The organism is Agarivorans sp. QJM3NY_29, assembly GCF_050870835.2.
Lineage (GTDB): Bacteria > Pseudomonadota > Gammaproteobacteria > Enterobacterales > Celerinatantimonadaceae > Agarivorans.
Map to the genome: position 1 here is coordinate 3,007,954 of NZ_CP194036.2, position 115,343 is coordinate 3,123,296.

Annotated in this window: 98 protein-coding genes and 3 pseudogenes (1 of these 101 running past the window's edge); 55 read left to right on the forward strand and 46 right to left on the reverse strand. The window is 45.6% G+C overall.

Annotation, left to right across the window (positions count from 1 at the left end; all coding sequences use genetic code 11):
- The 11 genes from ACRRS0_RS13650 to ACRRS0_RS13700 form a co-directional block, all read right to left on the reverse strand.
- Nucleotides 1-528, reverse strand: partial view of a hypothetical protein gene (locus tag ACRRS0_RS13650; RefSeq protein WP_432452633.1) — the 5' portion only. The gene continues 288 nt to the left of window position 1, outside the view; 528 of the gene's 816 nt are visible here — the first part of the coding sequence; it begins with the start codon at nucleotides 526-528; the stop codon falls past the left edge of the window.
- Nucleotides 529-864: 336 nt separating this feature from the next.
- Entirely contained in the window at nucleotides 865-1,923 is a 1,059-nt protein-coding gene (locus ACRRS0_RS13655; protein ID WP_432452632.1) for a glycosyltransferase family 4 protein, read from the reverse strand.
- Between the two features lie 13 nt (nucleotides 1,924-1,936).
- Nucleotides 1,937-2,488: a hypothetical protein gene (locus ACRRS0_RS13660; RefSeq protein ID WP_432452631.1), complete on the reverse strand. Its 552-nt coding sequence runs from the start codon at nucleotides 2,486-2,488 to the stop codon at nucleotides 1,937-1,939.
- A 1-nt stretch (nucleotide 2,489) separates the two neighbouring features.
- On the reverse strand, nucleotides 2,490-4,613 hold the full coding sequence (locus ACRRS0_RS13665; protein ID WP_432452630.1) for an LruC domain-containing protein: 2,124 nt from the start codon (nucleotides 4,611-4,613) through the stop codon (nucleotides 2,490-2,492).
- Nucleotides 4,614-5,364: 751 nt separating this feature from the next.
- Nucleotides 5,365-6,774 carry a sigma-54-dependent transcriptional regulator gene (locus ACRRS0_RS13670; RefSeq protein ID WP_432452629.1) on the reverse strand — a complete coding sequence of 470 codons (1,410 nt, stop codon included), beginning with the start codon at nucleotides 6,772-6,774 and terminating at the stop codon, nucleotides 5,365-5,367.
- A 21-nt stretch (nucleotides 6,775-6,795) separates the two neighbouring features.
- Nucleotides 6,796-9,879: a PAS domain S-box protein gene (locus ACRRS0_RS13675; protein ID WP_432452628.1), complete on the reverse strand. Its 3,084-nt coding sequence runs from the start codon at nucleotides 9,877-9,879 to the stop codon at nucleotides 6,796-6,798.
- 24 nt (nucleotides 9,880-9,903) lie between these two features.
- Nucleotides 9,904-10,842 carry a phosphate/phosphite/phosphonate ABC transporter substrate-binding protein gene (locus tag ACRRS0_RS13680; RefSeq protein ID WP_432452627.1) on the reverse strand — a complete coding sequence of 313 codons (939 nt, stop codon included), beginning with the start codon at nucleotides 10,840-10,842 and terminating at the stop codon, nucleotides 9,904-9,906.
- 1 nt (nucleotide 10,843) lies between these two features.
- Nucleotides 10,844-11,542, reverse strand: coding sequence for a hypothetical protein (locus ACRRS0_RS13685; protein ID WP_432452626.1), 699 nt, complete (start codon nucleotides 11,540-11,542; stop codon nucleotides 10,844-10,846).
- Complete coding sequence (locus ACRRS0_RS13690) at nucleotides 11,539-13,668, reverse strand: SLBB domain-containing protein (RefSeq protein WP_432452625.1); 2,130 nt, start codon at nucleotides 13,666-13,668, stop codon at nucleotides 11,539-11,541. Before ACRRS0_RS13690 ends, ACRRS0_RS13685 begins: the two co-directional genes overlap by 4 nt.
- A gap of 11 nt (nucleotides 13,669-13,679) precedes the next feature.
- Nucleotides 13,680-14,504, reverse strand: a complete 825-nt coding sequence (locus tag ACRRS0_RS13695; protein WP_432452624.1) for an OmpA family protein — start codon at nucleotides 14,502-14,504, stop codon at nucleotides 13,680-13,682.
- A 21-nt stretch (nucleotides 14,505-14,525) separates the two neighbouring features.
- Nucleotides 14,526-14,888, reverse strand: coding sequence for an STAS domain-containing protein (locus ACRRS0_RS13700; RefSeq protein WP_432452623.1), 363 nt, complete (start codon nucleotides 14,886-14,888; stop codon nucleotides 14,526-14,528).
- Between the two features lie 668 nt (nucleotides 14,889-15,556).
- On the opposite strand from ACRRS0_RS13700, the gene ACRRS0_RS13705 reads away from it, so the two are divergent.
- From ACRRS0_RS13705 to ACRRS0_RS13720, 4 genes are all read left to right on the forward strand, one after another.
- A complete protein-coding gene (locus ACRRS0_RS13705) occupies nucleotides 15,557-16,993 on the forward strand; it encodes an alanine/glycine:cation symporter family protein (RefSeq protein ID WP_432452622.1) in 1,437 nt (478 codons plus the stop codon).
- Between the two features lie 714 nt (nucleotides 16,994-17,707).
- The gene (locus ACRRS0_RS13710) at nucleotides 17,708-21,634 is read left to right on the forward strand and encodes a hypothetical protein (RefSeq protein WP_432452621.1); all 3,927 of its coding nucleotides are present in this window, start codon (nucleotides 17,708-17,710) and stop codon (nucleotides 21,632-21,634) included.
- 588 nt (nucleotides 21,635-22,222) lie between these two features.
- Entirely contained in the window at nucleotides 22,223-22,471 is a 249-nt protein-coding gene (locus tag ACRRS0_RS13715) for a DUF3297 family protein (RefSeq protein WP_432452620.1), read from the forward strand.
- 137 nt (nucleotides 22,472-22,608) lie between these two features.
- Nucleotides 22,609-23,768 (forward strand): IS3 family transposase gene (locus ACRRS0_RS13720; protein ID WP_432452619.1). Its coding sequence is split into 2 segments (ribosomal slippage): nucleotides 22,609-22,858 and nucleotides 22,858-23,768, totalling 1,161 coding nucleotides; the frame shifts between segments, so codons are not numbered across the junction.
- A 129-nt stretch (nucleotides 23,769-23,897) separates the two neighbouring features.
- On the opposite strand, the gene ACRRS0_RS13725 is transcribed toward ACRRS0_RS13720, so the two are convergent.
- The 4 genes from ACRRS0_RS13725 to ACRRS0_RS13740 form a co-directional block, all read right to left on the reverse strand.
- On the reverse strand, nucleotides 23,898-25,709 hold the full coding sequence (locus tag ACRRS0_RS13725; protein ID WP_432452618.1) for a sugar transferase: 1,812 nt from the start codon (nucleotides 25,707-25,709) through the stop codon (nucleotides 23,898-23,900).
- A 9-nt stretch (nucleotides 25,710-25,718) separates the two neighbouring features.
- Nucleotides 25,719-26,801 (reverse strand): glycosyltransferase, encoded by a 1,083-nt coding sequence (locus ACRRS0_RS13730; RefSeq protein WP_432452617.1) that lies wholly within the window; start codon nucleotides 26,799-26,801, stop codon nucleotides 25,719-25,721.
- A gap of 29 nt (nucleotides 26,802-26,830) precedes the next feature.
- The gene (locus tag ACRRS0_RS13735; RefSeq protein ID WP_432452616.1) at nucleotides 26,831-28,261 is read right to left on the reverse strand and encodes a Wzz/FepE/Etk N-terminal domain-containing protein; all 1,431 of its coding nucleotides are present in this window, start codon (nucleotides 28,259-28,261) and stop codon (nucleotides 26,831-26,833) included.
- Between the two features lie 183 nt (nucleotides 28,262-28,444).
- Complete coding sequence (locus ACRRS0_RS13740; protein ID WP_432452615.1) at nucleotides 28,445-30,205, reverse strand: IucA/IucC family protein; 1,761 nt, start codon at nucleotides 30,203-30,205, stop codon at nucleotides 28,445-28,447.
- Nucleotides 30,206-30,300: 95 nt separating this feature from the next.
- Between ACRRS0_RS13740 and ACRRS0_RS13745 the strand changes: the two genes are divergently transcribed.
- Genes ACRRS0_RS13745 through ACRRS0_RS13780 form a run of 8 tightly spaced genes read left to right on the forward strand, consistent with a single transcriptional unit; the run spans nucleotide 30,301 to nucleotide 42,193 of the window.
- Nucleotides 30,301-31,563, forward strand: coding sequence for an MFS transporter (locus ACRRS0_RS13745; protein ID WP_432469667.1), 1,263 nt, complete (start codon nucleotides 30,301-30,303; stop codon nucleotides 31,561-31,563).
- Between the two features lie 27 nt (nucleotides 31,564-31,590).
- A complete protein-coding gene (locus tag ACRRS0_RS13750; RefSeq protein ID WP_432452613.1) occupies nucleotides 31,591-33,810 on the forward strand; it encodes a TonB-dependent receptor in 2,220 nt (739 codons plus the stop codon).
- Between the two features lie 10 nt (nucleotides 33,811-33,820).
- A complete protein-coding gene (locus ACRRS0_RS13755) occupies nucleotides 33,821-34,591 on the forward strand; it encodes an ABC transporter ATP-binding protein (RefSeq protein ID WP_432452612.1) in 771 nt (256 codons plus the stop codon).
- Entirely contained in the window at nucleotides 34,588-35,550 is a 963-nt protein-coding gene (locus tag ACRRS0_RS13760) for an ABC transporter substrate-binding protein (RefSeq protein ID WP_432452611.1), read from the forward strand. Before ACRRS0_RS13755 ends, ACRRS0_RS13760 begins: the two co-directional genes overlap by 4 nt.
- Nucleotides 35,543-37,474, forward strand: a complete 1,932-nt coding sequence (locus ACRRS0_RS13765) for an iron ABC transporter permease (RefSeq protein WP_432452610.1) — start codon at nucleotides 35,543-35,545, stop codon at nucleotides 37,472-37,474. Before ACRRS0_RS13760 ends, ACRRS0_RS13765 begins: the two co-directional genes overlap by 8 nt.
- Entirely contained in the window at nucleotides 37,458-38,081 is a 624-nt protein-coding gene (locus tag ACRRS0_RS13770; RefSeq protein ID WP_432452609.1) for a nitroreductase family protein, read from the forward strand. The genes ACRRS0_RS13765 and ACRRS0_RS13770 overlap by 17 nt, the downstream gene beginning before the upstream one ends.
- Nucleotides 38,078-40,852, forward strand: a complete 2,775-nt coding sequence (locus tag ACRRS0_RS13775) for a GNAT family N-acetyltransferase (protein ID WP_432452608.1) — start codon at nucleotides 38,078-38,080, stop codon at nucleotides 40,850-40,852. Before ACRRS0_RS13770 ends, ACRRS0_RS13775 begins: the two co-directional genes overlap by 4 nt.
- A gap of 9 nt (nucleotides 40,853-40,861) precedes the next feature.
- Nucleotides 40,862-42,193, forward strand: coding sequence for a lysine N(6)-hydroxylase/L-ornithine N(5)-oxygenase family protein (locus tag ACRRS0_RS13780; protein ID WP_432452607.1), 1,332 nt, complete (start codon nucleotides 40,862-40,864; stop codon nucleotides 42,191-42,193).
- A 519-nt stretch (nucleotides 42,194-42,712) separates the two neighbouring features.
- On the opposite strand, the gene ACRRS0_RS13785 is transcribed toward ACRRS0_RS13780, so the two are convergent.
- Nucleotides 42,713-43,549 carry an MBL fold metallo-hydrolase gene (locus ACRRS0_RS13785; protein WP_432452606.1) on the reverse strand — a complete coding sequence of 279 codons (837 nt, stop codon included), beginning with the start codon at nucleotides 43,547-43,549 and terminating at the stop codon, nucleotides 42,713-42,715.
- A gap of 280 nt (nucleotides 43,550-43,829) precedes the next feature.
- Here ACRRS0_RS13785 and ACRRS0_RS13790 point away from each other — a divergent pair, with 280 nt between their 5' ends.
- Together ACRRS0_RS13790 and ACRRS0_RS13795 are read left to right on the forward strand one after the other, a co-directional pair.
- Nucleotides 43,830-44,345 (forward strand): hypothetical protein, encoded by a 516-nt coding sequence (locus tag ACRRS0_RS13790; protein WP_432452605.1) that lies wholly within the window; start codon nucleotides 43,830-43,832, stop codon nucleotides 44,343-44,345.
- Nucleotides 44,346-44,432: 87 nt separating this feature from the next.
- Nucleotides 44,433-44,738 carry an NIPSNAP family protein gene (locus ACRRS0_RS13795; protein ID WP_432452604.1) on the forward strand — a complete coding sequence of 102 codons (306 nt, stop codon included), beginning with the start codon at nucleotides 44,433-44,435 and terminating at the stop codon, nucleotides 44,736-44,738.
- A gap of 21 nt (nucleotides 44,739-44,759) precedes the next feature.
- Here the strand turns inward: ACRRS0_RS13795 and ACRRS0_RS13800 are convergent, their stop codons facing one another.
- A complete protein-coding gene (locus tag ACRRS0_RS13800) occupies nucleotides 44,760-45,329 on the reverse strand; it encodes a flavodoxin family protein (RefSeq protein WP_432452603.1) in 570 nt (189 codons plus the stop codon).
- A 353-nt stretch (nucleotides 45,330-45,682) separates the two neighbouring features.
- Here ACRRS0_RS13800 and ACRRS0_RS13805 point away from each other — a divergent pair, with 353 nt between their 5' ends.
- A complete protein-coding gene (locus ACRRS0_RS13805) occupies nucleotides 45,683-46,159 on the forward strand; it encodes a GNAT family N-acetyltransferase (protein ID WP_432452602.1) in 477 nt (158 codons plus the stop codon).
- Between the two features lie 146 nt (nucleotides 46,160-46,305).
- Here ACRRS0_RS13805 and ACRRS0_RS13810 read toward each other — a convergent pair whose 3' ends face one another.
- The 7 genes and pseudogenes from ACRRS0_RS13810 to ACRRS0_RS13840 all read right to left on the reverse strand — a co-directional run bounded on the left by ACRRS0_RS13810 (nucleotide 46,306) and on the right by ACRRS0_RS13840 (nucleotide 53,551).
- Nucleotides 46,306-46,767, reverse strand: coding sequence for a GFA family protein (locus ACRRS0_RS13810; protein ID WP_439022887.1), 462 nt, complete (start codon nucleotides 46,765-46,767; stop codon nucleotides 46,306-46,308).
- A gap of 1,512 nt (nucleotides 46,768-48,279) precedes the next feature.
- Nucleotides 48,280-48,753: a hypothetical protein gene (locus ACRRS0_RS13815; protein ID WP_432452601.1), complete on the reverse strand. Its 474-nt coding sequence runs from the start codon at nucleotides 48,751-48,753 to the stop codon at nucleotides 48,280-48,282.
- A complete protein-coding gene (locus ACRRS0_RS13820; protein WP_432452600.1) occupies nucleotides 48,753-49,034 on the reverse strand; it encodes an ECs_2282 family putative zinc-binding protein in 282 nt (93 codons plus the stop codon). Before ACRRS0_RS13820 ends, ACRRS0_RS13815 begins: the two co-directional genes overlap by 1 nt.
- A 344-nt stretch (nucleotides 49,035-49,378) precedes the next feature.
- A complete protein-coding gene (locus ACRRS0_RS13825) occupies nucleotides 49,379-50,113 on the reverse strand; it encodes an SDR family oxidoreductase (protein WP_432452599.1) in 735 nt (244 codons plus the stop codon).
- 78 nt (nucleotides 50,114-50,191) lie between these two features.
- Nucleotides 50,192-51,046: a helix-turn-helix domain-containing protein gene (locus tag ACRRS0_RS13830; RefSeq protein WP_432452598.1), complete on the reverse strand. Its 855-nt coding sequence runs from the start codon at nucleotides 51,044-51,046 to the stop codon at nucleotides 50,192-50,194.
- A gap of 256 nt (nucleotides 51,047-51,302) precedes the next feature.
- A complete protein-coding gene (locus ACRRS0_RS13835) occupies nucleotides 51,303-52,436 on the reverse strand; it encodes an ISAs1 family transposase (RefSeq protein WP_432452597.1) in 1,134 nt (377 codons plus the stop codon).
- 168 nt (nucleotides 52,437-52,604) lie between these two features.
- Nucleotides 52,605-53,551 (reverse strand): annotated as a pseudogene (locus tag ACRRS0_RS13840) (transposase).
- Nucleotides 53,552-53,697: 146 nt separating this feature from the next.
- Here ACRRS0_RS13840 and ACRRS0_RS13845 point away from each other — a divergent pair.
- Nucleotides 53,698-53,844, forward strand: a pseudogene (locus tag ACRRS0_RS13845) (IS3 family transposase); the annotation flags it as partial.
- 190 nt (nucleotides 53,845-54,034) lie between these two features.
- Here ACRRS0_RS13845 and ACRRS0_RS13850 read toward each other — a convergent pair.
- On the reverse strand, nucleotides 54,035-55,243 hold the full coding sequence (locus ACRRS0_RS13850; protein ID WP_432452596.1) for an IS256 family transposase: 1,209 nt from the start codon (nucleotides 55,241-55,243) through the stop codon (nucleotides 54,035-54,037).
- Nucleotides 55,244-55,333: 90 nt separating this feature from the next.
- Here ACRRS0_RS13850 and ACRRS0_RS13855 point away from each other — a divergent pair, with 90 nt between their 5' ends.
- A complete protein-coding gene (locus tag ACRRS0_RS13855; protein WP_432452595.1) occupies nucleotides 55,334-56,434 on the forward strand; it encodes an ISAs1 family transposase in 1,101 nt (366 codons plus the stop codon).
- A gap of 129 nt (nucleotides 56,435-56,563) precedes the next feature.
- Here the strand turns inward: ACRRS0_RS13855 and ACRRS0_RS13860 are convergent, their stop codons facing one another.
- The 4 genes from ACRRS0_RS13860 to ACRRS0_RS13875 all read right to left on the reverse strand — a co-directional run bounded on the left by ACRRS0_RS13860 (nucleotide 56,564) and on the right by ACRRS0_RS13875 (nucleotide 58,806).
- Nucleotides 56,564-57,025 (reverse strand): DUF2867 domain-containing protein, encoded by a 462-nt coding sequence (locus ACRRS0_RS13860; RefSeq protein WP_432452594.1) that lies wholly within the window; start codon nucleotides 57,023-57,025, stop codon nucleotides 56,564-56,566.
- Between the two features lie 228 nt (nucleotides 57,026-57,253).
- A complete protein-coding gene (locus ACRRS0_RS13865; RefSeq protein WP_432452593.1) occupies nucleotides 57,254-57,568 on the reverse strand; it encodes a helix-turn-helix domain-containing protein in 315 nt (104 codons plus the stop codon).
- Nucleotides 57,555-57,887, reverse strand: coding sequence for a type II toxin-antitoxin system RelE/ParE family toxin (locus ACRRS0_RS13870; protein WP_432452592.1), 333 nt, complete (start codon nucleotides 57,885-57,887; stop codon nucleotides 57,555-57,557). Before ACRRS0_RS13870 ends, ACRRS0_RS13865 begins: the two co-directional genes overlap by 14 nt.
- Before the next feature lie 367 nt (nucleotides 57,888-58,254).
- Nucleotides 58,255-58,806, reverse strand: coding sequence for a hypothetical protein (locus tag ACRRS0_RS13875; protein ID WP_432452591.1), 552 nt, complete (start codon nucleotides 58,804-58,806; stop codon nucleotides 58,255-58,257).
- Nucleotides 58,807-59,386: 580 nt separating this feature from the next.
- On the opposite strand from ACRRS0_RS13875, the pseudogene ACRRS0_RS13880 reads away from it, so the two are divergent.
- Nucleotides 59,387-60,055, forward strand: a pseudogene (locus ACRRS0_RS13880) (IS91 family transposase); the annotation flags it as partial.
- Nucleotides 60,056-60,319: 264 nt separating this feature from the next.
- Here the strand turns inward: ACRRS0_RS13880 and ACRRS0_RS13885 are convergent.
- Complete coding sequence (locus ACRRS0_RS13885) at nucleotides 60,320-60,748, reverse strand: bleomycin resistance protein (protein WP_114633520.1); 429 nt, start codon at nucleotides 60,746-60,748, stop codon at nucleotides 60,320-60,322.
- A 252-nt stretch (nucleotides 60,749-61,000) separates the two neighbouring features.
- Between ACRRS0_RS13885 and ACRRS0_RS13890 the strand changes: the two genes are divergently transcribed.
- Nucleotides 61,001-61,882, forward strand: coding sequence for a site-specific integrase (locus tag ACRRS0_RS13890; RefSeq protein WP_432452429.1), 882 nt, complete (start codon nucleotides 61,001-61,003; stop codon nucleotides 61,880-61,882).
- Nucleotides 61,883-61,884: 2 nt separating this feature from the next.
- Nucleotides 61,885-62,925 carry an IS91 family transposase gene (locus ACRRS0_RS13895; protein WP_432452428.1) on the forward strand — a complete coding sequence of 347 codons (1,041 nt, stop codon included), beginning with the start codon at nucleotides 61,885-61,887 and terminating at the stop codon, nucleotides 62,923-62,925.
- 256 nt (nucleotides 62,926-63,181) lie between these two features.
- On the opposite strand, the gene ACRRS0_RS13900 is transcribed toward ACRRS0_RS13895, so the two are convergent.
- Nucleotides 63,182-63,523: a ribonuclease E inhibitor RraB gene (locus ACRRS0_RS13900; RefSeq protein WP_176314041.1), complete on the reverse strand. Its 342-nt coding sequence runs from the start codon at nucleotides 63,521-63,523 to the stop codon at nucleotides 63,182-63,184.
- A gap of 324 nt (nucleotides 63,524-63,847) precedes the next feature.
- On the opposite strand from ACRRS0_RS13900, the gene ACRRS0_RS13905 reads away from it, so the two are divergent.
- From ACRRS0_RS13905 to ACRRS0_RS13920, 4 genes are all read left to right on the forward strand, one after another.
- Entirely contained in the window at nucleotides 63,848-65,077 is a 1,230-nt protein-coding gene (locus tag ACRRS0_RS13905; RefSeq protein WP_432452351.1) for an ISL3 family transposase, read from the forward strand.
- A gap of 34 nt (nucleotides 65,078-65,111) precedes the next feature.
- On the forward strand, nucleotides 65,112-65,282 hold the full coding sequence (locus ACRRS0_RS13910; protein ID WP_432452590.1) for a phage integrase N-terminal SAM-like domain-containing protein: 171 nt from the start codon (nucleotides 65,112-65,114) through the stop codon (nucleotides 65,280-65,282).
- Complete coding sequence (locus ACRRS0_RS13915) at nucleotides 65,219-65,380, forward strand: phage integrase N-terminal SAM-like domain-containing protein (RefSeq protein ID WP_439022901.1); 162 nt, start codon at nucleotides 65,219-65,221, stop codon at nucleotides 65,378-65,380. Before ACRRS0_RS13910 ends, ACRRS0_RS13915 begins: the two co-directional genes overlap by 64 nt.
- A 457-nt stretch (nucleotides 65,381-65,837) precedes the next feature.
- Nucleotides 65,838-66,071 (forward strand): tyrosine-type recombinase/integrase, encoded by a 234-nt coding sequence (locus ACRRS0_RS13920; protein WP_432456171.1) that lies wholly within the window; start codon nucleotides 65,838-65,840, stop codon nucleotides 66,069-66,071.
- A 285-nt stretch (nucleotides 66,072-66,356) separates the two neighbouring features.
- Here the strand turns inward: ACRRS0_RS13920 and ACRRS0_RS13925 are convergent, their stop codons facing one another.
- The gene (locus tag ACRRS0_RS13925; RefSeq protein WP_432452589.1) at nucleotides 66,357-67,268 is read right to left on the reverse strand and encodes a DMT family transporter; all 912 of its coding nucleotides are present in this window, start codon (nucleotides 67,266-67,268) and stop codon (nucleotides 66,357-66,359) included.
- Nucleotides 67,269-67,852: 584 nt separating this feature from the next.
- Between ACRRS0_RS13925 and ACRRS0_RS13930 the strand changes: the two genes are divergently transcribed.
- A complete protein-coding gene (locus ACRRS0_RS13930; RefSeq protein WP_432452588.1) occupies nucleotides 67,853-68,797 on the forward strand; it encodes a hypothetical protein in 945 nt (314 codons plus the stop codon).
- A gap of 75 nt (nucleotides 68,798-68,872) precedes the next feature.
- On the forward strand, nucleotides 68,873-69,370 hold the full coding sequence (locus ACRRS0_RS13935; RefSeq protein WP_432452587.1) for an AAA family ATPase: 498 nt from the start codon (nucleotides 68,873-68,875) through the stop codon (nucleotides 69,368-69,370).
- A 60-nt stretch (nucleotides 69,371-69,430) separates the two neighbouring features.
- Here the strand turns inward: ACRRS0_RS13935 and ACRRS0_RS13940 are convergent, their stop codons facing one another.
- Nucleotides 69,431-70,333, reverse strand: coding sequence for a LysR family transcriptional regulator (locus ACRRS0_RS13940; protein ID WP_432452586.1), 903 nt, complete (start codon nucleotides 70,331-70,333; stop codon nucleotides 69,431-69,433).
- 181 nt (nucleotides 70,334-70,514) lie between these two features.
- Here ACRRS0_RS13940 and ACRRS0_RS13945 point away from each other — a divergent pair, with 181 nt between their 5' ends.
- The 9 genes from ACRRS0_RS13945 (at nucleotide 70,515) to ACRRS0_RS13985 (ending at nucleotide 78,939) form a co-directional block, all read left to right on the forward strand.
- A complete protein-coding gene (locus tag ACRRS0_RS13945; protein WP_432452585.1) occupies nucleotides 70,515-71,840 on the forward strand; it encodes an aspartate aminotransferase family protein in 1,326 nt (441 codons plus the stop codon).
- Nucleotides 71,841-71,887: 47 nt separating this feature from the next.
- Nucleotides 71,888-72,652, forward strand: coding sequence for an ABC transporter substrate-binding protein (locus tag ACRRS0_RS13950; protein ID WP_432452584.1), 765 nt, complete (start codon nucleotides 71,888-71,890; stop codon nucleotides 72,650-72,652).
- Between the two features lie 11 nt (nucleotides 72,653-72,663).
- Entirely contained in the window at nucleotides 72,664-73,326 is a 663-nt protein-coding gene (locus ACRRS0_RS13955) for an amino acid ABC transporter permease (protein ID WP_432452583.1), read from the forward strand.
- Between the two features lie 15 nt (nucleotides 73,327-73,341).
- Nucleotides 73,342-74,088, forward strand: a complete 747-nt coding sequence (locus tag ACRRS0_RS13960; protein ID WP_432456170.1) for an amino acid ABC transporter ATP-binding protein — start codon at nucleotides 73,342-73,344, stop codon at nucleotides 74,086-74,088.
- Entirely contained in the window at nucleotides 74,085-74,780 is a 696-nt protein-coding gene (locus ACRRS0_RS13965) for a CoA transferase subunit A (RefSeq protein ID WP_432452582.1), read from the forward strand. Before ACRRS0_RS13960 ends, ACRRS0_RS13965 begins: the two co-directional genes overlap by 4 nt.
- Nucleotides 74,767-75,414 (forward strand): 3-oxoacid CoA-transferase subunit B, encoded by a 648-nt coding sequence (locus tag ACRRS0_RS13970; protein ID WP_432452581.1) that lies wholly within the window; start codon nucleotides 74,767-74,769, stop codon nucleotides 75,412-75,414. The genes ACRRS0_RS13965 and ACRRS0_RS13970 overlap by 14 nt, the downstream gene beginning before the upstream one ends.
- Nucleotides 75,411-76,685 carry an ArgE/DapE family deacylase gene (locus ACRRS0_RS13975; protein ID WP_432452580.1) on the forward strand — a complete coding sequence of 425 codons (1,275 nt, stop codon included), beginning with the start codon at nucleotides 75,411-75,413 and terminating at the stop codon, nucleotides 76,683-76,685. Before ACRRS0_RS13970 ends, ACRRS0_RS13975 begins: the two co-directional genes overlap by 4 nt.
- Nucleotides 76,682-77,854 (forward strand): acetyl-CoA C-acyltransferase, encoded by a 1,173-nt coding sequence (locus ACRRS0_RS13980; protein WP_432452579.1) that lies wholly within the window; start codon nucleotides 76,682-76,684, stop codon nucleotides 77,852-77,854. Before ACRRS0_RS13975 ends, ACRRS0_RS13980 begins: the two co-directional genes overlap by 4 nt.
- A 386-nt stretch (nucleotides 77,855-78,240) precedes the next feature.
- Nucleotides 78,241-78,939, forward strand: coding sequence for a TapB family protein (locus ACRRS0_RS13985; protein WP_432452578.1), 699 nt, complete (start codon nucleotides 78,241-78,243; stop codon nucleotides 78,937-78,939).
- A gap of 199 nt (nucleotides 78,940-79,138) precedes the next feature.
- Here the strand turns inward: ACRRS0_RS13985 and ACRRS0_RS13990 are convergent, their stop codons facing one another.
- From ACRRS0_RS13990 to ACRRS0_RS14025, 8 genes are all read right to left on the reverse strand, one after another.
- Nucleotides 79,139-79,693, reverse strand: a complete 555-nt coding sequence (locus ACRRS0_RS13990; RefSeq protein ID WP_432452577.1) for a hypothetical protein — start codon at nucleotides 79,691-79,693, stop codon at nucleotides 79,139-79,141.
- Nucleotides 79,690-80,187, reverse strand: coding sequence for a hypothetical protein (locus ACRRS0_RS13995; protein ID WP_432452576.1), 498 nt, complete (start codon nucleotides 80,185-80,187; stop codon nucleotides 79,690-79,692). Before ACRRS0_RS13995 ends, ACRRS0_RS13990 begins: the two co-directional genes overlap by 4 nt.
- 455 nt (nucleotides 80,188-80,642) lie before the next feature.
- The gene (locus tag ACRRS0_RS14000; protein ID WP_432452575.1) at nucleotides 80,643-81,764 is read right to left on the reverse strand and encodes an SIP domain-containing protein; all 1,122 of its coding nucleotides are present in this window, start codon (nucleotides 81,762-81,764) and stop codon (nucleotides 80,643-80,645) included.
- A gap of 83 nt (nucleotides 81,765-81,847) precedes the next feature.
- Nucleotides 81,848-83,881: a TonB-dependent receptor gene (locus tag ACRRS0_RS14005; protein ID WP_432452574.1), complete on the reverse strand. Its 2,034-nt coding sequence runs from the start codon at nucleotides 83,879-83,881 to the stop codon at nucleotides 81,848-81,850.
- A 112-nt stretch (nucleotides 83,882-83,993) separates the two neighbouring features.
- On the reverse strand, nucleotides 83,994-85,226 hold the full coding sequence (locus ACRRS0_RS14010) for an MFS transporter (protein ID WP_432452573.1): 1,233 nt from the start codon (nucleotides 85,224-85,226) through the stop codon (nucleotides 83,994-83,996).
- Nucleotides 85,227-85,436: 210 nt separating this feature from the next.
- Entirely contained in the window at nucleotides 85,437-86,318 is an 882-nt protein-coding gene (locus ACRRS0_RS14015) for a helix-turn-helix domain-containing protein (protein ID WP_432452572.1), read from the reverse strand.
- Nucleotides 86,319-86,901: 583 nt separating this feature from the next.
- Complete coding sequence (locus ACRRS0_RS14020) at nucleotides 86,902-87,036, reverse strand: hypothetical protein (protein ID WP_432452571.1); 135 nt, start codon at nucleotides 87,034-87,036, stop codon at nucleotides 86,902-86,904.
- Nucleotides 87,037-87,338: 302 nt separating this feature from the next.
- Nucleotides 87,339-88,328, reverse strand: coding sequence for a transposase (locus tag ACRRS0_RS14025; protein WP_432452570.1), 990 nt, complete (start codon nucleotides 88,326-88,328; stop codon nucleotides 87,339-87,341).
- Nucleotides 88,329-88,523: 195 nt separating this feature from the next.
- Here ACRRS0_RS14025 and ACRRS0_RS14030 point away from each other — a divergent pair, with 195 nt between their 5' ends.
- The 4 genes from ACRRS0_RS14030 (at nucleotide 88,524) to ACRRS0_RS14045 (ending at nucleotide 92,402) form a co-directional block, all read left to right on the forward strand.
- Nucleotides 88,524-89,093, forward strand: a complete 570-nt coding sequence (locus ACRRS0_RS14030) for a TetR/AcrR family transcriptional regulator (RefSeq protein ID WP_432452569.1) — start codon at nucleotides 88,524-88,526, stop codon at nucleotides 89,091-89,093.
- Between the two features lie 114 nt (nucleotides 89,094-89,207).
- Entirely contained in the window at nucleotides 89,208-90,569 is a 1,362-nt protein-coding gene (locus tag ACRRS0_RS14035) for an alpha-amylase family glycosyl hydrolase (RefSeq protein ID WP_432452568.1), read from the forward strand.
- Nucleotides 90,570-91,010: 441 nt separating this feature from the next.
- A complete protein-coding gene (locus tag ACRRS0_RS14040) occupies nucleotides 91,011-92,033 on the forward strand; it encodes a hypothetical protein (RefSeq protein ID WP_432452567.1) in 1,023 nt (340 codons plus the stop codon).
- A gap of 3 nt (nucleotides 92,034-92,036) precedes the next feature.
- Nucleotides 92,037-92,402, forward strand: a complete 366-nt coding sequence (locus ACRRS0_RS14045) for a hypothetical protein (RefSeq protein ID WP_432452566.1) — start codon at nucleotides 92,037-92,039, stop codon at nucleotides 92,400-92,402.
- A gap of 315 nt (nucleotides 92,403-92,717) precedes the next feature.
- Here ACRRS0_RS14045 and ACRRS0_RS14050 read toward each other — a convergent pair whose 3' ends face one another.
- A complete protein-coding gene (locus ACRRS0_RS14050; protein WP_432452565.1) occupies nucleotides 92,718-94,088 on the reverse strand; it encodes a formimidoylglutamate deiminase in 1,371 nt (456 codons plus the stop codon).
- A 157-nt stretch (nucleotides 94,089-94,245) separates the two neighbouring features.
- On the opposite strand from ACRRS0_RS14050, the gene hutC reads away from it, so the two are divergent.
- The 8 genes from hutC to ACRRS0_RS14090 all read left to right on the forward strand — a co-directional run bounded on the left by hutC (nucleotide 94,246) and on the right by ACRRS0_RS14090 (nucleotide 104,601).
- On the forward strand, nucleotides 94,246-95,001 hold the full coding sequence (gene hutC, locus ACRRS0_RS14055) for a histidine utilization repressor (protein WP_432452564.1): 756 nt from the start codon (nucleotides 94,246-94,248) through the stop codon (nucleotides 94,999-95,001).
- A gap of 544 nt (nucleotides 95,002-95,545) precedes the next feature.
- A complete protein-coding gene (gene hutH, locus ACRRS0_RS14060) occupies nucleotides 95,546-97,093 on the forward strand; it encodes a histidine ammonia-lyase (protein ID WP_432452563.1) in 1,548 nt (515 codons plus the stop codon).
- Nucleotides 97,094-97,208: 115 nt separating this feature from the next.
- Nucleotides 97,209-98,432: an imidazolonepropionase gene (hutI, locus tag ACRRS0_RS14065; RefSeq protein ID WP_432452562.1), complete on the forward strand. Its 1,224-nt coding sequence runs from the start codon at nucleotides 97,209-97,211 to the stop codon at nucleotides 98,430-98,432.
- Nucleotides 98,425-99,252, forward strand: coding sequence for an N-formylglutamate deformylase (gene hutG, locus ACRRS0_RS14070; RefSeq protein WP_432452561.1), 828 nt, complete (start codon nucleotides 98,425-98,427; stop codon nucleotides 99,250-99,252). The genes hutI and hutG overlap by 8 nt, the downstream gene beginning before the upstream one ends.
- 1 nt (nucleotide 99,253) lies before the next feature.
- On the forward strand, nucleotides 99,254-101,260 hold the full coding sequence (locus ACRRS0_RS14075) for a urocanate hydratase (RefSeq protein ID WP_432452560.1): 2,007 nt from the start codon (nucleotides 99,254-99,256) through the stop codon (nucleotides 101,258-101,260).
- A gap of 61 nt (nucleotides 101,261-101,321) precedes the next feature.
- Nucleotides 101,322-101,558, forward strand: coding sequence for a hypothetical protein (locus ACRRS0_RS14080; protein WP_432452559.1), 237 nt, complete (start codon nucleotides 101,322-101,324; stop codon nucleotides 101,556-101,558).
- Nucleotides 101,559-102,099: 541 nt separating this feature from the next.
- On the forward strand, nucleotides 102,100-103,407 hold the full coding sequence (locus ACRRS0_RS14085; protein ID WP_432452558.1) for a YjiH family protein: 1,308 nt from the start codon (nucleotides 102,100-102,102) through the stop codon (nucleotides 103,405-103,407).
- 309 nt (nucleotides 103,408-103,716) lie between these two features.
- A complete protein-coding gene (locus ACRRS0_RS14090) occupies nucleotides 103,717-104,601 on the forward strand; it encodes an alpha/beta hydrolase (protein WP_432452557.1) in 885 nt (294 codons plus the stop codon).
- Between the two features lie 158 nt (nucleotides 104,602-104,759).
- Here ACRRS0_RS14090 and ACRRS0_RS14095 read toward each other — a convergent pair whose 3' ends face one another.
- From ACRRS0_RS14095 to ACRRS0_RS14105, 3 genes are all read right to left on the reverse strand, one after another.
- The gene (locus ACRRS0_RS14095; protein ID WP_432452556.1) at nucleotides 104,760-105,242 is read right to left on the reverse strand and encodes a tetratricopeptide repeat protein; all 483 of its coding nucleotides are present in this window, start codon (nucleotides 105,240-105,242) and stop codon (nucleotides 104,760-104,762) included.
- A gap of 115 nt (nucleotides 105,243-105,357) precedes the next feature.
- Nucleotides 105,358-105,756 (reverse strand): GFA family protein, encoded by a 399-nt coding sequence (locus tag ACRRS0_RS14100; protein ID WP_432452555.1) that lies wholly within the window; start codon nucleotides 105,754-105,756, stop codon nucleotides 105,358-105,360.
- 137 nt (nucleotides 105,757-105,893) lie between these two features.
- Entirely contained in the window at nucleotides 105,894-106,778 is an 885-nt protein-coding gene (locus tag ACRRS0_RS14105; RefSeq protein WP_432452554.1) for a LysR family transcriptional regulator, read from the reverse strand.
- Between the two features lie 98 nt (nucleotides 106,779-106,876).
- Here ACRRS0_RS14105 and ACRRS0_RS14110 point away from each other — a divergent pair, with 98 nt between their 5' ends.
- The gene (locus ACRRS0_RS14110; protein WP_432452553.1) at nucleotides 106,877-107,494 is read left to right on the forward strand and encodes a LysE family translocator; all 618 of its coding nucleotides are present in this window, start codon (nucleotides 106,877-106,879) and stop codon (nucleotides 107,492-107,494) included.
- Between the two features lie 191 nt (nucleotides 107,495-107,685).
- On the opposite strand, the gene ACRRS0_RS14115 is transcribed toward ACRRS0_RS14110, so the two are convergent.
- On the reverse strand, nucleotides 107,686-109,113 hold the full coding sequence (locus ACRRS0_RS14115) for an esterase-like activity of phytase family protein (RefSeq protein WP_432452552.1): 1,428 nt from the start codon (nucleotides 109,111-109,113) through the stop codon (nucleotides 107,686-107,688).
- Between the two features lie 421 nt (nucleotides 109,114-109,534).
- Here ACRRS0_RS14115 and ACRRS0_RS14120 point away from each other — a divergent pair, with 421 nt between their 5' ends.
- The 7 genes from ACRRS0_RS14120 (at nucleotide 109,535) to ACRRS0_RS14150 (ending at nucleotide 115,283) form a co-directional block, all read left to right on the forward strand.
- Nucleotides 109,535-110,185, forward strand: coding sequence for a CoA transferase subunit A (locus ACRRS0_RS14120; RefSeq protein ID WP_432452551.1), 651 nt, complete (start codon nucleotides 109,535-109,537; stop codon nucleotides 110,183-110,185).
- A gap of 5 nt (nucleotides 110,186-110,190) precedes the next feature.
- Nucleotides 110,191-110,850, forward strand: a complete 660-nt coding sequence (locus ACRRS0_RS14125) for a 3-oxoacid CoA-transferase subunit B (protein WP_432452550.1) — start codon at nucleotides 110,191-110,193, stop codon at nucleotides 110,848-110,850.
- On the forward strand, nucleotides 110,847-111,197 hold the full coding sequence (locus ACRRS0_RS14130) for a cupin domain-containing protein (RefSeq protein ID WP_432452549.1): 351 nt from the start codon (nucleotides 110,847-110,849) through the stop codon (nucleotides 111,195-111,197). The genes ACRRS0_RS14125 and ACRRS0_RS14130 overlap by 4 nt, the downstream gene beginning before the upstream one ends.
- Before the next feature lie 35 nt (nucleotides 111,198-111,232).
- Entirely contained in the window at nucleotides 111,233-112,048 is an 816-nt protein-coding gene (locus tag ACRRS0_RS14135; protein ID WP_432452548.1) for an SDR family NAD(P)-dependent oxidoreductase, read from the forward strand.
- Between the two features lie 23 nt (nucleotides 112,049-112,071).
- A complete protein-coding gene (locus ACRRS0_RS14140; protein ID WP_432452547.1) occupies nucleotides 112,072-113,022 on the forward strand; it encodes a 3-hydroxyacyl-CoA dehydrogenase family protein in 951 nt (316 codons plus the stop codon).
- A gap of 17 nt (nucleotides 113,023-113,039) precedes the next feature.
- Nucleotides 113,040-114,005 (forward strand): cyclase family protein, encoded by a 966-nt coding sequence (locus tag ACRRS0_RS14145; RefSeq protein ID WP_432452546.1) that lies wholly within the window; start codon nucleotides 113,040-113,042, stop codon nucleotides 114,003-114,005.
- Between the two features lie 90 nt (nucleotides 114,006-114,095).
- The gene (locus tag ACRRS0_RS14150) at nucleotides 114,096-115,283 is read left to right on the forward strand and encodes an acetyl-CoA C-acetyltransferase (protein ID WP_432452545.1); all 1,188 of its coding nucleotides are present in this window, start codon (nucleotides 114,096-114,098) and stop codon (nucleotides 115,281-115,283) included.
- Nucleotides 115,284-115,343 lie beyond the last annotated feature (60 nt).

Here is a 115,343-nt window from a genome sequence, read left to right on the forward strand (position 1 = left end):
GCACATTAAATCCTGCACATTATTCGGCTGAATTTGTTGCCAATCGAGTTGCTCGTTGTAGCGCAGATAGTGACAGAACAGCTGCACAAAGGCAGCCAGTGCCTGTGGCTCCCGAGTTTTACTCAGGATGAAAAAAAACGGTTTGCCGGCTTCGTAGATCAAGGGATTATAAATAAGCTCTTGCGCTTGACCTTGGCTCAGCTTGAGCATGATGCTTTCACATAATGCCGACTCCGCCAGCAACTGAGCCAGTGGTGCCTGCCAAAAGGCGTCTGGCTCCAAGCAATCGTCAATCGTGAGGTTATCACTCAACTCGAAATGCTCGTCCGCTGCAGCATCGGCTTGCTCCGACCCGTATTGATGGCGAAAACACCCCACTGGCTGGCCATCTTTGAGCCATTGCAGCAGCTCGCGGATTGGCTTTAGTTTGGAAGAATATGGCGCACGAAAATGTAACTCGGCTTCAATATCTTTGAGCAGATATGCGGCTTGTTTGAGAAGATTTGCTTGACTCTGTATCAGACTCACCGCGGTTCCTTATTCACTCACGCTCCATGAAACCCTGATTTGGGCTGACTAAAGCCAACGGCGGCCTCAAACACTAATCATAAAGACAGAGCACTAAGCTTGCATTGATTTGACCCCGCAAGCTGCTCACACCAAGCGTCACTGGCCGTTTTAGCTTTGCCAGAGCTGCCGATAGAGAGCTTCAAATTGCGGCAATACTGCCTCTGCAGAATAATGCTGTGCCACTACAGTTTGCCTCGCCCGAGCGCTCAACGCATGCTGTAGCTAAGTGCTATGCTGCCACTCCAGCAAACATTTGACCCCGCAAGCTGCTCAAACCAAGCATCACTGGCGGTTTTAGCTTTGCCTGAGCTGCCGATAGAGAGCTTCAAATTGCGGCAATACTGCCTCTGCAGAATAATGCTGTGCCACGGTTAGCCTCGCCCGAGCGCTCAACGCGTGCTGTAGCTGGGTGCTATGCTGCCACTCCAGCAAACAATCCCGCCATTGGCTGCGCTGAAATTGCTCAAATAGGAAACCATTCACCCGATGTTGGATTAACTGACCCAAGGCGCCCACATTGGTGGCCATCACCGGGATCCCCCGCGCCATGGCTTCGAGCGCCGCTAAGGGTAAACCTTCGTGGCGCGATGGCATGCACAATAAGTCGATATTCGCCCAATGATTGCTCATGGAAGATTTTCGGCCATGAAAGACGAGGTTTGCTAAAGGGGGGAGATTTGCCTGTTCAAACCAGTCGCCTTCCCCATACACCGCAAAATCAAACTGCGGCAGCGCCTTGGCCAAGTCATAGAAACGATCGGGACCTTTCACCTGAGTTAAGCGCCCAACCAAAGCGATGGTCGGGCTGCGATTCACGCTTGCCAGGCTGGCCCTTGCTGCGGGTAACTCAACAAAGTTATTGATGACTTGACAAGACGCCGCCACCCGGCTGGCGATTGACTGGCTCACCGCAATGCGTTGCTGCGACAGCCACGCGCTATAGCGATCAGCAAAATCATACAGCGCTAAACGACCCTGGCAGGCTTCACCCGCATGAAAACTGGACACCAACCTGATGGGCTGAAACAGACGCACCAAGCGAGCAACAATACTGGCCTTGTAGCCATGACTATGCACCACACAAGGCGAATAATCATTCAACGCTCGGCGCAGTGTTCGTATCGAACCATCCAACACCAGCCAAGCCACCTGATGCTGATTAAGCTGGGCCAGCATCGGATGGTCTGGTTGATAGGCGCGCCACAATACCACACAAACCGGATGCCTGCGCTTGGCCAAAGCCTGAGCTAAATTGACCACGTGGCTTTCAATCCCGCCAACCGTTTGGCTGTCGATAAACAGCCAAATCGCCTGAGTTTGCGGGGGAGTATCACTGCTTCGATAAGTTTGCATCGGCGCGACTCAATTAAAAGTTAAAAGTCAGGGTTTGTGTCCCAAACTCAGCCAAGCTCAGCTGCTGCTGAACGCTGCTCACATTTCCCGAAGACAACTGCCATATTTCGGCAATTAACAGCGAAGCATGGGCCGGTACGGTCAATTGCAGCGCCATTTGCGAAGCGCTGATTTGGCCTCGCCATAAACAAGAGCTGTATTCTATGCTGCCACTGTCGGCATTTTTCCAGTGAGTGCAAATATTTAGATAAGCACGCTCGCCTTGCGAATAGGGGTATCGAATGTTCAGCTGCCGCTGCTGCTGATTAACAAAACTAAAACTCTCGGCAACCTGGAGCTGCTCAAGGCTACTCACCACAGGCGCAGGTTCTGGGCTGGGCGCCGGTGGCTCGACGATTGATGGCTGCTCTACTGGTGCAGGTTCAATCGGCGCTGCGGGCTGCTCGTTATTCTGATTATTTGCAGGGGCGCTGTCACCGCCACCACCACAGCCCACCATTAGTAAACTGGTCGCCAAGATTGAGCTATAAAACAGTCGGTTTGTGATTTGTGTAAAGCCTGTCATGTTACTTCCCCTCTTGTTGATAAATTAACTCGCTACGCGCATTTTCTAATAAGTACCAGTCACCACTTTCTAAACCTTCGCTTTGTGCATATTGCAAAAACTGTGGATAGGCATCGGCAACGCTGACTCGCTCGAAGGGATACTGCCAGTTATAGGGCACAATAATCGCCCAGGGCAGGCCATTAGCAGTTTGGTAATAACTGCCCGAAGATGGATTTGAACTGTCATCGAAACTTCCCCAAAGGCTATCGCTGGCTTGGGTACTTGGGCTTTGATTTTTCACATGCACTTCTAAACCACGCGCTGGCGAGTCACTAAAATAGGGCTCGCGGGAATGTTCGGTAGCAAAAATAAAAGGGTCAAACGGCGCACTTGGCAGGCTCGCCAAATCAAGCCCTTCAAGCAAGGGTAAATGCACTTTAAAATGGAGCTGCCCCGCCCCTTCACAATCGCTTTGAGTTTTGTAAAAATCACATTGATTTTGCGGATTAATGTACTGGCGCACATCACTCGCAATAATCGCCACAATCTCATCACTGGCTTCGTCAATTACGCTGTGTGCTTGCAGCTCGCCATTGATTTCAAAACGGATGGTAGCCCTGTCGAGCAAACTTTTAGCGAGGCCCGGAATACGAATGGCAAAACCATTGTGGAAGCTGGCACCCACCGCCCGCACCTCACCCTGCAACTCAATACGGGCGACCTCTGCATTGTTAAAGCTAAGCACTTTGGTTTGCAAATTCACCACTAAATCGTTCAGATCGTAGTCGCCCGCTGCGGGCCAGTTGTCTTCAAAGGCAACCGTGGCATAGCCATCGGCACTGGGGTAGTAACTCACCTGAGTCGCCGCATCCCCCACATAAATTTGATAATCTTCTACCTCTCCGTCCGGCGCCCCGCCGGTGGCTTGCACCCCAGCGACCGAGCTAACTCTAAAACGAGCCCAACGCTCGCCACTGGTATAGCCTTCGGGGATAGAGACCAACAAAGACTGAACACCGGGATCCACCGCTTGGTCATTCAAGATCTGCTCTTGAGCGTCAAATACACCGTTCCCATTGAGATCGATCCAGCCATTCAAATAGCCTTCGCCAGAACTATCCACTTGCAGTACAAAATCTAAACCCACCTGCAAAGCGGTAACAAAGGCGATGCCGTCTTCATCATCCAACAAACGAGAACTGTCATCGCTGGCCGGATAAACATAGGCATCCATTTCCCCATCCACCCGCTGACCGAGGCGAATGCCGTCAGCCACCAACTGGTGTCTGGCGCCGTTTTCGGCCAAACGGGTGCCAAAACTTGACGGTGCATCGCCAAAGTCGATGTTGGCATCATCTTCCGCGACAATTGGTGCGATGGCGCAACGCGCACCATCGTTATTACTCGAAGCGGGGCCCTGGGCATATCGCAGTGCGGTAGGCTGTGCTGCACTAATGTCGATTTGAAAAATTAAACCATCACTATTACGGCTAATGTAGAGATTACCGTCTACATCAAAATACACCGCGCCAAAGGTGCCAGTTTGGCCGACCGTTGCTAACGACTGGCTGCTACCATCGTTGGGATCAATCCGCCATAACACCCCCTTATTATCAACGCTATACAGCATGCCGTTGTCGGGATGAAAGGCCATATCAAAGATCCGCAGGTTTAGCGCGGCCCCATCAACGATCCGTTGCATATTCAAATAGTCAGCCTCATTGGGGGCTAAAGACACCCGGTACAGACCACGATCCCCCCCACTGCGATACAAATAGTGGGCGTTTTCATCCACCGCCACATCTCCCACATAAAAATTCACCTGACTATCGATGCCATTCCAATTCAGACTGAGCGGCTGCAGCTGATAGTCGTCACCAATTTTGGCCAGCGTTTGATGTTGGTAACTCCAGGCGTAGAGGTGATCGTCATGCAGGTTAAAACCGATAGCGTTTAGTTTGCCGCTGGTCCCCATATCAGAAGAGAGGGTTTGGTAATGACCAGTGGCTAAATTCACACCAAAGAGCTGTGCAACGTTTTGCTGCACTAAAAATGCCTGCGTCGGGCAAGTTGAGAATGCCGCCCCATAGCTACTCATTGGTGAGCAGAGCAAGGCCAAGGCGAGAGGTTTCCAAGGTTTCATAATCCATCCTGTCTGTGCTGAGTGAGATACCGATAGCCCTTGGATAGCAAAAGCCAAGCCAGATCCATAATGACCTGATTTAACTAGATATTACTCGGATTTATAAAACAATATTCAGTTAGCCTGAAGGTAGATTCGCAAACTGCAAAAACCAGCATAGCTGAAACTTGCTTGGCCATTTGACGACGATTTAAGCGGAATTAAACAGCCAAACCAAGCTTAAGTCGAGTCCAAGCGTTAAGCCTTATAGACCCAAATTAACACTGAGGCCTTCCTTAAGCCTTAAGCGCTAGAAGCTAGAAGTTAGAAGTTAGAAGTTAGAAGTTAGAATTAAACGTGGGGCTTCCCTGAACCCTAAACCTTAGACCTTGGGCGCTGGCAACTAAAATAAAAGTGGGGACTCCTTGAGTCTGAGCCTTAAGCGCTAGAAGGTAGAATTAAATATGGGGACTTCCTTGGGCCTTAAACCTAAGACCTTAGGCGCAGAAAGCTAGAGTTGAGAATAGGGCCTTAATACCAATCTAATTCATTATGTGAGCAAGTTATGGCGCAGAATAAATCTGCCAATAACGAGCAATGAAGCGCAGTCACCCGTGACTATAATTACCATATACATCCATCGCTTAGCGGTAATTTAGGCGAGTAAGAATGAATAGATAATTCCTTAGATTGGTATAAGCCTTCGACATTGCGGCCCCATGAGCGAGCCGCAGAATTGAACCATCAAGCTTTATTAAAATACCATCGAGGCTTAAAGCTCGGCCTCATCCCAAGTCTGTTTTTTACGGTAAATGGTGGATGGACTCACATCTAACAGCTCTGCGGCTTTGGGGATATTGCCATCACAATGAGCGATGGCATGCTCAATCGCCTCTTTTTCGGTGATCCACAGCGGCTGTATTTGGTACTGGCTGCCATGATTGCTCGATGGTTCACTGGTCGCCACTTCCTCCGCATGGCGACCATCGGCACCAATCGCGCCTTCCGGAATTAATTGATTCAGCGGCGGCGGCAACTGGCTGGCTAATACTTCTTTACCATCGTGCAATACGCAAATATTGCGGATCACATTTTGTAGCTGCCGAACATTACCCGGCCAATCATAATTGCTGATGATGGTCGCGCTTAAGCTGGAAAAACGTCGAAATTGCTTGCCTTCTTCCTTGGCATAGCGGCGCAAAAACTGTTGCGCAATAGCTGGTACATCCAGACCCCGGTCACGCAGTGGCGGTAAGTGGATCGGCACCACATATAAACGGTAATACAAATCTTCCCGAAACCGACCCGCTTGCACCTCTTCCCAGGGATCGCGATTGGTCGCACACAAGAAGCGCACATCAACCTGCTCTTCCTGACTGCCACCCACTTTTTGAAAACGACCGGTCTGCACAAATCTTAATAACTTGGTTTGCAGATCCATGTCCATTTCACCGATTTCATCGAGAAACAGGGTGCCACCATTAGCCTGCGCAGCTGCCCCTTGCCGGGCCGAAGAGGCACCAGTAAAAGCACCTTTCACATGACCGAAGATCTCGCTTTCCATGAGATCTTTAGGAATAGCACCGCAATTAAGGGCAATAAAAGGTTTATCGGCCCGCTGTCCCTGTTGATGGATGGCCTCGGCGCAAACCTCTTTACCGGTGCCACTTTCGCCAGTAATAAACACCGTTGCCTTACTGGCGGCCACCGCTTCAATCATTCGATAGACATTCTGCATCGCCAAGCTGCCACCAATAAAGCCATGGAAACGCTCACGCCCAGCGTCCGCCTGATAGTCCTCGACTAAGGATTTTAGTTTATGTAATTTCAGCGCATTGTTTACCGTTACCCGCAAGCGACTGGCGTCGAAGGGTTTTTCGATAAAGTCCACCACCCCCAAACGCATCGAATCGACCGCCACATCGACCGAGCCGTAGGCGGTAATAATAATCACCGAAGTTGGCAGGCTGCGCTCTACCATCCATTCTAAAACCTGCATGCCACTCATATCGGGAAGATTGAGGTCAAGCAACATGACCTGCACCGATTGCTTAGAAAGAAATTCGATAGCTGCACCACCAGTGGCGACTCGTTCAAGTTTAAGCTCGTCTTTACTGAGATAAGCCTGATAGGTGGCGGCCAGTGTGGCACTGTCTTCCACCAACAAAACCGAGGCTTTCATATCACTTCCCATGTACCGTCCTCAACTTGCTAAGTTTTGTTCATATTGTTTAATCGCATTCATGGTTGCGCCAAGCACCGCATCAAGCTCGGCGACAGGCGCTTTTAAACTTGCCGCATCGCCGGCCTTGGCGGCCAATTCAATAGCTAATGCTAACTGGCGTACTTTTTCTCCACCAAAGGTTGCGAGGTTGCCCTTCATGGTATGTGCCGCCAGCGCCAACTGCTCAAACTGCTGTCCGGCAAACGCCTCTTTAATGGCAAGCGCTTGCTGCTCGGTTTCCTGATAGAGCAGCGACAACATCACAGGCAAAGCCTCCATCCCCGCATCTTTAACCAGTTGATCCAAAACCTTAAAATCGATCATTGGCAAAATAGGATCGCTCTCAGGCTGAAGCGCAGTATCGCTTTGCTGGTCTTGATTTAATAATGCAAGGGGCTGCTCCACCGTGCACGCAGAAGGCTTAACCTTATCCGCTTCGAGCTTTGAAGCATGAAACCATTGGATTAGTTTAGCCCGAAGTAAGGCAATGTCGATAGGCTTAGTGATAAAATCATTCATACCTGCGCTAAAACAAGCTTGTTTGTCTTCGGCAAAGGCATTGGCGGTCATCGCAATAATCGGTGTATTTTGGTTGAGTCCAGCGTGATTACGAATCTCCCGCGTTGCACTAACACCATCCATCACCGGCATTGCCATATCCATTAAAATCACATCGAAGTGCTGCTGTTGGCATCGCTCTACCGCTAATTGACCATTTTCAGCACAATCAAGTTGCTGCACCACATCTTTGAGCACTTGGCTTACCACGGTGCGGTTCATCGCGCTATCTTCCACTAACAAGACTCTGGCGGTGAGTGCATCTAAATGCTGGTGCGGATCCAATACATCTTCGAGCTGAACCGCAGGCGCCGCGCGACCTTTGAAAGGAAACTCAACACAAAAAGTGGTGCCCTCCCCAAGCTGACTTTCCACGGAGATCTGCCCGCCCATTTTCTCAACCAACTGTAAGCTAATCGCCAACCCCAATCCAGTTCCCGAATAACGCTTGGTTGAACCACTCTCTACTTGATAAAACTCTTCAAACAAACGTGCTTTGTCTTCGTCACTAATCCCGATCCCAGTATCTTTTACCTGCAATACTAAGCCCTTATGCTGGCTGCGGTGTAAAGCCAGACTCACCCCGCCTTGCTGGGTGAATTTAATCGCGTTACCCATTAAGTTAAATACAATTTGACGAAAACGCAGGGGTTCACCGAAGTATTCCGACATAACCTGTGAGTCAACATCGAGTTTAAAGCTGAGAGATTTTTGTGCCGCGGTGGTACTAAACAATTTAACGATGCTTTGCAGCACCTTCACCGGAGAAAACCATTCGTTATTGAAGTCTAATTGGCCCGCTTCAATTTTGGAGAAATCTAAGACATTGTTCACTAAGGCCATCAGAGTATGGCCAGCTTCATGACCAACATCCACGAAACTTTGCTGTTCCGCACTCAACTCTGTTTCCTTCAAGATCTGATACATATTGATAATAGCATTCAAAGGAGTGCGAATTTCGTGACTCATGCTTGCTAAAAAACGGCTCTTGGCAAGGCTGGCAGCTTCGGCATCGTGTTTCGCTCTTTCCAGAGACTGTTCAACCGCTTTTTGTTCACTCAGATCGGTAAAATGTGCGACATAATGGCTTGGTTTTCCTTGGCTATCTTTGACTGAGGATATGCTTAACCACTCTGGTAATAATTCACCATTTTTACGTCGATTGACAATTTCACCAGACCACTCTCCCTGTTCGCGGATCCCCTGCCACATCTGTTCAAAGAAAGCCTTGTCATGCTGACCAGAGCTTAATAAAGAAGGTTGTTGTCCAATCGCTTCCTCGGCCGAATAACCGGTAATATGAGTAAAAGCTTTATTCACGCGAACAATCTTAGAGTACCGATCGGTCATAAATATCGCTTCATTAGCATCGAAGGCACACGCGGCCAGTTGCAACTCTTGCTCAGTCCGTTTCTTGTCGGAAATATCCCGCATAAAGGCAGTAAAAATAGTGTTATCGCCCAGCTCCACCGCACTGATGGTCAACTCAGCCAAAAACTCATGTCCCTCTTTATGCAAGGCTGGCAACTCTAAACGCTGGCCAAGTACTGGCGCTTCACCGCTTTCTCGAAAATGCTGCATACCCTTGCGATGCGCCTCACGAAAAGCCTTCGGTACAATAAATTCCGCCAGCTCTTGGCCAAGCATCTCATCACGGCTATAGCCAAACATCCGCTCGGCACTCTGGCTAAATTCCAGCACGTAACCATAGCGGTCGGTGGTGATCACTGCGTCCATCGCCGAGGCGATGGTCGCGCTTAGCATCGACTGATTCTTCTCTAATTCCAAGGCCAGTTGCTGCTGCACATTAATAGCTTGCTTAAACTCAAGATGAGATTGCTCCAAGGCTGCCGACATCTTATTGAAGGCACTGGCAACTTCAGAAATCTCATCATGACCTTTGACCGCCAATTGAAAACCTGGCCCCACCTGAGCAATGGTTTTTGCGGCATCCCGTAAGCCACCCAACTGGCGCGTTAAATAGGTCCCCAACAAAAAGGAAAATAACGCCACTAACGCAATTTCCAATACCGCAATGCCAACCCCAAATGAACTCGCTTCACTAATCAAACCATGCAGACCATGGTCATAAATGCCCACATCAATTTCACCGTATAAGTGATTGGCGGCCATGACTTCAATGTGAGTATTAAATACCTTGTGGACATGGTCTCCCAGTTCAGGATTATTGGCTGGGTCTTCATTGGGATCGGCCCCCGACTGAGCCAAAACGCGCTGCTGCTCATCGCGAATAATCACATAGGCCACATCACTCTGCGAAGCGAATTCTGAGGCAAGGCTATCGAGGGTAGCGATATCTGTGGTGATCAGCGCATTTTTAGTACTTGAGGCGAACAAAGTGGACATCATTCGCCCATGTTGTTCAACTTGCATCTCATTGGAGTCGTAGAGCCAACCAATGCTGCTATATACCAAAATCGCTAATAGCACTGATTCGATTAAGGCGACCCCTAATACGGTTTTTGCTTTAAAGCTCAATGCCATCGCAATTTTATTCCTCAAGTCACGCTATTTAGTGATAGGGGTTCCAATATTTAGTTGGCGTACGTCATCCCAATCTTGGTCCTTAGCACTGACAAAACCGTCGATATTCAATTCGGCGAGTAAGAGTTGATCATCCGGTTGTTCAGCGAGCCCTATCAGCGCTTGCTGTACTGCGGAACTGACCGCCGGAGCCACTCGCGGATGAACAGCGATGGCGTGGGGAGTAAAACCAGCTGACGTCCAAAGGATCCTCAACTGTTTTGAAATTTCTGGATCGATGCTGGCAAAGGTTCGAGGAATACCGCCACCTGCCGGATATAAACCCGCAGCAACCGCCCGATAAACCGAATCGTGAGAGCCCACATACTTCGACTTGAAGTCTAATTGTTGTTGAGCTAAATAACCTCTTATCACCACACTGGCAGCGAAAGCTTGCGGTGCAGGGAAAGCCAAGGAGTCGCCCGATAATTGCGCAATATTTTGGATCTCACTATCGGCCCTCACCACCAGGATCCCCTGCAGCGTTTTATCCTTTGATTTAGCCAAGGCTTGATAACCAGGATTGGCTGAAAACACCTGATAATGGTAGGGATTCATATAAGCAAAATCATAGTCGCCGTTAGCTAAGCGTTGCTCAAATTCAGGAATGCTCGGCGCGGTTTTAAACGTTAAGGGATAGCCACTGGCAAGACTCACCGCATCCAGCAACGGCCCCCATTGCTCTACCAAACGAGTCGCTGATTGCTGCGGCACAATACCAAAAGAGTAAGTTTTTTGTACCGCTTGTGCATTTAAAGAAAACAGCACAACTAACAGCAGACACAGTAATAATAGGGTCGCTTTAAGCTGAACCTTACGTTGTGCCCAGTACCGTTTTCCCTTTAACACTAAGGGTTTTTCTGCTGGCTTTTGCTTGGTCAAGTTTTCCGTCACTCCATCGACGATTTGTATATTCGAAAACATATCACACCCTTATTGAAAGTAGTTGAGAATTAACAAGAAATCTTCTTAGATATTGACTAAATCGAGGGAATAATATGGTAATTCGTGAGGACTCTCTCAATAACTCGGCTTTTAAACTCGGATTAAAGCGATCGTTCATCACAACCCCCAATAAGCGCACATCTTCTAGCTTTAAATCGTTCACTGCGGTTTGAAATGCTGGCCGGGCGGTCACCCCAGCCAACACCGTTAAAATGCAGGCATCACTGGCCGCTAAAGCGCGTTGCGCCGAAACATTACCGCCGTTGTTTTGATTGATCGCCGAGGTGTCAATCAAGATCAATTGATAGTCTTGCTTCCAAGCTTCAATCTGTTGTTCGATATACCCCGGCTCTTTGAGTTTAAGTAATGAGGCCTTATCCAGAGGAGCTGGCAAATAATCCACCAGCGAAGATGGGTCTTTCACCACTCCTTTCACTTCACCTCGGTCCCAACCCAAGTCAAATAAGGGGCAATCGAAGCGCCGTGGATGATGTAAATTAAAGTCCACCACTAATACCGAACGCCCTGCGCCTGCGGCGCGTTTAGCGATGGCATCCACCAACGTTGATACGCCCTCTCCAGGTTGGGCAGCACTCACTCCGATGCAACTATTTTGATGATTCGGTAGTCGTTGATAGACCCGCTCTAGTTCTTGATAAGTTGAAGGTAATGCAATCATAGGAACCCCAATAATGCGCTCACAGAAATCAGTCTAAAGACATCTTCTAGCCCTTGACGCGCTTTTACCCAGCCACTTTCGGCACGCGATGGAATATATACGGTGTCTCCTGCACGGATCACCGGTAACAGGCTGAAATCACCCGTTTTAGAAAATTCGAGCAAGTCAAAAGTTCGCGCCTGATCCTTACAACAAGATAGGTTCACCACGGTGATTTTTTGCGGATAGCCCTCGCTATCAATCCCACCCGCTTCGGCTAACAGGTCTAATAAGGTCATCTCATCATTAAAGCGGTAACGACCCGGCTTACTAACGGAACCTAATACCCGTACCGTGCGCTCCTTCTTTTCAGACAACCAATTGCGGTTTTTTTCTGGAATATAAATCGAATCACCAGGAACCACCTTGGGTAATATCGACTCATCGCCCGTTTCGAAGTACAAAGCTAAATCGAGTTTCGATACCGACGCATGTTTACCATTACGATGACTAATCCGTACATTACTAATATCAGCCTGCTCTGAAGGACCATCGGCGGCGGCAAGAATGTCTAAAAAGTGCATACTCGGGTCAAAACGATAGCGGCCAGGTGCCACCACTTGACCAAATACATAGATTGAATCTTCCGAACTTTGGCGCACCCACTGCGATTTATTATCACTTGGGTCATCGGGTAGTTGCGGCACCATAATAGTAGTGCCAGCCACGATCCGCGGCATCTGTTGATTGTTTATCTCGCCATTAAGGTAGGCGTTTAAATTAAAGTTAACCGAGCGGGTCGTGCCACCAGCATCACTGAATAATACGGTGATTTTGGCCATGTCTGCGTTTGGTTTTGGGCCGCCGGCATGTGCCAAAAGATCCATCAGATTCATTTCGTCAGCCCACTCAAAACGACCGGGCCGATTAACTTCGCCCATCACTTTTACCGCTTGGTTCGGTGACACCTTGGTCCATGATTTTTCATTTAAATCGGTTTTTTCGGGCACAAAAATCGCGTCACCCGCCATGATTCTAGGCAACTGAGCACTGCGACCTTCGGTAAAAGACTGCAAATCAAAACGTTCTACCGCGCCACTGCTACGAATAATTCGAATTTGTCGGGTTTCGGCAAAGCGACTCGGCCCACCGGCATTCGCTAATACATCTAAGAACCCCGCCGCTTGATTGCCTTCGTAGGCACCAGGTTTGAACACTTCCCCCATCACATACACCGTATTCGCGCCCGCTTTAATCTCCTCTTCCTGCTTCGGTACAAAAATGGTGGTGCCCGCAGTTAAGCTCAGCAACAAATCGTTATCGCCGGTATCCAGATAGCGTTTCAGATTAAATAACTTAGGTTCTCCGTCAATAATCACCCGAATTTGCTCTACGCTGGCATAACGAGTCACCCCGCCAGCGCGCATTAACATATCCACTAAATTAGCTGAACTTTTATAAGAAAAACTCCCTGGATTATAAACCTCGCCAAATACTTTAACCGCGGTGCGGTCTTCAGCGGCATCACCATTGTCGTTCAAACTATTCGGATCAAAATCCACCGCCACATTGCCAATTTTCGGCGATGCAGGAACAAATAATACATCGAGCGAATGCAAGCGAGGCAACGCAGCCAAATCGCCCGAATCGAGATATTGTTTGTAGTTAAATACCTGCGGCTGACTAAAACTAGCCCGGCGGAGTTGCAAGCGATCTAGCTGAGCACCAGCCCGTAAGCCACCAGCCGCTTGAATCGCCATCTGCACCCCAGCGCCTTCAGCAAGAACCACTTCACCTGGTTTATCAACAAAGCCCAATACACTAATCCGAATTCGACGCTCCTGTAGCAATACTCGCAAACCAGCCAAATCTCGGTAAGCGTTGGACAATTCTCGCTTAATTTTTTGTTGCATTTGTGCTTCGGTAAAACCGGACACCATGATTGGTCCCACTTCAGGCAGTATCAACCGACCATTGCGATCCACCTCAAAACGTTTGTCTAGGGAGGTTTCGCCCGGGAGAACAATTCGAACCACATCGCCAGGTTGTACTTGAGGATTGGCAGCATTGGCTTCGAATATCATGAACATATTGATCACTAAACCAATGAGCATCCAAGCGGGAAATGGAATTTTGCTAATTTTCATAATGCGATTCCTTATTCTGCGGCAGCAAAACGCGGCATGGCGTTGCTAGGATAGGAGTCAATCAGACTCACGGTGACACGTCGGTTAGAATGGCGAACCTCATCGCTATCGCCAGTAAAGTAGGGCTGAGAATCGGCGGCGGCTTGTAGCTTAATCAACGATTGCGGCATGCCTAACTCCACCATGTAGTCGGCCACTCGTTGCGCTCGTGCCAAAGACAAATCTTGCTTATAAGCCTGATCGCCCTTGCTATCACTGTGTCCGGTGATCATCAGCGATAACTTGCTAGCAACAATGATTGGCGTTAAACGGCTGAGCTGATCGCGATAAGCTGGTGTAAGTTCGCTGGAATCGAAGGCAAACTGGTTGTTACTGTTTAGCGCATCACTAATGCTCACCATGAGCCGCGATGACTGGATCTGCCCAAAACTATCAGTTTGACAAGCGCCACTTTGTAAGACTCGGTCGAGCCGCTGCTCTAACATTGCGAGAAAATGCTGCTGTATTTCTAAGTCATTGGCGGCATCTAGGGTTAAACCACCTTCCAGTTCCCGAATGATCCGTTGTTGCTGACTGCGCGCCTGTGCCACTGAGGCTGGGAAACACAGTTCAGCACCTTCCAAAACCAGTAAGTCGAGCTGGTGTTTGGTCAGTATTGACTCAAACTGCAAGCCGTGTTCCGGACCAATTTCACTCTGCTGGAGACTGCCGCTACTACCATCTAACCAAGCTAAAATACTCAACTGGTGCTCAGCAAAACCGCCTCGACCCTGCTTTGGCCAAGAACTACAACCCGAGCCAATCAATAACAACAGACCTATCACAATACAACGCATGGCAGACTCCTTGAGTTTCAATTAAGCAGCTATCGACGACAATGATTGGTGCACGCTGGCGCTTGACGGTAAGGTATCAAACATGGTGATAATTTGATTAACTCTTAGCATCAGCAATAAATCGCGAGGTTGTTGCTGAGCACCACAAATAATCAAATGTCCGCCTGCGGCATGAATCCGCTTAAACATAAATACCAAGGCGCCAATACCAGAAGCATCCAATTGGCTGACTTGAGTCATATTCACCACAATGACCTTGTTGGCCGAACTCTGACAAAGATCTTCAAAGACATGTTTATATTGGCCACATGAGCTGGCGTCTAAGGCACCTACGATGGATGCGGTAATATCACCTTGAACGGAAGTTGTTAGTTGCATATTCATAATTAGCTCCACAAAACATTTGTTCTCGACGGATTTATTGCCAATATCATGCCAATGAATATATAGCTTTAAATATCAATTAATTACATAAAAACAGAGACCATAAACAAAGGGTTTTCAGAAGCAAAATCGCAGCTTTTGCAATATGCAAAAGCTGCGCTTAGGGATTCTTTGCTTGGAGCAAACACTGAGGGCTAATCTGGCTCAACAAACATGCCAAAAACCAGTGGAGATCATATTGCAACATCCAGCAGAGTTAAGCAGTGAACTTTTGTTTTGCTGGTAATTGTTGCGCACTAATAAAAGGGATGGCCGAATGCTAAGCAAATAAAATACGGCTCGTGCCAAGAACGAATCAAAATAGCAATGCTGCTCTTGTTCGTACCTCACGATTGTTTTTATATTTAATTTACCGTAGTTGTTATTTTATTGTTGTTTTTGTTATCCTTTTATTTACTTCTGAACAAACTCACGATTCGAGCAAGCTGCTTCATCTCTCCCTGAGCAACGGCCTGTTTTTATTGGGTACACAGCTGCAATCACTAGTCGAAGAAAGATATAACTTTTAGCACAAATTGACTTCAAGTTATGGCATGCATTATGCTCTGCGAAATTTTTGCGCGGTAGCTACTGGGTAATAAAGCTTATTTATTTTAGGAATCAACAAAATGGAATTAATAGAGTCATTTTTTGGAGTCATTGGTGACCTCACTTGGGGATGGGCACTTATCCCGTTTCTGGTGATCTTAGGTTTGTTTTTCACCTTGGTCACAGGATTTGTTCAATTTAGATTTTTTGGGCGGATGTTCCACGTTCTTTTAAACAAAAACCAAACCGCTGGCAAAAATGCGATTTCTGGTCGTGAAGCGCTACTACTCTCTGTGGGTGGCCGCGTGGGGGGTGGTAATATCGCTGGCGTTGCGGTTGCTATCACTTTAGGCGGACCGGGTGCGGTATTCTGGATGTGGGCCATTGCGCTGGTAGGAATGGCGACCAGTCTGATCGAATGTTCACTCGCTCAGCTTTACAAACGTAAAGAAGGCAACGCCTTTCGTGGCGGCCCCGCTCGCACCATCATTCATGGCCTTGGAGAGGATTACAAATGGCTGGCCTATGTTTATGCCGTTTGTTTAATCGCATCATTTGCAATCGGATTTAATGCTTTCCAAGGCAACACTGTGGCCGGTGCTGCGCAAGACAGTATGGGCATTGACCGTATGTGGAGTGGCATTGTTCTGGCTGTTATCACTGGTTTCATCGTTTACGGTGGGATTAAACGTATCGCAAAAGTAGCAGATGTGATTGTGCCTATCATGGCCGTTGGGTATGTGGCGATGGCACTGATTGTTATCCTGCTCAACATTACTGAAATTCCAAGTGTTATCTATTCAATTGTATCCAATGCTTTTGGTTTTGAAGAAGCGGTTGGTGGCGGTATGGGCGCAGCGCTGGCACAAGGGCTACGCCGCGGTCTGTTCTCTAACGAAGCAGGTCTTGGTTCTGCACCAAACGTTGCCGCTACGGCCGATGTAACCCACCCGATCAGTCAGGGGATTACTCAATCACTTTCAGTATTTATTGATACGATATTAATCTGTAGTTGTACTGCATTCATCATCTTACTTGGTGATGTTTATGTACCTGGTGCTGCCAATATCGACGGAGTGGTGTTGACTCAGCAATCGCTAGTCTCTCATGTCGGTGAATGGGCCAAGTATTACCTAACCGCTGCGATTTTACTGTTTTCAATCAGTTCGATTATCTACAACTACTACCTTGGTGAGAACGCAATCACCTTTATGTCGAAGAGTAAAGCTGCGCTGCATTCACTACGTATGTTTGTGGTTGCGATGGTATTTCTCGGTGCCGTTGCGCCAGCAGCAACATCGGTGTTTTTCTTCTCCGATCCGATGATGGGTGTTTTGGCAATTGTGAATTTATTAGCGCTGCTGATGTTATTCCCGACCATTACCCGTTTATTAAATGACTACAAAGCACAATTAAAGGCAGGCATAGAACACCCTGTATTTGATCCTGCCAAGTTCTCAGACCTAGATATCGATCACAAAGCTTGGGATAAAGCCCGCTTGAAGACTGACGCTTAAACCCGAGAGAGCTGAAGCAACGAAACGCTCAACTCGAGATATCGAGTCACAAACTTTCGGAAAAATACTATTTGGTATTTTCATGGACATGGTTCATTTCGTCTGATGGCTATCTTCGATAGCTTTAAATGAACCATGTTCTGAAGCTTCAATTTCCAGATTAATGAGCGCTGTATCTCTAAAACCGCGCCGCTTGGAACTATCTGCGGACAATAAAGTTTGCTCGTTTACAATAAATTTTAATCATTGTTGCTTTAAACAAACTGTTGGGCATCCATGGTCTATCCCAGTCCTGCCCCGTTCAGTGTTAGCAACGGGGTAAAAGCTTTCGCCTACGGCGACATCATTAAGCTTCAACGAGCAAAGCTTAGCTAAGCAAAAAGAAAACTCGCCCTGCATCTTCTTAAACCCTGCGTTGCTTATTCTCAAGGGCGTTGAAGTAAACACTACGCTCAAACAGACTTCAACTTTGCTCCCTTGTTCATTTGCGCTACTCGGCGAAGATGATGGGGTTTAAAAGCGTAATCTTGGCTATCGAGAGTATGAAAGATTTTTGTTTTTAGAATGGGGGTCTAGTTTATTTCTGTTTAAGATCAGAGATTTATTAGATAGTTGTTGTAACGTTATAGAAAGACAGCGATAGTAGCTAGATGAACGAAGGACTAACAGTCTAACCTCAATGTTAATAGATTTAATACTATAGGTTATTGAATAATGAACAAGGATAGCTCAGAGAAATTCGATAGGGAATACTTCTCTAACTACGCAAAACAAAAGAAAGAAATATGTGATTTGCTGATTGGGGACGCCTCCACACCAAGAGCCGTTATAGTTGTGGCAGAGAACGGGTTAGGAACAGGCGAGCTTATTGAGGACCATTTATACCCTGAAGAACCCTATAAAATGAAAGTAATAAATGACATCGATAGCCTAGAGTGTGTCAAAACGGCTGAAAATGAAATAGCAATAATAAATGAAAATAAGGAGCGCCGTAATAGTTCAAAACGAAATTCAAAATACACTATCGCTGCTTCTATTTTAAGTGTGTTTACAATCATTTTGGACTTTATAATTGATAAAGGGTTTTTAAATAACTTAATTACATCTGAAAAGGCCAGGATATATGTAATTGATAGCTTAGGTTTACTATTTGAACTTTTATTTTTTTTTATTGTGTTTATTGCTATTAAGTGGCTAACCTCATCATTCTGGACTCGTAGAAAAACAAAAAAATTAATTAAAAAATACTTTGTTAATGATATTAACAAGGAAAGTGAAAAAGAAATAATCAATAGCGAGGAAATAGATTTAAAAACAATAGACGTTATAAAATCGTCTGCCGTAGCAATTTACATTGATAACTTATCTAAAGATAAAGAATTTACCATTTACATTAAGAGCATTAAACCTAATTTATTTTTTGAAATATCTAAGTATATATGCTGCAGTAAAATAATATCTGTAGCGTATTATGAACGCTCAGAAACAACCGCAGACCTTTATTATAAAAGAATAATAGAGCATTACGATGATTTTAAAAGCAACAATACTATTGTTGGGTGTTTTTTTCAACCGCCACTTAACCCTGACCAAATAGAGGATACGATGCAACGTCTAGGTGTCTTAAACCCTAGGGCTCTTACTTTACTGAGAACATCTCACTCCAAATATGAAGCTTTGAAATATAATTTTTCTGAGTATATAAATGAAATTAACATGGGAAGTAAAAATAGCTCTCCTTCAAATTTCGAACTGTTTAATGTAAACATACTTGGTAAAACTTGGCTCGATGAGTGGGTTATGCAAGATCAACTCTCTGAAGAAAGGAATTTATGGAAGGTAGCTGTTTTACTATCTCAAATGCTTGTTGTATTAGTTGGACGTTGTGACATCGTCTCCTTGAGAGAATATGTATATAATAAGGTTGGTTGTACACCGCCAAAGAACAAAAGCCTTCGAGATGAAATCAAGGGTTCTCCTCACATCTATTTAACCAAAGGCGGCTCTCAGTATCGTGTTCAAGAGTATGTTCGTCCTCACTATTTAAAAGCAAAATCAGAAATTCCTTATGAACACAATGAACTACTTTATGATGAGCCATATAATTTTTTAAACTATATTGTAAAAAATCATGTTTCAAAATATAAAAAATTAAAAGAGCAAGTTTTTCACAAAACAACTGCTGATAATTTATTACCTATACTTAAATCCTTGTCAAATGGTTTTCTACGGGATGATAATAGATTAAGTATAACTGAAGAGTTACATGAAAAAGTTGATTATACTTCATTTATAATAGGTGAAATATTATCGTATGGTGCAATAGCTTTTCATAATCTTTATCAAAGAGGGGAGAGAAAAGCAGCCATACTAGCTTGTGATCTCGCTCTCTGTTCTTTCCCCCTTAGCGGAGGCGAAGAGGAAGAAGAGAATGATATTGAATCAATATATTGGTACAACCTAAAAGCTGCTATTCATACAGTACCAGGCAGATATGAAGATGCAGCTCAAGCATTGTTTTGGGCCAATAAAGCTCGTGAAATTTTCAAAAATGTAAATCCCCAAAAGCTTGACTACAAAAAGCAACGCAGCTTTGTAACTATTTGTTCGACATTGGTTGAAAGCTTTATTATGGGCGATGGAAGAGATGAGCGAGATGCTCTCCTTGCTCGCACATTTATACAGTTCTCATTAGAGAAAACCGAACAATTTCTTTGTGAAAATGAGTATGATGAAATATTGTTGTCAGCTTACTTAAATCAATTGATGACTTTATACAAAGCGTCTAGTTCAGTTCACCATTACGGTTCAATATTTGATGATGCATATATTAATCTTAATTCGTATGGCATTAGTCAAAAAAATATACATAAATTTAAAAATAATCTTGACCTCTCAATTTCCTTACTAATTTTTTTTGGCAGAAGGCTTAACAAGTCAGCATACAAGAAAACAGTTGAGAATTATTTACCTAGTTATATTGGGTTGGTTGATTTTGCGTCAGACTTACAGAAAGAATATCCTCAGTCATCTCGTTGTTTATATACGTTATGGTGGGTACATAAATCAATGGCTTTTCATTGCAAAAGAGATAGCGAGAGCCTTCTAGATTCTATGGAGTTACATCTTAACTTCTACGAAAAAAAGCGTAGTTTAGTTGGCGCTCATCATCAAATATCACCTCAGCTAATATTTTATATTTTTGACCGAATTAAAGATGCCGTTGAGATTGAATTAAAAGTAAAATCTGAAAGTGTGACTAATTCAGATTTTATTGTCCGAACTATCGCACCCTTTAATATAAGTAGAATCGATGGTCTATATAAAAAGTATTTCCCAATATTAACGGAACATCTAAAAGACAAGCTTTATGGAGAGACAACCATCAAAGAGTTGGATTCTGATATAGAAAAAATAGAATCATTCTTAACCAAAGATGAATTACTTACAGGTGAGAGCAAAGCCAATATGGAACCGATCATTCCATTAAGTCAGATGTCAAGGCTGCGGAGAATCCGAAAAACACTTAAACCAGAAAAAAATAAAGAATCTAAAATTGCCTCTTCGAATAAAGAGTTAATTCGAGTCCGATTTTTCCGTAAGAGAATTAATTTTAGCTTCAAGTTGTGGGCTTGCAATCCTGAGATTAATAAAGAGTTGTATTTTTTAGATGTAATAAATTTACTGGCCAATGGATTTGGAAAACCAAATGGAAGCTCTCGATTGCAAGATAGTCAGTTAGAATTATTGAATGCAAAGAAAAATATTCAATTGGCAGATATGTATCCGGCATTACAGAGCATAGTCCCTCGTAAAGGAAAACTAACAACGGGTGACTTATTGGTTGGTAAAATTATTGGATTTAACCATCTTGGATTTGTTTTTATGTCAGGTAAACGGCATAAAATACTAGTTCCATGTATCAGGCCACAATTGGCAACCTCCTCTAGCAATGTTCACCCTTGTATATTGGCTTCCCCTTTATTAGAAGGGGTTGTCATTAATTCAGAAAGGCATGGTTTAGATTTGTCAGCATATTGTAGAAACGAACACTATCACTTGATGCAGATCATTGCTTGTCAACATGAAACTTCTGGCGGTTTCGAGAAAGAAGTATTTCGTATCAAAGAATCCTCTATGAGTTTTCTCGGCTTGGGCGAACAAGAAATAGAAGAGTCTCTTTCTGGTATCGACTATATAGCAACAATGCGTGGAGAAAACTTTGTAGAGAATGTAGTCACTAGTATGTTTGCACCATTCAAGATGGTTAGACCAATTTTCTCTAAAAATATGATGTTAACTGGTTCTAAGTCTATTATGGTATGTCGCTTGAACGATCGGTTTCATCCATTCTATATACAAAAGCATGTTAGCCTATCAATTCGATCCGCATTGGGGTTAACTAAATGTATATTTATTCGTTCAGATGCTACAGATGAATCAAATATTAGGATAATAGAAAAAGTACTTCAAACACCGTTGCGACGAGATGAAGATGGAAATCTAGTTATATATGCAGATGAGGTTGGGAAGAAAATGCGTCATGCACAAATTGCAAAAAACATAATGAAAAAGTTTTCAGGAAATAATATCGTTCGTACGGCAAAGCCTGAAGAAATTGATTTTGACGAGTATTACTGATCGAGTTTCTTGTATTGGCTGATGACGCGAACTTTGACAGCACTTAACAAAATTAAGGTTCGGCAGGGATAGGAACGATTTCGCAACAACGTATAAGATGTTTGAAAAGGAAAATGGTGCGCCGTAACCGGGATCAGCTTCGAGCTATTGTTAATTTGTACTAGCTCAGACTTGCTCTGACAGTTACCCGTTTTTCAATAGGTGGCTGTCAGTTTAGATTTGAGCTAGTACTGGTAAGGTCTAAAGAATGTCGACACTTTAGTATTAGAAAAAATAGACCACAGTGTAAACTGCTTCTCACCACTAATAGGATTAACTAAAACACTTTGGGGCAGAAACGTGTTTGAATATAATCAAACTTTATTGTCCTTCAACAGGAACCAAGCTGATCCGCAAATCAAGTCGACATCGATAGGTGCTTCTAGCGAGTAAAGACATCAGAACCATGATCGACTATTCGTTATTTGTTCGCCTTTAGCACGTTTCAAATCTCAGACAAATTGTTGCTTTAACGATTTGTCTAAAATCTTGAGCGTCAGTCTCGCATTGTCTACAATAAGCCACTTTTATTTATTTCAGGTCATAAACATGAGCGACACAAACTCAAAGCCAGCCTTACCCGATCGCCTTGCAGGCAACCCTCGCAGCCCACATCATGTAGCAGAGTGTTTCGAACACGACATCGGTATTCGATTGAACGGTAAAGAGCGCAATAATGTTGAAGAATATTGCATTAGTGAAGGCTGGGTAAAAATCCCATCCCCTAAAGCCTTAGATCGTCGCGGCCAACCTATCCTCATCACGCTCAAAGGAACGGTTGAAGCCTTCTATATTTAAGCCTTTTATAAACCACGACTTGCTATCAATAGTTCAAGCTTGAAATAACTTAGCTTTTCAGTTGCATAGCTTGTTCTGGTCTAATTCCATCGGACACTTAATTTTGAGACAGTATGTTAATGAATTAAGAGGTCTATATGAGTTTGAAAAAATCACACAAGAGTTATCCACAAGAATTTAAAGATGAAGCGGTACTAATGGTGTTGGAGCAAGGTTACAGTGTTGCTGATGCTGCAAAATCTCTAGGGGTTGGCACTAGCCTGCTTTACAAGTGGAAAGAAAGGTACGAAGTCCAACGGCAAGGCATCACCCTAGAAGAGTCTGAGCGTGATGAACTCAAGCGATTACGCAAAGAAAACAAAGAATTACGCATGGAGAAAGAAATACTAAAAAAGGCAAGCGCCTTCTTTGCGAAAGAAATGAAGTAAAATGTCGCTTCATAAAAAAACACTCAAATCAGTTCCCTGTTGCGCAGCTATGCCGAGTCATGAACGTAAGTAAATCAGGCTATTACGATTGGCTTAAACGCCCTGCGAACGTGATAGGCCTTGATACTTTGAAGCTTTATCGCCGTGTTCGCCAGTTATTCAAGAAAAGCCGAGGTAGCCTAGGGAATCGTGAGATGGTGAAGAAATTGCGCAAGGAAGGCTACCAAGTAGGCCGCTATGCTGTCCGTACAATGATGCAACGCTTGCGGCTGAAAGTGACCCAACGGCAAGCTTATAAAGTGACAACGCAGCGTAAACACTCTGACGCAGTCGCTGATAACCTGCTAAATATGAACTTTAACCCAAGCGCTGCTAATCAGGTTTGGGCTGGTGATGTAACCTACCTAAAAACAGGCGAGGGTTGGATGTATTTAGCAGTCGTGATGGATTTATACTCTCGCAGAATTGTTGGCTGGCATATTGATAAACGGATGACTACAGACTTAATTTCCAAAGCACTCATTAAAGCCTACAACTTACGGCAACCACCTAAAGGCTTAGTCTTTCACAGTGATAGAGGCTCACAGTACACCAGTAAACAATATCGTAAGCTATTAGTTGGTTTTGATATTCGAGCCAGTATGGGCGATGTAGGAGCGTGTTGGGATAATGCTGTTGTTGAACGATTCTTCGGAAGTTTAAAACACGATTGGCTGTTTAAAGTTAATCAGCCAACACGAGAATTTATGAAGCAAGATGTGGCTGCTTATATGAAGTATTACAACTTAGAGCGGCTTCATTCGGCCAATGGTGATTTATCACCGGTGGCGTTTGAAAATTCTCAACTAAAAGTGTTCAGTTTGGGTTGACCAGTACAGCTTGTCGAGCCCTTTGCTCTGCTTCACATCTTCGATGCTGGAATCATATTGCAGATCCACCAAAGCCAAGCCAGTAATATCCAGACTTACACCCACAGAGCGTTCTGCAATAAAATTGCCTTACTGGCCCTTCCCCGCAACGACCACCCATAAGGTTTTAAGTAATACACTCAAGTCTTGATATAACCAACTACTACACTGACTTAAAGAAAGCGCGTAACGGTGATCATAAGCAAGTTTTTGCTTTACATCTTCGATACTGGAATCATATTGCAGATTCACCTGAGCCAAACCAGTAATACCTGGCTTGAGACCCACGGTTCGTTCGCTATAAAACGGAATGGCCTGCTCCAGAGTTTGATAAAAGGCCGGACGTTCCGGCCGAGGCCCCACCAATGACATATCCCCTCGGATCACATTCCATAACTGCGGCAACTCATCGAGCCGAGTCTTGCGCAGCCAGCGCCCTACCCGCGTGATCCGGCTATCTTGTTTAGTAGCCCATACCGCGCCACTGGCTTGTTCGGCATCGGCGCGCATACTGCGAAATTTAATAATCGAGAATAGTACGGCCCGATCCTCGGCGATTAAACCCACTCGCGTTTGTTGATAAAACACCGGCCCCTTGCTATCAAGTTTGATGGCCAAGGCAATCAAAGGAAATAAGGGACTCACCAATAGCAACAATAAACTAGCCGCAAACATATCGAAGCCGCGTTTCAAGACCACCACCCAAGGATTTAGTAAGTGAGTAAAGTAGTGTTTCTTAATCTTCTTGTAGCCATAGTCAATACAACCCAACATGCTGGAAAAGTGTCCTTCAACGAGGTAATTCAAGCTGCCAATCGGCCCTGGAAACTTTAACATGGGTAACATCCTCGGCAGCGCAGCCAACAAATAAGCACTGAGCTGTAAGGCCAATAAAGCCATAAAAACCAGAGAATGTGAGGCGAGCAGCAGTGAGCCAAGCAAGCTGCTTAACATCAAAAATGGAATGGTCACCCGCAATGCCTTACCTGAAAAAAAGGTAAAAGCCACCCCTTTGAAACGTGGTAACAACATGTGGCGTAGCCGGATCAACTGTTGCAAATTGCCTGCGCCAATTCGTTTTCTACGGCTGCGATCCTGGCTGTCGGCCGCGTGTTCTAACTCTAAAGCGCGAATATTTGGCTCGTATACCGCTCGGTAGCCCTGCGCCACAATATCCATGGGGATCACAAAATCATCATTTATAGTATCTTCTGGCATCGCTCGAAATAAACGCTGCTTAATCAGATAAAAAGCGCCGTGAGCCCCCAGCGGTGCCCCCATGTCGGCTTCGCAACGCTTCACTTGCCGTTGGTAGTTCCAATACGCTTGTTCGCCCACTGAGCCAGGGCTTAACAGGTGATAATAACCACACACCACTCCCACATCATCCTGAGCAAAGTGACTGGCAGCAATCAGCAGCGCATCTACCGAAATTAACGCCGAGACATCCGACAGCGCCACGATGTCGGCACCACTTTGGGCGATGTGTTGATTGAGCACCGCCACCTTACCGCTATTTTGCGGCTGCTCACAAACCTCGAAACTAAAATTACAAAATGCTAATTGTGCGATGGTTTCTCTGGCCACCGTCGCTGTTGCATCGCTGCAGCCATCGCACACCACTTTAATGCTTAAGCGCTCATCGGGATAATCCAGAGTGGCCAAATTAATCAGTTTTGCCGCGACATAGTCTTGCTCGTTGTAGGCAGGGATCAGCAACTCAATGCTTGGCAATTGCTCATCGTTAAGCGAGCGATGATATTTTCGAACCACCGCCACTGGCTCCTGTGGTTCTGCCTTGCCGGCCAACTGACTCAGTAACTTGAGCAACAGGGGATAGAGCGCATGGTGATAAACGACCAAAAACATCGATATCAGAGTCAAGTAAGTGACAATGGTCATAGTAAGCTCCTATAAGTAACGATGACGTAAAGCTGCATAATTGCGGGCGGTGGTTCGTAAATCGCCCACCTGTTTAACGAACTGGCGCGGATTGCCTGTCGCTTTCAGTGCCAATTGCTGCCCCAAGGCTTGTGCCATCGCAAAGGCTGAACCGGGCTCCACCAAAGTGCCAGTACGTGGACACAGGGCTTCGGTTGAAGCCCCAACATTGGTCACCACTGCCGGAATGCCGCAGGCTTGCGCTTCGAGAATCACCAACGACAAACCTTCAAAATAAGAAGGTAAACAAAACAAATCGAGCGCTTGATAAAACTGCGGCATTGATTCGATGGCGCCAAGAAAATGCACTCGCGCTTGTAATTTCAGAGCCATCACCAAACGTTGTAGCGCCTGGCGTTGGCTACCATCGCCGGCAAACACCAAATGTACGTCTTGGGGAAAACTATTGAGGGCTTCAATCAATACCGCCTGACCTTTTTCTGGCTCTAAACGACCCGCACAACCAATCAATCGAGGCTGTATTGGCAAACCTAGCAGCTGGCGAGCTAAGTGTTTGTCTCCCACCGCGAAGCTGTGAGTATCGACGCCGTTTTTAATCACTTGCACTTGTTCATCGTTAAAACCCAATGCCGACTTCAGCTCACTCGCCACCAAATTGGCATCGGCGACGATCATCGGCCGAACCCATTTCAGCGCGAAGGATTGCAGCATACGACGCCGCTGCTGGCGCAGATGCCAGGCATCATGTTCGGTATGAATCACCACTTTCACCCCGGCTAAACGCGCTGCGATACCGCCGTAAATTAATGGCCCGATGTGGTGAGTATGCACCACGGGGACAGCCCAACGACGAAACAGCTTCACCAGCTTCCATAGGGTGCTAAGGCGAAATCCCGGCTGCTTATTTAAAAACATCAGGCGATTGGCGTAGGGGCGCAGTCGCGGCCAGTCTTGCAAGGCCTGCTGCTTGGTGCCTTCCAAGGAAATAATCACCCCTTGCTCGTGCGCCTCTTCCATCCGTTGTAAATCGAGCGCCATGGTTTCGATGCCCCCCGGCTGTAGGTGCTGTACCACTTGGATCCAAATACTCATAAGTTGTTCCTCTTAAGCACAATAGGCTGTTAATTCGAGTGAGACAGTGGTGGAATACGGCTAAGCACCGTCACCCCGGCGATATCTTCGATGTCTTTAATGGTGCGTAAACTGGGATCGGCCAGTTCAGCCAATAGCGCTAAACTGAACCCCGTCACGATCCCAGCCACCAGCCCGGCAAGCACAAACAACCACATTGGCAGCGTTGAAGGCCCACTGGGAGTAAAAGCACGATCGATAATTTTAATCCGATCAGATTGTTCAAATACCCCTAAAGCACCCGTCACTTGGGCCATCTCGTAACGTGTCAGCATGTTTTCATACAGGCTACGCTTGACTTTGAGATTTCGATTAAGGATCCGCAGTTGTTTCTCTTGCTCACCCACTGAGCCAATTTGCTGCTGCAACGAGCTCGCTAAACTGCGTAATTGTGAGACTTCTTCGGCGAGGGCATCGACTCGCTGGCGAGCGATCATTAAGGCTTCAACTTGCACGATCAACATCTCCCCATTGGATTCGGTCAGGGAAATTTGTTGCTGTAATAAGGCCGAGCTATCCGTGTTCGAAATCGAGGACAGAGGTAAAGATAAGACTTGCTCACGCTCCTGTTCGAGATGGCGCAATACCCGTTGCAGCGCTTGTACCTTGGAGTGACCTTGGGTATAACGCGACATCAGGGTGGCCAGCTCGGCACGATTCATCACGATCTGCTCTTCGAGTCGAGTCAGGACCGGATTGGTGCGAGAGAGTTGCTGATCGATACTGCCTAAGCTTTGTTTTGCACCAGCAAGTTCTGCTTCTCGCTCAATCAAACGTTGACGGATCTGCGACAAACGCTGGGTATTAGCCGCATGTTGCTCGGGTAAACCATCGGCATGCAGGGTGCGGTAATCCGCTAAGGCTTCTTCGGCCTCTTCTAAAGCAAAACTACTGGACATTAAATGTTCCCGCAGAAAACGTTCTGATTCTTTAATCGAAGAACGCTCTGGCGCGAGTAACTGCTCAATAAAATGTGAAGAGACGGTTTCTAGTAATTCACGCATACCCTGCGGATGCGCTGAGCGATAATCAATCCGAATTAAGTCCTTGCCCACTTGACGCACCGTGAGCGCCGCCGATAAACGGTTAATCACCTGCTGCTTTTGCTGTGGACTGTCACTCTCAACCATCAAGCCTTGTTCAATGGCCACTTCAGTTAACACATGCCGGCTGTGTAATAAGGTCGTCAGGGCTTCCATCCGGCCCTCTAGATTTGCCGACACCGCTAAATCTTCCAGAAAAGGATTTAAACTAGCGGTTTCTTGCACCAACATACTGGTATGTGAAGCATACTGCTTCGCGGAGAACAACGAGACTAAGACACCACAAATGGGCATCAACAGGATCGGCATGACGATAAGATAACGTCGACGCCATAAGGCATCCACAATCAAATATAGTCTTGGTAATAATTCGCCCATGCCACTCTCCGTCTGAATTCAAGAGTGTTATAGCCAAAATCATGCCATTAATAATTACTTAAATAAAACAATGGATTATAGACAATAAATGATTTTTAATTAGGCGGTTTTGCAGATTGCGAAGCCGTAAAATAAACGCCCAGACCGATGGCCTTAAATCCGCTATCGGTCTGAGAAATTAAATTAAACACACAGCGGATTAGTGATCGGCTGACCAATTTCTGGCAATGGTCGTTGCTCACTATCGCCGTAGCCAATCTTAAAGCGCACTCGATTCACACATAGTTTCTCGATCTCGGGTTTCAATAAATCAAACATCTCAAACCGTTCCTGCAACTGCGGGTGTGCCGCTTGATAGCTGCGGATTTCATCGGCTAAATAGCGATAAAACTGTGTTTCATCAATCCCAAGGCTAATTAACTTGGGTGACACAAAACGCAATACCGTGACAAAATGGCCCGTTAATAAGTCGTGGATCAAGTAATGGGCGGGCAAGCGGGTCAAGTTCTGGCGGATCGCCTGCGGCAAGCGATTAAGTTCTGGGAAATCTTGGTCTATCAGACGTAAGTCGCCATGAAAATCTTTAATCAAGCAGCCAACGGGTTGATGGCCTTGCAAGGCCAAGGTAATGTTTTGACCGTGCGCCACCAAGGCCACTCCATAGCGACACATCAAATGATATAACGGCACCACCACATGCTTAAACAGCTTTCTGAGCCAGGCTTCGGCGCTCAATCCCGAGAGTTCGATCAAGGTAACAATCGCCGCCTTGCCTTGACTATCGGTTTGCATCAACGTGGCCATTGACATCGGACGCTGCTGCTCACTTAATACACTCTCGGCACGTTCACGCCAAATACAACCGAGCATTTCTTGATAACGATAGCTGCCTCCTGCGACTTGTTGCTGATAAGGCTGCGGGCAAAATACCCCCGCAACTTCTTGCTGTACCCTCAGTCCCAGCTGAGCAAACAAGGGATCTTGAATGGTTAACTGGGCCAACCATGCCGACAGCTTGGGCCCCTGCACGATAAATTTGCCAGGAATACCGCGGTAACAGGAGGTATTTAAAATCGTTAATGCCGTTTTCACGTCATAACGGACCCTTGGGTCAACGGCGCTCAAGGTACGGATTGATTGCTGCGCCAGCCAATCACCAGTAACAGGACCCAAATCGATTGCGTCGCCATTGGCAAACCATTCGGCAAATTGCCCAACTAAAAAGCGCGACATTTGCCAAGGATGAACCGCCATAATCAAGAACTGATCGCGATTCTTCGCGGGCAATTTATTGATCAACGCCAGATACGCTTCACTCCCCAGCACCTCTTCAAGCAAGCGCTGTGGACTCAAACCTTCGGCAAAACCCACCTCACAATGTTGCTTGTTCAGCGCCAAATAATGGAGTTGAAATGCCCGACCTGATTCCGGCGAATACAGCGCTAACTCCGCAGCCCCCCAACCCAAGCGACCCTTATTGGCAATCGCCTTAGGGTGCGCGTCTAAATAACGTTGCCGAGAGGTTTCATCCATAGTCACCAGCGCATCACTGGCTAAGTTTCGCAGTTGAGTAATGCGCAACATATCGCTGTATAGCGTTTGTTGAATTTCTTCTAATAGGCCTGCGAGATTAATATCGTTAATTTGAATTTGCGACTGAATATCAATCAACAACTGACTTGCACTCGGCGCTAAACCGTCGCTGCATTGAATACTATCAGGCGTAATGATAAACATGCCCCAAATGCTTTGGCTCGCCTGAAAATCCCAGTGGCGCGAGGTAGTCACCAGACGCCAATTCGTCTGCTTGCTCGCCACAGCATGACCTTCGCACACAGCTGGCGACCGAGGTTCAAACGCTAAACGTTCCTCAAAATGTAACTCACTCAATATCTTAGCGACTAGTTGTTGACTCGCTAATTGCCAAGCACGGTGTTGTGTCATGGTGGTTCCCTACTCGCTTTTTGTTTTAAATACACAATGAAATTTATTTGTTAAAAACATCATCAATATATTGACAAACTACCTTAAAATCAACAATGATAATACAAACCATTATCATTAAGATTAACAAGTTAATGCTGTATCGCTGTTTACTCATCGCTTTGGGATTAAACCAAACTCTGCTACTCGCCTTGTTGCCAAACATTGCAGCATTAAAGGGTTTGCAGGGATCGGAACAGGGTCTAGGACTGATTGCGGCGGTCGTGAATGTTAATTTAATTAGCTTTTGGTTGGGAAGCGGTTTTTGGGGCAAGTGGCTGCCAAAACTGGGGATCCGCTTCTGTTCACGCATCACCATCAGTGGCTTTATCCTTGCAAATCTGTTGTTTTACTTCGCCTTGCTTATACCAACAACGCCTTCGCTACCGGTAATGGCACTGGCACGCTTAGCGCTAGGGCTATTTAGCAGCGCTTTTATTATATTGGCGCAAACCCATTTGGCGATTACAAAACAAAATGGCTTAGGCCAACTCGCTAAAACCAGTGGCGCAATTACTCTCGGTCGCTTACTCGGCCCAAGCTTAGTATTACTGCCTTTTAGCATGCAGTACTTACTGCTGATCCCCCTGATTTTAGTGCTACCCTTACTAATCAAGCAACTGTGCGAAAAGGCTGAAAATCAGGTCGATTTTGCCAAAGATTTCCCCCTCCAGACATACTCAGGCAAGTCCCCTCGTGAACAAGCCAAAACCAGACGCCGCCCCAATCAGCTGAAACTAATTTTGCTCAGTGCGCTATTGATGACTGCCTTGGTGAGCACACTACAATTCTACCTGTTGCCACTATTGCTCGACTTAGGCTATCAAGGGGAACAGGCCTCAAGTTTATACGCCTCCATCTTATTATACATCAGCATCACCTTACTGATCTCTCAGTTACTTTTAATCCCCTGGTGGTCAAAACAACAACGCCCACTAGCCCCCATTTTACTACTGTGTTTAGCACTTGGGTGCCTGCTACTTAGCCTCTCGGTTGGCCTCAGCTCAAGCGGGGCACAACAACCATGGCTGATATTACTCGCAGGGCTAACCAGCCTGACCCTTGCAGTTTCTGGTTTCCCAGTTTGGTACAGCCAGTTAGCGCTGTCCCAATCATCGAGTTTGAGCGAACGGAGTCGACGCAGTGGCTCTTTGTCGCGGGCTCATAGCAGTGGTTACTTAGTCGGTAGCGCCGTATCGAGCAGCTGTTTGTATTTCAGCATTCCCTTATTAACGCCCATTTGGGTATTCGCGCTTGGGCTGGTGGCCTGTGTATTGTGCCTCCAGCAATACCTGCGCCCTGCCACCCAAGTTATTTAATGATGTCACTTTAGTTCAAGGAATCGAATGAACAAATTAACGCCTTTAACAGCCAAGTTGAGCCCCATTGCATTATTGTTAATGGCTTCAAGTGCTCAAGCCGTCACCAACCTGGACACGATGGTGGTCACTGCCAGTCGGACCGATACCGCAATCGCCGATGTAGCAGCCACCATGTGGGTGATTGACCAGCAGCAAATTGAACGCCAAGTGAACGCTGGCGCCGATTTAAAAACCGCACTCGGTCGATTGATCCCAAGTTTTGACTTTGGCGGTGAGGGTCGAACCAATTACGGTCAAAACTTACGGGGACGCTCGGCATTAGTGATGATCGATGGTGTGTCACTCAACTCAACTCGAGCCATTAGCCGCCAGTTAGACAGTATCGACCCTTTCAATATTGCTCATGTAGAAGTGCTCTCCGGCGCGACCGCGATTTACGGCGCGGGAGCCGCTGGCGGTATCATCAATATTATTACCAAGAAGGCCAGCGTCGGCCCGGCTGAAGTAGCGCTCAACTTAGCGGGTTCATCTGGGTTTAACAATAGTGATGACCAGAATAAAAAACTGGCACTCAGTGTGGCTGGCGGCTCAGAAAAACTGCGCGGCCGTTTATCTGCCGCCTACCAAGATAGCGGCGCAGCCTATGATGCCAACGGTCAGATGATTTTGCCAGATATCACCCAAACTGACTTACAGTTTAATCAAAGCATCGACATCATGGGCAATCTTGAATTTGAACCCGATAACCAGCAACTACTGTCGTTGAGTGCTCAATATTACAACAGCGAACAAGATAGCGACTACGGCACCTATTTAGGGCCAAATCTCGCCGGGATTTTTGGTCGGCCAGATCTAATTTCGGTGCAACAAGGCTTGTCCCTTGAAGAACAGCCATCCACCGAACGGGTCATGGTGAATGGTCAATACCAGCACCACAACATTCTGGGCCAAACGCTGATGGCGCAACTGTTTTACCGCAGTGAGTCGATGCAGTTTTTTCCTTTTCCTTCTATTTATCGGGTGACCGGCTCCCCCTTAGCTGGCAATAGCTATCCGATCTATGGCGCGTCTCTTCAAGAAACCGATGTATTAGGCGGCAAACTGGTATTGGTGAAAGACTTTGACCAGGTTCAGCTCACCTACGGCATCGATGCCGAATCAGAATCATTTTCCGCCAAACAGCGAATTTACGATGCCAATACCGCACTTGCTTCTGGCGGTCTCAACTTTAAACAAACCCAAAACCTGCAGCGCTACCCCGATATCGACACCCTCAATATTGCAGCATTTTCTCAAGCCAAGTGGGAAGTGAATAACGATTGGTCGCTCTCAGGTGGTTTCCGCTATCAGCACATCGAACATGAAGTCGGTGACATTGTAGGCCTCTTACAGCAACACCTGTCAGCGATTGGGATGTATAACGATCCGGATGTAATTAAAGGCGGTAAAAGTGATTATAATGAATTGCTATTTAATCTCAGTGCCATCTATAAAATCGACCACCAGCAGCAAATTTGGGCTAACTTCAGCCAAGGTTTCAACTTGCCCGATCCCGCGAAGTATTACGGGAACGGTAACTACGATGGTACCTATGGCGATGGTCCAAACTTAATCAGCAGCATTAATGTGGCCGACAATCGACTCAGCGGCGTAAAAACCAATGCCTTTGAACTTGGTTGGCGTAAAACCAGCAGTAACTATGATCTACAAGTTGCCAGCTACTATTCGATCTCCGACAAAACGACCTCCTACAACAAAAGTACTCTAGCGGTGGTGGTTAACGATGACCAACGCCGAATTTATGGTATTGAAGGTCAGGCAAACTACTACTTCGACAATAACTTCTACACCGGTCTGCAAGCACATTTAATCAAAAGCGAAACCGAGAGTAATGGCGCGTGGAACAAACTCGCGGCAGAAGAAGCGAGTCCTTCTAACGGTAGCTTAAACCTTGGTTACGACAACCAAGCTTACGGCGCTGAATTACAATGGCAAACCTTGGCCGACTACAGTGATGATCAAGGTAGCGAGCTTCATGGTTACTCACTGGCAAACCTAAACGGCTACTACGCACTGCCGCTGGGACAAGTTAACTTTGGGATCCAAAATCTGTTTAACAAAGACTACGAAACCCTATGGAGTCAGCGCGCACAGATCCTTTATAGCAGCTTGTCAGCCTCGGAGTTATTTACCTACAAGGGTAAAGGCACCACCTTCTCAGTTAGCTACAACGCCGTTTTCTAAGGATAACTCATTGTTAAGCTTCCATAACATTTCCCTCCAATTGGGGGGAACAACCATTCTTAATAGCATGAGTGGTGAAATCATCGAGGGCTCGATCACTGCGTTGATCGGGCCCAATGGTTCAGGCAAAAGTAGTTTATTGTCGGTATTAAGCGGTTTAGTCCGTCCCTTACAGGGCGAAGTTGTATTGCAAGGACAGGCGCTACAATCCATTCCTCGCGCCCAATTGGCGAAACAGCTGGCACTGCTGCCACAACGTAATCCGGTTCCGGCCAGCCTAAGCGTCTCTGATCTGGTCACCTTTGGTCGTCACCCACATCGGCCGTGGTACCAACGCTTAAATGCCAGTGACAAGCAGCTTATCGACTGGTCAATGCATGAAACCGGGATCGGTGACTACGCCCACCGCCAACTCACCGAATTATCGGGTGGTGAATTGCAACGCGCCTGGCTGGCCATGGTATTAGCCCAGGACACGCCAGTGGTGATGCTCGACGAACCCACCTCCTGGTTAGACATCTCCCATCAATTAGCCTTGCTTAAAATAGTGCAGCGACTCAATCGTCAATATAAAAAAACCATTGTTTGGGTATTACATGATCTCAACCAAGCGAGCCGTTATAGCGACCGAGCCATTCTCATCAACCAGGGCCGCATCGTTAGCCAGGGCCCAGTAGCTCAAGTGATCAATGCGACCTTGATCAGTCAAGTTTATCAAACGCCAGTGCGGAGCCACCAAATCGGCCAGCAGCATGTCCTTTGGCCAGAGGAGCAGCTATGAGCCGCATATTCAAAGGCGCTTACCGAAGACAATTGAAGTGCTTACTGGTGCTCGGTGCATTACTTAGCAGCTCTAGCCAAGCGGCACCAGTGCAGCTGTGTTTAGCCAGCTGCATTCACTTAAACCACAGCGCCCAACGGGTGGTCGCCTTAAATTGGTCGGCCGCAGAGATGCTCTTAAGTTTAGGCGTCACCCCAGTTGGCCTGACCCAAAATGCCGGCTACCGAAAGTGGCAAACCAACCACCCCGAGCTGCCTGAACAAGTGACCGAATTAGGGCGACGTCAAGAGCCAAATTTAGCAGCCATTGCACAACTAAAGCCCGATCTTATTATTGGTTACGAATTTCGCCATGCTCGCTTATTAAGCGCTTTGGAACAGATTGCTCCCACGCTCATCTATCAGCAATTTCCTCATCCACAGCAAGCAGATTTTAACTATTTCGAGCACTCGCAGCGAGTATTTCGCCACATCGCTCAAGCGCTTGGCAAAACCGAACAAGCCGTGCAACAACTCAAAGCGATGGATGAGCGTTTCATGCAGCTGAAACAACAACTCGCCACTGCCGGTTTAGCCAATTATTCAGTCAGCTATGCCAAATTTGTTGGCATGGGTTATGGCTTAAGAGTATTCACACGAGACAGCTTAGCTGGCGCGGTCGCGCTGCAACTAGGCTTACGCTATCAATGGCAAACTGGCTTACCGGGAAAAGACTTTACTCACTTGCAACTCGAGCAATTACCTCAGCTCAAGCATAGCCATTTAATTTTGGCGGGAAATCAGGCCGATGGCGAGCGAATGACCCTTTCCCCTGTTTGGTCCAAGCTGCCCTTTGTGCAAGCACAACGCTTTTCCAAGGTGATTCCTTTATGGAGTTTTGGCGGCCCAGAATCAGCTATCAGAATGGCAGAGGCTTTCACTCAATCACTGTTAGATTGGCAGGAGCAACAACATGGTTAAGCCACTACTATCAGTATCTTCACTGATGCTACTGAGCATCGCCGTCTATTTTCTAAGTCGCCCGAATATTGCCCCGGCTGATTTGGCTCAAGCCATGCTTGACTATGTGTGGCTGCCCACCGCTGCCATGGCCTTGCTCACCGGCGCGCTATTTGCCAGTTCTGGCTTATTCATTCAAACCACCTTAGATAACGATTTTGCTTCACCCTCAACCTTGGGTATTTCCGCCGGTGCCTTATTAGGTGCAGTGTTGGTGCGGGTACTGCTCCCCGAAGCCGGACTCAGCCTGTTATGGGGCGGCGCATTGCTCGGCGCAGCCTTATTATCCCTATTAGTCTTGACGGTCAGCCAGCTAATTGGTGGCGGTAAGCTGCCTGTGGTACTGATTGGTATGGCGCTGGGCCTAGGTGCTGGCGCGGTCTCTTCATTACTATTGTTGTATTTTGAAAACCAAACCGACGGCCTGTTCCTATGGGGCAGCGGTCAGGTCTTGCAAACCAATACCGAACTACTCAAACAAACGGCATTGCCTATCAGCCTTGCTTTATTGATAGGTCTCCTAGCCTTACCACGACTGGCCTTATTTCTATTAGGCGATACCCACGCCAGCACCTTAGGCTTAGCGGTGAAACGCTGGCGTTGGGCGATTTTATTGCTGGCGATCAGTCAGGCTGCCCTTGCCACCGCACTGGTGGGTATGGTTGGTTTTGTCGGTTTAATGGCACCCCACCTCGCCCGCTTAGTATTACGCGCCAGTCATACGCGCCAAGCGATGCTACTACAATGGCTGCTCACCATGATACTCGGAGCAGTATTAGTGCTGGCCGCCGAGTGGTGTTCACGTAGCCTGTTATTCTTAGGCTATCGTCTACCTACGGGGGCATTTACTGCGCTGCTCGGAGCCCCCTACTTTATTTACTTATTATTCCAAAAATCTGGCAGGGCCTTAGCGGCTACGGAAACCCAAACCATCGCCTTAAAACCACTAATCCATGCCCGCGCCCAATGGGTACTCGGTGGCTTAATACTGCTACTCTTGGCCACTTTAACGCTTTGCCTAAAAATGCCGGGAGAACTTGGCGCAAGCTGGGTAAACCAGCGGGTATTACTAGCAGGGCTAGGCGGTTTTGGCCTCGCCTGCGCCGGAACCTTACTGCAAACCCTATTTAAAAACCCGATGGCGAGTCCCGATATATCCGGCGTGAGCGCTTTTGCTGTCTTATTAATTGCCTGCGTATTGGTGATTTATCCCGGCGCCGGACAATTCAGCCTTACCATCGCAGCTTTAGTTGGTGCGGGTCTGGTGATTGGCTTGTTATCTTGGGGATTAAAGCAGCAGTTAAGTGTCTCGCAACTGGCCTTGTTTGGCATTGTAATCTCCGCCTTTGCCGGCACAGCCACCCATATTCTACTCACTTTTGGCAGCTCGACCGCTTCTGTCACCATGATGTGGTTAGCGGGCACCACCTATGGTGCATCGACTGATCGGATCTTACCCTTAGCGGTGGTTCTCCTACTCAGCCTCGGCAGTATTGTGCCATTCCTGCGCAGTTTAGATATTTTGCCGCTGGGCGAAATTATTCCCCGAGCCGTCGGGATCCCTTTGCAACATCAGCGACGCATCTTACTGATTGTATCGGCGCTACTCACTGCCATTTGTGTTTCCAGCATTGGCGCAATTAGCTTTGTTGGCTTACTGGCGCCGCATTGCGCCCGCCTTCTAGGATTATACCGTCATGTTCAGTTGCTCCCGGCCGCGGGCCTAACCGGAGCTATTTTACTAATTTGGGCCGATGGCTTAGGCCGCAGCCTATTGTCACCGAACGAAATTCCCGCTGGCTTAATGGTGTCCGTCATCGGCAGCCTGTACTTCTTATTATTGCTATTTATTGGATATCGAAAAAATAATGACCGAGCTACTTAATAGTCTGAATCGTCGGGTGTCTTATCATGTACATGAAATGGGCTTTCCCGCGCCCAATCCAAGCCAACTGCAACAAATCTTGCAGGCAGCCATGAGCACCCCCGATCACGGCAACTTGAACCCGTGGCACTTTTTAGTGATCGAACACCAACAGATCGGGGAATTAATCGAGCACTTACAGCAAGCTTGGCAGGATTCTGAACAAGACTTAGATCCGCAACGCGCCAAACGCCTCGCCAACTACTTAAAGCAGGCACCAAGCATGATATTGGTGTCGGCGGCACTCCAACCGCATAGCAAGATCTCCGAGCAGGATCAGATCTTGTCTGCCGCAGCCGCCTGCCAAATGATTCTGCTGGCAGCCGATGGGCTGGGTTTTGGCGGCGTATGGTACAGCACCGATGCGGTCTCACTCCCCAAAGTGAGACCGCTACTGGGCTTGCAACCACAGCATCACCCGGTAGGCTTTTTGATCTTAGGCACGCCGCTCAATCCTCGACAAAAAAAACGCAAAGATGCTCGAACTTACACCTTTCAATGGCAAGGGGCTGGCCAGCTCAGCCCTTGGCTAAATCACTCGTCCAGCAAACAGGAGGCAAATAAGTGAACACTCATCCGCTAGGCCAACAAGCTTTCTTCAATAGCCTACTTGTTGAAACCACCAACAAACACTTGGAGGGTAATTCGGTATTCCTGCCGCTTTGTCCAAGCCAGACCCTGGAGCTGAAGCTTAGCTATTGCTCCCCTGCGTGGCGTCATCGTTATACGGGCGAAATCATCTTACATCAGGCAGAGCAGCAGCAAATCATTGACTTTTCTCAAGCCCTAGATTTAGTGCTCGAGCAGCTCTATCCCGAGATTGACGAGCAGCGAAAACAAAACTTTCGGCAACGCATATGCGGATCGCAGCAATCAATTATAGAGGCGGAAGCAGCCCTCGCCGCCCGCTCAGAGGATTCGACCGAGCAATTTATTCATGCCGAGCAAAGTCTCACTGCTGGTCATAGCATGCATCCAGCGGCGAAAAGTTGTGAGCCTTTAAACGCCCAGCAACAACGCCAATATCTGCCAGAACATGCAGGCCAATTTGCCATCGAATGGTTTGCAGTCCATCAACAGCACTTGGTTGGCCAATGTTCACTAGGCCAACCAGAGCAAGACAGTACAGGTACAGCGCAAACCGAATTACAGCGTGTTCAGCAACAACTATTGGCCTTTTTTCAGGCCAGTTTTGCGCAGCAACCTGAGCTTGTGGCGCAAGCACAATTGGGTCAAGAGTGGTGGCCTTTGCCGATGCACCCCTTGCAGGCGCAGGCCTGGCGCAATAGTGATTCAGCCACACAACTGTCAGCGGTGGTGAAAGATCTGCAACTGAATTCGACAGGCTGGACCGCCACCTCATCAACACGTGCCATCTATCACCCTCGGCTCCCATGGATGCTCAAGGTCTCATTACCAGTCAAACTAACCAATTCATTGCGCCTACTATCCAGTACCGAGGCCGAGCGCGGCATTCAATTTAGTCGGCTGTTGCAAACTCGCAGCGGTCAAGAGTTGCAACAACGCTTACCCAGCACCTGTTTTATGGAAGAACCCCTGTGGGCTGCGATCGCCGATCAGCATGGCAATGTGCTCGACTTAAGTCTGAGCTGCTTACGGCAAAACCCTTTCTATCAAGCAAGCGATGAAGCGCAAACGCTCGACCCAACTAATTACTATCTATTAGCCAGTGCCAATCAGACCAGCCTAGCGCAACCTTCGGCACAGACCTGTCGATGGATCCGAGGCTATGCTGAACAACAAAACTTAAGCCAGCAGAATGCGGCTCTAGTCTGGTTTTCGGCCTTCATGGACCAGGTGATTGCCCCGCTGTGTATTGCCCGCAGCGATTACGGAATCGTGTTGTTGGCGCATCAACAAAACATTGTTTTGCAAATTGAGAATAACCTGCCAGCAGGAATGGCCTACCGCGATTGCCAGGGCATCGGCCTAACCGATCTTGCCCTAAAACGCTTTAAAGAAGAGTTTAACCAGCAGCCGCCCGCCTATTTTATGCCAGCGCACCAGCTTAATCCCTTCCATGCTTATTACTTGATTGGCAACACCCTCCTCAACACCATTGCGGCAATCGGCGCCGAGGGCTTGATAAGCGAGCAACAATTATGGTCTCTCTGCTGCGATAAACTCTCGGCGCTACGCGCAGCCCGGCCAAAAGATAGCTCCTTCTATGACTATGTATTGGACTCACCCACGCTGCATTGGAAGCGTAATTTTTATTGCTTCTTGGCCGATCATAACGAAGCCACGCTCAGTGATCCCAGTCGAATCTATTGCGACATAGCCAATCCCTTACAGCTGAGCGCAGCACAGCCACAAAGCCATAAAACCTTAGCAGGTGGCCGCCAGCTGTGTTTTACAGACGAGCAAACGAGTGCTGGTCGTCTTGAATTCAGCGTACGAGAATACGGCCAAACCATTGCTCAGGGCAAAGCACGGTTACACCAACGCCAATGCCATCTAGATTTAAGGCTGGTTAGCGATGCACCACACAGTGATGATTTAGTTTGGTGGAGCGCCGCCGAGCATGCTTTTTACCAGCTCAAAGCAAGCCACTTACAAGCAGACTATTTCCCCGAGGCTGCCAGCGCTCATTTAGAAGCCTCCAGCCAAGGCGAAACAGGGCCCTGCTTGAGCCTGCATCAATTTTTACAAATTGCCCCGCTATGGCGAGAGCCACAAGCCGAGTTGCCACCCACTCAACACTTAAAGGCTGCCAATGGCATTGAGCACCCACAGCGTCCCAACAAACCCACTGGCCAAGTATTCACCCGTTACTACTATCATTTGAAGCGACAACTAAGCTTTCGAGTGATCGATCAACAGCGCGACTTGAATGGCTTTCATCACTGGCACAACCACCCCATGATCGCCCCCGTTTGGGAATTAGCTGGCAGCCTTGAACAACATGCAAGCTATCTAGAACAGATGCGCTCAGATCCTCACCAATACGCGGTAATTGGCGAATTTGATGGCGTGCCCTTTGGTTACTTCGAGGTTTACTGGACCCCTGAAGACCGTTTAGGTCCCCATTATGCCTATCAGAATTATGACCGAGGAGTACACATTTTGGTGGGCAATTTCGATTTTCGCGGCGGTGTTTATTTTGATACCTGGGGCTGCGCAATTATTCAATATTGTTTTCTTGATGATCCGCGAACCCAGCGGGTGATGGGCGAACCACGCGCAGATAACCATCGCGTGGTTAAAATCACCGAGCGCTTAGGCTTAGAAAAGCAATTTGAGTTTGATTTTCCACACAAACGAGCCGCATTACTACAGTGCGAGCGAGAACGTTTCTTTAATCAGTTTGTAATCTAGAGGTTTCGCATGATGAATACACCAGCATATGATTTACTGGGCATTGGCATTGGCCCGTTCAACCTCAGCATTGCAGCGCTTGCCAGCAGCAAAGCGCAGCTCTCAACTTTATTTTTAGAAAAACAAGCCCGCTTTGCCTGGCATCCCGGCATGCTGCTAAGTGATGCAAAAATGCAAACCTCTTATTTGAAAGATTTAGTGACTAGTGTCGATCCCACCAATCCCTATAGCTTTCTTAACTATTTGGTGAGCCAACAAAAGCTCTACCCCTTCATTGCCTCGGGTCAGTCGGTTATTTCTCGTTTAGAGTTTTCCGACTATCTGTCATGGGCGGCGCAGGCACTGCCCAATACCCAATTTGATCATGAAGTTCAGTCGGTGAGCTTTGAGCAAGGTCGGTTTACCCTGGAAACCAAACAACAGCGCTTGCATAGTCGCCATTTGGTGATCGGCACTGGCACTCGCCCCAAGATGCCCGATTTCTGCCAAGCCTTAGTCAACGATACTTGTTTTCATGCCAGTGAATTGGGCCTTCGTAAACCCAACTTAAGCGACAAACGAGTGGCGATTATTGGTGGCGGACAAAGCGGCGCCGATATATTTCAACATGTTTTTGATGGTGAGTTTGGCAAAGTCAGTCAATTAACCTGGGTATCGCGCAGACCAAACATCGAAGTTCTCGATGAAAGCTGCTTTACCGACCAATATTTTATGCCCGACTACGTTAATGGTTTCTACTCACTGCAACAAGACATCAAGAATAGCGAGGTAGCACGCCAAAAATTCACCAGCGATGGCATCACTAACGATTGCCTCTTGAGCATTTACCAGCGCCTTTATCATGACCGCTATGTACTTAGAAATCCGCCTTGGTGGTCGATTCAGCCAAATCGCAGCTTAACTTCACTCAGCGATCACAACACTGGCTATCAACTGCAGCTCAAGCATGGCCTGAATCAGAATACGACCCAACTGGACGCCGACGTGGTGATCCTCTGCACTGGCTACCAACGCGCCCTTCCTCCCTGCATCGCAGAGCTCAGCAAGTTATTTGAGCGCGATACGGCTGGTCAAATTCAGCTAAACGCCGATTTTGATGTGAACTGGCAGGGCCCCAGTAAAAACCGCATTTATATGGTGAATGCCGGACTGCATAGCCACGGGATCGCCGAACCACAACTAAGCTTAGCCAGTTGGCGAGCGGCCAAAATTCTCAACCATGCCAGCGAGCAAAGCTTATATAAGATCGAAGAAAAGCACAGTATGATCGACTGGGGCCTCAGCCCTTCAAGTCTAGCCAGCCGTCATCAAAGCGCCACGCTGTCGGCGATTAACGCTTAATCGAATCATAAAGCAATCACTCAAGTCATTGAGCGATTGCACTTAAACGCGACGAACCCATGATAGCGATTTGACAGCCAAGGCATCAATTGGTGCCTTGGCTGCTAAACTGAACATTTTACCGTTATAGCGTATAGCCATGGGAAAATGAGCCCTTAACCGAATTTGTAGCAATAGATGTTTGGTACTACCAATAGTCGCGGCTGCTTTTAGAGGAGTGTAAGGCTTGTGTACTACCTGTAGGATATAAATATTGATTGCGTACCATTGGGAATCACGGGCTATGGGCTTGGTTTTTCCGCCCGTATTTATAAATAGGAATGCACCACCCCTAGTAAAGCTGAGCAAGGCTTTGAACTTTGTAACAAAAGCCCAAACTTTGCCAAGCCTAGCGGGTGATTGTTGATTGAAAGAAACTAAACAAGTGATTCACTGAAAATGCTCATCTTCATTTTATCAGCTCGCTGATTATTCTAAATGCGCCATCTTGTTATCAGTCGATACTTATCGCGAAACCATCTATGAGAAGTCAAGAGACAAACCAACACCAACATCTACCACATAGCTTGATTTAGACAAATTTATTTTATACTCCAAGCTTGTGCAATGACATGGGTGAATCGTTTCTATATTCTGCTCACTGAAGTATTTTAATGTGCCTACCGCTTGAAGTTCACTTGGATTCATAAGATGAAAACCGCCAATGACATCGATCACTCGCTCATCACCGCAAACCTTTTTTGCGTATTCGATAATATTACAAATCCCGGAATGAGAACATCCAGTAACAATCACTAAACCCTGTGATGATTTATAGACGAGTGCGGAGTCATCCTTCACATAATCATCGACCATTGAGTCTAAGTGCTCACACCGACCAATTGGTTCAATCTTTTCAAAATTATTCGCTCTTTCTATCTCACCTAAAAATACAATGTACTCAGTAATCCATAATGGTTCAGTGACTAAACGTGTATTGAAATACCGAGCTAATCGCTTACGATCTAAACTTGAACCGATGTCATCACCTTCATATTCTTTATATGAGAAAGCATCTGGATGAGCGATAAGTGTTGGATGGGGATAGTTAAAATGTTCAGCTTTTGCTTCGGAGTAATATTTCACAAGAGGAACTAAACCACCGGTATGATCATTATGCCCGTGAGAAATAACCACATAATCAATATCCATAAGAGATTCATTCATTTTTTGAGCGTTTTTTATCAAAATATCTGAATATCCCACATCAAATAATATCTTGGTATCACCCTCGCGAATTAAATATGAAACAGCGGGCTCAGCCAAAAAATAACGATCAATGATGGTGTTGTTATCGACTAAAACTTTCAATTCCATAATTTAATTCTCAGCGACCATTTTGAGCTTGGAGTGTATCAACAAGATACACCTGAATATAAACAATATCGAACTTAACCTATCCTTCACTCACTTTAGTTTCACTTAAGTAATCATCAACATAAGTTGTTTGGCAAAGAAACAAAAATAAAGTAGTGTCTAGAGTATCAGCTAGTGATACTGACAGCGCAAAAAGATGACGAGGCTCCATCAGTCATTCTAAAGAGAAACCATCGTCGCCATCGAAACTCAATCATCGAATTCAAAGTTAAGGATAAAGATGAAAAATTTACTCATATCATTTCAACTCATTTCTGTTTTTCTACTACTCGGCTGTGGTCAAGGAGATTCAGGCGACAGCAATCCAGTTGCCACGGCAGAACAAGCGCTACAAAACCACGTATGGCGTCTGTACTCTGAGCAAAAAGGAAATAAACTGACCCTCTATCCCATTGAAAAAATACAAGATAAAGACAACGATGGAAGCGACGAGCTATTTTCCAGAGACTACTACTATCTTTTCCTAGACGGATGGGTATACCAAGCGACAGAGCTACATGTAATTCAAGACGACGGTTTCGATCAAGATTATATGGCTTCCATCGAGGGTAAACTCTATGCCTTGGGCGGTTCCTACTATGAGATAAACGAAAGCAAACTGACATCTTACGAACAAGATTGGAACTATAGCTTAGAGACAGATGGGTTTACCCTCACATTGGGAGACACCCAACAACGCTTTGTGTTAGATAAAAATTATACCACCCAAGCGATTATCGAAGCGCCGTCGGAATAAATTGCGATGAGACAAACATCGTCAACAATAAGTAAGTTGTTGCACAATATTTAGTTTAAAAACAATCTAAACTGGAGTTAAAAATTAATGATCACTTGCTATCTGAACTATGTAATTGACCCCAAAAAAACAAAGGAATTCGAAAAATATGCAAAGATGTGGATCCCTTTGGTCGAAAGGTTTGGTGGTCAACACCATGGCTATTTCCTACCGTCGGAAGGCGCTAACAATATTGCCTTAGCCCTATTCAGCTTTCCCAGTCTAGCCATATATGAAGACTATCGGACTAAATCCTTGGCCGATCCAGAGTGTATTGCAGCCTTTCGATTTGCTGAAGAGACGGACTGTATTGTGAGTTACCAACGCAGTTTTTTCCGCCCTGTATTTAAATAAGCATCCCTATGAAACTTAGGCTTAACCGTCAACTTTATTCAATCGGAACAGCAAATTTGAAACTCTTTTTCCCAAATATTTCGCGGTTGCGAGATCAACGGGATTGACCTGATCGTGACGACTTTGCGCCACAAGCCCAAGCTGACAACCGAGTCGATTTAAGCCATCATTTCGATAACCATCAGCGGTATCTAAACCAAGCCAATACATCCCATGTTGGCTCGCCAGAATCGTTAAATATTGCAAGGTACTCGACTGATCACCATTTAAAGCGCTGCCACAAGTGAAGCCAGCTGCCAGCTTATTCGCCCACTGTTGCTCAGACCAATACTCACTGCTCGCATCGGCAAATGCTTTAAATTGTGCCGAGACCCCGCCCATATAAGTTGGCGTTCCCATAATCAATGCATCACAACTCAGAATCGATTCAAATAATGGTTTATTCTGAAACCTGCCCGCTATGATTTCTTTCCCCGTAATACAATGCTCAAGCACCTCGATACAAGCTTGTGTTTTCAGTCCCTCAATAATCGCTTGCGCTAATTGTCGCGTGATATCGGTTTTGCTGTAATAAACAACGGCTACTTTCATCTTTTTTACTCCTGAACAGTCAATATTCAGCAGCATAAAACCTCAAGTCAACTTAAGGTCAAGAGTTTTTGGAGCGAGTTAAGAATTTAAAGCGCTATAGATACATAGTTCGAAGGTAGATACATTTTGAACGAGCAGTCGTCCTTGCTTCTCAATGTTGCCAAACAAACCAGCCAGTTAAGATCGTGAGCCCCGCTCTGCTTCGCTGTCCATAGAGCCATCTCATACAAATTTAAATGCTGGAGATTTTTAGCTTGGACTCACTTTTATATTCACCCTAATCTTGTTAGGCTGAAGCCATAGCTTTACCAATATTTAACAAAGAGTTAAGTATCAATATATTCGAGGACTAGATGCCAATCATTGAAAAATATAGCGCCCAACGGGCGCAACAAGTGAGTGGCTTAAGTGTTAAACCTGAACAAGCCATATTTGCCATTGACAATGTCTCTGGGTTAATCGCAAAACTTGCAGCGCATGAACACCCGCACCTCGTCATCGTTGAAGATCAAGTGGTCGGATTTTTCATTCTGGATTTAGCGTATAGCGCAAGTTATGACTTTTGTCCGCCAGACTCATTAGGGATCCGCTCATTACTCATAGACCAGCACTCTCAGGGCAAAGGCATTGCAAAAAAAGTACTCTTACAACTCCCCAATTATATCGAGAAAGTTTACCCATCTTTTAGAGCGCTATATTTAACCGTGAACTGCCGAAATAAAGCAGCCTATCAATGTTACGCACAATGTGGTTTTCAAGACACCGGAGATTTGTATCGAGGAGGGCCTGCTGGGCCGCAGCACATCATGAACTATAAAATGCTGGTGTAACACAGAAACGAGTTAAGCTTTGATGGTGTAACGTGGCGAGCAACGCCACCACCCTACCAAACCATTGTGACATAAACACTAAACCCAAAATAAGCCGGAAAATACCAAGCGTTGCAAATCGGTCTTAAACGCTTGTATGCGTGCGCTTACTCCGATAATTTCAACCATTCAGATTCCGAAGGCATTGCGGCAAACTTTTCGACGTTGTCGCAGATAAATGCCTCATCCCAGTTTGCTCGCGAATTAACGTAAACATGAGCCTTGATTGTCGTTGCTAAATCTTCAGACATCAAACCAACTGGTACCCAATATGTATCTTTGCTAGAGCTTATGTTTGGTACAGGGCTTCCACAACATTGGCAAAACTCCGATTTAAAACCTGAACTTGAAACATAACGACTAATAGAATTTGTCCCCGAAAGCCATTTAAAACTATCAGCTCTGACGATTAAAGCTGAATTCGATGACGCCCCAGATACTTTGCGACAAAGCGAACAATGACACTGATAAATCGGAGGTAAGATACCAGATAATTCAAACGACACCTCGCCACACAAACAGTTACCTTTCAAACTCGATCTCCTTAATCGAAAAGTACGCATAGACATAATGACCCCCACGAGGTGCTAGCCTCCATTGTCGTGGGTTAGCGCGAAGCCAGAGCCATACTTAGTGTGTTAACAACTAAAGCTGAAGGCTAGCATGAATAACGATAACATAATTTTTATTGGCTTAGATACGCATAAGTCCTTTATACAAGTGGCTGTATTACAAGAACATCGAGCATAGACTGAAGCCAGGTGCCACGACGAAATAAGTAAGGTTGGCTCTACTCATCAAATAGTGAGTAATCCACGCATATCAGCATGAGAACCAACGAAGTTACTTGCTTCATCTATGCGGTAACACTATACCCAAAACAAGTAGTAGGCTCTCAAATGTAAGAGTCGAAATTTCTGCGCTTTATATTGACTGTGGGGGTCATATCAACGCCTCAATAAAGGGCTCGCGTTAGCGCGTCCAGCCGAAGGCGAACTTTGATTGACTTGTGTACGCCCAGCATGGGCATGAACTAATGAGGTGAAAGTCCTCTGTAGGAAGGTCACCGTTTAATAACACTTTGATTATTAAACGCTAACTACTAGCGAATGGCAAGGGCATTGCCGCGAGGGAATGTCTGAAGGAAGCCGGACGCAGATCTGCGAGCTGATGAACAAGAACATCATATGAGGCGTAGGCTGGAGGCGAGTTGGCACAAGACAACGAAGCCATGTGATCTAACGGCCACCGTAAATGATGCAGCAGTGCAGAGACAGTGCATGTTCTTATCTGGGGAGATCTGCTTAACTTGCGATCGTTTAACTCACTAGCTTGGCCGCTAGTTCAACAGGCCCGGCGCTTAAGCCTCATCAACTTAAGTGAGCAAACTCGATGAACAACGATAGCGCTAGTTGGGGCAACTCAATTGGTGATTAAGTAGAAGTCAGCAGACGGCATAGTAGCCCAACGCCCATCGTAATGGTTGGGACACGGTGAAGGCCTGAACCTGAAAATCAATGAGGAGCCTGTGCAGCTCATTGTCTCCGTATCCGACCGGACTGAGGAGTCATGGCGCAAAAACAGAAGCCATCATTGGAATGCAAAGGAGCTAATCGGCCGTTGTATTTTAACCGTTTTCAGGAAACGCCCTGTGCGGAGCCGCATGCAGGGTGTTGTGGGGGCTGGAGGTTAGATACCTCCGGCTACCCGATTATAGCTATACACCGTCAAATTGCCCCCATGCTAGCCACTTGGTAACGGCCTTGTTTTGATCATAAATGACTTTGATACCACCGCAAGACTGCATAAATGGGAACCCCCAATATGGCTTACATGACTGGTGATCTCTCACTATTTTATTTTGGTATGTGCTTTCACGAAACTCGACGCCAATGCACTTTTCAACAGCGCTCATACTTTTACCGATGGATACACATTTGCTACCGAGACTATTGTAACGACTCTCCAATTGTTCAGGGCTTACACAAGATGCAAGCAAAACAGTAATAGCGATAATCGCAAGTGCTGGCTTAATCATTCTTGGGCCTATAAGCGTCCTAATTGACGCGTTTGTTACGTGTTTACAGGGTGGGATATGCAAGTTTTTCATTATGATCATGAGCATCATCTTCCCAAACCAAGCGGATAACATGCTTGCTTTTAGTTCCCATGTGAACAGCCGCAATTAGCTCTACCGACTGGAATTTCTCAAGGCTTTCAAGAGGGAACTTTTCTTCGATATCTGAGCCTATGAGAACGTCATTTTCTTCTGGAAATTCGAGTCGAACATTTCTTGCAGTTGCACTTCCTTTGTTCCATATTTTAAGCCTATACTTACTGCTTCCAAGCTTAACAAAGGAAGCACCTAAATCTGCTTTTTTGTCACTTAGAGCTTCGCCTTCCTCTTTTTCAAGCAATAGATTATTAAGCTTTTCTTGGCTCTCAATTAGTGACTTTTGCTTTTCATTAAAGCTTGTAGTTCGCCATGTTGCATAAGCTGACATCGCAAGGGCGAAACCTGCGATAATATCGCCAGCATCAATTGTTATGGGCATTACTTAATCCTGATGTTTTTGCTGCCTTTGAATGCTTTCTTTAGAGATGCCTTCAACTCTTTTGCTAAGTCATCGGTCACTTGCTTACCTACTTCAGAAATATGCTCTTGAATATTCTCGCTGTTCTCTTGAAACAACTCATCCTTGGTTATTTCGCGGCCACAAGATGCGCACTTTGCAACTTCGATGGTTTCATCAACGCCGTGCTCATACTCATATGATGTGCATCCACAGGTAGGACATTGCAATCCAATACTTCTATTGTACTTTTCATCTTTCATAGAGTTACTCCATTCTCATACGACACGTAACGCCCGCTTAAGCGGACTAAAACTGCTGGCTAAACTTGTTGAGGAACGAAAACAAAGCCAGCTGTTTTTGTTCCGATTTGAAGCGCTTGTGTACGCCCAGCATGGTCATGAACTAATGAGGTGAAAGTCCTCTGTAGGAAGGTCACCGTTTAATAATATTCTGATTATTAAACGCTAACTACTAGCGAATGGCAAGGCGAAATCAGCGTAATTAGATTCAATAAAAAAACACGGTGTCATGTTAATGACTCCGTGTTTTTTATGGCATGTTTTTTATTTTTAAGCCGCGCGACTACTGTCTGATAGGGTGGGGTTTACCAAGGCATTATGCCATTTGATGATCCTTCTGACTCTGAGAGGAAGCAGCCCGTTGGACCGTTTTCAGGAAGCGTTGCGGCATAGGTTATAAATTTCGCGGCCTCAGCTGGGTCATGTATACCATGAAAACCATTAAAGGCCGTTTTGACAAAGCCTGGATCAACAACGTTAACCTTACACCTCGTTGATTTAAGTTTTGCTGCTAGTGCAACACAATAAGCATTAAGTGCTGTTTTAGATGGAAAGTAAGCTTCACTTTTGTAATGAGAAAACAACCAGTCTGGGTCGCTTTGATTCGTAAGTGATCCAAGCCCACTGCTAATATGGACGATACGTGGCGCATTAGACTGTTGTAACAAGGGAAGGAAAGCGCGTGTGACTCTTATCACGCCATAAACATTGGTTTCAAAGACGCGTTTAATTTCTTCAATAGAGACGCTTCCATCGGGGTTGAAGTTACCAAGAATACCTGCGTTATTGATGAGTGCATCTAGACTATTCGAGTGTTTTAGCACCTCTTTTACGGCTAAATCAATTGATGCCTGATCAGTAACGTCTAACAGTACACATGAGGCATTTTCAATCCCTTCTGCTTTTAGTATTTCAACGGCTAATGTTCCAGCATCTGGGTTACGGCATGCCAAGTAAACATAATATCCTTGATGAGCTAAATTCTTAGCTGTTGCCAAACCTATTCCCTGATTTGCGCCAGTGATTAAAACACTTTTCATTACGACACCTCTTGATACATTTGTGATAGAGGTAGTGTAGAAAAACGGGCTGACATGACACAGAGACAGATCATTGTACTAGCTAGACATATCTTTAAATTTCACTAAAAAGTCTGTAATCGATTGCCCTGTTTGCTTACGAAAAAAACGAGAAAGGTAGTTTTCATCGGCAAACCCTAGCCGCACAGCTAGCTCTTTTACTGATAGATTGGAGTAAATCAGTAGACGTTGAGCTTCTAAAACAATACGGCGATTAAGGTATTCTTTCGGTGATACTCCAGCCCATTCTTTTACCAGCTGATATAGGCTGGTATCACTAAGAGCAAGTGTCTTTGCTATTTCAGAAATGGTAAGTTGTTCTATGAACTTGTTTTCAATCAGGGTTTGGAAATGAAGGAATGATTGAACATGCCGTTTCTTGGGTTCATTTTCAACGTTAGAAAAATAAGCATGCTCTAATTCCTGTAATACCGAATTTAAATACGCCATTCTGATATTTAAGGGAGCTGATGTTAGGATAGCGGTGCGCAAGAGCATTAATGCATCGTTCATTCGCTGCCATGCCTGTGTTGACATAGCAACCTTTTGCTCATTCAGCGGATCCAACCAAAAGCGGCAAGGACTAGGTAATAGTCCATAGATTTCTTCATTGAAAATAACTTTGTAGTATTCTGCTTTGTTTTTACTACTTGGAGGAATGCGGATTTGCCTTGGTTTGATGAATAGAACTTGCCCAGCGGATACCGTGATATCTTTTAAATCCACGCAATAATGAACAAGGCTGTGATTGACGAACATCAGAAAATAGTTGGTGCTGGTATGGGGTTTTAAAAGTTTCTGAGTCATCTCTTCTGTCAATGGCGAGTCGAGATGAGACCACAGGCTAATGCCTGAACTTTCAAATGAAACGTGATCATATAAAGGTGTTGTCATCGTCACTCGAAATTGAAGATACCGTGTTTGAAAAGATGAAATGCTTTACATCCAGCTGGCATCATTCACTGACAGAAACTGGACACGTGACAGAAACTGGACACGCACGTTAAAAACTTAACCTCATCATACAAAATCCGCCCCCGAACAAAAGCGCATTTGTCTAAAATGCCCTCTTTCGCTCTTTTTAATACGCTAAAGTAATGAACTAAAAGTAGGTTTATTGGTTTTTAGGCCAGGGTGAGAGCATGAATGCTCACTTTTTACTCACTCCTTTAAAACCAGCCAGCAGCACCTTATCCAAATAGCTACAACTCATAGCTGCAATTTTCTGTTTGCGCCGGATGCTGGCTTTTCTTGTCGTTTCTGCACGCAGCATGTTTATAGCTATATGGCGCATACAAGCCATGATCTCTGCCGCGTTGCCACGGTAAATCTGGCAAGCATCTTCATTCATAGATGCATCCAAAACCCAGTGTAGACTGTTTTCTATGGCCCAGTGACCACGAACAGCAGCTGCAAAACGTTCCACACTGAGTTCTGCAGAACAAATATAATAGCGATAATCGAGTGATTCTTTACCTGCTTTATCAATGCGATAACCAATGGCAACCCCGATACTTTTTAAGCCTTTCCAGTCTGGAAACTGTTTGATAAGTTCACCTGCAGGAAGTACATGATATTCACGGACTTCAACACGTCCATGGCCCTGTTCGATAGTGACATCATTCCGTAAGCTCGTAGCTTTTACGCTTTCTAACAGTGCTTGTTGAACAGATTTAGCCAGTGTCTCTTGGTTACCTTTAACTGCAAGCAGATAATCACCACCGTTATCGACGATGGTTGAAGCGATATTTTTCTGGCATGCAATGGCATCAATAGATACCAAACAACCTTTGATATCCAGTAGCTTAATGAGCTCCGGGATAGCCGTGATTTCGTTCGACTTAGCATCTGTTTTTCGCTGACCGATGACAACACCATTTTTAGTGGCGAATGCACTGACCATGTGAATGGTAGATTGCCGGGATTCACGATCATAGGAGCCACGCAAGACTTTGCCATCAATAGCGATCAGTTCGCCTTCGGAGCGAGCAGAGACTGCTTCCATCCAGCTGATGAAACACTGCTGAAACTCGCTAGAGTCAAGGCGCGAGACGATTCTAGCAATGGTATCGTGAACAGGTAAACCATCTTTGAATAAGCCCTTATCTTGGAACCAATCAAGGTGGATTTCTCCAAAATCTTCAATGTCTTCCCATCCCTCGGCACCGGCTATCGCTGCACAAATAGTCAGGAATAGAACATCAAATAATGGATAACTGATTTTCGCTGACTGACGTGGGTCTTTTAGGTCGCCGAAATGAAGAGAAAAGGCATCGATACTCATGGTGATACTCTCGAAAAAGAGAGTATAAGATCACAACTCGATCTGCAGGTCAAATAGGATGAGCTTGGTTAAATAATGTTCGCGATCTCACCCTGGTTTTTAGGCGAGTTTATTTCTTCCTAATGATTTAGTAGGAAATATTGAAAGGACTAGGATGATTTGAGGAGGTTAAGCGAGTCGTTGGTTGTAGCTGAATCTTGGCTTTCTATTGAGTTTATTTGAATTGCAATAATGGGCAATTGAATGTTCTGCACCAACAACGGCACCCGTTCTTTCTCCAAATTCTGTAGCGATACATGGCCAGTTTTCTGAAGATATATTGAGGCGTTGTAAAATTGGCAACAATGTAGTGTCTATTGCACCTCGCTTGTCTTCTCGGATGATTCTGCCTGTCATGTCAACAAGCTCAAGGTAATCTGATAAATGGAAAGGCAAACCATCAGGCATATTTTCTCTTGGGTTACCGACAAAAGGATAAAGCGGTTTAGGTTGTTTTTGGTGTCTTGCAGCAACCACACGTTTTTTCACACTGGTGAACTCTGAGGTTTCAAGTATTCGGCTTATTTTTGCTCTTAAGGGGTTGAGGTCAACATACGCCATATAAGCCGCTAATGCGGCTTCATCTAGTAAAGCTTGAGACTTAAAACGCCCTTCCCAGAATCGTCCTGTGCATTGATCTTCAAAGTTAGCTTATCTGGCAATGGGCTCATTTAACTCTTTCATGAACCAGCTAATGTCCATGAGACGATTTCTAAAGGTCTCGGCTGACGATTCCACTAACATTAGAGCGTATTCAGATAGGGACTTACCTCGTACATATTGCTGAGTAAACAAGGTGCCTTTATGGATCTTATGCCACCTTTGAATAACCTCCAACGTAGACCATTTTGCTATTTTCTCTGAGTTAATATGTAACACCACATGAAGGTGGTTACCATCACCGCATAAGCACAAATATCGATAGCGAAGACACTCGCTAGAAATAACAGTCTATTCTCAACCCAACCTCGACGATGCTCAAAACTTTCACCTGATATAGGATCTTCCCCGCACACAACAATGCAAACAAGACATCCATTTAAACATTTCAATTGCTGATAGGCATGGCTGCTTATGTAATTTTGTCCCACGAGTTAGAGTGGGTGTCTCAATAATGCCACGAAAAAATGTTTAGGATTCAAGCAACCCGCCGTCATTTTCAAAGAAATAATGGAGGCGGCTTGAGAATTAAGAATGTCGCAGTTCGGAGTTGAATTCGGGGCTGTTTAAAGTTAATCAGCCAACACGAGAATTTATGAAGCAAGATGTGGCTGCTTATATGAAGTATTACAACTTAGAGCGGTTTCATTCGGCCAATGGTGATTTATCACCAGTGGCGTTTGAAAATTCTCAACTAAAAGCGAGTTAGAGTGGGTGTCTCAATAATTTGGTTGGGATGGGTGTCTTGTTTGACGCTTATAATTTGGTTGGGGTGAGTGTCTTGTTTGACGCTCTCGGCCCCGCCGACACCAACACCGTTTTACTATAGAAAGGAGCATCGGGCTTGTTCAACACCCGAATAAGGGACCCTGTAAATAATTCTGTGTAACTGCTTTGGGTTACAAGTAATCAGTAAGTCGGTCTTCAAACATAATCATAAAGCGATTGAGAGCCTGTCGCCAGTTTCTTATTGGCATCGACCAGCGTTTCGATGCATCCATAATTGCAAGATAGACAACTTTCCTCGCTGATTCATCCGTGGGGAATAGCTTACGCTTCTTTGTCGCTTTGCGTATCACACTGTTCAAGGACTCTATCGCATTCGTCGTGTAAATGGCTTTACGAATGTCCTGAGGGTAGCTGAACAATGTATTTAAATTATCCCAATGCGCTGTCCAAGAGCGGCTTATCTGTGGGTATTTATCATCCCACTGGTCACCAAATTGTTCGAGGGCCAGAAGCGCTTCTTCCTCGGTATTCGACTGGTAAATACCTTTGAGATCTGCCGTTACAGCCTTGTAGTCTTTCCAAGGGACATACTTCATTGAATTGCGCACCATGTGGACGATACAGAGCTGTATTTGGGTTTTTGGGAATACGGCATTAATAGCATCTGGAAAGCCCTTCAAGCCATCAACACAAGCGATAAGAATGTCGTTGATACCTCGAGTCTGGAGTTCAGTGAGAACGCTGAGCCAGAACTTCGCACCTTCCGTTTCAGATATCCACATCCCTAAAAGTTCTTTCTGACCTTCGATATTTACGCCCAGAGCCAAGTAAATCGCCTTATTGACGAGCTGTTTGTTTTGGCGGATTTTCACCACGATGCAATCAAGGTAGACGATGGGATAGACTGCATCCAGTGGCCGTGATTGCCATTCAACAACCTGCTCTAGAACTGAGTCGGTAACTTTAGATATGAGGCTTGCAGAGACATCAGCATCGTACATTTCTTTGAACGTAGCGACGATTTCACGAGTTGTCATGCCTTTGGCGTAAAGGCTTAATATCTTGTCATCCATCGATTGAAATCGAGTTTGATGCTTACGAACAAGCTTCGGTTCAAACGAGGCATCTCGGTCTCGAGGTACATCCAGTTCAATCTCACCATCGTCGGTGATCAAGGTCTTGGATGAATAACCATTACGACTATTCTTATCGGGCTTTTCAGCGTGTTTCTGATAACCGAGGTGGTCATCAAGCTCAGCATTTAACGCTGTCTCAGCAGTCACCTTGGTTAACATTTTACGAAAGTCATCTAGATCTGAAGGGGTCTTGATTGACTTAGCGGCTTCACGAGCAAATGCTTCGAGAACTTTCTTATCCATGTTGCTTATCCTTAGCCTGTTCCAGGGCGGGATCGCACTTTGTTAACAGATATGATCTAATACCTCTAAACCCTAAGCTACATAGTTATTTTGAACATAATTGAACATTTATCAGTCGTCGAGGATACTCGATCTGACATCAATCAAAAGCATGACCTTATTGACGTGATTTTCCTTGTTATCAGTGCTATCGCATCAGGATGTGAAGGCTGGCAAGACATTGAATATTATGGAGAAGAGAAGTTGGGCTGGCTGAGGAAATATAGACCATTTGAACACGGGATCCCAAGACGACACACGATAGCACGCATTTTGCGTTCTGTTGTCGCGGAGTCTTTGCTTGAGGCATTAGCTCTGTGGATTAACGAGCAGCGAACGAGTCAAAACAGAGCCATCATCGCATTTGACGGAAAAGTACTGCGTGGCTCGTACCGAAATAACAAGAAAACAGCATTACAATTGGTTACAGCCTATGATACTGAACGTGGTCTCGTTCTGAGTCAGAAACCGACAGCGAACAAGAACGGCGAGATTAGCGTTGTGCGCCAAATGCTTGATGTTATTAACGTAAAAGGCAGTGTTGTCACCGTTGATGCTCTACATTGTCAGCGCGATACACTAGAGAAAATCGCAGAAAAGAAGGCTCATGTTGTCGTTCAAGTAAAAAACAACCAACCAAAGTTGAGAGCGGCTGTTGTTGAGCAGTTTCAAGCCGTCTTTGATGCTGGTAAAGAGAAGGTCGTCACTGAAATTAAAGAAAAACACCATGGTCGTAGCGAAGAGCGATACGTCTTTCAACTAAAGGCCAAGTTGCCCGAAGAGTTAGCAAAGAAATGGCCAACGGTAAGAAGCATCATAGCAGTGGAACGCCACCGCGTGATAAATGGGAAAGGCACTGTAGATACCTCGTATTACATAAGCTCAATGTCACCGAATCACAAATTGTTAGGCCACTATATTCGTCAGCATTGGCGAATTGAAAACAGCCAGCATTACGTATTAGATGTTGTTTTTAAAGAGGATAACTCTCGCATTACTTTAGACGGAGCGGTGGAAAACATAGCTCTATTTAGACGTTTTGTGATGAACATGCTCAAACAATGCGATTGTGGAGCGCCAAGTCACAAAGTGAAGTTGAAAAAAGCGGGATGGAGCGACGATTATCGGGCACGAGTCTTCTTTGGGTTATAAATCCATCAAAGTATGCTCCCGCCCTGTAGCCTGTTCAGGCCTAATTATAAGCAATTACACAATTTAATTTACAGGCTCGAATAAGGTGTCGGCTGCGCAATACCTATTCTTATTTGTTGTATTTTACCTTTAACCACTGGCCAAACGAACACGAACTAAAGCATTACGAGCAATCAAAATATGAAATGGAAGAATGGTCTTAAGGTAAATTTTACCGCCTATATTATTTGTACGCACCCATGTAGATAAAAACACCCTTCCATTTTGAGATATTACGGACACTCTAAAATTTAAATGTTTATCGTTAAAACCAGCAATCAATTCTTGATTATTTTCAACTTCAACAGGAAAGAACCCTATTTTATCTTTTGCTTCGGGACCATCGCTTGAAAGACCAAAGGGAGAAGTTACCAAATTTCTAATACTAACTAGAAAGCGAGCCCAAACAGGAAAATCCGTGATGATTTCCGCCGCATGACGAGGCGTCAAATCAGACTTTACGGAAAAACAGTCTATAAAATCCGTAGCTCTAATTCGTTTACTCAGAAGACTGCTCAATGGAAGTTCAGTTGCAATAACTTTATTCATCATGTCCATTCTTAATTTTAATGTAAAACGTCCCAATAGAGGGGGGGAATAGTTATACTTTACTTTTTTACTAACTCAAAAAACTGAGAGTGGTTTTGGTTGCCTTTAAAGCGAATAAACCACATGCGCCCAATTGCGCAGGTGCCAATTTAACCACCGAAAACACCGCCGCCGATTGATACCAGATTGATACCAAAACTGCTAAGGAATCGGGTCGAATGCTGCTGTTTGTTATAGCTCAGCGATATGTGACAAAGTTTCTGGGTGACTCTGAACCAGCTTTAGAAGGGTAACAGCTTGGCCGTTTGGAGCACTACGTCCTTGCTCCCAGTTTTCCAATGTTCGAGATGATGTATGCAGCAAACGAGCGAAAACACCACGTGACATATTAAACTGCTCACGAATACTCACAATTTCATCAGGTGAGATATTTAGATCGCTAATATCGTTAACTTGATGGGTTTTAAGGGTAAGCTTGCCCTCTGAGTGCTCTTTCGCTTCAACAAGAGCGGAACTTAATTCTGCAAATAGGTCACGATTGCTCATTGCGCCACGCCTCCATAAAAGACTTTAACTGTTTCTTTTGTTCTGCGGTCAAGTCTGACATTTCATTTTTGCCATAGATAGTTAGCAAGTAGAAACGCCGCTTATCATCGAGGAAGTAATAGATCACACGTGAGCCTCCACGCTTACCTTTGCCTTTACTTGCAACTCGAATCTTTCGCAAACCAACTGTACCTTGAATCACATCCCCCTGCTTAGGGTTGGACATTAACTCAGCTTGAAAGAGTCTGAACTCTTCATCACTGAGGTATTCATTTCGGTACTTTTCAAAGATGGTTGATTCGACAAATACGCTTTTCATACAGCAAGTGTACGCAACTAGCGTAGAGACGGCAAACTCTACGTATAACTCCCCAAACAAACCACTATTGACAATTTAGCCTACAAAGGCGTTTCGTTAGTTGGGATGGGTGTCTTGTTTGACTGACTGCGAATTAAGGTGTCGGCTGCGTGACACCTATTCTTATCTGTTAGTTACAACTTGTTATTTTCCAGTTCAGATATCCTGTCTTTTAGCTTGTCTAACCTTCTTGAGTAAAGGAAAAAACCAATTTGAGAGAATATTATTGCAACATAGAATAGATTATCTTTGTGTTCAGCGGAAGAATCATTCCAAAGCCAAATCGCAAAAACAGTGACAGCTACATATGAAAGAACATTATAAATCATTAGTGTAACTCCGAAGTTAATAGCACACTACGATTCGCAAGTTCTCTATTCACTTTTTTAAGTTCTGACTTGTTAAAAGCAACAGCACCCCAAATCACTAACATAGCTAAGCCACTACGACCAAACTTTCCTTTTGCAAGGGACTTCTCATATAGATCTTTAATACCCAAACTGGATGCACCAATCCCAACATAACTAACGAATGTATCTAAAAACTCATGAAAGCTCTTGTCATTCTGTAGCTCTTTATTCGTCATGGACCACACTCCATACTGTGAATTCAAAAATGTCGCATCCAATGCCCCAGTGATAAGTTTCCCCATCAATGCTCGATTCGATACACTCCGAATAATTTTCATTGCATCGATTCGCTGTTTTTGACTTAGATGCCTATACAAAATCATAGAGCAAATTGCATCGGTTTCATTCTTTCCTCCTCCGACAAGTAACTCCGGTCGGAAACCGATAATTTTTGCAAGGGTTCTTAATTGCTCTCGCTCACTCGATGGTAAGTTGTAGGGCAGTTTACTGATTGAAATTACACTAGCCATTTATGCCTCCGTGCATATTTTTTGATATAAAACTTAAGGTCGCATATCTCTCCTACGATATACGACGTATATTTTTCGAATACTAACCCTGCTTTAAAGGGTAAATAGCACAGACTTCACGCCAAATTGCCACCTTTAGCACCAAAAACTAGACATAATGATCCCCTGGTGAAAGTGTCGACTTCCTGCGTTTATTGTGGGGTCGTCAAACTAGAGCCACACTGTTAAATGCAAGTCATAACAGAACAGGAGATCGACATGTCTAATCTAGCTCGTTTGTCATTGGACTAGACGTTCACAAAGAAACCACAGATGTCGCTTATTGTGTTGATAATTCAAGAGATGAGCCTGTATTCCATGCCACCATCCCCACCAACACTCGCTCTATCAACAAATCTATCAAAAATACAAGATCTTGGCTACTCATCTTTGTGTAGTTTATGAAGCAGGGACTAAAAACAAGACATCCACTTAACCGACTGAAAACAAGACAGCTACTTGAACATTTCAATAGCTGATGGTCATGGCTGTCTATGTGATTTTGTCCCACGAGTTAGAGTGGGTGTCTCAATAATTTGCTTCCAAACGCCAGAACCAGGGGGAATTAGGGTTTACCGCCGTACTGCATACCCATAGCCGCCAGCGTAACCTGCATCCCCACTTACATGTATTGGTGGCCGGTGGGCGCTATCACAGTGCGAAGCAGCAGTGGCATCACTGCAACAAGAAGTACTTGTTTAACGCCTTTGCGCTGGCCAAGGTATGGCGAGGGAGAATGCTAGATGCGCTCAGTCAACACCCAAACATCAAGTTGCCCCCGCATATCCCCACCAAATGGGTGGTCGATTGTCGCAACGTAGGTTTTGGGCTGCCCGCGCTACAGTACTTATCTCGCTACTTGTATCGCGGGATCTTATCCGATAACGATATCATCAGTACCAATAATGACCAAGTGAGTTTTAGGTATCTAGATAGCCAAAGCCACACCACCAAAATCCGCACCTTGCCTACCTTAAGGTTCTTAAGGCTTATCTTGGCGCATGTATTGCCCAAGGGATTACAGCGGGTGAGAGATTATGGTTTTTTACGAGGCAACGCCAAACACATATTGCGGCGCATTCAGTTACTCCTGCGAGTGCCGCAACGCGTGAACCTCGCCGCGCTCCAAACCGACAAGCACAGCGCGACCCGGCCATGCCCTTGCTGCCAACACCCTATGCACTGCACAGGCGTGAGTCGAACGAGCTAGCCGAAAGGCGAACAATATAAGGAGAATGGCAGGGCTTAACATGAGGATGAATACATACAAAAATTAACAGCTTAGCACCATGTATGACAGGTAAAGGCTTAACGCCATTCACCCAGTCTTAGCCAAACTCGCCTTGTAAAAAGTAACAAGGCCTTGGCCCCGCCAACATCAATACCGTTATTTACTATAGAAGGGAGCATCGGGCTTGTTCAACACCCGAATAAGGTGGCGGCTACGCGACACCTATTCTTATTTGTTATAACACTACTCTGACGGTTTCGCTTTCTCTCCAAGGTGCTGGGTAAACCTTAGTAAATAACCATCTAGATCTTGTATCAGAAACTCTCGTTCACCTGATAGCTTTTCACCAATGTCATACCATGTTTCTTTTAAATCACGAAAAAAACGTACGTTAGCTTTCTTCAGTCTTTCAACTAGCGGATCTAAATCTGAAAGCTCTATTTGAAAATTTACTCCACGTCCTAATGGAGTAACTAACTCACCAGTAATCCACCCTGAATCCGTGATTTGTTCGAGCATGATCTGAACCTGTTCTTGTTCAAGGTATACAAAATCAGGATTTTCTCGCTTAATACGTACAGAGAAGCCAAGCACATCGACGTAAAATGATAACGACGCTTCAAAATTACTCACTGATAATTCGGGAACCATCGGGTTCCAGTATTCTTCCATAATCTATCCTTGCTATATGCTGTAATACTGCTTGTGTTATAACGCCCTGTTAAGGTGTGAGCAACGCAATACTGAAGCTGCCGCATACCACCTTAAACACTAAAACCAACGCACAGTAAAAATGCCACGCGTTGCGAATCACTCTTAAACAGATTGTTGAACGAAGCCGCTCTGCGGCAGAGTGCATAGCACCTGATATCTCATACTCAATGTGACACGGCCAATCGGTCGTGATGAACCGGAGTATGCAGCATGAACCCTACCCAACAACATCGTTATCATGTTTTATATAAACAACACCTTACCAATTTAACCTTACAAGGGAAACGACCAGCCACCATTGATGCGTACTCGCGTGCGGTACGTCGGATTTCTGCCCACTTTGACCGCTCCCCCGATACCTTAAGCACCGCTGATTTAAAGGCCTATTTTGCTCAACTGATTCGCAGCCATTCTTGGAGCACCGTGAAGCTAGACCGCAATGGCTTGCAATTTTTTTATCGCTACACCCTCGAGAAACAATGGCAGTGGCTAAACATTGTGAAGCCTCCTCAAGTGAAGCGCTTACCCGATATCTTAAGCCCTGCGCAAGTCGGCTTAGTGATAAGCATGACGTCGCAACCGCGCTATCAAGTCTTCTTCTTGGTGTTGTATTCCATGGGGCTGCGATTGAGCGAGGGCTTACACTTAAGTATTCATGATATTGATAGTCAGGCCATGCAAATCCATGTGCGGGATGCTAAAGGCGGTAAAGACCGCTTCGTGCCCATGCCACATCGCACCCTTCAGGTTTTACGTCACCATTGGCAAAGCCATCGCCATGCTCGTCTGCTGTTTCCACGCCAAGGTAAACAGGTGGATGTGCCTATGGATAAAGGCGGCGTACAAAAAGCCTTGAAGCGGGTATTGCGCGATTGCGGTATTCATAAACCCATTAGCCCGCATTCGCTGCGCCATTGTTATGCCACCCATCTGCTTGAACAAGGCTTGGATTTACGCTCCTTGCAACACTTACTGGGACACGCCAGTTTAAATACCACTGCACGTTATACCCAGTTGACCCAAGTGAAGCAACTAGATGCCGTAAAGGCAGTGAATAAACTCACTGACTCTCTCACACTCATGTGGCCGTAACCATGAGCACCTTTATTGATTTACTTCACCAACATGAGGCCGAGCTTGCACCGCTTTTAAGGGCGGATGCTAAACGGGCAATGTATGCCATGCTGCGTTGTAAAACTGAGCAACAAGGTCACAGCCTTTGGCAGTGTGAACATTGCCCGCATCAAGACCAATTGACGCTGTCTTGCGGCCATAGGCATTGCCCGCAGTGCCAACACCATTGCACCACTGGCTGGTTAACTCGCCAACAACACAAGCTGCTACCCACGACTTACTTTATGGTGACCTTCACCCTGCCTCATGAGCTAAGGGCTTTAGCCCGCGTGCAGCCTAAAGCCTTATACCAAATCATGTTCAAGGTGGTATCAAGCCTGTTAAAGGACTTTGCCAAACGCCAGAACCAGGGGGAATTAGGGTTTACCGCCGTACTGCATACCCATAGCCGCCAGCGTAACCTGCATCCCCACTTACATGTATTGGTGGCCGGTGGGCGCTATCACCGTGCGAAGCAGCAGTGGCATCACTGCAACAAGAAGTACTTGTTTAACGCCTTTGCGCTGGCCAAGGTATGGCGAGGGAGAATGCTAGATGCGCTCAATCAACACCCAAACATCAAGTTGCCCCCGCATATCCCCACCAAATGGGTGGTCGATTGTCGCAACGTAGGTTTTGGGCTGCCCGCGCTACAGTACTTATCTCGCTACTTGTATCGCGGGATCTTATCCGATAACGACATCATCAGTACCAATAACGACCAAGTGAGTTTTAGGTATCTAGATAGCCAAAGCCACACCACCAAAATCCGCACCTTACCTACCTTAAGGTTCTTAAGGCTTATCTTGGCGCATGTATTGCCCAAGGGATTACAGCGGGTGAGAGATTATGGTTTTTTACGGGGCAACGCCAAACACATATTGCGGCGCATTCAGTTACTCCTGCGAGTGCCGCAACGCGTGAACCTCGCCGCGCTCCAAACCGACAACCACAGCGCGACCCGGCCATGCCCTTGCTGCCAGCACCCCATGCACTGCACAGGCGTGAGTCGAACGAGCTAGCCGAAAGGCGAACAGGATAAGGAGAATGGCAGGGCTTAACATGAGGATGAATACATACAAAAAATAACAGCTTAGCACCATGTATGACAGGTAAAGGCTTAACGCCATTCACCCAGTCTTAGCCAAACTCGCCTTGTAAAAAGTAACAAGGCCTTGGCCCCGCCAACATCAATACCGTTATTTACTATAGAAGGGAGCATCGGGCTTGTTCAACACCCGAATAAGGTGGCGGCTACGCGACACCTATTCTTATTTGTTAGTAGTTTGAAGCTACGCATCCCCAACCATCAAATTCAACCTTGTACAGTTCGGCTACACAGACCATAAAACCAGATACACAAGAGATTATATTTTGATTTACTGGCATTGTTATTTTCACATCAACATAGTGCAGTTCATCTTGAACTACATGCTCCGCTACTCCAAACTGAAAGTCATTGATAAACCCAGTAACGACATCTGCCTTATCAGAATCAAGGCACTTAAAGTGAAAATCAACTTCTCTGAATAATGAAAAGTTATCTCCTTCTGCATCAAGCCTTCTTAGCACATCAACATCGCTTTCTGCTGACTCGATGATTTTATTTACAATCGACATAACTACCTCTAACTACTAACGCTAAGTAGGCCGCACGTGCGGTCTATCCCATTCAATGAGCGCGCGGCCTATCACAAAAAACATGACCTTCATCACATTCGCTCATCAATTAGTGATTTGATATTAACCCATTGTCTACCATAGTTTTTTACTCGGCATCAATCAATCGTCGATCCATTTCTTTCATTGATTGCTTTGACAAATGACGCAAACGAAACCACAAATACTGTATGTATATGGCTCTTCACCGAATGTAGTGGAAACACTTTCAACAAACATTAATGAGCGAGATAATAAGTAAACGTTCATGAATACCTCGCGACCATGCAAGACACGACGCTTTATCAATCCATTCTTGGATTAACTCATCCTTGGGCTGTTTCATCTGTTGAACTCAATGAGTCAACCCAAACCATCACCGTACGCGTTGACTATGACCGAGCTTCATTAACGGCTTGCCCCTCTTGCGGTAAGGCTGTTCGTCGACACGATACTCGGCGGCGGGTTTGGCGACATTTAGATACCTGTCAGTTTGAAACACGTATTGAGGCTGAAGTCCCTCGAGCTGATTGCCCAGAGCATGGAGTGCAAACACTTCAAGTGCCTTGGGCGACAAGTAACAGTCGCTACACAGAGCTGTTTGAGGCTCGCGTTATAGAGATGCTTAAAGTCAGTTCCTTATACGCGGTGAGTAAAACCTATCGGCTTAGCTGGGGAGCCATCGACCGTATTATGGCACGAGCCGTTCAACGCGGTCTGACAGCCAGAACCACCATCAACTACCAAGACCTGTTGGTCGATGAAACGGCATTTAAGAAAGGCCATGACTATGTCACGGTATTATCCAATAGTGATGGTCAGGTGATATCGGTTGAAGACGGTCGAACAGGCATGAGCCTATCTGCTTGCTTTAAGGCATTGCCCCCTGAGTCAACAATGGTTACACGTTCCATATCGATGGACATGAGCAGAGCATATATAAACGCAGCATATGACTACTTCGGTGAGCGGGCTAAGCAAATGATAGCCATAGACCATTTTCATATCGCAAAGGTGCTCACTAAAGCGGTGAATGAAGTGAGAAAAAGCGAACTCATGGCGTTGCCCCAGCATTTAAAAAGAGAGTGCCACCAAACACGGTATGGATGGTTAAAACGAAACAGCCACCTACATGGGACATTGAGAGAAAGAGTGAATGCGCTGGCCAAAATGATGCAAAATACTGGCTTGAGCTGGATATTCAAAGAGCAAGCAAGAGCCATTTGGTATGGCGATGCAGCTAACGCCAAAGCGGCTTGGAATGATTGGTTGGCACTCATAAAGGTCAGTCAAATCAGGCCGATGATGACAGCAGCAGAAACCGTGAAAACGCACTTAAAGGGCATCATCAATGCGATGCGTTATAAGGTATCAAATGGCTTAGCGGAAGCGATAAATGGAAACATTCAGCGCCTAAAAATACGTTCGATGGGTTTTAGAAATAAAGAACGCTTTAAGCGAGCTATTTTATTTCACTTTGGAGGGCTTGATATGACTTTCCACCAAGAACGGTGAAGAGCCATGTATATACAGATAAAAAGTGCGCAACATGTCAAACACACCATTGCGGCTCCAGCAGCGATTTAGAAATACGATTTATCAGCACCATTACAGTATTCGCACCGAGCAAACCTATTGGCATTGGATAAAACGTTTTTGTATTTTTATCACAAGCAGCACCCAGCAAAGCTCGGAGCTGCTGATATTGAACGATTTCTAACTCATCTAACGGTCGATAGGCAAGTCGCTCCGGCGACTCAAACATCGCATTTAATGCCTTCATGTTTCTCTATAACAAAGTACTACGTATCGAAATGATTGGAATTCAGGCGAAACGCGCGAAAAAACGAGTCAACATTCCCGTAGTTTTTACTCGAGCTGAAGTGAGCCAAGTGATTGCGAATTTACCCGCGGATTATCAGATCATGGCTTCACTGCTTTACGGTTCGGGACTAAGACTCAGTGAATGCTTGAGATGACGGATTAAAGACTTAGATTTTGATCAACATACAATCACCGTACGGCAAGGCAAAGGAAATAAAGATCGCGTGACTTTGTTACCCCCTAACTTGATCCCAAAGCTTCGCGATAACATTCTCCTGAGCAAAAGTGTTTTTGCTCACGATATGAGTCTACATTATGCGGGAACAACGATGCCTTACGCGTTAGCCCGTAAGTATCCACATTCCCAACGCTCGTTTTCTTGGCCGTTTTTGTTGCCTTCATATCGACGCTAGAACGGGTTGAGCTCAAACGCCATCATATTCACCATAGTGTGCGCCAGAAAGCAGTCACCAAAGCCGTGCATAATGCCGGAATAAATAAGCCTGCAAGTTGCCATACCTTTGCCACCCATTTGTTAGAACAAGGGACTGATTTAAGAACTATACAAGAATTACTTGGCCATCAGGATGTAACAACGATTGAGATTTACACGCATGTTATCAGTCGTTATACCACGGGCGCCAAAAGCCCTTTTGCGTGCTTGGTTCAGCTGCAAAATAGATGACCGATTGAAAAAGCATCAAGCCGCTTATGCATTCTAGCTGGCGATTAAACTTGGCTCGTAAATCAAAAACAAAACCATTAGTTATAATCGGGAACGCTCATGCATGAGAGAGTCGTTCGTAAGAAGGCCTAACACGTTTTGGAGCACCAACGAGTCTGTACGCCCTAAGCCACTTCGGGACAAGAGCGACACAACTGATATCCACTGCCCCTCAACAAACTTCGGATTAAAAATCACTGCACATATACGGCAGCGCAATAACTGTCGATAACAAGGGTAAAGTCATCATCCTGTCACTGCTGGCGGCACTTCTTTAGGTATTTTAGGCTTGCGCTCTTGGCTTAAATAAACACCAAAGAAAATAACCCCTACCGCAACCCACTGAGTCGTTTCCAAACGTTCCCCAAGCAGCAACATCGAAAAAATCAATGACAAAGCTGGCAATAGATTGGCGTAGCCCGCAGCGGTTGAAGCCTTTACATGAGTCAAAGAATAATTATATAAGCCATACGCACCTAATGTGACCACCAGCCCTAAATACACAATGGTGCCAACCGATGCCAATGACACCTGCTCAGGCCACTCAGAAACAAATGCTAAGGGGAAGAAAAATATAGCGCCGCAAAAACTTTGTAGTGCCGTTAATAAAAAAGCCGAGTAACGTTTGGTGAGATGTTTAACCAACAACGTGTAACCAACGGCAGTACACATTGCCAAAAATTCAAGGAAATTCCCCAATATCGCATTAGGTGCTTGCAGGCTATTTTCGCCAGTTACCGACATCCATACCACACCAACAACGGCGATCATAAAACCAGTCCATTGTTTAAGGGTATTCCTTTCCCCTAAAAAAAAGAACGCCGTGACCGCAACCATTAACGGTAACATGGCCGTAATCATGCCCGCTTGCCCGGCGCTAGTATAAATCAGCGCTTGAGACTCAAACAAAAAGTACAAACATGGTTCAAAAAACGCCATCCCCATGAGAAACTTCCAATCACCCGCTTGATACTTAAAGTCTTGCCTTAACCAAGGCCAAACGACCAAAAATGCAGTCGTTCCAATACTCATTCGCAAAAACACCACGATCATTGGTGCCATTTCATTAACTGCAACTTTCAAGGCAATAAAAGAACTGCCCCACAACACCATCGCGAGTAACAATGCCAAATGCGCACGCAAGGTGGATGTTTCCATAGCAACTCCTATCTAAAATGAAAGTAACCAAAAAAATGCGGCAATCGCCTAGCTTATACCGTTCGCATTTGTGGCACATAGTAAGGGAACCTGATATGCCTAATACACAAGTAAAAGTGATGTCTCTATTCAAGCTTTTCTTGCCCGAATATTATTTCAGAGTGATAGAGACTAGGTTAACAAAGATAAATTTGAGGCATCTTGGAAAATGCCAGTCGGCGAGTATACATTTTTATTGCATAAAAATTCAACTGTATAATTCGAAGTAATGCGCTTACTCAGCCTCATCCTTGAAACGAAATCAGCAATGGCTCGGTGACGAGCTAGCCAAGCTTGCATTTGAGTCAAGCAATTGAATATTAAAATTATTGTCAAAAATCCATAAGCCTTGGTTAATTTACTCTTAGCATTCGCAAATCATTCGCATTTAAGCATCAAACACTTATAAAATAGCTGTGACTTGTGTCATGCTGTTTACGAATGAATTTCTGGCAGTATCAAGGTTACCGCCAAGCCAAATAACAAAGATGTCGAATTCCTGCACACTCAAAACTGAGTGTTTGAATAACTATAAGAGGTGAATATTGAAAGCACATCGAATCAAAATTGCTCGGTTCATCACCGCAATCATTTTGCTCACTCCCATGATGTCTTGGGCTGGTCAGGCGTTAGTGCATGTTCCGGGCACCACTGTATCCATGACGCCTCCTGCTGGTTTTACGCTGTCTAACAGTTTTTCAGGCTTTGAAAATTTGACAACACATTCCAGCATTGTGATTGCCGAGCTCCCCGGAGACGCCTACGCTCAACTACAAATACTCTTCACTGATGCCGCGATTGCAAAAAAGGGCTTCGCCACAAAAGGGATCCAGATAAGCAAACGTCAAAACATCAAAGTTGGCGCCAACAGCATTCCATTGCTATCGGGAAATCAGCATATTAATGGCATAAATGTTGTTAAATATATAAGTCTACTCGATGGGAACTCAAGCGTTCTGATTAACTACAATCTTTTAAACCAGGAGCAGCTGAGCGAAAATGACGTCATAAAATCACTACAATCCATCTCACTTTCTGCAGCTGAACCGCTTGAAACAAAGTTGCAAAACTTACCTTTTAAATTTACAGCATTCTCTCCCTTTAAAGTCGTGGATGTACTGCTTGGCAGCTCCGCCTTACTCACCACTTTCGACGGTAGCGATCCAAGCGGCAATTTACCGATCATGGTCCTTGCAAGCTCACAAGCTCAGCACAACATTGGTGATATTAAGCCTGCTGCAGAACAATTTTTGAAATCGACAACTGGTTTTCAGGATGCCCGCATTACCAACGCTCAGCCCGTTAAATTTGCGAACTTAGACGGATACAAAATACAAGCGACTGCTGGCGATAAAACAATTGTTCAATATCTAGCAATGAAAGAAGACGGAAGCTATCTGCGCCTCGTCTCAACAGGAGCCACGCAGAAGATAACAGAACTAGTAAATGCCATTCAATTAGTCGCCGATTCAATGACTTTGACACCCTAAACGACTGTATAGAAGCAACAACGCTGGCGACTCGGTGTTGCTTCTACCAGAGATCGATCAGCTCAAGAGTTCACCATGCAAGGTATCAATATTATAGGGACCAGCGGCAGCGGTAAAACTGCCTTTAGCAAACAATTAGCGAAAGCCTTGGCTTACCCGCATTATGAGATGGATGCGATGTTCTGGAAGTCCAATTGGACTGAATCCACCGATCCACAACTATTCGCAGCGATTACTGCCGTTACCGAGCAAGAAAACTGGGTTTTAGATGGCAACTATAATCGAACGATCCCAGTGAAATGGGCCCATGTTGATACCGTAATTTGGCTCGATTATTCACTCCGCAGAACCTTATTTCAGGCGGTAAGACGGGCGTTGAGCCGCAGCTTACATCGCCAAGAACTATGGCAGGGAACTGGCAATCGAGAAAGTTTTCGAAAAAACTTTATGAGCCGAGATTCGATAATACTTTGGACGCTAAGAACCTATAGAAGCAATCAGCGCTATTACCAACAACTGATGCATACCAACACCTACCAACATATCAAATTTATTGCAGAACTGAATCATTAGGCCGCAGTTTTATGTTGTTACATTTATGTCTCGCAGATCCGAACAGGCCCAAGCAGGGGATTACAGAGGTTTAGGGACCGCGGGTAGGTTTTCCTTTAATAGCTTAATAAACTGATTGCCTGACCAACTTCGCTTATACACTAAGCCAAAGCTGTAGTTCACTGCGGGTTTAAAAGGACGAATTGCGACTTTATCCAGATTAGCTAAGTCATAAGCGGTAATGGGGTTAATCAGGCTCATTCCCACATTGTGTGCAACCAAAGAACAAATCGCGGCAATATTTGCCTCGGTTTTCCCAGAAATTCGAATATTACTCTTGGCAATATGCATTAACAGCTGGTCCGCCGCTAAGTTAGGTTGATTGGGGATCACCAAATGTTGATCCTTAAAATCATCGGTAGATATTTGCGCCTTATTGGCAAGCGGATGTTCAATGGGGACCAAACAGACCGCTTCCACTTCACAAATTTTATCAACAATCAGCGTTTGACTACTAACAGGCAAGGTAACAAAACCGGCATCAAACTGCCCCGCCTCTACAGCCCGCACCACCTCTGAACTCGTCAAGATGTCGAAAGAGATATTATATCCAGAGTTAATGCCTAACACCGCCGCAATCACTTGTGGTACAAAAGCAAAACCCAAACCGGGCACCGCGGCTAAGCGGATCCTTGATGCGCCAAACTCACGCAAAGCCACAATACTATGCTTCATCTCTTCAAGGTTACCCAGTAGGCCGAGTATTTCGCCATATAATTCATCGGCTTCCGGAGTGGTGATGAGACGCTTTTTATATCGAGTAAACAAAGGCATCCCTATGTTTTCTTCGAGTAAGGCCAAGGAACGGCTCACCCCAGATTGAGTAATGCCTAAATCTTTTGCAGTACGAGTCGCCGTTCCTGTTTCATAAAGCACTTTAAAAATAATCAGTGATTTCAACGAATTTAAATTAATTTGCGACATATCCTGCCCTTATTTTGGATGCCAATGCGGGATTTCAATACTAAATAGTATCACTCAGCATATGAGTAAAAGTCATCAATTAATGAAAAAACATTATAATTTACAATATTAAATTCCTTCTTATAATCGATCTTGTATTGAGGAAAACCAATATTTTTCAAACACGGATGTGAGGGGTGTAATGACAACAAATAATGCTTTGTTTTATCAAACTAGTGATGATGCGCCATTGATTGATCGTGCTGATGGTATCTATCTTTGGGACAATAACGGTAAACGCTACATTGATGGCTGTTCCGGCGCGATTACTTGTAATATGGGTCATAATCATCCGGCAATTAAAGCAGCGATGAAACAACAACTAGAGACGATAGCCTTCAGCTATCGCACCCAGTTTGAGAATCAGGCGGCGATTGATTTAGCCAATCAGTTGGTTGAAATAACCAATCATGACTTAGATAAAGTGTTCTTTGTCGGCAGCGGTTCAGAAGCCGTAGAAAGTGCGATTAAACTCGCTCGCCAGTACTTTTTTGCACTTGGACAAACCCAACGTCAGCATTTCGTGTCACTGCGACCGTCCTATCACGGCAGCACCTTGGGAGCCTTAGGCTTAACCAGTTATCAACCGTTAGAGCAGCCCTTTAGCAGCATTATTAATTCAGCAATTAAAGTGCCCTCACCCGATCTTTACCGCTATTCACAAGCCTCACTGCAACTCCATATTGAAGCGGTATTGGGCGAAACTGAAGCGGCGATCAACGAGGTAGGCGGTGAAAATATTATAGCCATCGTACTCGAGCCCGTTGGCGGTGCCAGCACCGGTGCAAGAATGCTTACTCAGCAATATTATGATGGTATTCAACAACTTTGCCAGCGCTTCGGCTGCTTACTTATTCTTGATGAAGTGCTTTCAGGAATGGGGCGCACCGGCCAATGGTTAGCATACCAACACTGGGATATAAAACCCGATATTGTCGCCTTGGCGAAAGGCTTAGGTGCCGGTTACTACCCTATCGCAGCAATGCTGGCGAGACAAGAATTGGTCAGCCCCGTCCTTGAGAGCGGCGGGTTTCAACATGGTCATACTTACGCAGGGAATCCATTAGCTTGCGCGACAGGTCGCGCCATTATTCAAGCAATGCATGACGAGCAAATCGTGGCCAATGCCGCCAAACAAGGAGCTTACTTGCGCGAGAAGCTCGATCAATTACAAGATTACCATCCGATGATTGGTCATGTTCGAGGGATTGGTTTACTACAAGGTGTTGAATTTGTTCAAAACCGACAAACTAAACAAGCATGGCCAGCCGAATTCAATATTTTTGCGCAGATTACCAATATTGCGAAACAAATGGGCTTATTAATCTATCCCCGTCGCAGTCTCAACGGAGTCGCAGGTGACCATATCCTGATTGCTCCTCCATTAACCGTCACAAGTGAAGAAATCGATTTAATCGTTTCGTTATTTAGTGATGCTTTACACAAGCTCGAACAGGCCTATTTATAGCAGCTGTATACGCCTTAATTTACATTCGATATTAAAAGGAAATTAATATGTTTTTAAGAATACTACTAAGTGCATGTCTAAGTTTGGGATTAACACTATCGGCTCACGCCGAGGATGGGATCGCCAAGGTAAAACAAGACAAACAACTCAGTTTTGCCCTAAGTGGGGCCTACCCGCCGTTCAACTATGTTGATGACAACGGTAAATTGGTTGGTTTTGATGTTGAAATTGGTCAAGAAATAGCGCGTCGGATTGGTGTTGAAGGTAAACCCGTTGCCACCGCCTGGGATGGGATTATTGCGGGTCTGTTGGCCAAGCGCTATACCACCATCATTGGCTCCATGGCCATTACCGAAGACCGCCTAAAAACTATCGACTTTTCGCAACCCTACTATCGCTCTGGCGCACAACTATTCGTCAAAAAAGGCGCTAAAACGATGAACATAGAAGATCTCAAAGGCAAAAAAGTAGGGGTAACCCTAGGCACCACCTTCGAGGCGTGGTTACGTAAAAATGCTCCGGAAGTCGAAGTTCGTACCTATAAAGGCGTTCCGCAACTGATTATGGAAACTCAATCAGGCAGACTTGCTGGATTTGTCTCTGACCGAATGACGGGCTTAATGGCAATTAAACAGCATGATTTCAAATTACAGATGGCTGGAGAACTGCTCTACCCTGAATTGATTGGCATCGCCCTCAATAAAGGAAACCCAGAGTTGCTTAAGGCAATTAATAGCGCCATTACCGAAATGCAATCTGACGGTACTTATACCCAGATCAGCCAGAAGTACTTCGGTACCGATATTCGATAAGGAGTGAATTCATGTTTGACTGGGCTATCATCATAAAATATATGCCCGTGCTTTCTGAGGCGGCAATTCTCACCTTATATATCGCCATCGTGGCGCTTGCTTTAGGCTTAGCGTTTGGTTTGATTGCGGCATTGGCAAAGGTCTCTAATAATCTACTATTTAGAGCAATCGCCAACTTCTATATTTGGTTAATTCGCTCGACCCCATTATTAGTACAACTGTTTCTTATTTACTATGGATTGCCCCAGTTTGGACTTGATTTATCCCCCTTCTTGTCTGGTGTACTTGGTTTAGCGCTCAATGTGGGCGCTTACAATGCCGAAACCATAAGAGCTGGCATTCAATCGATTGGACAAGGCCAAACAGAAGCAGCCAAATCAATCGGAATGAATCATGCGCAAACCATGCGGCGCATTATTCTTCCGCAAGCGCTGCGCAATATTATTCCGCCTTTAGGAAACAATTTTATTATCTTAATCAAAGATACCTCTCTGGTTTCCACGATTACGCTGGTTGAACTCACCATGAAAACGCAACAATTAGTTGGAACCACCTATAAGCCATTTGAGCTCTACCTCGCGGCAACTATGCTGTATGCCGTCATGACAAGTGTAACCGCCGCCTTACTGCATAAATTAGAACGACACCTGCATCAAAAAACCACGAGGAGCTAAGGAATGGCCAACTCCATTGTAAAAATCAACGCCCTAAAGAAAAGCTATGGCCAACTAGAAGTGCTTCGTTCGGTCAACTTAGATGTAAACGCAGGGGAAGTGATTGTCATCATTGGTCCTAGCGGCTCAGGCAAGAGCACTCTGTTGCGCACCATGAACCATTTGGAGACCCCCAGCGGAGGTACCATTATCGTGAATAACACGCTCGTAAATGACGATAATCTCAACGGAAAAATGCTCGAGCGTCATTTATGTAAAGTTCGTACCAACTTAGGCATGGTTTTCCAGCACTTCAATTTATTCCCGCACATGACGATCCTCGAAAATATAATTGAAGGCCCAACTATTGTGCTCAAACAAGCCCGCCAAGAAGCGACTCGTCGAGCCATCAAATTACTGGAAAGTGTCGGTTTAGCCGACAAACAAAATGCCTATCCAGACATGCTTTCTGGTGGTCAAAAGCAGCGCGTTGCGATTGTCCGAGCGTTAGCGATGAACCCAGCGGTTATGTTGTTTGATGAACCCACATCGGCTCTCGATCCCGAACTGGTGGGCGAAGTACTGGCGGTTATAGAACAGTTGGCTCGCGATGGTATGACCATGCTGATTGTGACTCACGAAATGAGTTTTGCACAAAAAGTTGCTGACCGCGTGATATTTATGGACGGTGGTTACATCGTTGAAGACGGCACACCAGAGCAATTATTTGGCAATCCTCAGCATCAGCGAACCCAGCAATTTCTAGCGAGCATTCATTCATGAACAAACAACAAACATTACAGCAGGCAATTGCTGTAATCCCCGAGGGTGCGACGGTTATGGTGGGCGGTTTTGGTTGCCCAGGAACCCCTTTCACCCTGATCAACGAATTATTACGCCAAGGGCAGCGTCATTTAACCTTAATCAAAAACGATGCCAACGAGAGTGGTATTGGGATCAGTAAACTTATCGAAAATGGTCAGGTCGATAAACTAATTACCACCCATCTAGGTTTAAATAAACCGGTGATCGACTTGATGAACAGCGGCCAATTAGAAGTTGAATTTCACCCGCAAGGCATTCTCGCCGAAAAGATCCGTACTGCCGGAGCCGGCAGCTTTGGCTTTTTATCTGATATTGGGCTCGATTCTGAAATCACCTTACCGGAACAGCTTTTGGAATGGCAAGGACAGCGCTATAAAGTTGAAATGGCGCAAAGCGCAGAGTTTGCCTTATTGCACGCAGCCCAAGCCGATCACTACGGCAACTTAATGTATCAGGGGTCGGCGATCAACTTCAGTCCCTTAATGGCAATGGCAGCAAACCATGTGATTGTGGAAACCGCTGATTGCCAAGAACCCGGGAGCCTTAATCCAAATCACATTCATACGCCATCGGTATTTGTGAGCAGTTTAGTGCCATTAGCCGCATTATCTGATGAATACGGAGCTCTTTCTCATCATGTCAAATATTAGTCGAATCATCGAACGAGCCGCGCGCGAGATACAAGCCGACACTGTCATCAATCTTGGGATTGGTTTACCAGCTAAAGTTGTCGAGTTTTTACCGAAGGAATTAAACATTTTAATCCATTGCGAAAATGGCGTGCTCGGCGCCGCCGAACAACCGAAACCGGAGGATATAGACCCCTTCGTGATAGACTCCGCCGGGAACTATATTTCAACTTGTCTCGGCAGTAGCTATTTCGATAGTGCTGTATCTTTTGCGATGATCCGACGTGCAAAACTGGATTTAACCATGATTGGGGCGTTTGAAGTGGACCAAGCCGGTAACTTAGCCAACTGGAAGATCCCGGGGCGTTTTTCGCCAGGCATCGGCGGCGCGATGGAGCTTGCACAAAAAACCCCGCGTATTGTGGTATTGATGACCCACTGTGACAAAAAAGGCCAGCCTAAAATTCTAAAGCAGTGCCGATTACCACTTACCGCAAGACACTGTGTATCGCGGATTATTACAGATAAGGCGGTGATGGATGTGACCCCGCAGGGTTTAGTGCTTAAAGAAAAAGCCAAAGATATAAGTCTAGAGCAACTGATTCACTTCACCGAAGCTGATCTTATCATTCCAGAACAAATAGGTGAGCTATGAGCTTTAATCAATGTGAACAAGCCATCCTCAATAGCTGCGAGCAACTCTTCGAAGATGCCCTCTCTTTCACCGAAGACATGGTCCAACAATACGGCGTACTCAACCATGAGCAAGGTGTTCTAGATATTGTTGAAAGACAGCTCTGCGCCTTAAAACTTCCGGTGGAACGTGTCGCAATGAAGCATAGTGATATGTGCGGTCACGCCCTCTATGCCCCCGTGCCATGGGATCATGAGAATAAATACAACCTGGTAAGTCAACTCAACAAAGGCGCTCCAGGTAAAACGCTGGTACTGAATGGTCATCTCGATGTTGTGAGCGCAGACCCAGCAGACATGTGGACTCAGGCTCCTAATCAACCATGGCGAAAGGACGGTTGGTTATATGGTCGAGGCGCAGGTGATATGCAATCGGGCGTCGCCGCAATGATTTTTGCGGTACATGCCATTCAACACGCCGGGTATACAATTAAGTCACCGTTAATTATTCAAGCCGTGGTCGAAGAAGAGTGCTCTGGAAATGGCGCTCTGGCATGTTTACAGCAAGGATTTGGCGGCGACTTCGTGCTAATTCCAGAACCCTTCGGACCACAAATTTATGCCGCTCAAGTTGGTGTCTTATGGTTCAAACTGCTGGTCAGAGGCCGACCCGCCCATGTTTTAGATACATCAGCTGGCGACAATGCGATCGAGAAAATACAGAAATTAATTCCTTGGTTAAAATCGCTAGAAGCTGAACTTAATGAGCTCGAACGACCAGCACCCTATGATCAAATTGCGCAACCGTTTAACCTGAACATTGGTAAAATTAAAGGCGGTAATTGGGCTTCGAGTGTTCCCGCACATGCCGAAATGGAAGGACGGATCGGCTTTCCGCCTGGCATGAGTGCCAGTCATATCATGCAACGGGTAAACGATTGTATTGAACAAGCAGCCTTAAAAGATAAAGCCTTTGTGAGTCAAAAACCGATCCTGCGGTTTCATGGCTTTCGTTCTGAAGGACATATCGTGGATACTGGCCATGCAGGGGTCGGCTTGCTTGCTAACTGTCATCACACATTATTAGGAAAAGAACCTGAGCATTATTTATCCACTTGTACCACCGACTTACGCGCATTCCATTTCTATAGTCGAACCGCTGGAACCTGCTACGGGCCAATAGCAAAGAACATTCATGGCGTTGATGAGTGCGTCGATATCGAATCCATTCGCCACACCTTAAAAACCTACGCTCTCTTTATCAGCCGCTGGTGTCAACTGGAGAAAAAATGAAAGCTGTTTATCTAAGTCATTATCAACGAACTGCCTTTAGTCGAGCCCACCCTAAAAAATCCGAGGTTGACACCTTAGCGCCAATACGTGGCGATACACTTTTGGCACAACTGATCGACCATGCGTTAATCGAAACCGCGGTTAATGCAGATAAGGTGGATGACCTATCGCTCGGCTGCGCTCTCAGTGTTAAAGATCAGTGGAGTTTTGGTGGACGTTATCCGCTTTATCAAAGCCAATTAGGCGATCAGTGTGCCAGCAGAAGTATCGACCAGCAATGTGGTTCTGGGATCTCAGCAATCCGTTCCAGTGCATTAATTTTAGCTTCGGGGGCAGCCGATATCGCACTCGCCGGAGGCTATGAAAACATGACTCGGATCCCCATGGGCCCCTCGTTATTTCAGCAAGGTATTCTCACGATTCCAGAACATTACGCCGATCGTTATCAAATGGATGTCGTGATGAATATGGGCCTCACAGCAGAAGCCTTGATGAAAAAAACACAGTGCGACCGAAACACAATGGACGAATTCGCTTTAAGCTCACACCAACGTGCAGCCAATGCCCAAGCCAGTGGTTACTTAAGCCAAGAAATTCTGCCGATCCATACCAAGCATGACTCCGTATTTGAACAGGATGCCAACATTCGAAGCGATACCAGCCTCAGCCAACTCGCAGCGCTTAAACCGGTATTCACTGAAAACGGTCATATAACCGCTGGGAATAGCTCCCCCTTAACCAGTGGTGCGGCGCTGATGATGTTAATGACGGAGTCAGCTTTAGAGGAGCATCATGCTCAACCACTCGCTCGAATAGTTGCTTGCGCCGATCGAGGTACTCAACCAGAACTTATGGGACAAGGTGTGGTGCCCGCGATACAGCGAGTGCTGCAAATGGCGAAGCTAAAACCAGAGCAAATCGATTGCTGGGAAATTAACGAAGCATTTAGCATCGTACCACTTTATGCAATGGCACAATTGGGAATTAGCCATGAACAGCTAAATATAAACGGCGGAGCCATCGCCCTCGGCCATCCCCTTGGAGCCAGTGGTATTCGCTTAGTTGGCACACTTGCTCGAACTTTACACCAACAACAAGCTCGCTACGGTGTTGCTGCCGCTTGTATCGGAGGCGGTCAAGGGATCGCGATGTTAATCGAGCGAGTCTAAAATCCATATCATTGTTCATATACTCCCCATATCCATGTAACAGTTTGTTCCATGGATATGCAACCACCGTTACTTTCGAGTCATTCAGCAATGCTAAAAAACCTAGAGACAAATTACTAACGTTTTGTTTACATAGAACATTATAGAGATGTAATCCTTTATAAATCAGGCGTATACTTCAATGCTTCTCGACTGGCTTACAGGTCGAGTCACTCTTAATATGAGAGTGACATTATGTCAAAGCCCTGCCGTAACGTGACTCTATTCACCCAGCGCTTGCCAGCCAGAGAAATAATAATATGAGCACTGATTAGCCGCTCATCAAAGGTACTCTCTTTTAATCAGCGGCATTGTGTAAAAAATATTGACTTATTAAGGGAATTAAAATGAAAGTTACAGTCTTACCATTCTTTATGTTAGCGGTTTCAATCGGGGGTTGTGGTAGTAGCAATAGCGAGAGTGGCGATGTAAAAAACATCGATATCGAGAATGCCTCCATTTGTTTTAATGAAGATTTATATGAGCTCGGTGCAACACAGACTATCAGCATGGTCGCGCAAGATGGATCCATTGAGACCAGTTTAACGAAAGTGATTGAAGAAACAACTTACCGGAGCCAGCCTGCATTGCTCGCTCAAACAACCGAAAATAACGTCACCGATAACGCCTATTTATTCATCGATGAAGGGAATAAAGAACAAATCATGTTGGGAGAAACTGATAATGCAAATGAAAACGAATTGAGCTATACGCCTGGTACCTCAATGCGATTTGACGTAGATAAAGGTGATATTCATCGTCAAACCATTACCATGATCGTAAACAACTCATCGGGGGTTGACCAAGAATTTGTGACCAACATTAGTTCAGAATTTCAAGGCTTTGAAAACATCACTGTTCCTGCTGGTACCTTCAAAACATGCAAATTTGAACAAAGTTATTCAATGACATTACCTGACGGCTCTCCGGCTGAGGGTAAGGATATCATCTGGTACGCAGCAAACTACGGAGTGGAAGTTCAAATATCAAATGATGGAACTATTAGCAAACTGGTTGAAGCAGAGCTCAATGGCGTCAAAATGTAAATTCCAAATGGTGTTTATTTCAATATTTAAACGATGATACAGCTGGTTAAAAAATGGGGGGATAAGTCTCCTCGCTCCACCCGCACTAGCCATTAAAAACGCTGCCATCAGGCTCGGCCTAAAGGTAGCGTTTTAAACATCTCATCAAGCAAGCTCTAGCGCAACTTAAAGCTGCTCCGAGTAAGCCTTGAAAGTCAGCTCACAGTGCCACGCTGGTAAACCAGCTGACGACAACAATCAGCCCACTAATCAACAACCCTTCGCCAAGACCAACCGCCATCACAATCTGTCGTCGCGGTAAACCGGCCAAGCGCGCGAGATAGACAATCAGCTCGGTAAATACCAAAGGGAAAAAAGCCCATCCGGCAATCGCCGCAACACCAAAAGAGCGAACCCAGCGCTGCGCTCGTTGCACACTCTTGCTAGGCAAGGCTTCCAGTCGCTTTTGCATATCCATGTAATCAATCGCCAGACAAACCAAATAGGCGGAGCTACAAGATGCCACCAAAGTAAGAAGAAACATCAGCAGCGGATCGATACTACTTGCCATTAACAGAATCAAGGGCATAGTCGGGATAAAAAGTACCCCACGCAGAAAAATAACCAAAGTATAAGCCGGCAGAATATACCAATAATATGCATCCACCACGGCCCGCATATCACTCAAGCTATAGTTGCTACTTAAACCTTGCATCCCGACAATCGCCAACAAGGCTATCGCAATCCAAAGCACCAGTTTTAACTTTGCCTTCATTTGTCATGTCTCTTACGTTCAGGACAAATATGTTGGACTCGAGCCACTTCACAACTGGCCTTACTGTTACAGCGCAGCCCTTCGACCTGCCAGCTTATATCGATACTCCGGTGCAGGCCGAAAATCATAAACTGACAAGGCTGCGGATAATCATGAACCACAAACATACGCGCAAAAAAAGTACTTTTATCGTGGCTCTCAGGCAAACCTTGTTTCAGCGCTTGTAACAGCGCATCATCATTAGAAAAAGAGGTACTCAGCTGCCAACGCTCAGCCAACTCAGATTTTGCCTGAACCCTGTAGCTTACAAATTTGTGCTCTGGCAATAACGCTAAGCTGGTATTTAAGGCTACGGTAAATATGGGCGGAGTATAAACGATAAGCGCAATGCTCAGGGCGATGGAGAGACCCAGAGCGATCACGACTCGAAATAAAATTTTTTTCACCCTTTTAAAGCGAGTGCCTGTTTTCAACTCCTTTTTGCCGCTTTTCATTCTCATCCCTCAAACACCGAAGCTTTCCTGTCTTACCACTGATGCTATTTTTAATCCAAGTTACAGGCCGATCCCTGCCACGACTTCTAGACCCCCCAAGCTTACCGGATTATTTTACGGAGATCGTTTTGTGTAAAAATGAAGCGCAGTGCAATTCACAAAAACGAGCGTAATAAAATAATTCCGAGTGCAGCTTTTTGTGTGCCGCCAGCATGGGCATGAACTCATGAGGTGAAAGTCCGCTGTTGGAAGGTCACCGCTTAATAAGACTTTGATTATTAAACGCCAAGAACTAGCGAATGGCAAGGGCATAACTGCGAAGGGCTCTCCAAATAGAAACTATATATATCTGATTATTACGCAAATACGGCGACAGCCAGATGGCCTGCCGTCAAAAATTAGCGGCATTTAAAAATGCCGCAGCAGGCAATGTAATTAGCCTTAAATAGTGAACCTTATGACTTAAGCTTCCAATAAGCTTTGGTGTGATTATTTTTTCCCTTGATATGGCGCTGATTACGCAGGTAGTGTCGTACTTTTGTCGCTGAAGACGACTCTAGCGCAGCCCATACCGCATCGATGTTATCGAGACTGCGTAATATGCGTAACACTTCTGTGGCTTGCTCTTGTTCTGCACAAACCACTCGGTGAAGTTGAGCGCCGCGAGGCAGGCTGTCTTCAGAAAAGTAGTTCTGCTGCTCTTTGTTGGCACTTAATATAATGACCACTGGCGGTAATGCATTACTCCAATGTTCAATAATACCCGCCGCCGCAGGATATGCCGTTTCATCAGCAATAATCAGAGCTTGACCATTGGCTAAATGGGGGTGTTGGTCTTGGGTTTGTGAACGACTCATAAATACATCACCGATACTCAAGCGCTCTGCCCACTGGCTCCCCGCGCTATTGCCATGCGTATAAATATCTATCTGCCCACGGTCGGGGAAAGGGGCGGAATCACTGCTTTTCCATGATTTACGTAAGGTGTAAAGCCGCACATTTTTATTGGCTTTATATAACAGTTTTTCACGATTCTTCGTTGAAAGGTGCTTCATTAACCAAATAAACAGATGGTCAGCTATACGCTTTAAGCAATGTTTTTGAGTACTTTGTTGGACCGAATTTGCCCGCTTTTTTTGCATGCCTTTTAACACCAAAGCATAGGCATAGCCTGGGTAGTATTCTGGTAAAGGCATGTCACTTTTTACGGTCAAGCGAATGATATTGGCGGTGAGCCATTGTTTATCAAGCACTTCAAAAAACTGCTTACCATTGCCCGAAAAGTCAAGCCCCTGCTTTACAATACTCGCGTAAGCTAAATAGAGAATTCTTTCTTCTAAACTGCCCTCTATTTCAAAGGGGACAAGTATTGTGTGTTGAGCCGATTCAACTGCAAATACGATATCAAGTTGAATCCCCTCTTGGAAGATATCTTTAACCCTTGCCGATACTATTTGTTTATCCGACACATGGCTTTTAGCAATGGCTAATAACTCCTCGGGGTGGTCTTGATTAACATGGTCAATAATGTCGACTTTATGGTCAACATCGCGAATGGGGGTTGGTGACATGCTCATGAGTTTTTCGTACTTCTGCTGGACTTAAACGAGCAGAGCTTAATAAAGCTCTGCGAAAAAACGAATCATTGTGGCGAATCAATCTACATACGGTACATGGCACTCATGCCAATAGTGCGTGACTGGCCAACCGAGGCAAGCGCGCCAGCACGATAGGAAACCGCATCATCATTGGTGAGATTTTTAATGTAGGCATTAATGGTGAAGTCTCCTACTCGGTAACTCGCGCGAGCATCAAGCAGAGCATAATCACCAGCGACTGATGTCTCGGTATTTTCTAAGTCTGAGTAGTACTCTCCGACATAGGTGGCGTTGGCACCTAGAGTCCAACGTTCATCGATATACACCGTGAAACCAAGGCTCGCATTCAGTTTTGGCGCATTAGTGAGCCGATTCCCCTGATATGACTCATCATCACTGATTTCACTGTCTAGCAAACCAATCGCCGTTGTTATTTCTAGATTGTTGGTCAACCAAGTGGTGCCCTCTAGCTCTAAGCCGTAGGTATAAGATTTGCCGACATTCTCAATGGTAAAACCACTGGTTCCTGCTTGATAATTTTTGTAATCGTTATAAAACAAATTGGCATTTAATACGCTTCCACCGACAAATATACTCTTGCTGCTTAGCTCAAATGCCGATACCGTTTCACTGTCATAACTATATTCTTCGCCAAAAAAGTTAATCCCTAAACCGGAAGGGCTGTAACCTTTGCTGGCTGTTGCAGCAAGAGTGGTTGAGTCGGCCAAGTCATAGAGCAAACTCAGCTTCGGCAGATAATAGGTTTCACTGTCGTTTTGACTATTATCGCCCCCAGAAAACGCTGTAGAACTAGTCTTATCTGCGTCTTCATTTTCGACCCGTACGCCCGCCACTAGCCTGTATTTTGGCGAAAGTGAATATGTTCCCTCCCCATATAAGGCGCTGGTTGTGGTTTGATATTCGGTTGCAATAGTAAAGTTAGAGGTAGCAAGAGAAGCATCTTTATGAGAAATAAAGATCCCAACAACCCCGGTTAGCGCCGACTCGTTTTCGCTGAGTAGCAGCCGATTCTCCAAGGCATAAGTTTCATTGTTAATATCGTAGGTATTGCCTGTCGAATAGGCATCGTCATGGATATCAGAGCTACTGCGACTGATATGCAACGAGTTAGTTAGGCTATCATTGATCTGATAATCAATGTCTGCCGCAATAGAGTCCGCTTTAGAGTCTTGCAAACGCACTTCGTTAGAGCCGTTTAAGGAGAATGTCTTAGAGGCAATGCCCTCATCGGTATTACTGGCAAAGTTAGCATGCTCCCCTTGATTATTATGATAATTAAGAGTGAGCTTTGCAGACAAAGCAGGGATATGAGTAGGCAGCCACAGCAATTTTCCTCTAGCGTTAAGCTTATCTGACTCACTTAGATTCGGCGTATCATAACCATTAGTATCGTAATTTAACCAGCCTTCTCCAGTGGTAGCATCAATCACCACTCGGTAGGCCAGTTCATCTTCAAGCAAGGGCCCCGATGACATAAGGCCAAGGTTATAATTCATATTGCCATTTTTATAATTTTCAAAACCGCCTCTAAACGCGGCTTCGCGATAAAAAGTAGGGTCGTTGGTATTGATCACCAGCGCACCACCAATAGCACTAGAACCTTGACTGCTCGATTGAGGCCCTCGAAGCACTTCTAATTGTTCGATATCCCAAACAGAAACAGGGTTAAAATTATAACCAGAGAAATCTTGGGTCACACCATCCACCACGCTCACCACTCTAGCGCGAGCCCCGGTTAAATATGCGAGTCCCCCGGTGGCCGCTCCGCCGCCCGAAATACCCCGTATCGAGATATTATTAAACGAATCGGCGATAACATTAGGCGCCAATACCGCACTCTCTTTGGCTTCTTTATATTCTCCAGACTCTAAGCGCTCGCCTGAGATAAGTGTGACACCAGTGGGGACATCCTTGATGTTTTTATCTCTTTTTTCACCCGTGACCACGTATGTTTCAAGCGATACCGGTTCCGCGCTCAATATTGAAGAATATGCCATGCTGCTAACAACACACGCCAATAAGCACCGAGAATAAAACAAACTGGCTCGAATATTTCTTTGGCAATGACTCATCATAAGACTTCCTTTCCAAATAAAATGAAATAAATTAAAAATTGTAATGAATGTTTTAACTTTGCATTTAGCAAAGCTATTAAAAATGAAAATGATCTCTATTATTCAAGGCTGGTTAGTTACATTGATTATCGAGTTGAAGACGGGTATCGGGACCTTGCCTGTATAATAAAATCCATACTAAACCGACAATAATAAGAGAAATAACCGCACCCAACAGGCTTGTCATGCCATAACCAAGCTGTTTAGCCACCGCCATACTTAACCACGAGTAAACAAAGCCCAGTAGCGACGCAAAACTGGCTTGCAGGGTGAAAAATGTAGCCTTACGAGAGGTAACCGAAGCGTTGTCCATAAATATGGTTGATGAAATAACAAGCAAAGCAGGGAAACTAACGAAATGAGTAACGATGACAAGGTAAACCGTGACTTTATCGGTATAACCAAAGGCAGGTAAAATAATTAGGCACAAGCCTGCCATTTGTAAAACAAGGGCACTAATAAGTGCTTTTTGTCGACCGAGTTTCGTGATTAACGGGGCTGCCAACATAGCGGAGAACACGCCAACGATGGAGCCGAAAATTTTGATCGACGAACCTATCTCATCCAATGACCAAGCGCTATCAACAAGAATAGGATTAAGTAAAGCAAAGCCCCATGTAGACACAAAGGGATAAAGCGCTAAAACAACAAACCATGATTTATGCTTTACCATAAAGCCATTAATATCCTTGAACAGGTATTGATGATTCTCTTGGCTCACATTGTTGGTTGTATTCGGTTCTTTAAATAAGCAAACTTGAATTAATGCGAGTGCGGTTAAGCCCGCCAATACCCCAAACGAACCTTGCCATCCTAACCACGGGTAAAAGATCAGTAATAGACCGCCACCAATAATATTACCGAGCAAGTTTCCCGAAAACTGCACACTACTCGCAAACTTTCGCTCGCTCATTGAAAATAACTTACAAGATAAACCGTCGACCGAAACATCTTGTAGGCTCATAAAAAAGACATATAAGCCAATCACTCCAAGTATGCCTAAAAAGCCCTGTGAGGCATCCATGGTTCCGATGATAAGCAACAGCAAGACCATGCCAAGGTTAGAAAGAATTAACCAACTACGGTACTTTCCTTGTAACGAGAGCTTATATTTATCAATCAGCGGTGCATAAAATATCTTGCCCACCATGGGTAAAACAGCGAGGTTAAGCAACGCTAACTTGTCGAGAGGAACACCCTGCTGGCGTAAAATTGCCATGGCCGCAGAAAGTATGAAGGCAATACCAATATATTGAGTGATATATATGCTGGCGAGCATTATCCATGGGTGTTTAGTCTTAAGCATTGAATGGGACCAACTTCCTTTTGTGACATGACGGCTAATGCTGTCTTAGTGAGCAGCTAGCCTTGGGTAACACGATGCTATTCTTCCAAGGTAATCGCGTAATACGAATGTGTTGCATAAGTAACACTGTTTACATCAAGCAGGTATTATAAAAGGTAGGTCGTTGAGCGCTTTCAAATGGGGTCATGTTTCTTTTGAAAACAGACAATTTTAAGCGCTTCTCTTTAACAATAGCGCCTGTCGATATTCACTGGGGCTTAGACCAAACTCAGCTTTAAATAAGGTGGCAAGGTAGGCTTGACTTTTGATGCCGATATCATCAGCGATCTGATGGATGGGAGCATCGCCAGACAATCGTTCAAGCGCAATGTTGAGTCGTTTTTTATTTAGCCACTTGCGAAAACTGGTTCCCACCAAACCTTTAATGTCTTGCTTAATATAGGTTTGATTACTCCCCGCAAGACGAGCCAGTGAAGACAAAGTCCAATCTTGGTCAAGGTTATCTTCAACATGATTAAGCGCTTCACGCAATTGTGACATGCGAGATGACATACCGTACTGGGAGTCTTCGCGCCGTTTATGAAGAAATAAAGACAACACTTCAAAAGCTTTTGCTCTGATAAACAACTGCCTTTCTAGCCCTTTAAATTCACACTGCCACACTGACTCACAACATCTCAGAATGTCGCCAGAAATAGCGCCCAGTTCGGAGATCCTTGCTTCAGGTCTAAAGTGATGGGCAACCTCGCACACGGAACTAATGCCATACTCATGAAGCTGGGCAAGAGGCAGCATAATCGACAAGGTTTGCCAAGTAGCGTTACTAGGAAAAACTACACTACTGGTGCAAGGTTCATCGGCTAATGCAACCGCATAGTGATAATTGTAGTTATCCAGTTTTTCTTGGGGGCTATTTGGCGTACTGTACTGACACTGACCAAGTAAGGTGATGTAAAGCCCTGGCAAATAGGCATTTTCAACTATCGTATCCTCTGTAAAACAGTGGTTGATAGACCGTACCCAGCTTTGTGAATGAGCGTCCAATTCTAAGTGTTCGAATGTAGATACATTCCGAATAGAGAGATTTTCCAAAGTACAGCCCTCATATAAAGTCGTAGGTAACGCACAACAACCTTAACGGTAATAATTATCATTAGTATTTAATTACCAGATATATTGGGTTTTCGCAACTAGAATTTATACTAGGGCCAGCGCACATAATCGGCCAAGTGGCTAATATCGGCGAGTCTTCGCAGCCCATTAACTCAGCGTTTCCACCACCAAGCCCGGCTTAATCGTACTACTGTTTTACGCACAATAAATGCGCGTTTTACACAACGAAGCCTACTTGGCTAATACCGATCAGATAAGAGCAGTTGACGACCTGTTTTAAAAGTTCAAATCGGATGTCATTACTGGCGGATTTTTGTGGTTTTGTCTGGCGTTCTAATAAAAATAATAATAAAAAGACAGCCATTTTAAAATACTATTCAATCACTTCCATCGGGTAACAAGCATTACAACTCATCCAATAAGAAACAGCCAAACCTTGAAAATAGCAGCTTTTAATTTATGTTTTTACGGCGAAAAGCCACAAGAAGCAAGACTGCAAGCACAGCGATTCGAGAGAAGATTAAATACCAACTCAGAGGGAATGAAGTTAGGTTGTCAATATTTAGCTAACATCAAGCCAGCGCTTGGCGGCACCCATGCCTTTAATCCGTTGTTGCTGGTGTTGGCGCTTATAATGTCGCAGTGATTGCCCTGTCCCCACCGCGCTAGCAAAGTAGTTTTCTAAGCCAGTACTCAAAGCTAACCAGCTTTCTTCGTCAATTTGTAAGCGTTGCAGAATAGGCGCTTGCGCATCATCGATATAACCGAAAATAATAAAAAGACTAATAAAAAGACAGCCATTTTAAAATACTATTCAATCACTTCCATCAGGTAACAAGCATTACAACTCATCCAATAAGAAACAGCCAAACGTAGAAAAGAGCAGCTTTGAATTTATGTTTTTACGGCGAAAAGCCACTAAAAGCAAAGCAGCAAGCACAGCGATTCGAGAGAAGCTTAAATGCCGACTCAGAGGGAATGAAGTTAGGTTGTCAATATTTAGCCAACATCAAGCCAGCGCTTGGCGGCACCCATGCCTTTAATCCGTTGTTGCTTGTGTTGGCGCTTATAATGTCGCAGTGATTGCCCTGTCCCCACCGCGCTAGCAAAGTAGTTTTCTAAGCCAGTACTCAAAGCTAACCAGCTTTCTTCGTCAATTTGTAAGCGTTGCAGAATAGGCGCTTGCGCATCATCGATATAACCGTGTTTATCTTCTCTAATAACTCGACCAGTGAGTTCCACCAATTGCAGATAATCTTGTAGTTCAAAGGGTAAGCCTTTGAGCATGGTTTCACTGGGATTGCCAGCAAAGGGCATCAGCGCGTTAGGTTGTTGACCTTGCTTAGCTTGCCGAATACGCTGCTTAATACTGGTGTGGTCTGAGGTTTCTGACGTAGAGGCCATGTTTGAACGAATGGGGTTTAAGTCCACATAAGCCATACAAGCTGCAAGCGCAGCTTCATCTAATAGTGCTTGTGATTTAAAGCGGCCTTCCCAAAAGCGACCTGTACACTTATCTTCTTTATTTGCTTCTCGAGCAATGTGTTCATTCAAATGGCGCATAAGCCAACTTAAATCATAGAGGCGAGCGCGATACATATCCGCAGTATCTTTGATGGCTTGTAATTGAGCGTCATCAAGTCGTAAACGAACTTGAGGATTAAGGTACATTTGGGTCAGCAAGGTACCTTTGTGCAGAATGTGCCAGCGCTCTAGCACTTCATCCATCGACCACGCTTCGGCTTGCTCCTTATCAACATACAACACCACATGACTGTGATTACTCATAACAGCATAAGCACAAACATCAATAGCGAACACCGCTGCCAGTTGTAGTAAATAGTCTTCTACCCATTGACGCCGGTGCTCATAACTCTTACCAGTGTGTTGGTCTTCACCACACAAAAAAGCACGACGAACACAGCGCGAAACGCAATGATAATAAAGAGTATCCGCTAAGCTCACTTGCGATTGTCTTGAACGAGGCATAACTAAAACTCCCAAAAAACGTCTATTGACAGTTTAGATAATTAATAATGGGTTCGCTAGTTGGTATGGATGTCTCGCTTATTGTTCTTATTGTTCTTATTGTTCTTATTGTTCTTATTGTCTGGATGTTACAGCATTTCATCAATTCCATACTTTTTCCTTGACGCAGTGTATACCTATCGGTATATATGACACATGAATAAAAAAGACGAAATGTTATCAGCCGCTTTACGGTTATTTACGGCAAATGGATATGAAAATGTCGGGATCCAAAAAATCGTAGAGGCCGTGAGCGTGAAGAAACCCACACTGTACTATTATTTTGGCAGCAAACAAGGGTTACTTGTAACATTGCTAGAACAGTATTTTGACCCGTTTCTCGAAGGTCTGGCGCACAATGCGGTCTATTCTGGCGATATGACGCTCACCTTAGAGAATATTGTGAAAACATACTTCCGTTTTGCCACGAAATCACCAGATCTATATCGGTTCGCCTTATCACTGATGTATTCATCCGAACAAAGCGAAGCCCGAAAGACAATATTTCCTTTTGTTGAACAGCAATATGCGATCCTTGAAGACATCTTTCGCAATGCTGAACAGGATCATGGAAATATGCGGGGCCGCAGCACGCGTTACGCTGTGACATTTTTGGGGATGGTCAATGCCTATATCACTACAAATTTCTATGATCGTCAGATTACTTTAAATGACGAAAGAGCCCATATTGCCTGTCAGCAGTACATGTATGGGATCTTTTCATGATAAGTAAAACACTATTTAAACCGATGCTTTATTTGGGAGAAAACTGAACAAGGCATCCATTTTTTTTACCACTTTTATATACCTAACGGTACGTACTTAATAAGGAGAACAACCATGACTCATGCCTGGTATGAAGAGTCCGTGTTTTATCATATCTATCCACTCGGGTTTTGCGGAGCCCCTGAGCACAATGACTATCATTCGCAAAATAAAGAACGACTGTTTAAAATTTGTGAATGGATCCCCCATATGAAGGCATTGGGCATAAATACCGTGTATCTGGGCCCCATCTTTGAGTCAGAATCTCATGGGTACGATACCGTTAATTATTTTGAACTGGATCGTCGATTAGGTACAAACGAGACCTTAAAACAGCTTATTAAACACCTTCATCAACACGATATCCGAGTTGTGCTGGATGGCGTATTTAATCATGTCAGTCGTGATTTCTTTGCGTTTCAGGATCTTCAGCAACATCAACAACATTCAATCTTTACGGAGTGGTTTTGCGAGATCAATTTTCAGCAACGCAGTCCCTTCGGCGATCCGTTTTCCTATGAGGGTTGGAATGACCATTTCAATTTGGTCAAACTCAACGTCACCAATCCACAGGTAGAGGAACACCTCTTTAAGGCCGTACGTCTCTGGATAGAAGAGTTTGAAATTGACGGGTTGCGCTTAGATGTCGCTGACGTGTTAAATAAGCAGTTCATGAAACGCCTCGCCTCGTACACAAAAAAAATAAAGAAAGATTTTTGGTTAATGGGTGAAGTTATTCATGGTGATTACACGCAGTGGGCAAACCCAGATATGTTACATGCAACCACAAACTATGAATGTTATAAAGGACTATATTCTAGCCATAATGATCACAATTATTTTGAGATAGCCTATTCTCTGAACCGTCTTTTCAACCAAGAGCATGGCATTTACCGCGGTCTATACCTATATAATTTTGCCGATAATCATGATGTTAATCGTGTAGCCTCCACACTACATGATCCAGCGCATCTCTATCCCTTGTATATCTTGCTGTTTACTATTCCAGGAGTCCCATCACTATATTATGGGAGTGAATGGGGCTTAGAAGGAGAAAGACAACATAATAGCGACCACAACTTACGCCCAGAACTCCAATTGGAGTCCATGGGAACACAAAAGCACGCTGATTTACGAGCCGCTATTATTCATATCAGTTATCTCCGCCAACAATCTCCGGCGTTACAGCATGGGACCTACCAACAGTTGTTTGTGGCCTCGGAGCAATTTGCCTTTCTCCGGCAATATGAACAGGAAAAGATAATCGTGGTTGTGAATGCATGTCAGCAACCAGTAACAGTCCACATCCCGATCGCCGTACTAGGACAAACTGTGCTTGACCTGCTTAATCATAAGCAGTGTTTTCAGTGTCATCACGGCGAACTCTCTCTCGAAATTCCAGGATGTTGGGGACGTGTGCTCAAAGTCCTAGAATAATCGGGGGTTTAGAATTGTAACTTGGTTTCTATGGCAAAACTATGTGTGGTTTGATGCGGCGATCCCTAGCTGTACTTCTAGACACTTGGTTAAGTACTGGAATGGGTGTCTCCGTATCACAATTCGAGAGAAGCTTAAATACCAACTCAGAGGGAATGAAGTTAGGTTGTCAATATTTAGCCAACATCAAGCCAGCGCTTGGCGGCACCCATGCCTTTAATCCGTTATTGCTGGTGTTGGCGCTTATAATGTCGCAGTGATTGCCCTACCCCCACTACGCTAGCAAAGGGATTTTGTCCAACGAGTTAGTGTGGGTGTCTCAATAATTACAGTTGTATCAATAATTGTACTCTTCACACCACCTTTATTTACTTATCTATCAATTACTGTAGAGTGTCTTAAATTCTCTATAAAAATAGCCAATTATATAAAGGGTAGCCCGTGTCTTCACCAACTAGAGTTCATGACAAAGTTATACACATTGTTGAAAAATCGATGTCGATCGACCAATTAATTATGATTATGTATAACTCTCCGAATCAACTGGTTTATGACCACTTCAAGATGGTTAACGCCCACCTAAAAAACGATAAGGTGCAAGTTGGCCAAATTGTGTTGCTATCCCCTGCCAATAGTAATCAATGTACGCAAGAAGAAGCTGACTTTTTAGAAATTGCGCACGCAGTTGATAAAACGCTATTAATGCTCGATAGTTCAGAACGAAAAATATTAGCCAAGAGATATGACTTTTTGTCGAATGTAGCAAGCTACAATGGCTTACTATTAGGCGTGAGCAATACCACATGGAATGCACACACTAACCAAGTAAAAGCTATATTAAAAGACTTAGAGCGTTCTTACGTGAGTAGCTATAACTCAACCGGTAACTTAAATAGCCAAGGTTTCTTTGCTAAAAGAAAAGTGCATTTTCAAAGGCTAAACACTGCTCTAAATCGGTTTGGACAACCAACACTCGGTCGTCATATAGTCGCTGGAGATATTCGTAGTAACTTAGGCTTAAGTAGTAAAAGTATTGTCCATCAGTGGCGTAAACAGCCCGGAAACGCAACCACTATTCCTAACTTTGCAAGAAACTATAAAACAGTTGCCAAAATGGCTCGTCACCTAAAACGTGTTGGCTACGTAGGAATTGCCTTAACCGGAGTTGATGCCGTTTCTAACATACAAAAAGCTTGCTCGCTTGCTAATGAGGCAACGTGCACTAAAGCTAAATATAAAAATACAATGAAAGCGGCAGGCAGTATTGCAGGGGGAGCCACAGGCGGAGCTATTAGTATCTGGGCTACTTGTTCTTTAGTTTTTGGTTTGCCATCAGGAGGAACAAGCTTTTTTTGGTGTTCTGTTGTTGCAGGTGCTGCTGGTGGTTATGCCAGTGGCAAAATAGCAGGTAACAAAGCCGAATCATTCGGCGAAGAATTATATAAATGGAATGGAATTAAGTAAATTATGAGTGAAATTACCCTTTTATCAAAAATTTCGCTTATTTGTTTTATGGCTGGCTGTTTTGGTGTTTTTTTCTGGCTTGGGTTGGTAGCCTACTTGAAGTCAAAATGGCTGATATATTTAGAAGATGAACTTGATGATGGAGTAAGATTTTACTCTTTAAACATGTTTTTCTCGGGTCAAGGCGTTTTACAATACGCCACTGTATTTTTAAGCTCTTTCCATGCGAAACGTTATGGGATGCTAGAAAAAAGAGACCATGTTCCAAAGCATATTCGTAATCTATTTGTTTTTGCTTTTTGTTGGTTCATGTTGAGTTTCGCTTTAATGGTGGCTGGCGGCGTAATTATGGAAATCTATGACATTTGAGGTCAGGCCGTCCACAATAAAGTAATAACATTGTAAAAACTTGCTGGCTCTAACTTGACCCAGCGGGAATGAACCTATGTGTCTTGCTATTTGCTTATCTTGCCAATGAACGTTTACCGATTACCTCGCTTATTAATGTTTGTTGAAAGTCTTTCCACCACATTTGGTGAACAGCCATATAAGCTCTAGCCAAGGTGCGACATATGAGCGCTCCATCACTGGCGCTTCTTGAGGAAGCAACCGGCTTAAAACGCTTGGGAGATCCACACTCATGAACGGTGAGCGTGAGCATCTGCGGCTCACGCAGCCAAGGCTTTAAACTGCCTTAAATAAGCGGCTCAGCAAGGCGGTAAATTCCGTTCGTGCGGCTTGTTGTTGAGGATGTTGAAAATCGCAGATCACTGGTTTTCCAGCTACATAGACATGACGGATCAGGTTTTCATTACAGGCAAATAGCCAGCGATTGAGGATATCCTGGGGCTTGCTGGCGGCAATAAATGGATGCTGATGATCGAGCACCATAAAGTCGGCGCGATGACCTTTGGCCAAACCCAATTGTACCTGCGTCGCTTGGTTGCCTCCCAAACGAGCTTGCTCGAATAAAAAGTCGCCAACATGGTTTTGACTCTGGCTATACAGCCGATTACGTTGCTGGTCACGCAGTCGTTGGCCGTATTCCAAGCTGCGTAATTCTTCCACCAGTGACAGGCTTACATGGCTGTCGGAGCCGATGCCCCAACGTCCCTGCGTCCGTATATAGTCAGCGGCGGGGAAGATTCCATCGCCTAAATTCGCCTCGGTACTGGGGCATAAACCCGCCACCGCCTGGCTGCGTGCCAGCGTGAGCATTTCCTGCTCGGTTAAATGGGTGGCATGCACCAAACACCAACGTTCATCTAAGCCAATTTCGTTGGCCAGCCATTGTACCGGACGCTGACCACTCCAAGCCAAACAGTCTGCGACTTCTTTTTGTTGTTCTGCAATATGAATATGGATCGGCATGGGGCTGCGAAGCGCTGCCATCACCTGCTTGATTTGCTCGGGACTGACCGCTCTCAGTGAATGAAAGCAGATCCCCAACTGATGTAAGGGCTTGCCCGCAATCGACTGCTCACAAGCTTGATGTAGCGCTAAGTATTGTTCGCTGCTATTAATAAAACGGGCTTGCCCTGCATTGGGTACTTGACCGCCAAATCCAGAATAACTATATAACACGGGCAATAGGGTTAAACCGACACCTGCGGTATCGGCGGCGTCAAGCAGCTGTTGGCTGATCTCGTTAAGCTGTGCATAAGCCTGACCATTTTGCTGATGATGCAAATAATTAAACTCTGCCACCTGGCTGTAACCCGCCTTGAGCAAATCAATGTATAACTGGGTGGCAATGATCCGCACATCATCCGGGCTCAACTGACCAACCATGCGATACATCAGCTCACGCCAACTCCAAAAACTATCGTTTGCCTTAAGGCTCACCTCGGCCATCCCGGCCATCGCCCGCTGAAAGGCGTGCGAGTGAAGATTAGCAAGCGTAGGTAAGGTTGGTCCACTCAGGACCGTGGCATCTTGGGCATGACTATTTTGGACAATCCGCAGGATCACTCCGTCAAGTACCTCAATACGAACATTTTGCGCCCAACCTTGTTGGAGCAAGGCCTGCTCGGCAAAATAAACTTGGCTGCTCATAGCCTTCTCTCGCAATTCATTGGATGAATTCAGTGTAATAGAAGCCATATTGTATATACAAGATAATTTTTTTACGATCCCTATACTGTGATGACAGCGCATTACTGGGTATAATCCAAACATTCGTTCCGCTATCGCTTATGACACAGGACCCCCTATGGTAGAGACCGCCAGCAGCATCATGCACAGCCTATCTCAATCAATTGAAGATTCTCCAGCGCCAATTTATGCTCGGGTAAAACAGGCCATTTGCCACAAAATAAGTAGCGGAGAGTGGCAGGCCGACCAGCGGGTGCCTTCAGAATCAGAGATGGTGAAGGCGCTCAATATCAGCCGCATGACGGTTAATCGCGCCCTACGAGAACTGACCGATGAAGGCATCCTGATTCGCCAACAAGGGGTTGGCACTTTTGTCGCGCAAAAAAAAGCCCATTCGGCGCTGTTCGAAGTACACAATATTGCTGATGAAATTGCCGCTCGCGGACACCAGCACCGTGCTCAATTAATCGAAATCACCCGTACCAAAGCCACCATGGAAGAGGCGATGAATCTAGGGGTGAGAACCAGTCACAGCATTTTTAGAGCGACTATTTTACACTTCGAAAATGAGCTACCGATCCAACTAGAAGAACGAGTGGTAAACGCCAGCCTTGCGCCTGATTACGATAAACAAGATTTTCAATTGAATACCACCTATGACTACCTGATGAAGGTCGCCCCCATGACTGAGGGTGAACATTTGGTTGAGGCGGTGATGGCCAGCGCTGAAGAGTGTCAGTTATTGCAAATCGACCCCAGCGAACCCTGCTTGCAAATTAAGCGTCGCACTTGGTCCAAGGAACAATTGGTGACCACTGCTCGCTTATTATCTCCCAGCTCAAGATTCCAACTATTTGGTCACTTTCATCGCTAGATGAGCACTGAGCTTTAGGGGATTTTTCAAGACATTTTTATCGTATGTGCGGATTATTGCTGAGTGAAACCAGCAAGTCCCACTCACGACGCATTGCAAAGACCAAACAATAAGCGCATTGCAGCAAAAGCTTACCGCAGTATTAATGAGTGATTTCCCTAGCATTTCCTCAAAAATTGATGCACATGGCGAGCTTTCATCCAGATAACTTTGCCTCACTCCCGCACAAGTGGCCCACCATATTGACCCGATTAGGTTTACTCGCATCGGTTTTTCCACAGAAAATACTTGCGCTGAATCACATTTGATTTTATTGTTTAGCTAACTTGTATATACATGTTAAGCCAAGCGGCGGAAATCATGTTCATAATTAATATGAGTTGAGCAAGCAAAACCACTTCGATCGTGATACTAGCCCTGTGCAGTCATTACGATCAAACTGGCAATTACAACGACTAAACTAAGATAAGCGTTATAGCGAAGTTGAATTGCCACTGCGCTGGTTCACCTCATCAAACAGCAAACATTGCGGAGCAGATAATTCATGTTTGAATTTACAATCGTACCAGGAAAAATCAGTCTTAATCAGTTGCGCCAAATCAGCCGCCGTAGTGTTCAATTATCCCTCGATCCAAACGCGATTGCCGGCATCGATGCCAGCACTCAGGTCGTAAACGATGTCATCGCCGAAGACCGCACCGTATACGGGATTAACACCGGTTTTGGTTTGTTGGCCAATACCCGCATTGCCGCTGACGATCTGGAAGAATTACAACGCAGCATCGTGTTATCTCACGCGGCTGGTATTGGCGAGCTGATGAGTGATGCTACGGTAAAAATGGTGATGGCGCTGAAGGTAAACAGTCTGGCTCGCGGCTTCTCGGGGATCCGCTTCAGTGTCATTGAAGCTTTGCTCACCCTGATTAATAAACAGGTATACCCCTGTATTCCACAGAAAGGTTCGGTGGGCGCTTCCGGTGATTTGGCCCCGCTGGCCCATATGAGCGCGGTACTGCTTGGCGAAGGTCAGGCTCGCTACAAGGGGGAAATCATTTCTGGACAAGCCGCGCTTGCCATCGCGGGTTTAGCGCCAATTACTCTCGCGCCCAAAGAAGGCTTGGCCTTGCTCAACGGCACTCAGGCCTCCACCGCCTTTGCTTTGGAAGGCCTATTCCATGCCGAAGATTTGTACGCTTCAGCAATTGTCTGCGGTTCTCTATCGGTAGAAGCAGCGCTCGGCAGCCGCCGTCCCTTTGATGCGCGAGTCCATGAAGTGCGCGGTCATCAAACACAAATCGACGCTGCTGCCGCTTATCGTCATTTGCTTGGTGAGAGTAGTGACTTAGGCGAATCACACGTGGGCTGCGAAAAAGTACAAGATCCCTACTCGCTGCGTTGCCAACCCCAGGTAATGGGCGCATGTTTAGATCAGATCCGCAATTCTGCCAACACCCTGTTAGTGGAAGCTAACGCAGTCTCCGACAATCCCTTAGTGTTTGCAGCCGAAGGCGATATTATTTCCGGCGGTAACTTCCATGCCGAACCGGTGGCCTTTGCCGCCGATAACCTAGCACTGGCAATTGCCGAAATAGGCAGTTTATCGGAGCGGCGGATGGCGCTGCTCATCGACAGCAGCCTCAGCAAACTGCCGCCATTTTTGGTAGATAACGGTGGGGTAAACTCCGGTTTTATGATTGCGCAGGTGACCGCTGCCGCCCTGGCCAGCGAAAACAAAAGCTTTGCTCATCCGGCGTCAGTAGACAGCCTCCCCACTTCGGCCAACCAAGAAGACCATGTCTCCATGGCCACCTTTGCGGCACGCCGCTTAAAAGATATGTCAGAGAATACCCGTGGGATCTTAGCCGTAGAGATGCTCTCCGCGGCGCAAGGTTTAGATTTTAGATCGCCTCTGAAGTCGACCGAGCGACTGGAGCAAGCCAAAGCCGAGCTTCGCGCCCGAGTACCGTTTTACGATAAAGATCGCTACTTCGCAGCAGATATCGAAAAAGCCAACCAGCTGCTTGCCGAAGCACTCCATAACGAGCAAATGCCGCAGGGTTTATTACCCAGCCAACACGAAATGAAGGCATAAGCCTGGGTTCGGCGGCAAGCCTTAATCGCTCACCGTCGGTATTTACCGTAGCGCCACAGCTGCAAACCAGCCGTGGCCTGACCGTTTTAATCATCAAACAAGAAACGAGGCGCAGATGAGTCAAGCCATCAAATTTGATTCTCTTTGGTACGGTTTCCACCTCGCCAGCATGCAAGGTGGCCACTATCAAAGCATCGAAAACGCAGCTATTGGCGTCAACCAACAACACATCGTCTGGATTGGTGAATATGCAGCGCTCCCCGCTTATCAGGCTGAACAGGAACATGATTTGGGCGGCGGTTGGGTGACCCCCGGTTTAATTGATTGCCACACTCACCTTATTTTTGGTGGCAATCGCGCTAGCGAATTTGAGCAACGCCTCAATGGCATCAGCTATCAACAAATCGCCAAGGCAGGCGGTGGCATCGCCGCTTCGGTAAGAGACACTCGGGCGGCCAGTCAACAACAGCTGGCCGACTCCGCCAAACGCCGCTTAAGCGCGCTGCTAAAAGATGGCGTGACCACGGTAGAAATAAAATCGGGTTATGGCCTCACAAGCACTGATGAAGCCAAAATGCTGCAAGTGGCTCGCGATTTAGCCAAAGATTTTCCAGTGGATGTTCAAACCACTTGCCTCGCCGCGCATGCCCTGCCACCAGAATTTGAGGGCCGCGCCGACGACTACATCGACTATTTGTGTGAACAACTACTGCCACAAATCGCCCATTTAGGCTTGGCCGATGCAGTGGATGCCTTTTGTGAAGGCATTGCTTTTAGTCCCGCACAAGTGGAGCGCTACTTTAAGGTCGCGCAATCTTTAGGACTACCGGTAAAATTACACGCTGAGCAGTTGTCGGCGCTTGGTGGCAGTTCTTTAGCTGCTCGCTACCAAGCGCTGTCGGCTGACCATTTGGAATATTTAACCGAGCAAGATGTTGCCGCCATGGCGCAATCGGGCACCGTCGCGGTGTTATTGCCCGGCGCCTTCTTCTGCTTGAAAGAAAGCCAAAAGCCACCAATTGCGCTATTACGCCAGTACGGAGTGCCGATGGCGATTGCCAGCGATGCCAATCCCGGCACCTCACCAGTACTCTCGCTGCGGCTGATGATGAACATGGCCTGTACCCTGTTTGGTTTAACGCCCGAAGAAGCACTGGCAGGCACCACCATTCACGCCGCCAAAGCTTTGGGTTTGGCCAAGACTCATGGCCAACTCAGCCTTGGCAAAATCGCCGATTTTGTCTGTTGGGACATCGACAGCCCAGGGGAGCTTAGTTATTGGCTGGGTGGGGATTTGTTAAAGGCTCGGGTCAAAGCAGGAGAACTCACAGATGTTTAAGTGCGAGAAACCATTTCAGTTTCATCAGGGCAATAACCCACTCCTGGTCAGCATGCCACATAGTGGCCTGCAATTATTGCCCGGGATGCAAGCGCGCCTGAGCGAATCGGCCAGGCACTTGCCGGATACCGACTGGTATTTGCCTCAGTTATACGAGTTCTTAAGCGAGTTGGATGTATCCATCATCAGCGCCAACTATTCACGCTATGTAGTGGATTTAAATCGCCCGCAGGATGACCAAGCACTTTATGCCAGTAAAACCACCGGGTTATTTCCGGAGATATTATTTGATGAACGCCCGGTTTTTTTAACCGACAAGCAGCATAGCGCCGCTTTAAAAGCACAGATTAAGACTGAAATTTGGCGGCCCTATCACCAACAGATTGCCAGCGAACTGGCGCGGCTGAAAGCCCGGTTTGGTTATGCCATCTTATTTGACGCGCATAGCATTGCCGCACAGGTGCCGATGTTATTTGCAGGAAAACTGCCCGATTTCAACTTCGGCAACAATGACGGCCTCGCCTGCGCGCCTGGCTTACTCACTGACTTAGAAAACATTGTGGCTACCAGCCGCTATAGCCATGTTTGTAATGGGCGCTTTAAGGGCGGCTACATCACCCGCCATTTTGGCCAGCCCCAACACAACATTCACGCGATTCAGCTCGAGCTCTCACAAGATACTTATCTAGCTGGATCTTCAAACAATTATCAGCTGGATAGCGGCAAAACTGAGCCACTCAAGCCGTTGTTACAGCAGCTCATCAGCTGCTTATTAGCGCCCGGCAAAGCAGCATACTTAAAGAATACAAACGAGGTTTAAAATGACTGAGCAAAGTTTCAAGGACATGATCTTAGAAGGTATCCCGAAGATCTTACCGGCCAAAAGAGCCAGAAATGAGAACTTAAGCCATGCGCCAAAAAGAAAAGATATTCTCACTAAGACCGAGAAAAAATTAGCCATTAAAAATGCCCTAAGATACTTTCCCGAAGCGCATCATCAGGAACTTGCTGAAGATTTTTATCAGGAGCTGGAAACCTACGGCCGCATTTACATGTATCGTTTCATGCCGAACTATCAGATTTCGGCAAGGTCTATCGATGAGTACCCGCACCAATCCAAGCAGGCCGCTGCCATTATGCTGATGCTGAGCAACAATCTAGATCATGCGATTGCCCAGCATCCTGAAGAACTGATTACCTATGGTGGCAACGGTTCGGTGTTCTCGAATTGGATCCAGTATCGCCTTACCATGAAGTACCTCGCAGAGATGAGCGATGAACAAACCTTAGTGTTGTATTCGGGTCATCCTATGGGTTTATATCCGTCACACAAAGACGCACCTCGGGTGGTGGTGACCAATGGCATGATGATCCCCAACTATTCAAAGCCCGATGATTGGGAAAAATTTAACGCACTGGGGGTGACTCAATATGGTCAGATGACAGCGGGTTCATTCATGTATATCGGACCACAAGGGATTGTGCATGGCACCACACTGACCGTTTTAAATGCCACCCGAATGAAACCGGATCGCGATCCATCCAAACTACCGATATTTGTCACCTCTGGGCTGGGCGGAATGAGTGGCGCCCAACCCAAAGCAGCAGTCATCGCCAAAACCATCGGTATCGTGGCCGAGGTGAATCCTAAAGCGGCTTATAAACGCCATCAACAAGGCTGGGTTGATGAAATCTATGAAGATATCGAGCAACTCATGGCCCGAGTGAAACTCGCGCTGGAGCAAGGCAAGCCAGTCTCCTTGGCTTATCTTGGCAACATCGTTGACCTTTGGGAAAGGTTTGCTCAGGAAGATATTCAAGTGGATCTCGGCTCCGATCAAACCTCGCTGCATAATCCCTGGGCGGGTGGCTACTACCCGGTTGGTTACAGCTTTGAGGAGTCCAATGAGATGATGGCCAATCAAGCTGAAAAATTCAAAGCTGCGGTGCAACACTCCCTGAAAAGGCATGTTGAAGCGATTAACCAGCTCACCGCCAAGGGCATGTATTTCTTTGATTATGGGAATGCCTTTCTGCTCGAAGCGAGTCGCGCCGGGGCCGATATTATGCAAGCCGACGGCTCTTTTAAATATCCTTCCTACGTACAGGATATTATGGGACCGATTTGTTTTGATTATGGTTTTGGACCGTTTCGCTGGGTATGCGCCTCGTCCAGTGAACAGGATCTGGATGTTACCGACCAAATTGCCGCTGAAGTACTGGAAGCCATGTATCTGGAGGCACCAAAAGAAATTAAACAACAGATTGCCGATAACCTGCTTTGGATCCGAGAAGCCAAGGAAAACAAATTGGTGGTGGGCTCTCAAGCTAGAATTTTATATGCCGATGCCGAAGGACGGATCAAGATTGCGGATGCATTTAATCAGGCCATCAAGTCGGGCAGACTATCTGCACCAGTGATCCTGGGTCGCGATCATCATGATGTATCCGGCACCGACTCACCTTATCGAGAAACCTCAAATATCTACGACGGTTCTAGATTTACCGCCGATATGGCGATCCACAATGTGATTGGAGATTCGTTCCGCGGGGCAACCTGGGTCAGTATTCACAATGGCGGTGGCGTTGGCTGGGGCGAAGTAACCAATGGAGGTTTCGGGATGATGCTGGACGGCTCAGATGATTGTGCCAGACGCTTAAAGTCGATGCTGCATTGGGATGTAAATAACGGCATATCAAGAAGAAACTGGGCCCGAAATGAAGGCGCTGTGTTTGCCATCAAACGAGCCATGGCTGCCGAGCCGCGACTAAAAGTCACCATCCCCTCGGTGGCAGATGACGCGCTAATTGATCAATTAATTCAATAACTAAGCGGTACAGGCCTTGAGTGAGCATACACTCACTCAAGGCTTTGTTTGCGGATACTCGATGGATTGGAAATCGACAGGCCAGCTCAGAATGAAGCAAATTCATCAACAACTCCGTCCCCAACCCATTCCCCACATTCTCGCTCTCTATGCCACTCTTACTCACAAATTCTCACGATCGGGGAACTTATATCTGCAGCATTGCCATACCAATCAAGTTGGTGTTTCAATTCATCATGATGTGTTTAAATTTCTTTTCCCAGCTAATGCCGATGTGATTCAGTATATGATCCGCTGATTGCATAGAATAAATCTGCCGAGCACCAGGCATGAAGTGCTGTCACCATTGGCTCTAATTACAACACACATAACGCGGTCGTGCAGATCCAGGCTAGCAAGAATGAACAGATAGTTAGCCTGGTATAAATAGGCATATACAAGCACTCATTTACCCGAGTCATTAGGCCGAACCGAGGCCTCTGTCATATGCACAGGAAACCCTTAAGGCAAAGACAAGATAATAACAACGCCCCCACAAAGTATTGAGCAAAAATAACTCACGACCAGAAAAAATATCTCGTCCTCACTCGTAAAACCTTCAAGAAACCGACCTGAAAGCACTAAATAGGTGCGCTTCCACCCCAAACTGGTGCAGCAACACCTGAAATGGGCGATACATCGATGCATCTTACTTGGCTGACGCTGTATTCATGAATGCTTATCACTTGGCATATAGATTGCTACTTATTGACTAATCTTGGTTGTATATACATATATATAACTCACATCAAGCTTCGTCTTCGCGTCGCTAACAAATTGAATGTAAAATGGAGAGTGCAATGAGTCAGCTGGTCAAGTCGAGTACTTCACCAAGCTTGGTTTGGGCAAGATTGCTTGGACTAAGTAGTGTCGGTATCTTTATGTTTTTTATTCCAATCACGGTTGCTGGAAAACAAAGCATTCCTTTAGACCATATTGTCGCCTGGTTAAAAACAAGCCTTGGTGCTGGAACCGCTTGGTATGCGATGGCCATGATTTTGGCTGGTGCCATTTACCCAATCATCAGTAATGAATGGCGTAAAAGCTTCTCCAATAAAGTTTTTCTTGCGTTGAAATGGCTCGGTGTTATCGCAGCTATTCTCGCCATCAGTCAATCGGGGCCAGCGTTTTTACAAACTCCCGATATGCTGCCGTTTTTATTCAATAAACTGGTCATATCGGTCGGTTTAATCGTACCGGTTGGCTCAGTATTTCTTGCGTTTTTAGTCAGTTACGGTCTATTAGAAAGTATTGGCATCATTTTACAAAAATTAATGCAGCCCATTTGGCGCACTCCGGGGCGCTCTGCAATTGATGCAGTCGCCTCTTTCGTCGGCAGCTATTCCATCGGTTTACTGATCACCAACCGAGTCTACCTCTCTGGTCACTACTCGGCACGCGAAGCGGCGATTATCGCAACCGGCTTTTCAACGGTTTCTGCGACCTTTATGATTATCGTTGCAAAAACTTTAGATTTAATGGCGATTTGGAATCTTTACTTTTGGTTAACACTGTTGATTACTTTCATCGTCACCGCAATCACAGTCCGCCTCCCCCCATTAACAACAATCAATAACCACGCTAACCATCGAGAGCCAAATTGCGAGCCAGGAAATAGACTCGCGAGTGCTCTTAAAAACGGCTTGGATGTCGCAGAACAAGCACAACCACTTGGCAAAAGTATTTTGGTCAATCTAAAAGATGGCTTACTGATGACGATTAGCATTTTGCCCTCAATTATGTCAGTCGGCTTAATCGGTTTATTGCTCGCCAAATACACGCCGCTGTTTGATTGGATTGGTTACCTGTTCTATCCGGTAATTTGGATATTTAATATCGATAATGCGATGGCGCTCTCTAAGGCCAGTGCCTCTGGGTTAGCCGAAATGTTTTTACCCGCTTTGTTGATGAAAGATGCCGATTTGGTTGCTCGCTTTTCAGCAGGAGTGGTTGCGATTTCATCCATCCTATTTTTCTCGGCATCCATCCCATGTATTCTTTCAACCAAAATCCCCTTAAGTGTTGCTAAATTAGTGGTGATTTGGTTTATTCGCACACTTTTAAGCTTGCTACTTGCGGTACCCACAGCACTCGTGCTTTTTAGTTAATCAATCACAAGCTCATAATCATTTGCTTATGAGCTTGTTCACCCTTGCTGACGACGGCGATTCCATCAGCCCCAAGCAAGCACTGACTATCTACGGCTTACCGTCTTGATATCACTAATCCAGACTTTTTGCTGTCTAGCAATCGCCTGCCAATCATAAAACTTAAGCTCAAAAACTTAAGCTCAAAAACTTAAGCTCAAAAACTCAAGCTCAAAAACTCAAGCTCAAAAACTAAGACATTCACGCACTCGCGCAGATGTTTCGCTTGCTATAATGCTGGCCTAAACCTTAACGCTTAAGCCATCATCCATGGACTTATTTTTACTCCTGACAGTCGTACTTGCCTGCCTGCTACTATGCTTTCCGCTGATCTTGCATCGGGTCTATCGCGCACCACGGATCATCGAACAATCGACCCCCGCAGCGCTGGGGATGAACTTCTCAGAGCAATGGCTCAGCAGCGTAAACGGTAAACAACTGTTTTCCTGGTTTCTGCCCGCCAACAACAGTCGATGTACTCTGGTCATCGTGCATGGTTGGGGGGCAAACGCCGAAATGATGCTACCACTGGCGCAACCCTTCTACGCTGCCGGAATGGATGTGCTACTTTATGATGCGCGCAATCATGGTCGCAGTGACCGAGACAGTTTTTCCTCACTGCCGCGCTTTGCTGAAGATCTTGGCTGCGCACTTGATTGGCTTCAACAGCGCTCCCCTGGCCATCAACTGGTGGTCCTAGGCCATTCGCTTGGCGCGGCGGCAGCTATTCTGAGTGCTTCCCGGCGCCATGACATCGATTTGGTAATAGGCCTGTCGGGCTTTGCACATCCCAACCTGCTAATGAAGCGCCATTTAGACAAACCCTGGTTGCCTCGCTTCATGCGTACGCAGATCTTAAACTACATTCAACATGTGATAGGATTTCGTTTCGAAGATATTGCCCCGATGAACCGAATCAGCGAGCTTCGCTGTCCAGTATTACTGGCCCACGGCACGGAAGATAAGGTGGTCCCGATCAGCGATATGCAACTGATTCAACAGAATGCTACAGACAAACAGTCGGTGACAATTATGGCTGTTGAAGGGGCACAACATGACTCCATTGAACACTTCCACGATCAGTCCGACAAATTATTAGCCTTTATTCAGCAAAAACTTAGCATCACGCCTCTATCTTCAAAACATCGCGAGTGAACAGTAAGCCACTAGTCTTCCCCTAGAATAATCAAAGTACTGGCAGGTTCAGATGAAGCCAAGCTTGCTTCATCGTTGAACCCCAAGTGGTCAGTAGACACCAACTTTAACCACAAGCCATACTGGGTATGTCATTCCATTTTATGAGCAAATTGTGCTTACCAAATTTTGTCGAGGTCTTTGGCATATAACAAAATAGCCGCTTGGTATTCTTGAATGGATCCACTATTTGTGGTTGAAACCAAGAGCTCAAGCAGCAATGAAATGGCCTCCTTGTGGCGACCCACATTATACAAACACATGGCATAAAAAGGCTGAGCTTCAATTGACTCAGGATATTCATTCATAACTTGCTCAAAGTAAAGTAAAGCTTCGGCATAAGCACCGAGACTTCTATAAGTACTTGCGAGACCAAATAAGCAATCAAAGCATTCGGATGCAGAAAGTGGACCCAATAAGGCTAATTTATAATGCCGAATTGCCGCTTGTTCTTTGCCTTGATTGTCGTACGACCATGCAATTTGCAAGTGAGCTTTGGCCGCGAATGTCCGATCCTTAAGCAAACTTTCGAGCAAAGATCGAGATTCTTGGTACAGACCGTCCTTACGCAAAGCAATAGCCCGATTGATTACTGTTTCCATAAATACTTAAACACTTATAAGTTATCAAACAATGGCGCATAACAGACTCTGTTTGCGACCTTTGTTTTATACAAAAAGCCCCCTTACTACATACAATGCTGTAAGGGTGACAGCTTTAGCTAAATACAGGTTCATCATCATGTAATTTTAGCCACGCGGCTTTGTCGGTCGTGTACACTTGAATTTGCGGTGCCAGCGCTTCTGAATAGTGATCAATTGAGCCGAGAGGCAGCACAAAGTCTTCTGGGAAATGCTTACCATTAACCAAATATGCTGAACAACCGCAATTAGAACAAAATGCCTTACTGGATGACTCTGTGGCATTATATTTAGCGATATATTCATGACCTTTAATCACTTCGAACTGTGCCTGAGGCACAACAATCCATGTACTGTAATCAGAGCCCTGCAATTTCCGACAACTATTACAATGACATTTGACCACCGTTTTAATCGGTAATTCAAACGCCCATTGTACTGAATTACAATGACAACTACCGTTGATTTGACGCATTCAATACTCCAAAGTTTGTAAGCAGATATATTCAGGAAAAATACTTTCGAGAAGCGGTGATCAATTAAAGCACAAAACCACAATAGGGCAACGGCAAGAAGATCTCTCAATCTCAAACATCTTCGGTGGCCAATAAATCATATTCGCTTACCAGACAAACCTTCGGGACAAGATCGACGCATACAGTCCTGCAACCAGGCTAAAAACTGAGCCTCATCTTCTACAAGTTCATTGCGACAACTAAGTAAAATATAGTGATGCCCTGACAAGATAAAACCCAAAGGAGCAATTAAACGACCGCAAGCTAAATCATCGGCCACTAACGGATAAGAGCCCATTGCAGCCCCAAGACCATCTGCAGCAGCTTGCAAGCAAAAATAAAAATGTTCGAAGGTCTTTTCAAACGGATGTACTGGCAGTACATGGCAAGAGTGTTGTGACCAATCCTGCCATGCACTGGCTCTCGTTTCGGAGTGTAATAAAGTCATCTTGGTAAGATCTGCTTGAACTTTATCCCAGTAAGCCGCAGACATCACCGGCCCAACCCATTCCTCGACTAAGGGGTGAACACCATAATCTTCGGGGATATCAAAATCATCACGCCGGATCGCCATCGATAGGCCATTCTCATTTAAGGCAATAGCACCACCAGCGGTAGAGAGCCGGACATCAATCCCTGAGCTTTGGTGAAACTGCGATAGCCTCGGCATTAACCAACGCATGGTTAAGGTTGGCTCACAGGACACTTCAAGATGATGCTCATCCATACTAATCACTTGCTTGGCACCATTGTCAAGCGCATCAAACGCCACATCAGTATAGTGTTTCAGAACTTTTCCTTGCGCTGTTAGCTGCATTCGTCGCCCTTGCTTGATAAATAAAGGCTTTTGTAAATGCTGTTCCAACACTTTGATCTGTTTACTAATGGCACCATGGGTTAAGTAGAGTTTTTTAGCGGCTTCACTATAACTGCTCGACTGAGCGGCGATATGAAAAACATGAAACGCCTTTAAATGCCTCATGAGTGAGTATTTCTCACAGTTGTTGTGACGTATTTTCGATTATATATAAACTAAAAATAGATACAATAAATTCAAATCCTCAACCTATCAGGGAAGTTATGGAGTTTTTGAGTTTAGCAGTTTTTGGTTTTCTTATTGTTGTTAGTCCCGGTTCTGACTTTGTTTTAGTGCTTAAAAACAGCATGGCTAAGGGCCGAACTGCTGGCATGCTCACCGCGCTTGGCATAGCGCTCAGTATCTGCGTACATAGCAGCTATTCTATATTCGGGATTAGTCACCTAATCTCACAAAATATTTTTCTGTTTAACGCCATCAAATATATAGGCGCGCTCTATCTTATCTACTTAGGGATCTGTGGCTTATTCGCTTCAAAAACCCAAATCAGTGAGCAACATGCAAAACAACCCCATCAAACTGCTGGCAAATATGTGATGCAGGGGTTTTTATGTAACTTACTAAACCCAAAAACGATGCTGTTTTTTCTCAGTGTATTTAGCCAACTGCTCACTACAGACAACAGTACACTCAGCTTCGTTATCGTCTATGGCTTATACATTGCCCTGCTCCATGGGATTTGGTTTAGCTTGCTGTCGTTTGTTGTCACCAGCAAAGGGAGCTCAAATATTTTTCAACGCTTTGGGCAGCGGATCAATCAACTGTGCGGTGCTGGCTTAGTTTCTTTTGGCGCTGCACTGTTAGCCAGTAAACAGTTGTAACCGCATATTTTAGCAACAGGATAACAAAAAAACTTGTCTCATTTACTCTCTCGAGGGCGATTTGAATGCAAGCTAAAAAACTTGAATAATCACCAGCAGTATCCACTGGGTGAGTCGAATATCGACCACCCAGTGCTACTTTATAAAGCAACAAAGTCAAATTATTTTCGCCGGATGCTGCAAGCAATCGGCTATTTTACGCCAAAAAGATCGGCCTTAATGATATACAAGTGGTTGTGATCAACCGTGTTGGCATCGAGATGTTTTTGTTCTAACTTCCCCTTCGTTGACCAAGTAGCGAAGTCATCATCATTCAGCACCCCCAGATGCTGTTGATCAATCACCCACAAGCCTTCCATCTTGTCGTGTGGATAGGCAACGGCTTGTACCATATCCACCACCAAGGTTTTCGTCACCGGCTTAATCCCGTGCTTAGCCAGGCCATCCCAGCCATATTTAACGCTGTACTGCTCCAGCGTTAGACCGTCAATCAGTAATCCAAGGCTGGGATCGCGGGTCACTGAAGCCGATAAAAGCACTTGAGAAAGCGGCGTCCCGCTGTGAAGATCGATGCGATACACTTGTTTCTGCACTTTGGGGTTGGCTTTACTAGCCCCCTTAGGCCCGCCCAGCAAAAAACCACCATCACGTTCTATCACTAGAAAATCATGGCTGGTCAAAGCCGCCAACTCAGAATTTGAGTTTTGTTTTTTCTGCTGACGATATAAATACTGTTCAGTTTTGCCATTAGCTAAGGCAATACTCACGATACGAGTCAAATCGCCTTTTTGTGCCGCTTTATCAGGATTTTTCATGGTGGACTGCATGATCCCCACCAAGGTGCTTTGGTCTGGCGTAATTGCTAAACCTTCCATACCTCGATTGGCACGTCGATGCTGAAACACCGCAGGCAAGTGGTAAGTCGCCCGCTTGTCGTTTTGAAACGCATTCATCCGTTCAAGTTCCACCCCATTGGCATCAAAATGAACCAGATGTGGGCCATATTCATCGCTCACCCAGAAAGTACCATCGCGCAAGGCTGCTAAACCTTCCCCATCTAAACCAAAATCATCCAGCTTAATTGGATTACGCTGCGCATCATAAGGCCGATTGTCATTCACCAACACTGGCTTGCCATTGGCATGATAAGGCGTTTCACCTGTCCCACCCAATGCCGAGCTATTGGGTAAACCTGAAATAAGGCTGCCATCTGGCCGTTTTAGCAAAATAGTTTTTAGGAGGCTGATCTCGCCATTCTCAGCCACTTCAAATAAGCCGATCCGCGGCGTGTAACTAGCCGTTGGAAAGCTCTTCCCTTTCCCGTAATCACCACTGTAATTCGCGTTCGGACCTCGGTCGGTCAGTGCGTAAAACTGATTCGCTTGATTTGGATTGCCGGTCATGGCCGAGCCAAAACCACCATTACGAATTTCCAAGGGTAAACTGGTTTTAGCGTCGATAAGATCATCTCGCAATACCGTGTAAGGCAGACGACTCCCCTGCTGAGGAAAACTATCTACAAAACCGGTCGCTGTAGTTGGCGCTGTAGTTGCTGAATGGGTACAAGCAACTAAAAGGCTCGCTGAAATGATTCCTGCTAAGCAGGCTTGATTGCTCATGGTCGTTCCCTTTACTGTTAAAACTGCCGTGTTTGGTGACTCTTTCCCTAGCCTAATCAACGGCTATGACATTTTAATGACCACTCAACGATGCCGTTGTGCGGAAACCTTTCGAAGCACCGCTGCTCTTGTTGTGACAAAAATACCTACCCAAGCTACAGCACGATAAAAATGGTTCATCAAAATCATCAAACTTTTGTATGAACTCACTCGGATAAAATTTGCATGAATGGAACCGCGAGTCCCATCAGCGCAAAAAAGACCGCAAAATGTGTGACCGCCAACCGCCAGAAAAGCAATGTGTGAGCTCAATCGTAGATCCGCTCCCAACAATGCAAGCCCCCTTCCCGCTGACGCTATTTGTTCCAATTCTCTTCGGCGTAAAGTCTGCCTCAAGTTCATTGCGACAGAGATAGAAGTCATGCTCAGTAAACAAACTCTTAGCCCCCAACAAGCCATCGCACATATCCAAGATGGGATGACGGTGATGGTTGGCGGGTTTATGACGGTTGGTACGCCAGAGAAGTTGATCGATGCCCTGGTAGAAAAAAATATCACCAATCTTACCGTTATTTGTAACGACGCAGGTCTACCAGACAAAGGCGTCGGCAAACTCATTAAAAATGGTCAAGTAAGTAAGTTAATTGCATCCCACATCGGCTTAAATCGAATTGCCGGTGAAAAAATGAATAGTGGAGAAATGCAGGTTGAGTTAATCCCACAAGGCACCTTAGCCGAGCAAATTCGCGCAGGGGGAGCTGGTCTTGGTGGAGTCTTAACCAAAACAGGGCTCAATACTCTGGTCGAAGACGCGAAACAACAAGTCACAGTGGCAGGTCAACGCTACCTAATTGAAGAACCACTTAAAGCAGATGTTTCACTAATTCGTACCCATCTGAGCGACCCATACGGCAACTCCAGCTTCAACAAAACCGCCGCCAATTTTAATCCTGTGATGGCAACCGCTGGCGAACTGGTTCTGGTAGAGCCTGAGCAAATCATCGATTACGACCATGTCGAACCAGCGTTATTTACCCTGCCGTCGGTTCTTGTCGATTTCATCGTGGAGTAAACAATATGTCAATTAAAAACCTTATCGCTAAACGCGTCGCTGAAGAACTCAATATTGGAGACCTGGTGAATCTTGGGATTGGCATGCCCACTCTGGTGGCAGATTTTGTGGCACCTGAAAAACACGTCATCTTTCAATCAGAGAATGGCATGGTCGGTCTGGATTCGACGGCTATAGCAGGGCAAGAAGACTGGGACCTCACCAATGCGGGCGGCCAAGCCGCGACGGCTTGCCACGGTGCGGCTTATTTTGATTCGAGCCTATCGTTTGCGCTGATCCGTGGAGGACACGTAGACGCAACCGTTCTTGGCGCCATGGAAGTCGACCGACATGGCAATCTCGCTAACTACATGATCCCCGGAAAAATGGTGGCCGGAATGGGCGGTGCAATGGATCTGGTGAACGGGGCCAAGAAAGTCATCATCATGATGACTCATTGCAATAAAAACGGTGAGCCCAAAATTCTTAATCAATGCACCCTGCCACTCACAGCAAGCCATTGTGTCGACCTCATCGTTACCGAACTAGCGGTGATTAAACCCACGAAAGCGGGCTTGTTACTACTAGAAATTGCCTATAACACCAGCGTTGAAGAAGTGATTCAAAAAACCGGAACCGAACTGGTGATCGCTGGATCTATCAAGCTATTTGGAGAAGAAAAATGAAGCTATCGCAATTGGAAACACTAAACCAATACCAACCGCCCAAGCATTTCAATGTGTCCTGTTTAAAAGTTCAGGGCGAAGACACAGGCCTCACAAAGTTCTGGCAAGGCTTGTCGACTTTTAAGGCCGATGGAGGAGCCGACTGGCAATACGGAGAAGGCACATTTGGCGCTGGCACCGAGAAAAGTTACTTCGTTATCGAGGGTCAAATTACCGTCGAAAATGAAGCTGGCCAGAGCTATGTAGTCAATCGTTTCGAATCCATTAGCTTGCAGCCAAATGAAAAACGAAAAATGTGGAATAGCAGCAATACCGATGCGGTGGTTTTAGTCACGGTCTCAGCATAAGTAAACGATTTAAATCAAATAACGAGGAAATAAAAATGGTGATGACATCAAGTTGGAGCGACGAATTCGCCCGTAAATGTTTTGACCTACAAGACAAAGTTGTGGTGATTACCGGCGGCAACGGCACCCTAGGGGCAGCCTATGCTCAGGCATTTGCACTACACGGTGCCAAAACAATCGTCACGGCACGTCGTATGGAAACTCTAGAAGAGACGGTGCGCAGTGTTGCTCAAGTGGGTGGGGAATGTACAGCGATTTGTGGCGATGTAACCAGTGTTGAGGCACAACAGGCAATTGTGAAACAAGTACATGAAACCTATGGGCGCATCGACATTCTGGTTAATAACGCTGGTATGGCCTTTCGTGCCCCGGCAGAAGAAATACCCGTCGACAAGTTTAACCAAGTATTAAACGTTAATGTCACTGGCACCTTAGTGCCCTGCCAAGTGTTTGGTCAATACTTCATGCAGCAAGGCCATGGCAAAATTGTGAATACCTCAAGTGTACGTGGATTCTGTGGCCACCCCGACGGTTATGCTGCCTATGCAGCATCCAAGGCAGCTGTTGATTCGCTGACCAAACAACTTGCTACCGAATGGGCAATCAAAGGCGCTAAACAAGACTTCTCCATCAATGTGAATGCAATAGCGCCCACCCTGATCAAATCACCACTCACCCAAGAAATTTGTGAAGATCCCGATCGCATCGCGCCATTTCTTGCTCGATTGCCTATGGGGCGTGTCGCCGAAACAAAAGACATGATCGGCTTGGTGTTATTCCTCTCTTCTGCTGGTGCGAATTTTATTAACGGCCAAATCATCTACGTCGATGGCGGCTGTACCGCAGGTTAAGCAATCAATAAGAGAAAACATAAATGAATAGTTTAGATATCAAAAACATCACCATTGTGGGTGGATCGGGAATGATGGGAGTGGGTATCGCTCAAATATTTTCCGGCGGTGGTCGTAACGTCACCATCAAAACCCGCAATGTTTCAAACTGTACCGCTATTGAGGATATGTCAGCTCAACTGGATATGTTTGTTCGCGAAGGCCTGCTCGATGAGAGCAAAAAAGATGGCATTCTCGATCGCGTATCAGTGACTGCTGATGCCATTGAAGCCTATGCAGATGCCGATTTAATCTTCGAATCGGTACCAGAGGTCATGGAAATCAAACATGCCACTTTTAAAGAGATGGAAGAGTACGCCAAGCCCGAATGTATTTTTGCCTCTGGCACCTCGGTCAAGTCAATCACCGAAATTGCCGCTGCCGTCGAAAAACGAGACCGGGTGATTGGTATGCACTTTTGGAATCCAGCGGTATTAATCCCACTGGTAGAGGTGATCCGTACTCAAGCAAGCCGCGATGATATTGTTAGTAGCGCGATGCATTTGTTGCAGGAGTGCGGTAAAGCCCCTGCCGAATGCAAAAAAGATGTTCCAGGATTTTTAGCCAATCGATTACAACACGCCCTATGGCGTGAAGCCTTCTACATGCTCGATCAAGGGATTGCCGATGCAAATACCATCGATGAGTGCATCAAAAATTCTTTCGGTTTTCGGCTGCCACAAATTGCACCGTTTGAAAACGCAGACATGGTCTCAACCGAACTCAGCTTGAATATTCACAACTATATCTTTGAACATCTGTATTCAGGACTTGAGCCAAGTACCAAGCTAAAGCAACTAGTTGCCGAAGGGAAACAAGGGTTCAAAACTGGAGAAGGCTTCCAGCACTGGAGCGAAGCCTCTGCTACAGAATCAAAGAATCGACTATTTCAATACCTGATTGATCAAACTAAATACAGACAACAGAACGCCTAATTTAACGGAGAAACAAGATGTCCAACCATAACTTTTTTAAGGGTAAAACCATTGTTGATTTGTCTCACCCAATTGGCAACCAATCACCACAGTGGCCTTATTTTCCTCAGCCAGAAGTCTCTCGAGCACACGGCTTGGCAAAATCAGGGGTTCTGACCCAGTATTTTAAAATGCCAATGCACTGCGGTACCCACGCAGACTCCCCCCGTCATGTGATTGAAACTGAGTTTGATGGTCGGCGAGCTCGCTATACCCATGAAATGGAACTCAGTGCCTATTGCGGCGACGCCGTATGCCTGGACCTTTCTCACCTTGAGCAATGGACCCTAATCAAAGCCGAACATCTAGATGAAGCATTGGCTAAGACCGGCGTCACGCATCAAGAGCTACAAGGAATGATTGTCATCATATATACCGGCATGGCTCAGAAATGGGACGACAGCAAACAATACTACCATTATGCCACTGGCGTCGGTGCATCAGTGGGCCACTGGTGTGTACGCCACGACATTAAAGCGCTGGGAGTTGACCAACAAGCCCTTGACCACCCACTGCATACCTCTATTGCAGAGAAGTGCGCCGGACATCTTTCAATGAATCTGGAAGGCTATTCCGGTTTACCACTCAAAGAAGAATATATTGCCAAATTTGGAATTGAGGAATACGCCCACTTTGATCGTGAGCTGTATAAAGAAATCCATGGCGAAGCTGCATACCAAGATCTGTATGGCTTAGTTGAATCGAAAGGCCTGTGCAACGGTGTATGGGAGCCCTGCCATAAATTATTACTAGGCAACGGTAAAGTTGGCTGGGAAAACGTTGGCGGTAATGTGGCAAAAATTGCAGGCAAACGCTGCACCATTATTGGCACACCGTTAAACCTTTACTGCGGTGACGGTTCGATGACTCGCCTGATGGCCATCATTGATGACAACCAAGTCAATCCAGTTGCCGATCGTGTCTATCCATTTGGCGATCACTAATATCGAGTTTGATCCCTCTGCTCAGGGGATGAGCAATGTGCTCTTGCCTAGAGTGAGGTAGCAGCGGGATCTTTTTTTGAGGTTACAAATATGAAAGATGTAGTCATTGTAAGTGCCAAACGCACTGCAATTGGTAGCTATCTCGGTGCATTTGTGAATGTATCGGCGATAGAACTTGGCACTGTCGCGGTCAAAGCGGCGATTGAAGCGGCAGGCATTCGACCTGAGCAAGTTGACCATGTGGTTTTAGGAAATGTGCTTTCTGCAGGCCTAGGACAAAATCCGGCTCGGCAAGTCGCCAAATTAGCTGGGATCCCCGATGAAAAAACTGCCAGTCTCGTGTCAATGGTCTGTGGTTCGGGTTTAAAAGCAGTGATGGAAGCAGCCAATCAAATTCGTACTGGTGAGGTCGATATAGTGGTTGCTGGTGGAATGGAGTCGATGTCGAATGCTGGTCACTTATTGCAATCCCATCGTATCGGCATCAAAGCGGGCCATGCAAAGTTAACCGATACCATGCTGTGTGATGGTTTAACCGACGCATTTGGCGGATTCCATATGGGCATCACTGCCGAGAACCTTGCCAAACAGTACGATATCTCACGTGCAGAGCAAGACCGCTTCGCCCTTCAGTCGCAAAACCGAGCAGAAGCGGCGATCACATCGGGACGATTTAAAGATGAAATCGCCCCAGTCGTGATCTCTTCACGTAAAGGCGATGTGGTGGTTGATAACGATGAATTTCCACGCTTTGATTCAAGCTTAGGCAGTATTTCGAAACCGAAACCGGCCTTTATCAAAGACGGTTCCGGTACGGTTACCGCTGCAAATTCCTCGGGCTTAAACGATGGCGCAGCGGCATTAGTTCTGATGAGTAAGCAAAAAGCAGCTGAACTAAAACTACAACCTTTGGTTGAAATTGTCGCCCAAGCTTCTGCCGGTGTCGATCCTCAAACCATGGGGTATGCCCCTGTTCCTGCGAGTTCAAAAGCGCTACAAAACGCGGGTTTAAACATTCGCGACATCCAATTAGTCGAAGCAAATGAGGCCTTCGCCTCCCAAGCGCTCGCCGTAACAAGAGGTCTTGATCTTGATCCAAGCATCACCAACGTCAACGGTGGTGCCATCGCACTTGGCCATCCAATTGGTGCTTCAGGTGCTCGCATCTTGGTAACGCTGGTCAATGAACTGGTCAAGCGTAAACAAGAGCATGGCCTTGCCACCTTATGTATCGGCGGTGGCCAGGGAGTTGCCGTTATTGTGAAACGACCTAACTAACACTCACTTCTCCACACCCAAAACAAGGTATACGAAATAGACAACATTGCTTGTTTGCTT

Excerpts from the sequence above, each read along its gene's own strand:
- ACRRS0_RS13735 (WP_432452616.1), bottom strand. The coding sequence starts at position 28,261 with ATGGGCGAATTATTACCAAGACTATATTTGATTGTGGATGCCTTATGG.
- ACRRS0_RS13925 (WP_432452589.1), bottom strand. The coding sequence starts at position 67,268 with ATGGAAACATCCACCTTGCGTGCGCATTTGGCATTGTTACTCGCGATG.
- hutH (WP_432452563.1), top strand. The coding sequence starts at position 95,546 with ATGTTTGAATTTACAATCGTACCAGGAAAAATCAGTCTTAATCAGTTG.
- ACRRS0_RS14080 (WP_432452559.1), top strand. The coding sequence starts at position 101,322 with ATGGATTGGAAATCGACAGGCCAGCTCAGAATGAAGCAAATTCATCAA.
- ACRRS0_RS13935 (WP_432452587.1), top strand. The coding sequence starts at position 68,873 with ATGCAAGGTATCAATATTATAGGGACCAGCGGCAGCGGTAAAACTGCC.
- ACRRS0_RS13750 (WP_432452613.1), top strand. The coding sequence starts at position 31,591 with ATGAACAAATTAACGCCTTTAACAGCCAAGTTGAGCCCCATTGCATTA.
- ACRRS0_RS13815 (WP_432452601.1), bottom strand. The coding sequence starts at position 48,753 with ATGCCCATAACAATTGATGCTGGCGATATTATCGCAGGTTTCGCCCTT.
- ACRRS0_RS13765 (WP_432452610.1), top strand. The coding sequence starts at position 35,543 with ATGGTTAAGCCACTACTATCAGTATCTTCACTGATGCTACTGAGCATC.
- ACRRS0_RS14085 (WP_432452558.1), top strand. The coding sequence starts at position 102,100 with ATGAGTCAGCTGGTCAAGTCGAGTACTTCACCAAGCTTGGTTTGGGCA.
- ACRRS0_RS14000 (WP_432452575.1), bottom strand. The coding sequence starts at position 81,764 with ATGAGCATGTCACCAACCCCCATTCGCGATGTTGACCATAAAGTCGAC.
- ACRRS0_RS13955 (WP_432452583.1), top strand. The coding sequence starts at position 72,664 with ATGTTTGACTGGGCTATCATCATAAAATATATGCCCGTGCTTTCTGAG.
- ACRRS0_RS14115 (WP_432452552.1), bottom strand. The coding sequence starts at position 109,113 with ATGAGCAATCAAGCCTGCTTAGCAGGAATCATTTCAGCGAGCCTTTTA.
- ACRRS0_RS13900 (WP_176314041.1), bottom strand. The coding sequence starts at position 63,523 with ATGTCGATTGTAAATAAAATCATCGAGTCAGCAGAAAGCGATGTTGAT.
- ACRRS0_RS14030 (WP_432452569.1), top strand. The coding sequence starts at position 88,524 with ATGAATAAAAAAGACGAAATGTTATCAGCCGCTTTACGGTTATTTACG.
- ACRRS0_RS14100 (WP_432452555.1), bottom strand. The coding sequence starts at position 105,756 with ATGCGTCAAATCAACGGTAGTTGTCATTGTAATTCAGTACAATGGGCG.
- ACRRS0_RS14130 (WP_432452549.1), top strand. The coding sequence starts at position 110,847 with ATGAAGCTATCGCAATTGGAAACACTAAACCAATACCAACCGCCCAAG.
- ACRRS0_RS14025 (WP_432452570.1), bottom strand. The coding sequence starts at position 88,328 with ATGCCTCGTTCAAGACAATCGCAAGTGAGCTTAGCGGATACTCTTTAT.
- ACRRS0_RS13705 (WP_432452622.1), top strand. The coding sequence starts at position 15,557 with ATGGAATTAATAGAGTCATTTTTTGGAGTCATTGGTGACCTCACTTGG.
- ACRRS0_RS13745 (WP_432469667.1), top strand. The coding sequence starts at position 30,301 with ATGATAATACAAACCATTATCATTAAGATTAACAAGTTAATGCTGTAT.
- ACRRS0_RS14125 (WP_432452550.1), top strand. The coding sequence starts at position 110,191 with ATGTCAATTAAAAACCTTATCGCTAAACGCGTCGCTGAAGAACTCAAT.
- ACRRS0_RS13950 (WP_432452584.1), top strand. The coding sequence starts at position 71,888 with ATGTTTTTAAGAATACTACTAAGTGCATGTCTAAGTTTGGGATTAACA.
- ACRRS0_RS13905 (WP_432452351.1), top strand. The coding sequence starts at position 63,848 with ATGCAAGACACGACGCTTTATCAATCCATTCTTGGATTAACTCATCCT.
- ACRRS0_RS13970 (WP_432452581.1), top strand. The coding sequence starts at position 74,767 with ATGTCAAATATTAGTCGAATCATCGAACGAGCCGCGCGCGAGATACAA.
- ACRRS0_RS13655 (WP_432452632.1), bottom strand. The coding sequence starts at position 1,923 with ATGCAAACTTATCGAAGCAGTGATACTCCCCCGCAAACTCAGGCGATT.
- ACRRS0_RS13715 (WP_432452620.1), top strand. The coding sequence starts at position 22,223 with ATGAGCGACACAAACTCAAAGCCAGCCTTACCCGATCGCCTTGCAGGC.
- ACRRS0_RS13690 (WP_432452625.1), bottom strand. The coding sequence starts at position 13,668 with ATGAAAATTAGCAAAATTCCATTTCCCGCTTGGATGCTCATTGGTTTA.
- ACRRS0_RS14135 (WP_432452548.1), top strand. The coding sequence starts at position 111,233 with ATGGTGATGACATCAAGTTGGAGCGACGAATTCGCCCGTAAATGTTTT.
- ACRRS0_RS14105 (WP_432452554.1), bottom strand. The coding sequence starts at position 106,778 with ATGAGGCATTTAAAGGCGTTTCATGTTTTTCATATCGCCGCTCAGTCG.
- ACRRS0_RS13995 (WP_432452576.1), bottom strand. The coding sequence starts at position 80,187 with ATGAAAAGCGGCAAAAAGGAGTTGAAAACAGGCACTCGCTTTAAAAGG.
- ACRRS0_RS13910 (WP_432452590.1), top strand. The coding sequence starts at position 65,112 with ATGTCAAACACACCATTGCGGCTCCAGCAGCGATTTAGAAATACGATT.
- ACRRS0_RS13795 (WP_432452604.1), top strand. The coding sequence starts at position 44,433 with ATGATCACTTGCTATCTGAACTATGTAATTGACCCCAAAAAAACAAAG.
- ACRRS0_RS13695 (WP_432452624.1), bottom strand. The coding sequence starts at position 14,504 with ATGCGTTGTATTGTGATAGGTCTGTTGTTATTGATTGGCTCGGGTTGT.
- ACRRS0_RS13760 (WP_432452611.1), top strand. The coding sequence starts at position 34,588 with ATGAGCCGCATATTCAAAGGCGCTTACCGAAGACAATTGAAGTGCTTA.
- ACRRS0_RS13860 (WP_432452594.1), bottom strand. The coding sequence starts at position 57,025 with ATGATGAATAAAGTTATTGCAACTGAACTTCCATTGAGCAGTCTTCTG.
- ACRRS0_RS13810 (WP_439022887.1), bottom strand. The coding sequence starts at position 46,767 with ATGTCTATGCGTACTTTTCGATTAAGGAGATCGAGTTTGAAAGGTAAC.
- ACRRS0_RS13805 (WP_432452602.1), top strand. The coding sequence starts at position 45,683 with ATGCCAATCATTGAAAAATATAGCGCCCAACGGGCGCAACAAGTGAGT.
- ACRRS0_RS13790 (WP_432452605.1), top strand. The coding sequence starts at position 43,830 with ATGAAAAATTTACTCATATCATTTCAACTCATTTCTGTTTTTCTACTA.
- ACRRS0_RS14090 (WP_432452557.1), top strand. The coding sequence starts at position 103,717 with ATGGACTTATTTTTACTCCTGACAGTCGTACTTGCCTGCCTGCTACTA.
- ACRRS0_RS14005 (WP_432452574.1), bottom strand. The coding sequence starts at position 83,881 with ATGATGAGTCATTGCCAAAGAAATATTCGAGCCAGTTTGTTTTATTCT.
- ACRRS0_RS13965 (WP_432452582.1), top strand. The coding sequence starts at position 74,085 with ATGAACAAACAACAAACATTACAGCAGGCAATTGCTGTAATCCCCGAG.
- ACRRS0_RS14110 (WP_432452553.1), top strand. The coding sequence starts at position 106,877 with ATGGAGTTTTTGAGTTTAGCAGTTTTTGGTTTTCTTATTGTTGTTAGT.
- ACRRS0_RS13800 (WP_432452603.1), bottom strand. The coding sequence starts at position 45,329 with ATGAAAGTAGCCGTTGTTTATTACAGCAAAACCGATATCACGCGACAA.
- ACRRS0_RS13890 (WP_432452429.1), top strand. The coding sequence starts at position 61,001 with ATGAACCCTACCCAACAACATCGTTATCATGTTTTATATAAACAACAC.
- ACRRS0_RS13835 (WP_432452597.1), bottom strand. The coding sequence starts at position 52,436 with ATGAGTATCGATGCCTTTTCTCTTCATTTCGGCGACCTAAAAGACCCA.
- ACRRS0_RS13820 (WP_432452600.1), bottom strand. The coding sequence starts at position 49,034 with ATGAAAGATGAAAAGTACAATAGAAGTATTGGATTGCAATGTCCTACC.
- hutG (WP_432452561.1), top strand. The coding sequence starts at position 98,425 with ATGTTTAAGTGCGAGAAACCATTTCAGTTTCATCAGGGCAATAACCCA.
- ACRRS0_RS13785 (WP_432452606.1), bottom strand. The coding sequence starts at position 43,549 with ATGGAATTGAAAGTTTTAGTCGATAACAACACCATCATTGATCGTTAT.
- ACRRS0_RS13660 (WP_432452631.1), bottom strand. The coding sequence starts at position 2,488 with ATGACAGGCTTTACACAAATCACAAACCGACTGTTTTATAGCTCAATC.
- ACRRS0_RS14050 (WP_432452565.1), bottom strand. The coding sequence starts at position 94,088 with ATGAGCAGCCAAGTTTATTTTGCCGAGCAGGCCTTGCTCCAACAAGGT.
- ACRRS0_RS14140 (WP_432452547.1), top strand. The coding sequence starts at position 112,072 with ATGAATAGTTTAGATATCAAAAACATCACCATTGTGGGTGGATCGGGA.
- ACRRS0_RS13770 (WP_432452609.1), top strand. The coding sequence starts at position 37,458 with ATGACCGAGCTACTTAATAGTCTGAATCGTCGGGTGTCTTATCATGTA.
- ACRRS0_RS13980 (WP_432452579.1), top strand. The coding sequence starts at position 76,682 with ATGAAAGCTGTTTATCTAAGTCATTATCAACGAACTGCCTTTAGTCGA.
- ACRRS0_RS13825 (WP_432452599.1), bottom strand. The coding sequence starts at position 50,113 with ATGAAAAGTGTTTTAATCACTGGCGCAAATCAGGGAATAGGTTTGGCA.
- ACRRS0_RS13780 (WP_432452607.1), top strand. The coding sequence starts at position 40,862 with ATGATGAATACACCAGCATATGATTTACTGGGCATTGGCATTGGCCCG.
- ACRRS0_RS13665 (WP_432452630.1), bottom strand. The coding sequence starts at position 4,613 with ATGAAACCTTGGAAACCTCTCGCCTTGGCCTTGCTCTGCTCACCAATG.
- ACRRS0_RS13945 (WP_432452585.1), top strand. The coding sequence starts at position 70,515 with ATGACAACAAATAATGCTTTGTTTTATCAAACTAGTGATGATGCGCCA.
- ACRRS0_RS13875 (WP_432452591.1), bottom strand. The coding sequence starts at position 58,806 with ATGGCTAGTGTAATTTCAATCAGTAAACTGCCCTACAACTTACCATCG.
- ACRRS0_RS14145 (WP_432452546.1), top strand. The coding sequence starts at position 113,040 with ATGTCCAACCATAACTTTTTTAAGGGTAAAACCATTGTTGATTTGTCT.
- ACRRS0_RS14045 (WP_432452566.1), top strand. The coding sequence starts at position 92,037 with ATGAGTGAAATTACCCTTTTATCAAAAATTTCGCTTATTTGTTTTATG.
- ACRRS0_RS13740 (WP_432452615.1), bottom strand. The coding sequence starts at position 30,205 with ATGACACAACACCGTGCTTGGCAATTAGCGAGTCAACAACTAGTCGCT.
- ACRRS0_RS13975 (WP_432452580.1), top strand. The coding sequence starts at position 75,411 with ATGAGCTTTAATCAATGTGAACAAGCCATCCTCAATAGCTGCGAGCAA.
- hutC (WP_432452564.1), top strand. The coding sequence starts at position 94,246 with ATGGTAGAGACCGCCAGCAGCATCATGCACAGCCTATCTCAATCAATT.
- ACRRS0_RS13700 (WP_432452623.1), bottom strand. The coding sequence starts at position 14,888 with ATGAATATGCAACTAACAACTTCCGTTCAAGGTGATATTACCGCATCC.
- ACRRS0_RS13830 (WP_432452598.1), bottom strand. The coding sequence starts at position 51,046 with ATGACAACACCTTTATATGATCACGTTTCATTTGAAAGTTCAGGCATT.
- ACRRS0_RS14150 (WP_432452545.1), top strand. The coding sequence starts at position 114,096 with ATGAAAGATGTAGTCATTGTAAGTGCCAAACGCACTGCAATTGGTAGC.
- ACRRS0_RS14010 (WP_432452573.1), bottom strand. The coding sequence starts at position 85,226 with ATGCTTAAGACTAAACACCCATGGATAATGCTCGCCAGCATATATATC.
- ACRRS0_RS14095 (WP_432452556.1), bottom strand. The coding sequence starts at position 105,242 with ATGGAAACAGTAATCAATCGGGCTATTGCTTTGCGTAAGGACGGTCTG.
- ACRRS0_RS14120 (WP_432452551.1), top strand. The coding sequence starts at position 109,535 with ATGCTCAGTAAACAAACTCTTAGCCCCCAACAAGCCATCGCACATATC.
- hutI (WP_432452562.1), top strand. The coding sequence starts at position 97,209 with ATGAGTCAAGCCATCAAATTTGATTCTCTTTGGTACGGTTTCCACCTC.
- ACRRS0_RS14075 (WP_432452560.1), top strand. The coding sequence starts at position 99,254 with ATGACTGAGCAAAGTTTCAAGGACATGATCTTAGAAGGTATCCCGAAG.
- ACRRS0_RS13710 (WP_432452621.1), top strand. The coding sequence starts at position 17,708 with ATGAACAAGGATAGCTCAGAGAAATTCGATAGGGAATACTTCTCTAAC.
- ACRRS0_RS13865 (WP_432452593.1), bottom strand. The coding sequence starts at position 57,568 with ATGAGCAATCGTGACCTATTTGCAGAATTAAGTTCCGCTCTTGTTGAA.
- ACRRS0_RS13990 (WP_432452577.1), bottom strand. The coding sequence starts at position 79,693 with ATGAAGGCAAAGTTAAAACTGGTGCTTTGGATTGCGATAGCCTTGTTG.
- ACRRS0_RS13675 (WP_432452628.1), bottom strand. The coding sequence starts at position 9,879 with ATGGCATTGAGCTTTAAAGCAAAAACCGTATTAGGGGTCGCCTTAATC.
- ACRRS0_RS13940 (WP_432452586.1), bottom strand. The coding sequence starts at position 70,333 with ATGTCGCAAATTAATTTAAATTCGTTGAAATCACTGATTATTTTTAAA.
- ACRRS0_RS13985 (WP_432452578.1), top strand. The coding sequence starts at position 78,241 with ATGAAAGTTACAGTCTTACCATTCTTTATGTTAGCGGTTTCAATCGGG.
- ACRRS0_RS13850 (WP_432452596.1), bottom strand. The coding sequence starts at position 55,243 with ATGGATAAGAAAGTTCTCGAAGCATTTGCTCGTGAAGCCGCTAAGTCA.
- ACRRS0_RS13680 (WP_432452627.1), bottom strand. The coding sequence starts at position 10,842 with ATGTTTTCGAATATACAAATCGTCGATGGAGTGACGGAAAACTTGACC.
- ACRRS0_RS14035 (WP_432452568.1), top strand. The coding sequence starts at position 89,208 with ATGACTCATGCCTGGTATGAAGAGTCCGTGTTTTATCATATCTATCCA.
- ACRRS0_RS13670 (WP_432452629.1), bottom strand. The coding sequence starts at position 6,774 with ATGAAAGCCTCGGTTTTGTTGGTGGAAGACAGTGCCACACTGGCCGCC.
- ACRRS0_RS13730 (WP_432452617.1), bottom strand. The coding sequence starts at position 26,801 with ATGAGTATTTGGATCCAAGTGGTACAGCACCTACAGCCGGGGGGCATC.
- ACRRS0_RS13895 (WP_432452428.1), top strand. The coding sequence starts at position 61,885 with ATGAGCACCTTTATTGATTTACTTCACCAACATGAGGCCGAGCTTGCA.
- ACRRS0_RS13725 (WP_432452618.1), bottom strand. The coding sequence starts at position 25,709 with ATGACCATTGTCACTTACTTGACTCTGATATCGATGTTTTTGGTCGTT.
- ACRRS0_RS13870 (WP_432452592.1), bottom strand. The coding sequence starts at position 57,887 with ATGAAAAGCGTATTTGTCGAATCAACCATCTTTGAAAAGTACCGAAAT.
- ACRRS0_RS13885 (WP_114633520.1), bottom strand. The coding sequence starts at position 60,748 with ATGGAAGAATACTGGAACCCGATGGTTCCCGAATTATCAGTGAGTAAT.
- ACRRS0_RS13685 (WP_432452626.1), bottom strand. The coding sequence starts at position 11,542 with ATGATTGCATTACCTTCAACTTATCAAGAACTAGAGCGGGTCTATCAA.